Source organism: Nonlabens dokdonensis DSW-6 (genome assembly GCF_000332115.1).
Classification (GTDB): Bacteria; Bacteroidota; Bacteroidia; order Flavobacteriales; family Flavobacteriaceae; genus Nonlabens; species Nonlabens dokdonensis.
On sequence record NC_020156.1, the window covers coordinates 2,797,230 to 2,912,572 of the forward strand.

General features: G+C 34.9%; 90 protein-coding genes, 2 tRNA genes, 1 other RNA gene and 1 pseudogene (2 of these 94 cut by a window edge). 42 read left to right on the forward strand and 52 right to left on the reverse strand.

Translation table 11 applies throughout. The features are described 5' to 3' along the window. Positions 1 to 840: the 3' portion of an endolytic transglycosylase MltG gene (mltG, locus tag DDD_RS12235; RefSeq protein WP_015363206.1), read on the forward strand. Its footprint begins 204 nt before the window's first position; only the last 840 of its 1,044 coding nucleotides appear in the window; its start codon lies off the left edge, out of view; its stop codon occupies positions 838 to 840. 330 nt (positions 841 to 1,170) lie between these two features. After that, the gene (locus DDD_RS12240) at positions 1,171 to 1,812 is read left to right on the forward strand and encodes a hypothetical protein (protein WP_015363207.1); all 642 of its coding nucleotides are present in this window, start codon (positions 1,171 to 1,173) and stop codon (positions 1,810 to 1,812) included. 135 nt (positions 1,813 to 1,947) lie between these two features. On the opposite strand, the gene DDD_RS12245 is transcribed toward DDD_RS12240, so the two are convergent. The 6 genes from DDD_RS12245 to DDD_RS12270 are packed head-to-tail and all read right to left on the reverse strand — an operon-like array spanning position 1,948 to position 8,460. Further along, entirely contained in the window at positions 1,948 to 2,619 is a 672-nt protein-coding gene (locus DDD_RS12245; protein WP_015363208.1) for a YggS family pyridoxal phosphate-dependent enzyme, read from the reverse strand. A gap of 2 nt (positions 2,620 to 2,621) precedes the next feature. Then, positions 2,622 to 3,839 (reverse strand): DUF1015 domain-containing protein, encoded by a 1,218-nt coding sequence (locus tag DDD_RS12250; protein ID WP_015363209.1) that lies wholly within the window; start codon positions 3,837 to 3,839, stop codon positions 2,622 to 2,624. Between the two features lie 39 nt (positions 3,840 to 3,878). Continuing rightward, complete coding sequence (locus DDD_RS12255) at positions 3,879 to 5,291, reverse strand: Fic family protein (RefSeq protein WP_015363210.1); 1,413 nt, start codon at positions 5,289 to 5,291, stop codon at positions 3,879 to 3,881. A 33-nt stretch (positions 5,292 to 5,324) separates the two neighbouring features. Further along, positions 5,325 to 6,212, reverse strand: coding sequence for a 3-hydroxyacyl-CoA dehydrogenase family protein (locus DDD_RS12260; RefSeq protein ID WP_015363211.1), 888 nt, complete (start codon positions 6,210 to 6,212; stop codon positions 5,325 to 5,327). Positions 6,213 to 6,259: 47 nt separating this feature from the next. Further along, complete coding sequence (locus DDD_RS12265) at positions 6,260 to 7,489, reverse strand: serine hydrolase domain-containing protein (RefSeq protein ID WP_015363212.1); 1,230 nt, start codon at positions 7,487 to 7,489, stop codon at positions 6,260 to 6,262. Positions 7,490 to 7,491: 2 nt separating this feature from the next. Continuing rightward, entirely contained in the window at positions 7,492 to 8,460 is a 969-nt protein-coding gene (locus DDD_RS12270) for a Gfo/Idh/MocA family protein (RefSeq protein WP_015363213.1), read from the reverse strand. Positions 8,461 to 8,608: 148 nt separating this feature from the next. Here DDD_RS12270 and DDD_RS12275 point away from each other — a divergent pair, with 148 nt between their 5' ends. Next, entirely contained in the window at positions 8,609 to 9,250 is a 642-nt protein-coding gene (locus DDD_RS12275; RefSeq protein ID WP_041567142.1) for a protein-L-isoaspartate(D-aspartate) O-methyltransferase, read from the forward strand. 59 nt (positions 9,251 to 9,309) lie between these two features. Here DDD_RS12275 and DDD_RS12280 read toward each other — a convergent pair whose 3' ends face one another. Further along, complete coding sequence (locus tag DDD_RS12280; protein WP_015363215.1) at positions 9,310 to 11,328, reverse strand: tetratricopeptide repeat protein; 2,019 nt, start codon at positions 11,326 to 11,328, stop codon at positions 9,310 to 9,312. Positions 11,329 to 11,420: 92 nt separating this feature from the next. Between DDD_RS12280 and DDD_RS12285 the strand changes: the two are divergent. After that, a pseudogene (locus DDD_RS12285) lies at positions 11,421 to 11,711 on the forward strand (protein-L-isoaspartate O-methyltransferase family protein); the annotation flags it as partial. Position 11,712: 1 nt separating this feature from the next. On the opposite strand, the gene DDD_RS12290 reads toward DDD_RS12285, so the two are convergent. The 3 genes from DDD_RS12290 to DDD_RS12300 form a co-directional block, all read right to left on the reverse strand. Further along, complete coding sequence (locus DDD_RS12290) at positions 11,713 to 12,408, reverse strand: T9SS type A sorting domain-containing protein (protein WP_015363217.1); 696 nt, start codon at positions 12,406 to 12,408, stop codon at positions 11,713 to 11,715. Between the two features lie 45 nt (positions 12,409 to 12,453). After that, positions 12,454 to 12,753 (reverse strand): hypothetical protein, encoded by a 300-nt coding sequence (locus tag DDD_RS12295; protein WP_015363218.1) that lies wholly within the window; start codon positions 12,751 to 12,753, stop codon positions 12,454 to 12,456. Positions 12,754 to 12,940: 187 nt separating this feature from the next. After that, entirely contained in the window at positions 12,941 to 13,822 is an 882-nt protein-coding gene (locus tag DDD_RS12300) for a cyanophycinase (RefSeq protein ID WP_015363219.1), read from the reverse strand. 178 nt (positions 13,823 to 14,000) lie between these two features. Between DDD_RS12300 and hutH the strand changes: the two genes are divergently transcribed. Beyond that, positions 14,001 to 15,506: a histidine ammonia-lyase gene (gene hutH, locus DDD_RS12305; protein ID WP_015363220.1), complete on the forward strand. Its 1,506-nt coding sequence runs from the start codon at positions 14,001 to 14,003 to the stop codon at positions 15,504 to 15,506. Here hutH and DDD_RS12310 read toward each other — a convergent pair. Together DDD_RS12310 and DDD_RS12315 are read right to left on the reverse strand one after the other, a co-directional pair. Continuing rightward, positions 15,503 to 15,907 (reverse strand): GTP cyclohydrolase I, encoded by a 405-nt coding sequence (locus DDD_RS12310; RefSeq protein WP_015363221.1) that lies wholly within the window; start codon positions 15,905 to 15,907, stop codon positions 15,503 to 15,505. The genes hutH and DDD_RS12310 overlap by 4 nt on opposite strands. Positions 15,908 to 16,269: 362 nt before the next feature. Beyond that, positions 16,270 to 18,846: an ATP-dependent Clp protease ATP-binding subunit gene (locus DDD_RS12315; protein ID WP_041567446.1), complete on the reverse strand. Its 2,577-nt coding sequence runs from the start codon at positions 18,844 to 18,846 to the stop codon at positions 16,270 to 16,272. 269 nt (positions 18,847 to 19,115) lie between these two features. On the opposite strand from DDD_RS12315, the gene gyrA reads away from it, so the two are divergent. The 3 genes from gyrA to DDD_RS12330 all read left to right on the forward strand — a co-directional run bounded on the left by gyrA (position 19,116) and on the right by DDD_RS12330 (position 24,361). Further along, the gene (gene gyrA, locus DDD_RS12320) at positions 19,116 to 21,647 is read left to right on the forward strand and encodes a DNA gyrase subunit A (protein WP_015363223.1); all 2,532 of its coding nucleotides are present in this window, start codon (positions 19,116 to 19,118) and stop codon (positions 21,645 to 21,647) included. 36 nt (positions 21,648 to 21,683) lie between these two features. Next, positions 21,684 to 22,853, forward strand: coding sequence for a tetratricopeptide repeat protein (locus tag DDD_RS12325; protein ID WP_041567143.1), 1,170 nt, complete (start codon positions 21,684 to 21,686; stop codon positions 22,851 to 22,853). A 224-nt stretch (positions 22,854 to 23,077) separates the two neighbouring features. Further along, complete coding sequence (locus DDD_RS12330) at positions 23,078 to 24,361, forward strand: tetratricopeptide repeat protein (RefSeq protein ID WP_041567144.1); 1,284 nt, start codon at positions 23,078 to 23,080, stop codon at positions 24,359 to 24,361. Between the two features lie 84 nt (positions 24,362 to 24,445). Here DDD_RS12330 and DDD_RS12335 read toward each other — a convergent pair whose 3' ends face one another. Then, a complete protein-coding gene (locus DDD_RS12335; RefSeq protein WP_015363226.1) occupies positions 24,446 to 25,198 on the reverse strand; it encodes a C40 family peptidase in 753 nt (250 codons plus the stop codon). 6 nt (positions 25,199 to 25,204) lie between these two features. After that, on the reverse strand, positions 25,205 to 26,380 hold the full coding sequence (locus tag DDD_RS12340; RefSeq protein WP_015363227.1) for an acetyl-CoA C-acyltransferase: 1,176 nt from the start codon (positions 26,378 to 26,380) through the stop codon (positions 25,205 to 25,207). Between the two features lie 135 nt (positions 26,381 to 26,515). Between DDD_RS12340 and DDD_RS12345 the strand changes: the two genes are divergently transcribed. From DDD_RS12345 to DDD_RS12380, 8 genes are all read left to right on the forward strand, one after another. Continuing rightward, a complete protein-coding gene (locus DDD_RS12345) occupies positions 26,516 to 28,552 on the forward strand; it encodes an HD family phosphohydrolase (protein ID WP_015363228.1) in 2,037 nt (678 codons plus the stop codon). Positions 28,553 to 28,649: 97 nt separating this feature from the next. Then, positions 28,650 to 28,733: transfer RNA gene (locus DDD_RS12350), tRNA-Ser, on the forward strand. 69 nt (positions 28,734 to 28,802) lie between these two features. Beyond that, positions 28,803 to 28,877 (forward strand) — tRNA-Pro (locus DDD_RS12355). 241 nt (positions 28,878 to 29,118) lie between these two features. Then, on the forward strand, positions 29,119 to 29,763 hold the full coding sequence (gene pdxH / locus DDD_RS12360) for a pyridoxamine 5'-phosphate oxidase (RefSeq protein WP_015363230.1): 645 nt from the start codon (positions 29,119 to 29,121) through the stop codon (positions 29,761 to 29,763). Then, complete coding sequence (locus DDD_RS12365) at positions 29,763 to 30,248, forward strand: SixA phosphatase family protein (protein ID WP_015363231.1); 486 nt, start codon at positions 29,763 to 29,765, stop codon at positions 30,246 to 30,248. The genes pdxH and DDD_RS12365 overlap by 1 nt, the downstream gene beginning before the upstream one ends. Beyond that, entirely contained in the window at positions 30,245 to 32,293 is a 2,049-nt protein-coding gene (ppk1, locus tag DDD_RS12370) for a polyphosphate kinase 1 (protein WP_015363232.1), read from the forward strand. Before DDD_RS12365 ends, ppk1 begins: the two co-directional genes overlap by 4 nt. Further along, positions 32,293 to 33,189 carry a Ppx/GppA phosphatase family protein gene (locus DDD_RS12375; protein ID WP_015363233.1) on the forward strand — a complete coding sequence of 299 codons (897 nt, stop codon included), beginning with the start codon at positions 32,293 to 32,295 and terminating at the stop codon, positions 33,187 to 33,189. Before ppk1 ends, DDD_RS12375 begins: the two co-directional genes overlap by 1 nt. 73 nt (positions 33,190 to 33,262) lie before the next feature. After that, the gene (locus DDD_RS12380) at positions 33,263 to 33,826 is read left to right on the forward strand and encodes a porin family protein (protein ID WP_015363234.1); all 564 of its coding nucleotides are present in this window, start codon (positions 33,263 to 33,265) and stop codon (positions 33,824 to 33,826) included. A 109-nt stretch (positions 33,827 to 33,935) separates the two neighbouring features. On the opposite strand, the gene DDD_RS12385 is transcribed toward DDD_RS12380, so the two are convergent. Continuing rightward, on the reverse strand, positions 33,936 to 35,777 hold the full coding sequence (locus tag DDD_RS12385) for a DNA polymerase III subunit gamma/tau (RefSeq protein WP_015363235.1): 1,842 nt from the start codon (positions 35,775 to 35,777) through the stop codon (positions 33,936 to 33,938). Between the two features lie 92 nt (positions 35,778 to 35,869). Here DDD_RS12385 and rnpB point away from each other — a divergent pair. After that, positions 35,870 to 36,226: RNase P RNA component class A (gene rnpB / locus DDD_RS17430), an RNA gene on the forward strand. Positions 36,227 to 36,277: 51 nt separating this feature from the next. Here the strand turns inward: rnpB and DDD_RS12390 are convergent. From DDD_RS12390 to DDD_RS12405, 4 genes are read right to left on the reverse strand one after another with little or no spacing between them, the layout of a single operon-like run. After that, on the reverse strand, positions 36,278 to 37,564 hold the full coding sequence (locus tag DDD_RS12390) for a M20 metallopeptidase family protein (RefSeq protein ID WP_015363236.1): 1,287 nt from the start codon (positions 37,562 to 37,564) through the stop codon (positions 36,278 to 36,280). Between the two features lie 38 nt (positions 37,565 to 37,602). Beyond that, positions 37,603 to 38,157 (reverse strand): 16S rRNA (guanine(966)-N(2))-methyltransferase RsmD, encoded by a 555-nt coding sequence (gene rsmD / locus DDD_RS12395; RefSeq protein WP_015363237.1) that lies wholly within the window; start codon positions 38,155 to 38,157, stop codon positions 37,603 to 37,605. Further along, on the reverse strand, positions 38,148 to 38,960 hold the full coding sequence (locus tag DDD_RS12400; RefSeq protein ID WP_201764098.1) for a DUF3822 family protein: 813 nt from the start codon (positions 38,958 to 38,960) through the stop codon (positions 38,148 to 38,150). The genes rsmD and DDD_RS12400 overlap by 10 nt, the downstream gene beginning before the upstream one ends. After that, positions 38,902 to 39,660 (reverse strand): hypothetical protein, encoded by a 759-nt coding sequence (locus DDD_RS12405; protein ID WP_083892401.1) that lies wholly within the window; start codon positions 39,658 to 39,660, stop codon positions 38,902 to 38,904. Before DDD_RS12405 ends, DDD_RS12400 begins: the two co-directional genes overlap by 59 nt. Positions 39,661 to 39,777: 117 nt before the next feature. On the opposite strand from DDD_RS12405, the gene DDD_RS12410 reads away from it, so the two are divergent. Genes DDD_RS12410 through kdsB form a run of 6 tightly spaced genes read left to right on the forward strand, consistent with a single transcriptional unit; the run spans position 39,778 to position 44,276 of the window. Further along, positions 39,778 to 41,202, forward strand: a complete 1,425-nt coding sequence (locus tag DDD_RS12410; RefSeq protein ID WP_015363240.1) for an ATP-dependent DNA helicase — start codon at positions 39,778 to 39,780, stop codon at positions 41,200 to 41,202. 2 nt (positions 41,203 to 41,204) lie between these two features. Next, entirely contained in the window at positions 41,205 to 41,786 is a 582-nt protein-coding gene (locus DDD_RS12415; protein WP_015363241.1) for a DUF4126 domain-containing protein, read from the forward strand. A 43-nt stretch (positions 41,787 to 41,829) separates the two neighbouring features. Then, the gene (locus DDD_RS12420; protein WP_015363242.1) at positions 41,830 to 42,351 is read left to right on the forward strand and encodes a 3'-5' exonuclease; all 522 of its coding nucleotides are present in this window, start codon (positions 41,830 to 41,832) and stop codon (positions 42,349 to 42,351) included. 40 nt (positions 42,352 to 42,391) lie between these two features. Then, positions 42,392 to 43,042, forward strand: a complete 651-nt coding sequence (locus DDD_RS12425) for a hypothetical protein (protein ID WP_015363243.1) — start codon at positions 42,392 to 42,394, stop codon at positions 43,040 to 43,042. 30 nt (positions 43,043 to 43,072) lie between these two features. Continuing rightward, positions 43,073 to 43,519 (forward strand): hypothetical protein, encoded by a 447-nt coding sequence (locus DDD_RS12430; RefSeq protein ID WP_015363244.1) that lies wholly within the window; start codon positions 43,073 to 43,075, stop codon positions 43,517 to 43,519. A 16-nt stretch (positions 43,520 to 43,535) separates the two neighbouring features. Then, positions 43,536 to 44,276 carry a 3-deoxy-manno-octulosonate cytidylyltransferase gene (gene kdsB / locus DDD_RS12435; RefSeq protein WP_015363245.1) on the forward strand — a complete coding sequence of 247 codons (741 nt, stop codon included), beginning with the start codon at positions 43,536 to 43,538 and terminating at the stop codon, positions 44,274 to 44,276. Between the two features lie 48 nt (positions 44,277 to 44,324). Here the strand turns inward: kdsB and DDD_RS12440 are convergent, their stop codons facing one another. Further along, positions 44,325 to 44,636, reverse strand: coding sequence for a GNAT family protein (locus tag DDD_RS12440; protein WP_015363246.1), 312 nt, complete (start codon positions 44,634 to 44,636; stop codon positions 44,325 to 44,327). Between the two features lie 186 nt (positions 44,637 to 44,822). On the opposite strand from DDD_RS12440, the gene DDD_RS12445 reads away from it, so the two are divergent. The 9 genes from DDD_RS12445 (at position 44,823) to DDD_RS12485 (ending at position 53,083) form a co-directional block, all read left to right on the forward strand. Then, positions 44,823 to 45,470, forward strand: a complete 648-nt coding sequence (locus tag DDD_RS12445) for an alpha/beta fold hydrolase (RefSeq protein ID WP_041567145.1) — start codon at positions 44,823 to 44,825, stop codon at positions 45,468 to 45,470. A gap of 75 nt (positions 45,471 to 45,545) precedes the next feature. After that, a complete protein-coding gene (locus tag DDD_RS12450; protein WP_015363248.1) occupies positions 45,546 to 46,496 on the forward strand; it encodes a lytic transglycosylase domain-containing protein in 951 nt (316 codons plus the stop codon). Positions 46,497 to 46,498: 2 nt separating this feature from the next. Further along, positions 46,499 to 47,977, forward strand: a complete 1,479-nt coding sequence (gene cls / locus DDD_RS12455; protein WP_015363249.1) for a cardiolipin synthase — start codon at positions 46,499 to 46,501, stop codon at positions 47,975 to 47,977. Positions 47,978 to 47,994: 17 nt separating this feature from the next. After that, positions 47,995 to 48,384: a sulfite exporter TauE/SafE family protein gene (locus DDD_RS12460; RefSeq protein WP_041567447.1), complete on the forward strand. Its 390-nt coding sequence runs from the start codon at positions 47,995 to 47,997 to the stop codon at positions 48,382 to 48,384. Between the two features lie 70 nt (positions 48,385 to 48,454). Beyond that, the gene (locus DDD_RS12465) at positions 48,455 to 49,300 is read left to right on the forward strand and encodes a DUF2911 domain-containing protein (protein ID WP_015363251.1); all 846 of its coding nucleotides are present in this window, start codon (positions 48,455 to 48,457) and stop codon (positions 49,298 to 49,300) included. A gap of 154 nt (positions 49,301 to 49,454) precedes the next feature. Beyond that, positions 49,455 to 50,009 carry an RNA polymerase sigma factor gene (locus DDD_RS12470; RefSeq protein ID WP_015363253.1) on the forward strand — a complete coding sequence of 185 codons (555 nt, stop codon included), beginning with the start codon at positions 49,455 to 49,457 and terminating at the stop codon, positions 50,007 to 50,009. After that, entirely contained in the window at positions 49,999 to 51,627 is a 1,629-nt protein-coding gene (locus DDD_RS12475) for an outer membrane protein (RefSeq protein ID WP_015363254.1), read from the forward strand. The genes DDD_RS12470 and DDD_RS12475 overlap by 11 nt, the downstream gene beginning before the upstream one ends. 220 nt (positions 51,628 to 51,847) lie before the next feature. Further along, positions 51,848 to 52,555 carry a hypothetical protein gene (locus DDD_RS12480; protein ID WP_015363255.1) on the forward strand — a complete coding sequence of 236 codons (708 nt, stop codon included), beginning with the start codon at positions 51,848 to 51,850 and terminating at the stop codon, positions 52,553 to 52,555. 117 nt (positions 52,556 to 52,672) lie between these two features. Then, positions 52,673 to 53,083 carry an OsmC family protein gene (locus DDD_RS12485; RefSeq protein ID WP_041567448.1) on the forward strand — a complete coding sequence of 137 codons (411 nt, stop codon included), beginning with the start codon at positions 52,673 to 52,675 and terminating at the stop codon, positions 53,081 to 53,083. A gap of 64 nt (positions 53,084 to 53,147) precedes the next feature. On the opposite strand, the gene DDD_RS12490 is transcribed toward DDD_RS12485, so the two are convergent. The 5 genes from DDD_RS12490 to DDD_RS12510 all read right to left on the reverse strand — a co-directional run bounded on the left by DDD_RS12490 (position 53,148) and on the right by DDD_RS12510 (position 60,258). Next, complete coding sequence (locus DDD_RS12490; protein WP_015363257.1) at positions 53,148 to 53,747, reverse strand: hypothetical protein; 600 nt, start codon at positions 53,745 to 53,747, stop codon at positions 53,148 to 53,150. Beyond that, entirely contained in the window at positions 53,748 to 55,481 is a 1,734-nt protein-coding gene (locus tag DDD_RS12495; protein WP_015363258.1) for a sodium:solute symporter, read from the reverse strand. 80 nt (positions 55,482 to 55,561) lie between these two features. Further along, entirely contained in the window at positions 55,562 to 58,108 is a 2,547-nt protein-coding gene (locus DDD_RS12500; protein WP_041567146.1) for a PIG-L family deacetylase, read from the reverse strand. 205 nt (positions 58,109 to 58,313) lie between these two features. Continuing rightward, the gene (locus tag DDD_RS12505) at positions 58,314 to 59,090 is read right to left on the reverse strand and encodes a DUF1206 domain-containing protein (protein ID WP_015363261.1); all 777 of its coding nucleotides are present in this window, start codon (positions 59,088 to 59,090) and stop codon (positions 58,314 to 58,316) included. A gap of 64 nt (positions 59,091 to 59,154) precedes the next feature. Further along, positions 59,155 to 60,258 carry a serine hydrolase domain-containing protein gene (locus tag DDD_RS12510; RefSeq protein WP_015363262.1) on the reverse strand — a complete coding sequence of 368 codons (1,104 nt, stop codon included), beginning with the start codon at positions 60,256 to 60,258 and terminating at the stop codon, positions 59,155 to 59,157. A gap of 122 nt (positions 60,259 to 60,380) precedes the next feature. Between DDD_RS12510 and DDD_RS12515 the strand changes: the two genes are divergently transcribed. Beyond that, positions 60,381 to 63,950, forward strand: a complete 3,570-nt coding sequence (locus tag DDD_RS12515) for a methylmalonyl-CoA mutase family protein (RefSeq protein WP_015363263.1) — start codon at positions 60,381 to 60,383, stop codon at positions 63,948 to 63,950. Between the two features lie 96 nt (positions 63,951 to 64,046). Here the strand turns inward: DDD_RS12515 and DDD_RS12520 are convergent, their stop codons facing one another. Further along, complete coding sequence (locus tag DDD_RS12520; RefSeq protein WP_041567147.1) at positions 64,047 to 64,232, reverse strand: hypothetical protein; 186 nt, start codon at positions 64,230 to 64,232, stop codon at positions 64,047 to 64,049. 355 nt (positions 64,233 to 64,587) lie between these two features. Between DDD_RS12520 and DDD_RS12525 the strand changes: the two genes are divergently transcribed. The 4 genes from DDD_RS12525 (at position 64,588) to DDD_RS12540 (ending at position 74,059) form a co-directional block, all read left to right on the forward strand. Then, complete coding sequence (locus DDD_RS12525) at positions 64,588 to 67,209, forward strand: T9SS type A sorting domain-containing protein (protein WP_015363265.1); 2,622 nt, start codon at positions 64,588 to 64,590, stop codon at positions 67,207 to 67,209. 68 nt (positions 67,210 to 67,277) lie between these two features. After that, the gene (locus DDD_RS17315; protein WP_015363266.1) at positions 67,278 to 70,262 is read left to right on the forward strand and encodes a T9SS type A sorting domain-containing protein; all 2,985 of its coding nucleotides are present in this window, start codon (positions 67,278 to 67,280) and stop codon (positions 70,260 to 70,262) included. A gap of 158 nt (positions 70,263 to 70,420) precedes the next feature. Next, on the forward strand, positions 70,421 to 72,907 hold the full coding sequence (locus DDD_RS17735; protein WP_015363267.1) for a T9SS type A sorting domain-containing protein: 2,487 nt from the start codon (positions 70,421 to 70,423) through the stop codon (positions 72,905 to 72,907). 414 nt (positions 72,908 to 73,321) lie between these two features. Then, positions 73,322 to 74,059 carry a hypothetical protein gene (locus DDD_RS12540; RefSeq protein ID WP_015363268.1) on the forward strand — a complete coding sequence of 246 codons (738 nt, stop codon included), beginning with the start codon at positions 73,322 to 73,324 and terminating at the stop codon, positions 74,057 to 74,059. A gap of 157 nt (positions 74,060 to 74,216) precedes the next feature. On the opposite strand, the gene DDD_RS12545 is transcribed toward DDD_RS12540, so the two are convergent. After that, positions 74,217 to 77,471, reverse strand: coding sequence for a hypothetical protein (locus DDD_RS12545; protein ID WP_015363269.1), 3,255 nt, complete (start codon positions 77,469 to 77,471; stop codon positions 74,217 to 74,219). 470 nt (positions 77,472 to 77,941) lie between these two features. Between DDD_RS12545 and DDD_RS12550 the strand changes: the two genes are divergently transcribed. Beyond that, entirely contained in the window at positions 77,942 to 79,027 is a 1,086-nt protein-coding gene (locus tag DDD_RS12550) for an endonuclease/exonuclease/phosphatase family protein (protein WP_015363270.1), read from the forward strand. A 29-nt stretch (positions 79,028 to 79,056) separates the two neighbouring features. Here DDD_RS12550 and crcB read toward each other — a convergent pair whose 3' ends face one another. The 18 genes from crcB to DDD_RS12640 form a co-directional block, all read right to left on the reverse strand. Further along, positions 79,057 to 79,425 carry a fluoride efflux transporter CrcB gene (gene crcB, locus DDD_RS12555; RefSeq protein ID WP_015363271.1) on the reverse strand — a complete coding sequence of 123 codons (369 nt, stop codon included), beginning with the start codon at positions 79,423 to 79,425 and terminating at the stop codon, positions 79,057 to 79,059. Then, positions 79,426 to 80,448, reverse strand: a complete 1,023-nt coding sequence (locus DDD_RS12560; RefSeq protein ID WP_015363272.1) for an SRPBCC family protein — start codon at positions 80,446 to 80,448, stop codon at positions 79,426 to 79,428. A 445-nt stretch (positions 80,449 to 80,893) separates the two neighbouring features. Then, complete coding sequence (locus DDD_RS12565) at positions 80,894 to 81,520, reverse strand: response regulator (RefSeq protein ID WP_015363273.1); 627 nt, start codon at positions 81,518 to 81,520, stop codon at positions 80,894 to 80,896. Further along, entirely contained in the window at positions 81,498 to 83,285 is a 1,788-nt protein-coding gene (locus DDD_RS17320) for a tetratricopeptide repeat-containing sensor histidine kinase (protein WP_015363274.1), read from the reverse strand. Before DDD_RS17320 ends, DDD_RS12565 begins: the two co-directional genes overlap by 23 nt. A gap of 21 nt (positions 83,286 to 83,306) precedes the next feature. Next, positions 83,307 to 83,936 (reverse strand): hypothetical protein, encoded by a 630-nt coding sequence (locus tag DDD_RS12575; RefSeq protein ID WP_015363275.1) that lies wholly within the window; start codon positions 83,934 to 83,936, stop codon positions 83,307 to 83,309. 181 nt (positions 83,937 to 84,117) lie between these two features. After that, on the reverse strand, positions 84,118 to 85,458 hold the full coding sequence (locus tag DDD_RS12580; protein WP_015363276.1) for a M28 family peptidase: 1,341 nt from the start codon (positions 85,456 to 85,458) through the stop codon (positions 84,118 to 84,120). A 178-nt stretch (positions 85,459 to 85,636) separates the two neighbouring features. Continuing rightward, entirely contained in the window at positions 85,637 to 86,497 is an 861-nt protein-coding gene (locus DDD_RS12585; protein WP_015363277.1) for a mechanosensitive ion channel family protein, read from the reverse strand. Positions 86,498 to 86,675: 178 nt separating this feature from the next. Next, a complete protein-coding gene (locus tag DDD_RS12590) occupies positions 86,676 to 87,497 on the reverse strand; it encodes a mechanosensitive ion channel family protein (RefSeq protein WP_015363278.1) in 822 nt (273 codons plus the stop codon). Positions 87,498 to 87,655: 158 nt separating this feature from the next. Beyond that, a complete protein-coding gene (locus DDD_RS12595) occupies positions 87,656 to 89,467 on the reverse strand; it encodes an acyl-CoA dehydrogenase family protein (RefSeq protein WP_015363279.1) in 1,812 nt (603 codons plus the stop codon). A 69-nt stretch (positions 89,468 to 89,536) separates the two neighbouring features. Next, complete coding sequence (locus DDD_RS12600) at positions 89,537 to 89,896, reverse strand: four helix bundle protein (RefSeq protein ID WP_015363280.1); 360 nt, start codon at positions 89,894 to 89,896, stop codon at positions 89,537 to 89,539. 35 nt (positions 89,897 to 89,931) lie between these two features. Next, the gene (locus tag DDD_RS12605) at positions 89,932 to 91,122 is read right to left on the reverse strand and encodes an acetyl-CoA C-acyltransferase (RefSeq protein WP_041567149.1); all 1,191 of its coding nucleotides are present in this window, start codon (positions 91,120 to 91,122) and stop codon (positions 89,932 to 89,934) included. 7 nt (positions 91,123 to 91,129) lie between these two features. After that, positions 91,130 to 93,538: a 3-hydroxyacyl-CoA dehydrogenase/enoyl-CoA hydratase family protein gene (locus DDD_RS12610; protein ID WP_015363282.1), complete on the reverse strand. Its 2,409-nt coding sequence runs from the start codon at positions 93,536 to 93,538 to the stop codon at positions 91,130 to 91,132. A 1-nt stretch (position 93,539) separates the two neighbouring features. Continuing rightward, on the reverse strand, positions 93,540 to 93,998 hold the full coding sequence (locus DDD_RS12615; RefSeq protein WP_041567150.1) for a MarR family winged helix-turn-helix transcriptional regulator: 459 nt from the start codon (positions 93,996 to 93,998) through the stop codon (positions 93,540 to 93,542). Positions 93,999 to 94,182: 184 nt separating this feature from the next. Further along, the gene (locus DDD_RS12620; RefSeq protein WP_041567151.1) at positions 94,183 to 97,098 is read right to left on the reverse strand and encodes a T9SS type B sorting domain-containing protein; all 2,916 of its coding nucleotides are present in this window, start codon (positions 97,096 to 97,098) and stop codon (positions 94,183 to 94,185) included. 23 nt (positions 97,099 to 97,121) lie between these two features. Further along, positions 97,122 to 99,170, reverse strand: coding sequence for a T9SS type B sorting domain-containing protein (locus DDD_RS12625; protein ID WP_015363286.1), 2,049 nt, complete (start codon positions 99,168 to 99,170; stop codon positions 97,122 to 97,124). Between the two features lie 30 nt (positions 99,171 to 99,200). Then, on the reverse strand, positions 99,201 to 102,500 hold the full coding sequence (locus tag DDD_RS12630) for a T9SS type B sorting domain-containing protein (RefSeq protein WP_015363287.1): 3,300 nt from the start codon (positions 102,498 to 102,500) through the stop codon (positions 99,201 to 99,203). A 137-nt stretch (positions 102,501 to 102,637) separates the two neighbouring features. Next, on the reverse strand, positions 102,638 to 103,480 hold the full coding sequence (locus tag DDD_RS12635) for an ABC transporter permease (protein ID WP_015363288.1): 843 nt from the start codon (positions 103,478 to 103,480) through the stop codon (positions 102,638 to 102,640). A gap of 8 nt (positions 103,481 to 103,488) precedes the next feature. Beyond that, positions 103,489 to 104,385, reverse strand: coding sequence for an ABC transporter ATP-binding protein (locus DDD_RS12640; protein WP_015363289.1), 897 nt, complete (start codon positions 104,383 to 104,385; stop codon positions 103,489 to 103,491). Positions 104,386 to 104,444: 59 nt separating this feature from the next. Here DDD_RS12640 and DDD_RS12645 point away from each other — a divergent pair, with 59 nt between their 5' ends. Next, the gene (locus DDD_RS12645; protein WP_015363290.1) at positions 104,445 to 105,509 is read left to right on the forward strand and encodes a hypothetical protein; all 1,065 of its coding nucleotides are present in this window, start codon (positions 104,445 to 104,447) and stop codon (positions 105,507 to 105,509) included. Between the two features lie 110 nt (positions 105,510 to 105,619). Here DDD_RS12645 and DDD_RS12650 read toward each other — a convergent pair whose 3' ends face one another. The 5 genes from DDD_RS12650 to miaE form a co-directional block, all read right to left on the reverse strand. Next, the gene (locus DDD_RS12650; RefSeq protein ID WP_015363291.1) at positions 105,620 to 106,678 is read right to left on the reverse strand and encodes a nucleoid-associated protein; all 1,059 of its coding nucleotides are present in this window, start codon (positions 106,676 to 106,678) and stop codon (positions 105,620 to 105,622) included. A 3-nt stretch (positions 106,679 to 106,681) separates the two neighbouring features. Further along, complete coding sequence (locus DDD_RS12655; protein ID WP_015363292.1) at positions 106,682 to 107,212, reverse strand: IS1096 element passenger TnpR family protein; 531 nt, start codon at positions 107,210 to 107,212, stop codon at positions 106,682 to 106,684. 90 nt (positions 107,213 to 107,302) lie between these two features. Further along, complete coding sequence (locus DDD_RS12660) at positions 107,303 to 107,932, reverse strand: hypothetical protein (RefSeq protein WP_015363293.1); 630 nt, start codon at positions 107,930 to 107,932, stop codon at positions 107,303 to 107,305. A 163-nt stretch (positions 107,933 to 108,095) separates the two neighbouring features. Then, positions 108,096 to 109,145 (reverse strand): COX15/CtaA family protein, encoded by a 1,050-nt coding sequence (locus DDD_RS12665; protein WP_015363294.1) that lies wholly within the window; start codon positions 109,143 to 109,145, stop codon positions 108,096 to 108,098. Positions 109,146 to 109,343: 198 nt separating this feature from the next. Then, positions 109,344 to 109,949, reverse strand: coding sequence for a tRNA-(ms[2]io[6]A)-hydroxylase (miaE, locus tag DDD_RS12670; RefSeq protein WP_015363295.1), 606 nt, complete (start codon positions 109,947 to 109,949; stop codon positions 109,344 to 109,346). Between the two features lie 276 nt (positions 109,950 to 110,225). Here miaE and DDD_RS12675 point away from each other — a divergent pair, with 276 nt between their 5' ends. Beyond that, a complete protein-coding gene (locus DDD_RS12675) occupies positions 110,226 to 110,588 on the forward strand; it encodes a nuclear transport factor 2 family protein (protein ID WP_015363296.1) in 363 nt (120 codons plus the stop codon). Positions 110,589 to 110,928: 340 nt separating this feature from the next. Here the strand turns inward: DDD_RS12675 and DDD_RS12680 are convergent, their stop codons facing one another. Both DDD_RS12680 and DDD_RS17325 read right to left on the reverse strand, forming a co-directional pair. Continuing rightward, positions 110,929 to 111,783, reverse strand: a complete 855-nt coding sequence (locus tag DDD_RS12680; RefSeq protein ID WP_041567152.1) for a hypothetical protein — start codon at positions 111,781 to 111,783, stop codon at positions 110,929 to 110,931. Between the two features lie 145 nt (positions 111,784 to 111,928). Then, complete coding sequence (locus tag DDD_RS17325; protein WP_015363299.1) at positions 111,929 to 113,539, reverse strand: LamG domain-containing protein; 1,611 nt, start codon at positions 113,537 to 113,539, stop codon at positions 111,929 to 111,931. Positions 113,540 to 113,800: 261 nt separating this feature from the next. On the opposite strand from DDD_RS17325, the gene mtaB reads away from it, so the two are divergent. Then, positions 113,801 to 115,129, forward strand: a complete 1,329-nt coding sequence (gene mtaB, locus DDD_RS12690) for a tRNA (N(6)-L-threonylcarbamoyladenosine(37)-C(2))-methylthiotransferase MtaB (RefSeq protein WP_015363300.1) — start codon at positions 113,801 to 113,803, stop codon at positions 115,127 to 115,129. A gap of 79 nt (positions 115,130 to 115,208) precedes the next feature. Then, positions 115,209 to 115,343, forward strand: partial view of a type IX secretion system protein PorQ gene (gene porQ, locus DDD_RS12695; protein ID WP_015363301.1) — the 5' portion only. 879 nt of this gene lie beyond the right edge of the window; 135 of the gene's 1,014 nt are visible here — the first part of the coding sequence; its start codon is at positions 115,209 to 115,211; its stop codon lies beyond the right edge, outside the window.

Genomic DNA, 115,343 nt, shown 5'->3' on the forward strand with positions numbered 1-115,343 from the left:
GATTTGCATACCACAGCGGTAAAGAAAAAGTATCATGAGAATGTGAAGTCTGGTAGGTTTCTAATAAAAAAAGGTTCTAGTAACAACGATATTATTAATACAGTGCGTAGTCAAAATATGCCTATAAAAGTCACCTTCAATAATCAAGAACGACTAGAAAATCTAGCAGGAAGAATTGCAGATCAAATTGAGCCAGATAGCCTCGCTTTATTGAACGCCATGAGAGATCCTGAGTTCTTAAATAAAAATGGCCTTGATGCTAATACTGCATTGAGTATTTATTTACCTAATTCATATGAAACCTATTGGAATACTACCGCAGCAGGTTTTCGTGATAAAATGCTGGCTTATCATCAACAATTCTGGAATAAAGAACGACGAGCAAAGGCAGCCAAACAAGATCTTACACCTACAGAAGTTTATACGCTTGCTTCCATAGTTCAAAAAGAGACGGCAAAAGTGGATGAAATGCCTCGCGTTGCTGGTGTCTATTTAAACAGGCTTTCTAGAGGTATTAAACTCGATGCAGATCCTACTGTTATTTATGCAAAGAAAAAATCAGAGAACGATTTTGACCAGCAGATAAAGCAAGTTTTGTACAAACATTTAGAAATAGATAATCCATATAATACCTATAAATATTCAAGCTTACCTCCAGGACCTATAGTCACTCCAGATCTTACTGCCGTTAATGCTGTTTTAAATCCTGAGAAACACAATTATCTTTATTTTGTTGCAGACGTGGAGAACTTCGGTTACCACAAGTTTGCCAAAACACTCGCACAGCACAATCGTAATGCGGCTGCCTATAGAAGATGGATTGCTAAGAATAATAGATAGTTCTTATATTTTAAGTAACAGAATCATAATAATCTAGATATTAAACCTATAGAAAGGTATGTGTCTGTTATTTTTTGTTAAAAATTAGCCGTAAACTATAAGGTATCGTTTTTGTTGTAATTCACTTTAGTTAATTTTTTCACTCAAAACATCGATGAACGACATCTTTTTTGAATTTCAAATTTAAAATCCTCGATTTAAGGTCGTTTTTATCTGTAATGAGCTATTAAGGTGTTCTTTAACAGTAGATTGTATTTTATAAGGAATAGTGTCGTAAATTTGCGCCGCTTTAAAGAAAAGAGTGACAGTAGCTTTTCGAAAACAAACCATATGAAGTCACAATTTGTGAGTTTTATTGCTTATCCAGCTTTATTGTTGATGAGCTACTCGGTATTCAACTCGACCAGTTCCAATACCGATTCTAGTACTTTAGATGTAAATACGGATTATGTTATATCTAATACCACTAGAGTTAAAGGACCTACTAAAGCTCCTTTATTAGAAGAACCTAGTTTGAGAGATCTTTCTCTGGCTACTTCTGGTGAAGATAGTTTTATTTCTTTCAAGGAAGCACTTGCTTTCAAGGAATCTAGAGGTCAGTACTGGCGTGTGAATACGTTAGGCTATATGGGTAAATATCAATTTGGTGCCACAACTTTGGCTCATTTTGGAGTTACTGATACAGAAGAATTCCTCAACTCTGTAAACTTGCAAGAACGTGTTTTTCTCAAATACTTGCGCTACAACCACAAGTCATTAAAACCTTATATTGAGAAATATGAAGGAAAAACAATTGCAGGCGTAGAAGTTACTGAAAGTGGAATTTTGGCGGCTGCTCACCTTTCTGGTCCTGGAGGCGTTAGAAAATTTTTAAAGTCTAATGGAAATCAAAGTAGTAAAGATGCTTATGGTAGCTCAGTAAGATCATACATGAAGAAATTCGGAGGATATGATTTAAGTGAAGTACTTTAGAGATTATCTTTCTAGACTAAATAAGAAAAGGGATGAAATTAAATTTCATCCCTTTTTGTTTTTATCATCAGATAGTTCTTTCAGACTGTAATCGGAGAATACGTTTTAAAAAACTGTTAAACTGCAATTGTGACCTTAATCTCTGGCACCAAAAATTGCACTTCCTATCCGTACCATCGTACTTCCTTCTTCTAGGGCTACCTCGTAATCACCAGTCATTCCCATAGAAAGTTCGGTGAAATTATGTCTCGAATCTAGCAATTCATCGTTTTTGATTTTCTCAAAAGTAGCAGCTAGCGATTGAAATTCTTCTCTCACTTGATCATGGTTATCAGTAAAAGTAGCCATTCCCATCAGTCCTTTAATCTGGACGTTTTTATAATCTTTAAACGCCTGATCGTTTAATAATGCAATTAACTCTTCCTCGTCAAAACCAAATTTTGAATCTTCTCTCGCGATGTGAATTTGCAATAAACAATCTATAACACGATCGTTCTTCTTTGCTTGCTTATTAATTTCTTTAAGTAATCTTGGAGAATCAATACTATGAATCAAATGCACATAAGGCGCCATGTATTTGACCTTATTACGTTGTGTGTGACCTATCATGTGCCAGTGAATATCTTTAGGAAGATGTTCCCATTTCTCGGTCATTTCTTGAATTTTATTCTCTCCAAAATGGCGCTGACCAGCCGCATAAGCCTCTTCTAGATCGCTTATGGGTTTCGTTTTGCTTACTGCTACTAGAGTAGCTTGAGGTTGCACGCTTTCGCGAAAGCGTAACAAAGATTCTTTAATTGTGCTCATTTCTAAAATTCATAAATTATTAAACCACTAGGTAGTTTGGGGCGTATAAAAGTACTTTTGGGAGGCATTCTCAAGTCAGCATCAGCAATGGATTTCATTTGTTCTACCGTTGCAGGAAACAAACCGAAGCCCACGGCAAACTCTTTGCTATCTACACGCTCCTTAATATGCATGATATCGTGCTTGCCATAACTGTATTTAATTCGTTGATCGGTGCGTAAATCTTGAATTCCCAATATAGGTTTGAGGATCAAATCGTATAGCATTTGTGTGTCTAAATCTTGTAGTGGATTTGATATCTCATACAACCCTTTACGCAAGTACAAGCTGTAAAATTCACCATCTAAATACATGCTAAAATGGTGTTTCTTAGAAGGTTTGTATAATTCTATACCTCGATTTTGGATTCTAAAGTTTTGATCCAGTTGGATTAAAAACTCTTCTTTAGTCAATCCGTTAAGGTCTTTTATTTGTCTATTGAACTCATAAATATTGAGTTGGTTTTCTGCAATAAGAAGGCTCATAAAGTAATGATAGCTTTCTTGATCAGGATCCATTTCTTGAGATAATAAGGAAGAGCTAGCGCTGCGATGGTGACCATCTGCAATATAAAGCTCTGGTATTTCTTGAAACTGTTTTTCTAAACTCTCGATCATTTGAGGATCTGTAATCGCCCAAATCTTATGAGAATTGAAATCTGTTGTGGAGAAAAAGGTGTCTGGTTGACGCTTTTTTACTTGATCGATCATCTGGTTGATATCTGGTCGATCTTTGTAGGTAAGTAAAACAGGCTCTGCATTAAAACCAGCCGACTTTAAATAATCTTTAAAAAGAACCTCTTTAAAACTAAGAGTGTCTTCGTGTTTTTTAATCTTGTTATCTTGATAATCTTTAGTACTGGTACCAGCAATAATCCCAGTATAGCTGTGATGTGGATCTATATTTTCATACAAGTAAAAAGCTGGTTGCTCGTCTTGAATTAGATAGCCTTCTTCCTTAAATTCTAAATACCTATTGCGTACTAAACTGAAGCGTTCAATTCCAGAAATTTCTTGATTAAACTTGTAACCAGGATTAAGTATTTGCAAGAAACTATAGGGATTGTATTTGAGTTGCGCCTTCAATTCTTTTTTACCATAATCTTGGTAGGTGCGCGAGATGAGGTGCGCCGCTTTATCTGCTGCTGCTCGTACTCCTTTAAATGGTTTTATTTTAGGCATTTATTGATGTAGCTATTTTAGGAAAAGTACTGTCAGAAACTATTCTTCTTCTTTTATTTGTTTGATAAGTTGTTTGGATATTGATTTTAAAATATTATTTATCGATTCAGACGTAATACGAGTATCATAATCATTTTTAGATTGATAAATAATAGTTGTGCTGATCAAAGAACCGTTTCTCTCTAATTCATATTTATTATTCACTAAAGAAATTTCGTAGAATTTGAACTCTAATTGGAGATTCATTTCTATTGTCTCTTCAATGTCCTTTGTTGCCGTTTTATTTGAACTATAACTCCATATCCAAAGTAAATTCTTGATATCATAAAAATTATCTGTCGAATCTAAATGATTGTCTTTTATTGCAATCTTTATTGCAGGTGCTAATATTTTGAAAAGATTGAAATTATCTCGTATAGTTAAAGAAAGTTTTTGATCGAGTTCATGATTTAAAATAATTTCGTTGTTAGCTTTTTCGTAAAAATCTTTGAATTTTAAAAGTTGCAATGATATTGAATTCCATAAATCGTCATGAAGGTGATTTATCAAATCGTATACCGTATTTTTTGATTTGAAATTTGTCGTTTTAGATAATTTTTCTCTTTTCAAAAGTTCAATCTCCTTATCAATATCTCCTTTTTCTTCTAGGTCTTCTCCATTAGCTGCTTTAAGACTTAATTCTAGCGACCAGATAGCTTGTTGTTCTACATATTCTATAATCGCAAGTTGCTTTCCAGTATCTGCTTTTTGTAAAGAGGTGAGGTAATTTTCTTTATCAGCTGATTTTATAATTATTGGCGGATAATTATTTTTAAGTAAAATATAATTCATAATTAAACGAGAAACTCTACCATTTCCATCATCAAAAGGATGGATACAAACAAATTTGTAGTGGAATAATGCAGCCAGTTGAACAGGATGCATGGATGGTTCATTTTCTCGATACCAATCTATTAGATCGGTCATCATCGCAGGAGTAGCCTCTACCGAGGCGTATTCATGAATCTCTCCATTCCTAAGTCGTACACTATTAGGCGTAGACTTATATTTTCCTATCTCTATTTTTTTTCTTGTCGTGTTACCATTAAAGTCTGTAGCTTCTTTCCAAAACGGTCTTACTAAAATAAGTTTGTTTAGTTCGCAAATAAATGACTCTGTTAATGGACGTTCATTTTCCCTTGCCATTTCTTCAATTTGAGATAAAGCCACATCGTGTGCTTTCATCTCTTCAATGTCACTTAGCTTTACATCTCCTGTGCTTTTATCATGAAGTAATAAAAGTTCAGTCTGACCGTAAGTTAAAGTGTTTCCTTCAAGATGATTAGAGTTATAATTAAATTCTAAACGTAACTTCTTTTTTAAACGCTTTTCATCTTCAATTCTCAAAGGAGTTTTAGTTTCTAGTTCTTTTTTTAAAGAATTAATACGCTCTATGAAGTCGGTAGGATACATTTTTGAGTTTTAAGATCAGTAAGTTAATATTTCCTATTTAAAACTAGCACTCACAATTTCAGCCTTTCTAGACTCGCTGTAATCGTAGAAACCTTCTCCAGATTTCACGCCTTTTTTACCTGCCATTACCATATTTACTAATAACGGACATGGAGCATATTTAGGATTTTTGAATCCGTCGTACATGACGTTTAGGATGCTTAAACATACATCTAACCCTATAAAGTCAGCTAGTTGTAAAGGTCCCATAGGATGTGCCATACCTAGTTTCATAACCGTATCGATTTCTTCTACACCTGCAACACCATTGTAAAGTGTTTCTATTGCCTCGTTAATCATAGGCATCAAGATTCTATTGGCAACAAAACCAGGATAATCGTTTACCTCAGTCGGTGTTTTACCTAGTTTTCGCGAAAGCGTCATTATGGTCTCTGTAACTTCATCACTGGTAGAATAACCACGTATGATTTCTACTAGTTTCATGATAGGTACTGGATTCATAAAATGCATACCGATTACTTTCTCTGGTCGCTTAGTTACTGAAGCAATTTGAGTAATAGATATCGAAGACGTGTTAGTAGATAAAATGCAATTTGCTGGAGCAAACTGATCCATATCACCAAATATTTTAAGCTTAAGATTAACATTTTCAGTCGCTGCTTCTACCACAAGATCTGCTTGAGAAACACCTTCCTTAAGGTCTGTATAAGAAGTTATATTTCCTAGAGTGGTTGCTTTATCATCTTCTGTTATGCGTTCTTTGGCGATCATACGATCTAGGTTCTTTGAAATAGTACCTAAACCTCTATCTATAGCATCTTGTGAAATATCGACAAGAGCAACGTTAAAACCTGATTGCGCAAATGTGTGCGCAATCCCGTTTCCCATTGTTCCTGCACCTATAACTGTAATATTTTTCATTGTAAATTATTTTATGATGTACCGATTTTATCGGAATATTTTATTTATTATTTGGCAATCTCCTCATTTAAGAGTTTTGCAATAGATTTAAAAGCCTCGACTTCTTCTTCTGTATTGAAATCTGAATTAAACAAAAGCGCAAATCCTTTATGTGTTTCAGGATGAAAGTAAAGTAATGTAGTCACACCTGGATCACCTCCAGAATGTCCTATGCCACCGCGCTCATAAGTGATAAAAACTCCTTTGTTGAACCCATCTTCTTCATGTGCTTTACTAGATTTTTCAGTTTTGAAATGTGATTCATCTAGATATTTATTGAAGAACATCTCATAGCTTGTGTCGTTTAATAATGTACCTTCTTGCTGGTGCGCTTTTATTAATTCTTGACCTAAAATAGCTAGCTCATGGGTACTGGTTCTATAGGCACCATCTGCCGCAGTTACCAGTCCATAAAACGGATATCTCAATGCGTTTTTGCTATATAAATAAGAATGCTGATCACTAATGTCATCTTGCCAAGTGGAATTTTCTAGGGATAGCGGCTTTATAATTTGCTCTTGAGAGTATGTTTTAAAGTCTTGACCAGTTAAGGACTCTACGATAACCGCTACTAATCCTGCACCATTATTGCTGTAACTATAAGTAGAACCTGGCTTATAATTTATGTAACCATATTTAGTACTAGAGCTATCTATTTCCTCTAACGTTGCTCTTAGGTATTCTATTAAAGGCAGGCTATTTTCTTTCGTTTTAAGTTCTTTTACCTCTTCTTGATCGATGTCGGGATTATCTTCAAAGCCTTCTTCTATGATGTAATAAGAATTACCATAAAATTCTCCATCATATATAGAAGAAGTGTGTGTTACCAGTTGTTGAATTGTTATGGACTCATCTGGAAACAAAGGATTCTTAACTTTAAAAGGCAAATAAGAATTGATGTCATCACTTAGTTTGACATCTTTTCCTTCCATCGCTTTAAGTAAGGTAAGACCTGTAACCACTTTAGAAATAGAAGCAATGTTTTGAACTGTTTTTGTAGTGTAGGGCACATTGTATTTTAAAGAGCTTACGCCATATCCTCTTTCAAAAAGAATTTGATCTCCATTAAAAAGAGCAATTCCCATTCCTTTAGAATTTGTGTTGCTGAATAATTCTCCCAATTTATCCTCTAAACCTTCAGAATTATAATCGGTAGTTTTTTCTTCTTCAGGTTCAGACGCTTCTTTTTTACAAGATACGAAAACACATAAAAGACCTAGTAAAACGAGTTTTTTCATATTTATAAAGATTTAAACTCTTTGATGATTTGTAGCGCTACGTCTAGAGCAGCTGCGCCATCTTCTAGATTTACTATTGGTCTGGTATCGTTTTCTATCGCATCTGCAAAGGTTTCTAATTCGTCTAGAATGGCATTATTATCTGTCATATCTGGATTATCAAAGTAGATTTGTTTTTTGATTCCTTCAGCATTTTGTAGGATCATGTCAAAATCACCAGGTACTTCTGGCGCATCTTTCATACGTACGACTTCTACTTTTTTAGTCAGGAAATCTACAGAGATATAAGCGTCCTTCTGGAAGAAACGTGCTTTGCGCATTTTTTTAAGACTGATGCGGCTTGCAGTAAGGTTTGCCACACAGCCATTTTCAAATTCTATACGAGCATTTGCAATATCTGGCGTCTCAGAAATTACAGACACGCCACTTGCGCTCACGCTCTTCACTTTACTTTTCACAACACTTAGTATTGCATCTATATCGTGAATCATTAAATCTAGTACCACACTTACATCTGTACCGCGCGGATTAAACTCTGCCAATCGATGTGTTTCAATAAACATAGGATTATCAAAACGGTTTGCCACAGATCTAAATGCTGGGTTAAAACGTTCCACTTGTCCTACTTGACCTTTTAAATTCCGCTTTCGCGAAAGCGAGATCAATTCCTCAGCTTCTTCTACAGTAACAGTAATCGGCTTTTCTATAAACAGGTGCTTTCCTGCCTCGAGGACTTTCATACCACTCGCATGATGATAAGAAGTAGGCGTTACTACGTCAATCATGTCACAAGCTGCGATGAGTTCATCTACATCAGAGAAGTATTTGTACCCTAACTCTTCTTCAATTTTTGTTGAATTTTGAGCATCGGCATCATAGAAACCTACGAGGTCGTAACGTTCACTTTGTTGTAGTAGTTTAAGGTGTATTTTACCGAGGTGGCCAGCACCTAGAACTCCAGCTTTAAGCATAATTATAGCATTTTTGTAAAAATAAGTAATAGATCGTTAAAATATCGTTAGCAAAAAGCTAGTTATGACTATTTATTAGCAAATTTTTGTTGAAAAATAGTAGTCTTTTGAATGGGAAATAAAGAATGTTGAAATTACTTTTGACCTTATCGAAGATAATTACATACATAAAGGAAAGCGCCGTCAGTTAGTAGATTTAATGCGCGATAAAGGGATTACAGATTCCAAAGTGCTAGACGCTATGAATCAAGTGCCCAGACACTTGTTTCTAGACAGCTCGTTTTTAGAACACGCTTATAAAAACAAAGCATTTCCCATAGGAGCAGACCAGACCATATCTCATCCTTTTACAGTGGCGTTTCAAAGCCAATTGCTGGAATTAAAAGCAGGCGATAAAGTACTGGAAATAGGAACTGGAAGTGGTTATCAATGTGCTGTATTACTAGAAATGAAAGCTCAGGTCTATACGATTGAGCGACAAAATGAATTGTATAAAAAAACCAATTTACTCTTTAGAAAACTGAATTATCGTCCTAGAAAATACGTTTTTGGCGATGGTTATAAAGGCTTGCCAGAAGAAGCTCCATTTGATTCTATTATCGTTACATGCGGTGCGCCCGAAATTCCTCAAACATTATTAGGCCAACTCAAAATAGGAGGTAGGCTAGTGATTCCAGTAGGTAGCGATCCACAAATAATGACCTTGATCATAAGAGAAAGCGCTACAGATTTTTCAAAAGAAACTTTTGGTGAGTTTAGGTTTGTCCCGTTTTTAGGTGGTAAGAATTAGGATTGATTTATCTTTTGAATTTACAATTATTAGATTAAGTTCTTTGTAAATATTCACATTTAATAAATATTTGTTTCAACTGTTTTGACCTTCCTATTTTCGTCAAACCTAACCGACCAATTAATTAATAAATCACTGCTATTTAAATAAAATTCAACTTTATCATCCTCTGAAACGTTATGATCAAATTGCATTTCGATATAAGGTCCATTTAATTTGATCTTTTCAGGAATGATAGCTTCATCCATATTTAATTTATTGATACTAAAGTAAGGGTTTAGATGAATTAATTCTCTAGGAAGTTTCAAAGTAATTACATCTTTACCGATTAAATTATGATCAACCGTTAAAATTGATTTCTGATCAATCAATTTTAGCACTTGTTTTCCACTTATCCCTGTGTATTTATAATGTAAATCTAATTTTTCCAATTTACTTTTATTTGATTCGATATTCTTATTTGAAATATCATCTTTAATGACTTCCAATTTAAAATCATTTTTATCGATCCAAGCTATTCTCTCATCAGTAACAACTATTGCTCTAACACTAACAATATCATTATCAATATTCTTATCCTTACCAAGAAAATTATATTTGATTTCTGTTTTTCCAAAGTCAGTCTTAGAATGAGGCATTACCTCATTAATGGTATGATCTGCTTTAAACACTTCATAATCATCTTTATACATATCTGTGAAGTGAATGCAAAGGAACAACCGTACATTCTGCAGTTTTATGTCTGACTTATTATTTAAAGAAATATTTAAAGCGTTTGAATTCCATGTAGATGTATTTGCCTCTAAATCTAGAAAAGATTTTTCTTCAAAAATCAAATTGAAACTTTCTTTCAAATTTTTTTCACAATAATCCATGTCTGAAATCAAAAAATCATAAACCAATTGATTTCCTCTTCTGAAAAAATGTTTGAGTATTTCTTCTTTTGCTACATCTGAATTAAATTTATTGGAAGCAATCAAAGCTTTTTGAAAATTTGGACTGAAAGCCCCATATCCTTCCATTGTTGATTTGTATAATTCAAGTAAATATTTACCTTCTACACTTCTATTTAGATAATTACGTTGTTCATAAGTGTTGAGTAAATCCAATAAATTATGAGCTTGCTTTGGATATTCGATTGCTGATTGGTTAAAATATGTTAGGGCTTCGTTTTCTTTATTTAATAAAAGAGAATATCTGCCTTTTAATAATAAAGCTGGTGCTGATTGATCTGGATATAGATCCAAATATTGTTGTAAAATAATTTCTATCTCTGATATTTCAATTGGAATAGATTCATTTACAATCAATCGAGATTTATTTATTTCAATTAAACAAAGTGATTTTAACAACAAAGCTTCTCTGTCTTTTGGACTAAGAAGTAATACCTTATCTAATTCTATTAATGCACTTTCAAAATTTTCTGAATTGATTTCTAAATATGCTTTGTCTCTCTTAATACAAACTTCATCCCATTGTTTTAAATACTTTGAATAAACTTTCGTATAATTTTCAACATAATCCAAATATTCATTCTTTACAATGTTAAATTGTTTTTCATATTTCTCAGATAATTCATGTTGATTTAAAACATTACTTGCTATTGCAGCGCTTGAAACTGCGATCATATTATAAGGATAAGTAATTGAGGAAGAAGCTTTTGAGTTTTCTTCAATTAAAACTTCTGGCATATTTTGGAATAAAGTCCACATACTCTCTGCATTTTCAAGTTCTTTGTCAATTTGATGCATTTCGTTCATTATGGGTAAAATATCCTTTTTGGCATTTAATACATCAATAGCTACATCAGAATAATCGAAAGTTTTTAAAAATGCGTAGTATTCTTCAAAACTCTTTTGATTTTTTCTTGAATTATCCAATGAATGAATTGTCTTTATAGTCTTTTCTAAATCATATTCGACATTATTTGACTTGACATTATTATCAAAAACATTCGCAATCTCTTTTAGATCTTTAGTTAAAGGTTCTTCATGATATTTCTCAAAATATGTAGTGTAAATGAAGTATCCAGAAATAACAATTACTAGTCCAAAAAATACTTTTTTAAAATTTTTCATAATTGATTTGTAGTCATACAATTCGAAAGTATATTCAAATAGTTTTAAATGTTAAATATACATTACATTTCTTAATAGAAATAGATGTAAAAACCAATTTACTCTTTAGAAAACTGAATTATCGTCCTAGAAAATACGTTTTTGGCGATGGTTATAAAGGCTTGCCAGAAGAAGCTCCATTTGATTCTATTATCGTTACATGCGGTGCTCCAGAAATTCCTCAAACATTATTGGGCCAACTCAAAATAGGAGGTAGGCTAGTGATTCCAGTAGGTAGCGATCCACAAATAATGACCTTGATCATAAGAGAAAGCGCTACAGATTTTTCAAAAGAAACTTTTGGTGAGTTTAGGTTTGTGCCGTTTTTAGGTGGGAAGAATTAAACTACTTAGAAAACTTAAAAGTCTTAACGTTCCCATCATTATTCTTCAATTTAAAAATGTAAAAACCATTTTTTAAAGAACTGATATTTATTTGATCATTCTCGATCTTTTGAGCACTTAAAACTTTTTTACCACTTAGATCAAACAGCTCATAACTTAAAAGGTTCAAAGGAATTTCATTAGCATCTATAAGAATTTGATCGGTGCTAGGAGACAAGAAAATATCAGTTGAGGAAAGTTGAAAAGAAGTTTCACTTAAAGGTAGGTTTCGATAAACGGCAACTTTTCCAGTAGGATTAGTAATGCGCAGTGTGGTTATATTTCCTAATGTAACAACCGAATACGTGAATATTTGCCCTGGATAAGCCAAAAAGAATTGTGTGTATTCTTGATCAAAGCTATCTATAACTGGATCATTTGCAAATGCTAGGGTTGCGGTTCCAAAATTTAAGGTAAACTCGGTATTATTATTATCAAAAGTAACATCTCCATTTATATCATTGTACGCATAAGTTTCAAAAGAAGTAGCAGTATCAAAAAGAAGCGTCGTTCCTACATTACGAAAAAGGATGGGCTGCGTTGTGACGGTTGTTCCCTGCACTAATTCAGTAAAATACCAAGTAGATTGAGTTAGTGTATTTTGAGAAAAACCAATAAACCCTAAAAGAAGGATTAAAGAGAGTAGCGTTAATTTCATGATGTTTAATTTATTTAAAGATAATTAAATAAAAATACTTCATTATCAAGCATTAAATTCTTCCGTCATACCAAATTGATCTAAATCATGCATGTTTTTATTAGGTAATGATTTTGCAAAATAGAAGTTGGCTGCAAACGCAGCAGCAGCGCCTAAAAGTGCAATGATATACATGGCGATAGGTTGTTCTGGAAAAACAAGTGCTCCTATAACAAAACCACCTAGTTCACCTGTAATCCATGTGAAAACAAAAAGAGCGATGTACCAGCCTTTTTTGTAGCCTTTGGATTCAAGAATCGCACCGATTTTTTTAGATAGGTAAATGATCAGGAAGATTTCTAACATGGTATAGTATTTTAGTTGGTAAAAATTTAATTGCCGAAAAATACTACTTTTCTAAAGAAATGATCGCTTGAAGAATGATGGTAATTATGACTCCGCTTTCGCGAAAGCGGAATCACGACAAATTATATGACCAAGAATAACTCTATTGATTATTGAAGAATAACAAATTATACTCTTGCACTTTTAATTAAATAAACGGCGCTTCTATGGGGAGCACCGTAACATTTCTATTTTTAATATCGTACATATCACCGTTAGACAGAACATGCACAGTCATATTAGAAATAGTCATAGGCGTACCTTCTTCAAGGATACTTTCATTATTATGCTTGATGGTGCTGCCATCAAAAACGATCACCATTCCAGAACCGATAACCGTACATTGATTTCCATTTTTGATGATCATTCCAGTGTCTTCAGCAAGTCCTATTCCTAATAAGTTAGGGAATTTTGCAATTGCCTCGGACTGTCTCCCAAAACGGCCTCTTTTAATAAAATGGGTATCAATTATTAATTCTGGGATAAGACTTAATCCTTTATACATGTTTACCGCACCTTTTATAAAAGACTCTGCTGCGCTACCGCCGGCGATCATTTCATTTGCCATTGCCATAGCACCAGCGCTGGTCCCAGCAATTACAAATCCAGCTTCATTTCTATAACGATCTACTAGAATTTTGTGAATACTTGTACCACCTATTTTTCTGGTGATTTTAGATTGATTTCCTCCAGAAAACATAACACAATTTGCCTTCTTTATAAGGTCAATAGAAGATTGTTTCTCTGAATCTGCTTTAGATCTAATGTCGAGTACAGTCACGTTTTTACAACCCAAAGTAGTAAAAGCTTCTAAGTAATTATCGCCTACTTCCACCGGTATACTTGAAGCAGTAGGAATTACTACTATGTGAGCATCAGTACCGCCAGATTCTTGTACCACGTGATATAAAATACCGTCCTCAACAAACTCTAGAGTATATTGCTCGCTCTCTTCAATTCCTTTATCTTCATTTCCGCCGATAGGAATAAGAACACCTTTAGGAGTTCCTTTATAATCTTCATTTTTCATAAATGCAAAAATAATTTTTTTATAGTTGGTTTGCTGGTAGAATTGAAGATCTTTTCTTTAAAATAGAGTTGATTTTCAACTTATGACGGAAGGTATAAAACTTTTGAAAGTGGTTATTTTAGGTGTTTTGGTGTGGAGTCTAGTTTACTTATTATTGTAATAACATAAACAGCCCAAAATGATACATGAAATTTCGCCAAAACGATTAAGTCTACGTGACTTAAATGACATAGATAAAAATGTAACAGAGATTAAGTTATCTGAAGCGTCATTGAGTGCGATCAAAAAATGTAGAAAATATCTTGATGATAATTTTGGAACGACAGATAGTCCTGCGACTTATGGAATTAATACAGGTTTTGGTTCTTTGTGCAATACTCCCATCGATAAGAAGGATTTGACTCAGCTGCAACATAACTTAATCATGTCTCACGCTTGTGGAACCGGAGAACAAGTTCCTGAGCATATCGTAAGGTGGATGTTATTTCTCAAAATACAAAGTTTATCCTACGGACATAGCGGAGTTAGTATTCAAGTGGTTCAAAGATTAATTGATTTTTATAATCATGAAGTATATCCAGTTATTTATGAACAAGGATCTTTAGGAGCTTCTGGTGATCTTGCGCCTTTAGCACACCTTGCCTTGCCTCTAATAGGTTTAGGAGAAGTTATTTATGAAGGAAAACGATACACTGGCGAAGAAATTAATGAACTGAAGGGTTGGAAAGCCTTACAATTACAATCGAAGGAAGGACTAGCTCTTATTAACGGAACCCAGTTTATGCTAGCTTATGGAGTTTATCTCTCTTTAGAATCTCAAAAATTATGGTATTGGGCTCATATTACGACGGCATTATCTCTAGATGGTTTTTCTTGTAATATGTCTCCTTTTGATGAGAGAATTCATTTGATACGACCTCATAAAGGACAATTAAAAAGTGCTTCTATCATTAGGGAATTACTACAAGACAGTGACATTGCTGCAGATGTAAAGGCAAATGTTCAAGATCCTTATAGTTTTAGATGTACGCCACAAGTTCATGGCGCTAGCAAGGATACACTTGATCATGTTATAAAAACTGTTTTAACCGAATGTAATTCTGTGACGGATAACCCTAACGTATTTCCAGAATCAGATACTATTATTTCTGGTGGAAATTTTCACGGACAACCGTTAGCTCTAGTGCTAGATTTTTTAAGCATTGCAATGAGTGAGGTAGGTAGTATAAGTGAAAGAAGAATTTTTCAATTGATGAGTGGTACTAGAGGTTTGCCTCCTTTTTTATGTAAAAATGCCGGTTTAAATAGCGGTATGATGATTTTACAATATACCGCAGCTAGTATTGTTAGCCAAAATAAGCAACTATCTAATCCAGCTTCAACAGATAGTATTGTAAGCTCTAATGGTCAAGAAGATCATGTAAGCATGGGCGCTAATGCTGCAACAAAAGCCTTTAAAGTAATTACCAACTTAAAAACGATCCTATCTATAGAACTGTTAACTAGTGTGCAATCATTAGATTTTCATGAGAAGGAAACGTCTAGCGTTTTGAGCTCAATAAAGAGTATTTTACGATCAACAATTGCAGCTTATGATAACGATAGAGTGATGTATACAGATATAAAACAAGCTCAAGAATTTATCGATTCCATGAATATTGATGACCTAATTTTAAATGATTAATTCATCGAAGTAGTAAGAGTGTTGTTTATGATACTTTCAAGTTGATGATTAGTCCATTTTAGAGCATCATTTGAATCTTGAAAAGATTTTAATTTACCTTTTTTGAAAAATTTACTCTCAAGCGCAACAGAACTTAATAGGCTATTTTGATTTTCAACTATTCCTATACAGCACAACTTATCGTAACGAGAGTTGAATAGATGTACCATGGGATCTACACTATAGCTATTTTCTCTCACACTCACATAACCTAAGTGGTGATTATCACCGTAATGAGCGATCAAATGTTCGCCTAAAATTGCATTTAATTCTTGATCAAAGTGAATGCCTTCCTTAATTTTACCTAACACAATGTTGGGAAGTAATTCAAAAACTCCAAAATGCAATTCTAAAACACGCATGAAAATATTTATTAAAAATTGAGCGTGCAAAAATAGTTCTCATTTGATATGCATGCATATCAAATTTTAATAATAATTTACAAAACGACAAAAAGCATAATATCACGATAATACAACGAGGTAGTTTGAAAACGACAGCTTAAGGGATCATAATAAAATCTGAATTTTCATTACAATATCGTATTGATAACAAATCCTTTATGATTAAATAGACCCTTAAATAACGTTTATTATTTCACTTTAAGATTTTAGCTTATAGAAAGCTTCAAAGTAAAGAAGTTCATTTCTCATAATTTTAAAAATAAAAAAAGAGTCTTAAACAAATGCTTAAGACTCTTTTCATTAATATATAAATGTATTAATTACTCTTTTTTAGATTCTTCTTCCTCTTCTTTAGAGGGCTTCTCAATCTTTACGATTAATTCATTCTTTTTCTCATCAAGATCCATAAAGATCGTATCACCTTCTTGAAGCTGACTGTTCACTATTTCTTCAGCGAGATGATCTTCTATATATTTTTGAATTGCTCGCTTCAACGGTCGTGCGCCATATTCTTTATCAAATCCTTTGTCTGAAATATAGTCTTTTGCTTTATCACTAAGGTTAAGGTGGTATCCTAAATCTTCAATTCGAGCAAATAATTTAGCAAGTTCAATATCGATTATTTTATGAATATCTTCTCTTTCTAATGCGTTGAATACAATCACATCGTCAATTCTGTTCAAAAATTCCGGAGCAAAGGTTTTCTTTAATGCAGATTGAATAATACCACGTGCATTATCACTTTCTGCACTTTTACGAGCTGCTGTTCCAAAACCTACACCAGAAGCACCAAAGTCTTTTAATTTTCTAGCACCTACGTTAGAAGTCATGATGATGATCGTATTTCTAAAATCAATTTTTCTACCTAGACTGTCTGTTAAGTAACCATCATCTAAAACCTGCAATAACATGTTAAATACGTCTGGATGTGCTTTTTCAATCTCGTCTAGTAAGATTACAGCATACGGCTTACGTCTTACTTTTTCAGTAAGTTGACCACCTTCTTCATAACCTACATATCCTGGAGGTGCACCGATTAATCGTGAAATAGCAAATTTCTCCATGTACTCACTCATATCTATTCTAATGAGAGAGTTTTCAGAATCGAATAGTTCACTAGCGAGAACTTTAGCGAGTTGAGTTTTTCCAACACCAGTCTGACCTAGGAAAATAAAAGAACCGATAGGTTTGTTAGGATCTTTAAGACCTGCTCTGTTACGCTGAATAGCTTTTACTACTTGCTTTACCGCTTTATCTTGACCGATAACTAAGTCTCCAATAGACTCGTTTAAATTACTCAGTTTTTTCAATTCTTTAGTAGCGATACGACTTACTGGAATACCAGTCATCATGCTTACTACTTCAGCAACATTTTCTTCTGTTACGGTATCTTTATGAAGCTTAGAAGCTTCTTCCCATGCTTCTTGAGCTTCTACAAGTCTTTGTTCTAACTTTTTTTCATCATCACGCAACTTTGCAGCCAGTTCATATTTCTGCTTCTTAACTACGCTATTTTTTTCAACTTTTACTTCTTCAAGTTGCTTTTCAATCTCTACGATTTGTTCTGGTACTTCAATGTTAGTGATGTGAATACGAGAACCAGCTTCATCTAGAGCATCAATAGCTTTGTCTGGTAAAAAACGATCAGTCATATAACGATTGGTCAATTTTACACAAGCAAGAATAGCTTCATCGGTATAAATAACATTGTGATGTTCCTCGTACTTACCTTTTATATTGTTAAGAATAGCAACAGTTTCCTCTACAGAAGTAGGTTCTACCATAACCTTCTGAAAACGTCTTTCTAAAGCGCCATCCTTTTCAATACTATTTCTATACTCGTCTAGGGTAGTAGCACCTATACATTGCAACTCACCTCTAGCAAGAGCAGGTTTAAACATATTTGAGGCGTCAAGTGAACCTGCAGCGCCTCCAGCACCTACTATGGTATGAATTTCGTCTATAAAAAGAATAATGTCATCATTTTTTTCTAGCTCATTCATTACAGCTTTCATACGCTCCTCAAACTGACCTCGATATTTTGTGCCAGCTACTAGACTCGCTAGATCAAGGGTTATGACCCTTTTGTCAAACAAGGTACGAGACACTTTTTTCTGAATAATACGCAAAGCAAGACCTTCGGCAATCGCACTTTTACCTACTCCAGGTTCTCCTATTAATAGCGGATTATTCTTCTTACGACGGCTCAATATTTGAGAAACTCGTTGAATTTCTTCACTTCTTCCTACAACAGGATCAAGTTTATCATCTTCGGCCATTCTTGTTAAGTCACGACCGAAATTGTCTAATACTGGCGTCTTTGATTTTTTATTTGTCTTCTTGTCAGAACTAGGAGAGAATAAGTTTTCTTTTCCACCATCCTGCATTTCATCTCCATCATTATCATCGCTAAAAGAAGCAGCACTTACATCTTCTACATAACCATCTTCCTGAGAGAGAATCAATTTAAATTCATCTTTTACATTATCATAATCTACTTTGAGCTTATTTAAAAGCTTTGTTGTAGGGTCATTCTCATTGCGTAGAATGCATAATAATAAATGGGCCGTGTTGATGGAAGTACTCTGGAACAACTTAGCCTCTAGAAAAGTTGTTTTAAGAGCACGCTCTGCCTGTCTTGTTAAATGAAGATTCTTCTTTTCATTAACTGCTGCGCTTACATTGGGATTTGCAGGGCTTAAAATCTCTACTTTTCGTCTTAAGTTGTCTAAATCTACTGATAAGTTTGTCAAGATCTCGATAGCTTTTCCATCGCCATCTCTTAATAATCCTAACATTAAATGTTCTGTTCCTATAAAATCATGGCCTAATCGTAAGGCTTCTTCCTTACTATAGGCGATTACGTCTTTTACTCTGGGTGAAAAATTATCGTCCATATCGCTTCTTTCGTCTAAATGTATTGAATTTATTCTTTTCAAAAAGCATTCCGTAATATAAAAAAGGGTTAATACTTTGTTTGCTTTCGCGAAAGCGTAACAAAAACAGGCCTTTTCTTCCATTTCAAAGCATTTAAAACTTATTCACAGACTAAAGTGAAAAGTGTTAATAAAAACACATCTAAAATTGATTCAAAGCCTTATTAATACTAGGGATTTCATTAAATTGCTAGTTGTTAAATTAACTAAATTAATATAATCTGAATTCAATGGCAGATGGAGAAAAGTTAATCCCGATTAATATCGAGGATGAAATGAAGTCAGCATACATCGATTACTCGATGTCAGTCATAGTGTCACGAGCACTGCCAGATGTGCGAGATGGACTAAAACCAGTACATAGAAGAGTTTTATACGGTATGTATGAACTAGGTGTACTTTCTAATAGAGGTTACAAAAAAAGTGCAAGAATCGTAGGAGAAGTCCTCGGTAAGTATCACCCACATGGTGATACATCTGTATATGATACCATGGTACGTATGGCTCAAGAGTGGTCATTGCGCTACATGATGGTAGACGGTCAAGGTAACTTTGGTAGTGTCGATGGAGATCCACCGGCTGCCATGCGTTACACAGAAGCAAAAATGCGCAAGATATCTGAAGAGATGCTTGCAGATATCGATAAAGAAACGGTAGACACGCAATTAAACTTTGATGATACCTTATCTGAGCCTACCGTTCTACCTACAAAAATCCCTAATCTCTTAGTCAATGGAGCTAGTGGTATTGCAGTAGGTATGGCGACTAATATGCCACCTCATAATTTAACTGAGGTAGTAGATGGAACGATAGCCTATATTGAAAATAATGACATCGAGATAGATGAATTAATAACACACATCAAAGCACCAGATTTTCCTACAGGTGGAATTATTTATGGTTATGATGGAGTTAAAGATGCTTTTCATACCGGACGTGGTCGTATAAAAATACGTGGTCGCGTGCGCATTGAAGAAGTTAAAGGCCGTGAGTGTATCATAGTGGACGAGCTTCCATATCAGGTAAACAAAGCTGATATGATCAAGAAAACAGCTGATCTTATTAACGATAAAAAGTTAGAAGGAATCTCTATGATAAGAGATGAATCTGACCGTAACGGTATGCGCATCGTTTATATTTTAAAGCGTGATGCCATTCCTAACATCGTTATCAATAAGTTGTACAAGCATACGGCGCTTCAATCTTCTTTTAGTGTTAATAACATTGCTCTTGTAAAAGGACGTCCTCAACTTCTTAATGTTAAGGAGATGATTCATCACTTTGTCGAGCACAGACATGAAGTAGTTGTAAGAAGAACTACTTATGAGTTGCGCAAAGCAGAAGAAAGAGCTCACATCTTAGAAGGATTAATTATCGCGAGTGATAACATCGATGAGGTGATTGCTTTAATAAGATCTAGTAGCAATGGAGAAGAAGCTCGTGCTAAATTGATTGAACGTTTTGAGTTGTCAGAGATTCAAGCTCGTGCCATCGTAGAAATGCGATTGAGACAGCTTACAGGTCTTGAGCAAGATAAACTGCGCAATGAGTACAGCGACTTGATGGAGACCATTACTGACTTGAAAGATATTCTTGCAAAGAAAGAGCGTCGTATGGACATCATCAAAGAAGAGCTTCAAGAAGTAAGAGAAAAGTATGGAGATGATCGTCGATCACAAATAGAATATGCTGGTGGAGATTTATCTATTGAAGATATGATTCCAGATGAGCAAGTGGTAATAACTATTTCTCATGCTGGTTATATTAAAAGAACAAGTCTTACGGAGTATAAAACACAAAATCGAGGTGGAGTAGGGCAAAAGGCGAGTACCACTAGAGATGAAGACTTCTTAGTAGATCTTTTTGTAGGTACGAATCACCAGTACATGCTATTCTTTACGGAGAAAGGAAAATGTTTCTGGATGCGAGTTTATGAAATTCCAGAAGGAAGCAAAACCTCAAAAGGTCGTGCTATCCAAAACTTAATAAATATCGAGCAGGATGATAACGTGAAAGCAGTTATCTGTACACAAGATATTAAGGACGAAGAATACATTAATAGTCACTATGTAATCATGTGTACTAAAAAAGGAGTTGTTAAGAAAACTTCTTTAGAACAGTATTCTAGACCTAGGTCAAACGGTATTAATGCAATTACTGTTAGAGATGGTGATACACTTCTAGAAGCTAAACTTACAACTGGAGATAGTCATGTAATGTTAGGTCTTAAGAGTGGTAAAGCCATACGTTTTGACGAGTCTAAAACTAGACCTATGGGTAGAAATGCCAGTGGAGTTAGAGGTATTAGATTATCAAATGATGAAGATGAAGTAATAGGAATGGTAGCCGTAAACGATATGGATTCTAACATACTTGTAGTTTCTGAAAAAGGATATGGTAAAAGATCCAGTCTTGATGATTATAGAGAGACGAATCGTGGAGGAAAAGGTGTAAAAACAATTTCGGTTACAGAGAAAACAGGAGGTCTTGTTGCGCTCAAAAATGTAAGCGATGAAGATGGATTGATGATTATCAATAAATCTGGAGTTGCTATACGTATGAAAGTTGCAGACTTAAGGGTTATGGGACGTGCGACACAAGGTGTTAAGTTAATCAACCTTAAAGGAAGTGACTCTATTGCTGCAGTTGCTAAGGTTGTTAATGAAGAAGGAGAGAACGATGAAGATGAGGAAACATCTGAAATTGTAGATACCGAAAATACAGATGGCACGACAGTTGCAACTGATGACAGTGAAGAATAATTAATTAAAATACTTAAAAAAATGAAACTCAAATTGATGATCCTTTTTTTAGCAATTGGTTCTATAGCTTTTGCTCAGAAAAAGGAAATGAGAAAAATAGAAAAAGCAATATCTAAAGAAAATTTTGTTGAAGCGCAAAATATTTTTAGATCCATTGATGAAAACTCAGTAGAAGAAAAATATGCTGCAACGTATAATTTTTACAAAGCTGCAAATTATATGGATTTAACAGGTAAGAATCCTGCTAATCTTGACGTATTGAGAAAAGCAGAAGCTGCTGTTGCTAAGGCAAAGGAAGCTGGCTATTCTGATCCCGTTCTAGAACCTATGTTAGAAAAGATGATGCTAGATCGCAAATTTGCTATAGTTAGTGAAAATTTAAAATCTGGAAATCTAGAAACTGCTGCGACTCTTCTCGAAGAGATGTATGAAAAGTATCCAGAAAATCTAGGATTGTTGTATGATCTTAGTAACATAAGATATTCTTTAAAGGATTATGACAAGGCATTAGAATATTACACTATTTTACTAGATAAAAAGTATGATGGTGTATTAACCACTTATAAAGCCGTAAAAACTAACGGAGAGGAGCAAGTTTTTGTTTCTGAGAAACTTAGAGATCTATCTGTTCAATCAGGAAGTCACTCTAATCCTACAGAGTCTAAATCGTCTTCTCTTCTAGGAGATATAGTATTAAAAACGGTATGGATCTATGTGAATCAAGATAACAAGTCAAAAGGACTTGAGGTTTACAAGCAATCGGTAGCAAGCAATCCTGACGACATTTCATTAAAACTGGCAAAAGCTGATATTTATCTTACTTTAGGTATGATGGATGAGTACAAGGAAGCGATTGAGAATATGGGAGACGATATTAAGGATCCTAATGTTTTTATCAATTTAGGAATAGATGCACTGAAAAATGAGAAATATGATAGCGCCATAACTTATTTTAAATCAGGACTTAAATTAGACCCTGATAATTATGTTGCTTTGGTAAATATTGCAAATTCTTATATAAATAAAGGGAACTCAAAAGGTAATACTGCCGAAGATCAGAAAAAGTTATACCTTCTTGCAATAGATAATTTTCGTAAAGCTCATGTAATAAAACCAGAAGTAAAGGATATTACAAAGACCCTTGTAAATCTTTATGAGTTTTTAGATATGAAAGAACAAGCAGCTGAGATGAAAGCTAAGTTATAATTAAATATTTTATAGTATCGCTTTCGCGAAAGCAGGACTACCAAAAGCTCTTAGATTTTTTCTAAGAGCTTTTTTTATGAATTCAGTCCCTTATTTTAAGTAAACCGCAGCAATGAACTTTTGTGGAATTATTGTTTTTCCTTAGTTTTAACTAAATAATTCATTTGATAGTTATTAGGATGAATATCCGATATAATAGTAATGACATCTTTAATTTTAAAAGTATGAGAAATATATTTTTGATAAGTTTTACCTTAAGTATAGCCATGTTCGTGCACGGTCAGAACATAAATTTTAATAATGTACAAATACAATTAGATAAAGGAGAATTCAGTGATGTAATTGAGATACTCTCAAATTTTGAGGCTAAAACTAGTTTACAAAATGATCAACGAGCTCCATTATTTTATTTTTTAAAGGCTCAAGCTTATCAAAAACTATACGAGAACAACGTCGACATTGATTTGTATTTTGAAAATTCTGGTGCTGCATACAATAAACTATTTGAAATTGAAAAGAAAAGGAATGCTACAATCTATACAAATCAAGCAAGGCCCTTGTTTGATGAGCTTATTGAAATAGCTGTTGATAAAGCAGTTTCTTTCACAAAAACTAGAAATTTCACCGAGGCATCTACAATGCTCCATGACATTTATAAAATACAACCTGATAATCCAGATCTATTATATTTTGCAGCTTCAAACGCTACCACAGGGAAAGATTATGATAAAGCGCTTAAATACTATGAAGAATTAAGAAGCCTAGATCATACTGGCGTAAGAGATTTATTTTATGCTAAAGAACTCTCTTCAGGCAAGCAAGAGCAATTTACAGACAAGATTACAAGAGATTTAGCGATTAAATCAGGTACACATAGTGAGCCATCAGAGAGCAAAACAATGTCAAGACTTCCTGAAATTTTGAAAAACCTATCGTGGATATACGCAAATAAAGTTGGAGATTTTCAAAAAGCAATAGCTGTTATTAACGAGGCTATTCCGCTTAGTCCTGAAGATAATTCGCTTTTAATTTCTAAAGGTAATTATTACTACCAGATGGGTGATAAAGATAAATTTCTTCAAGTTATGGAAACTATAGTGGCAAAGGATCCTAACGATTCAGATGCGCATTATAATATTGGAGTGGTAAAACAAGAGAATAAAGAAATAGTGGAAGCAAGAATTGCATTTAGAAAAGTATTGGAAATTGATCCTGCTTATTTAAATGCAGCCATAAATTTATCTAAAACTTATATAGATGAAGCATCCCTATTAGTAGATAAGATGAATTTGCTCTCAGATGATCCATCTGATGATAAAAAGTTCGAAAGTTTACAAGCTCAGCAAATTGAGTTGTACAAAAAATCTATAATAGTATTAGAAAGAATTTCTAATAAGCACCCTCAAAGTATTCCTGTGTTGAAACAGCTGGTGGGACTTTATTCTTTCTTAGGTCAGGATACCAAATTGGAGATAGTTAAATCAAAATTAGATCAACTAGAGAATTAAATTTTGCTAATTTTAAGTAGTGTTTTAGAAAACCTATTTCCTTCCAATAACTATACTACTCATAATCATAAAATAAAGAAAGGCTTAGAGTATTTTTTTGATTACTCTTAGTTTATGAGTGTGTACTTTTTTCTCTACATTAAAAATACCGCTTTGGTCTAATCGATCAATTCTTACTTTACCGTGGGCGTGAATAATGTAATTATCGCTCATGATTAGTCCTACGTGTGTAATAGCACCTTCATTATTATCAAAAAAAGCCAAATCTCCAGGTTCAGATTCTTCGATAAAACTTAGTACCTCTCCTTGAGTTGCTTGTTGGCTAGCATCTCTTAGTAAATCAAAACCATTCATTCTGTAAATAAGCTGGGTAAAGCCGCTGCAATCTATTCCTAATGGTGTTCTTCCACCCCATAAATAAGGCGCGTTCAAAAATAGAAGTGCATTTTCAATGAGATTTGATTTATCGTAGGATATTGTTTCAGGTTGATTTAATGAATATTGGTCATTTAAAAAAGTGCACGAGCTTGTTTGTGCTCCGATGGTAACAGTGCTCAAGGTCATATCATTATGGGTGATATGACCAATTAAATCTCTCGAGAACTGTTTATGACCTTTCAATATCGAGTGATACTGTTCAGATTCAATTTCGGTGATTTGTTTGTTATCGATCCATCCTTCATATTTATCGTGAGATAACCGTATTCTAGACCACTTTTTTCTTGTGTCTATAATTTTAAATGTCTCACCATAAAGAACCTGAGATACCATTTCACTAGAATCGCTGGTTTCAGATCTTAAAGGAGCAATTGAAATAGGACAAATACCGTACTTCATATCTATTTATGACGATTGTAAAACAATAGCGCTAGCACCACCACCCCCATTACATATAGCTGCTGCTCCTATTTTACCTTTCTCTTGTTTTAATACACTTAGTAAAGTAGTTACAATTCTAGCACCACTGCATCCTAGAGGATGTCCTAAAGATACCGCACCGCCGTAAACGTTAACATTTTTATCGTTGAGACCTAAAATTTTCATATTGGCAAGTCCCACAACTGAAAAAGCCTCGTTAAATTCAAAATAATCTACGTCATTTAAAGAAACACCTGCTTTATCTAGTGCTTTTGGAAGCGCTTTTGCAGGTGCAGTAGTAAAGTACTTTGGTTCCTGAGCGGCGTCTGCATAACCTATTACAGTTGCTAGAACGTTTAAGTTTAGTTCAGCAGCTTTTTCTTCACTCATTAAAACTAAAGCTGCTGCGCCATCGTTGATGGTCGATGCATTTGCCGCAGTAACGGTACCGTCTTTTGAAAAGGCTGGTCTTAACGCAGGGATTTTATCCATACGTACGTTTGCAAACTCTTCATCTGTGTCAACTATGAGAGCATCACCACGTCTCTGCGGTACAGAAACAGGCACCACTTCATTCTCAAATTTTCCACTTTCCCATGCGTTTTTAGATCTTTGATAAGACTGAATTGCAAATGCATCTTGATCTTCTCTAGAAAAATTATGGTCAGTTGCACAAAGATCAGCACAAGTTCCCATTGCTTCTTGACTATAAGCATCAACAAGGCCATCTTTTTGCATTCCATCTATCAAAGTAGTTGGACCAAATTTCTGACCATTTCTCATATGTACATAATGTGGGATCATACTCATGTTTTCCATTCCTCCAGCAATAACTATTTCGTTATCTCCAAGAGCAATAGATTGAGCGGCCATCATAATTGTCTTCATTCCGCTAGCACATACTTTATTTACAGTGGTTGCAGGTGTAAGTTCACTTATTCCAGCACCTAGAGCAGCTTGCCTTGCAGGTGCTTGACCTGTTCCAGCTTGAACGACATTACCCATTAATACTTCATCTACCATTTTTGGGTCGAGAGAAATTTTCTCTAGTGCTCCTGTAATAGCTATGGAACCTAATTTAGTAGCTGGAATAGATGATAATTTCCCCATAAAACTTCCTATGGGTGTTCTTGCGTATGATACGATAACTGCTTTTCTCATGAATAAATTTTATTTTACAAAAATAATGATTTTAATAGGTAAAACATAGAGTTTATCAATTCCTAAAAACGAATCATTAGTTAAATTATGGTATATTAAAACTATAGTTGTTAATTTGTTTTATTCTCTGATTCGATGAAAACTCTTTACCGTTACCAAAATATTATTTATAGAATAGTCTTACTATGTTTTTGTACGGCTCTTACGGTTTATGTATTCCCTAATAACAATCGTTTCAAGTATGATTATAAACAAGGAGAGCCGTGGGATTATGAAACGCTTTACGCACCTTTTACTTTCCCAATAGAAAAAGACGAGAAGTCTTTGATTGCAGAAAAGCAAGACGTTACTAACAGTTCACCACGTTACTTTAAAATTGACACGTCCATCAAAGATGGAGTATTTGAAAAATGGAAGGCCATTCAAAGCGGTAAAAGTCTCGATTCTTTAAATCAACAACAGTTCCAATCGCTAAGAACAGAGGTTCAATCTGTTTTATCTACCATTTACAAAATCGGCTATACTGATAATCCAATAGATTTAGAAGAAAGTCATCCTATTTTTATTGAATACGATAACGAGCTTGTCACTTATAAATATTCTGATCTTTTCAAACCAGTCGATCTAGGTGAATTAATTAGGAGTAGCTTTGATAGTATTGATTTAAACCCTGTTACTAAGAAATATATTACAACAGCATTATTACGAATTATTGAACCTAATGTGAGTTATGATAAGCAACTAACAGAAATAACAATCAAAGAAGAACTTAGCAAAATTATGACTACCAGAGGTCTTGTATATGAAGGTGCTAGGGTTATCGCTCAAGGCGAAATAGTAGAAGGTGAAAAACTTCAAATATTAAATACACTCAACAATACATACAAATCACAAACTTGGACAGAGTCTCAGTATACGTGGAAATTATCTGGATATATTATTCTAGTTGGGATGGCATACAGTATGCTTCTTTTGTTTTTATGGCGCTATCGTCCAGTTCTTTATGATAACTTTCGAAAAATATTTTTTATTTTTTTCAATATTATAGTTGTAGTTATTTTGACGGCAACCATTGTTAATATCAATGTCAAGTATATTTATGTCGTTCCAGTATGCATGCTGCCGTTAATACTCAAAGCATTCTTCGATGCTAGATTAGGTTTATTCAGCCATGTGGTAACCATCTTCATATTAAGCTTTATAGTTCCTAACAGTGACGAGTATTTGTTTTTACAAATGATGGCGGGAATTGTGACTATTTTATCAAATAATGAAATATATAAGAGAGCTAATCTTTTTATTACGGTAGCTCAAATTATAGGAATTTACTTTTTATCCTACTTTGCCTTTTACGCTATCAACCAAGGAGGTGTAACTGGATGGGAATGGGGAAGAATAGGGTACTTTGTACTTTGTGGTTTGGCAATGTTGTTTGTGTGGCCGCTCATTTATATTTTTGAGAAAATCTTTGGTCTTGTAAGTGATGTTTCACTTCTAGAGCTTAGTGATACTAATTCAAAGCTCTTAAAGGAACTCTCTAATAAAGCACCAGGAACCTTTCACCATTCCTTGAACGTAGCAAATATTGCTGAAACAGTCGCAAATGAAATAGGAGCAAATGCGATGCTGGTTCGTGTAGGAGCGTTGTATCACGATATAGGAAAAATGTCAAATCCCACCTACTTTACAGAAAATCAAGGTAGTGGTATTAATCCTCATGATGATTTAGATCCAGAAGATAGTGCTAGAATCATCATAGATCATACCTTAAATGGTATTGAAATTGCCCGAAAATATAATTTGCCAGATCGAATCATTGACTTTATAAGAACACATCACGGTGACAGTTTAGTTTACTATTTCTATTCTAAAGCTAAAGAAGAAAACCCTGATGTTTCTAAAGAAAACTTTACTTATCCTGGTCCTAAGCCTTTTAGTCAGGAAACTGCTATTCTCATGATAGCCGATAGTGTAGAGGCGGCTTCAAAAAGTATCCAAAATCCTACCTCTTTTAAGATAGATTCATTAGTCAATAAAATTATAGATGGTCAGGTAAACAATAGCCAATTTATTAATGCTAATATTACGTTTAAACAAATTGAAATCATTAAAGCGGTGATTAAAAAGAAATTAGCTAGCATCTACCATTTAAGGATCGAATATCCAGAATAAATTATAGAAAAAAGATGATTTTATGTTTGTGTATTTCTAAAGTTAGCTTAAATTTGCAACCGCTTTCAGAAATGGAGGTAAGTTCTTTAATATTTTAGGAGAGGTGCCAGAGTGGTAATGGAGCAGATTGCTAATCTGTCGACGGGCAACCGTCGCCAGGGTTCGAGTCCCTGTCTCTCCGCAAAATTGACCTCTTTAATGATTATTAAAGGTTAGTAAATCAGTTCTCGAGTCTGATTAAAATTAAAATCGGGGTGTAGCGTAGCCCGGTCATCGCGCCTGCTTTGGGAGCAGGAGGTCGCAGGTTCGAATCCTGCCACCCCGACAAAAAGCTGTATAGCTTGGTAATTACCGTTTTCATCTGATGATGAAAACGGTTTTTTTATGCGCTATTATTTAATCTTCTTATTTTTTTCCTTTATTAGTTTGATATTTTTATTTGTAAAAATTCATTATTTGTTTTCGCTTTCGCGAAAGCGATATTCATCAAAACAGTAAGATTTTTAAGAATTGTTTGCCTTATGAAATGCTGCATTTATCTTAAATTGCAGAGAAATAGCTACACGATGCAAAGAGATCTTCAAGACTTGCGTAAATCTTATGAAAAAGACGCTTTACTAGAAAATCATATTCCAGAAAATCCTTACCAATTATTTGATTCTTGGTTTAAGGACGCTAAAGAGTCTCTGGAAATCGATGAAGCAAACGCTATGAGTATTTGTACTTTAGGAACTGATGGATTTCCAAAATCTAGAATAGTTCTCCTAAAAGAAATTCATGAAGGTGATTTTCTATTCTATTCTAATTACACATCAGAAAAAGGTGCTGCAATGGAAGCTTATAATCAAGTAAGCATGCACTTTTTTTGGCCGTCATTAGAACGTCAAATCATCATCAAAGCAACTGTTTCTAAAGTTTCTAGAGAGAAAACCTTGAGTTACTTTAAATCCAGACCTAGAGGCAGTCAGATAGGAGCATGGGCAAGTAATCAAAGTAGTGAGATAGTATCTAGAGAACAACTAGAAAAACAACTGTCTCATTACGAAGAGAAATTTAAAGGTGAAGAGGTACCATTACCTGAATTTTGGGGTGGATATGCTTGTAAGCCAGTTTCTTTTGAATTTTGGCAAGGAAGACCTAATAGATTGCACGATCGTATATTGTATGAAAACGAAGAGAATAATTGGACTTCTAAAAGATTACAACCTTAATGAAACGACTCATAATTATAAGACATGGTAAATCTTCATGGGATTTACAAGTAAGAGACCATGATCGAGTGCTCAAACAGCGAGGCATAGACGATGCTCATCTTATAGGACAAGCTCTCAAGGATATGGATTTCAATCCAGATGTCATATGGACGAGTACAGCTGCGCGAGCTTTGCAAACTGCGACTCTAGTATCAGAGTACATCAACTATGATTTGAGTAAACTTAAATTGAAAAGAGAATTATATACGTTTGATAGTAGAGACTTGTCAAAAATTATCAAAGATTGCGATAATGCAATTGATACTTTAGTAATCTTTAGTCATAATCATGGTATTACAGATTTAGTAAACGACCTTGGGACGACACGATTTGATAATGTTCCCACGACAGGAGTAGTCGCTATAGAATTTATGGAAGATTCTTGGAGGTCAATAAACAAAGGGATTACTAAATTCAACTTATTTCCTAAAGACATTAGATGAGCATATATTTTAATAGAGAATTAAGTTGGTTGCGTTTTAACGCAAGAGTTTTACAAGAAGCAAGCGATAAGACAGTACCGCTTATTGAGCGTTTGAGATTTTTAGGGATTTTTTCTAATAATCTTGATGAGTTTTTTAAAGTACGTTATGCAACCATACAGCGTATTCAACGTGCTGGTAAAAATGCTACAAAGTCATTAGGAGGAATTTCTGCCGAAGATTTACTGCTGGAGATCAACAAAATGGTAATTGTTGATCAAGCACGGAGTTTTGAGGTACTTGCAGAGCTGGAAGAGGAGCTCAAAGAGGAAAGAATCATCATTGTTGATGAACAAGAAGTATTAGAAGAGCATGAAGACTTCATTAGAAATTATTTTAATGAGAAAATAAGCCCTGCAATAGGAACCATCATGATCAATGATGAGGTGGAGTTTCCTAATTTACGAGATGGTTATGGTTATCTAGCAATACGCATGGTAATGAATAATAACTCTATTAAATATGCTCTAATTGAAAAGCCTAAGTATTTAGCTAGATTTGTAGTTCTTCCACAAATAGAAGGAGATGATCGCCAGTATATCATTCTTTTAGATGACTTAGTAAGGCATCGCATGCACTACATATTCAATATTTTTGACTATAAAGAGATTGAGGCTCACATGATAAAAGTTACTCTAGATGCCGAACTTGACATGGAACTAGACCTCAAAAAAAGTCTTCTAGAAAAAATACGTCGTAGTGTTCATGATCGTAAAGATGGTGATCCTGTGCGATTTGTATTTGATAAAAACATCCATGAAGATACTTTGTCGCTTATCATGAATAAGTTGCAAATTGATAATAACGATAGTATTATACCAGGAGGAAGGTATCACAATAGAAGGGATTACTTGAAGTTTCCTAGTTTGGGTAGGACAGATTTGCTTTACGAGAAGCTTCCCGCCTTACCTATAAAAGATGTTGCTATAAGAGGTTCTTTACTTGAAAGAATAGCAAAAAAAGATATTTTACAATACACTCCATACCACACTTTTTCAAATACCATCAAGTTTTTAAGAGAAGCAGCTTTAGATCCAAATGTAAAAACGATTAAAATCACTATTTACAGACTTGCCGAAGTTTCTCAAATTGCCGGTTCTCTAATTAATGCGGTTAAGAACGGTAAGGAGGTCACGGTTTCTATCGAGTTACAAGCTCGCTTTGACGAGCAAGCAAATATCAATTATGCAGAATTGATGCAAGAAGAAGGCATCAATATGATTTTTGGCGTGCCAGGACTCAAGGTTCATTGTAAAGCTTGTTGTATCACACGAGAAGAAAAAGGTAAAATTGTGAGGTACGGTTTTATTTCTACTGGTAACTTCAATGAGGCTACGGCAGGCATTTACACAGATTATACGCTGTTCACAGCAAATCGTAAAATTCTCAAGGAAGTAGAACGCGTTTTTGAGTTCTTTGAGGTAAATTATCGTCAGCATAGATATAAGCATTTACTCGTATCTCCTAATTATCTTAGGAATGGAATAGAGCGATTGGTTCGTCGTGAGATTGCTTTCGCGAAAGCGGGAAAACCAGCAAAGATTCGTGCCAAAATAAATTCTTTCTCTGACTTCAAGATGATTGATTTATTTTATGAAGCCTCTAATGCAGGAGTAAAAATAGAATTAATCATACGTGGAATTTGCTGTCTTGTTCCTGGAGTGAAGGGAATGAGTGAAAACATAAAAGTCATAAGCATCGTAGATCGCTTTCTAGAGCACCCAAGAGTATACAGATTCTACAACGATGGCAAGAATGATTTATATATCTCAAGCGCAGATTTTATGAGTCGTAATCTAGATAGTAGAGTAGAAATTGCTTGTCCTATCTATGATGAAGATATTAAAGCCGAAATCATTCAAACGATGGACATATGCTGGAGCGATAATGTCAAGGCACGTGAAGTTTGCGCACAACAGCTCAATAATTACGTTGTAAATGACGAGGAACCAGTGAGGTCACAATATGCAACTTACAAATTTTATAAAAATCAAATTACTAATTAATGGCGTTTGAAATTAGAAAATATGGAGCAATAGATATAGGTTCTAATGCGATTAGATTACTTATCGCGACGGTGACTTTATACAATGATCAACCGCCAGTTTTTAAGAAAACGAGTTTAGTTAGGGTTCCTATTCGTTTAGGTCAGGATGTATTTACATCCGGTCACATTTCTAAAGAGAATATAGAACGTATGATAAGTTCTATGAAATCTTATCAGCTATTAATGGATGTCCATAAGGTGAAAACATATAAAGCTTATGCGACAAGTGCAATGAGAGAAGCACAAAATGGTGAAGATGTGGTTGCTCAAATTGAGAAGGAATCTGGAATACATATAGATATTATAGATGGATCGCATGAGGCTGCAATAATTGCAATGACAGATCTTCATGCAATGATTGATGAGAGTAAAGTGTTACTTTATGTAGATGTAGGTGGTGGAAGTACAGAGTTTACCTTATTCGCTTTTGGAAAAGAAATAATTTCTAGATCGTTTAAAATTGGAACAGTAAGATTGCTCAACGATATGGTAAAAAAATCTCTTTGGGATGAGGCAGAGCAATGGATAAAAGAAGTGACTGCTCCTTATGAGCGCATAGATTTAATAGGTTCTGGTGGGAATATCAATAATATTTTCAAGAGTAGCGGTAAAAGTATGGGGAAACCACTTTCTTACTTTTATTTACTTAATTATTACGAGCAACTTCAAAACTATAATTACGAAGAAAGAGTTTATCACTTAAATTTAAATCACGATAGAGCCGATGTAATCATTCCAGCCTGTCGTATTTATTTGCGAGCTATGAAGTGGAGTAGAGCCAAAAATATATATGTTCCTAAAATAGGATTAACAGATGGCATCATAAAATCGGTTTTTAACGCAGATAATCGATAATTTGAAACGTTTCATAAAATTTGCGTTTTCAGTTGTTTAGATATCTTACATTTGGAATACAAAATGATTTAAAATGAAACATTTTTTACTTTTTATGAGCTTTATAGCTTGTATATCATTTGCAGGAGCGCAGTCCTTTAATGACACGACTTACGGCTTTAGATTAGGTCTCAATTCATCGACTTTAGAACAGGATAACGTGGATTATGAAAATAGGAGGTATGGCTTACATGCTAACTTTTTTGCTAATGTTCCTTTAAATGAAACGTTCTCTTTACAACCAGAAATAGGAGTTTCTTCATTAGGTGTAAATGAAAATGAATTCAGACAAGCTAATGGAGAGGTTACTGCATTCAAAAGAAACTGGTTACATTCTAATTTACTTGCTCAAATAAACCTCAATAGAAAAATTTACTTTCTAGTAGGTCCACAATTAGGCGTAAGCGTTGCCGAAACTGATGGTAATAGAAATCGTTATGATTTTGAAATTGCTGGAATTTTAGGATTGGGCTATATGCTCGACAGCAACTGGTCTGTAGATGCAAGATACGGCTACGGATTTCCTAATCTCGACAACGATCTAACTGCTGAAGCTGGGAATAGATGGTTTCAATTAGGTGTTTCTTATAGACTTTAATTATCAGCATTTAATTAAAAATACAAAACCTCCATATTGGAGGTTTTTGCTTTTATCAAATGATTGAAATTAAATTTAAGATTTACAGCATTTAGATTTGATTTTTAATTTAAAAATCTAAATCAAAAGTCTTTCTCAGTACATCTACAGCAGGATTCTTTTCAACCAATTTAGAAAATTTATCTTGATCAGTATAAACATACTTTTTAGTCACAGTTGTATCTACCGCGATTTCAAAGCTAATCAAGTAATTATTAAGTTCTCTTTTAATATACTCTAGAATCTGACCTTGTGATTTTTCTAGATCTTCCTTCATAGACCTGTTAGGAAATCTTAGATGTATCACGGTACCTTTTAATTGAGGTTGATCTGCATTAAGAATGCTGGCAAGTATCTGCTGTCCTCTATCTTGAAGGTGTGTAATATACTTAGACCATATCATATCCAGTTGCTCCTGTGTAAAGGCGTCTTCAGGAAGTTGGTCATTTTCTGTTATTCTTCCTTGTTGTTTTGCAATCAATGTTTTTTTCGCTTCAATCCCTTGAAGCGATAGTCCGCTTACGTTTTTCTTACTTTTATTTAATAGAGCTTGACGCTTTTCTTCGAGAGACTCAGCAATTGTATCTTTTTTAGTTTCTACCGTACTACTAGTATTTGTGCTAGATATTGATTGTGAATCAGGACTAGAAGTAGAAGTAGAGACAGGTATAATAGGTTTTTGCGATTCCTCAGGTTTTTGTTCTTCAATATTTTTTGGAACGGCTTCAACAGAATTATTGGAACCTGATTCACCAGCAGTAGTATTCAATTGTGGAGCTGTAGGTTCGCTTACTGCGGCATTTTCAAATTGAACTGCAGGAATGATATACTTTATATCATTTTTTTTTTCTCCATCAGATGTGATAGAGGCGAGCTGCATAAGTGTTAATTCAACAAGTAAACGTTGATTACGACTAGATCGATAATTAAAATCTGCTTGATTTGCTATCTCAATCGCTTTTCTCAAAAAGGCAAGGTCCACCTTTTTAGCTTGCTCAAGGTATTTTACTTTAGTTTGTTCACCTACTTCTAGTAAGGCAATCGTACGCTCATCTTTACCTACCATTAGGTCTCTAAAATGAGATGCCAGACCACTTACAAAGTGCTGTCCATCAAAACCCTTTGCCATGATCACGTCATAGTCTACCAGCAATTGCGGTATGTTGTTTTCAAGTAATAAGTCAGTTACATTAAAGTAAGTTTCTCGATCGAGTACGTTTAAATTTTCGGTAACTGCTTTTACAGTAAGCTCATTACCAGAAAAGCTTACTACACGATCAAAAATAGATAAGGAATCTCTAAGAGCTCCATCAGCTTTTTGAGCAATGATTTGAAGGGCGTCTTCTTCTGCAACAATTCCTTCTTTAGAGGCAATACGCTTTAAGTGCTCTCGCATTGCGCTTACCGTAATACGTTTGAAGTCAAATATTTGACATCGAGAAAGAATCGTAGGTATGATCTTATGTTTCTCTGTGGTAGCTAGAATAAAAATAGCATGCGCAGGTGGCTCTTCCAGAGTCTTAAGAAATGCATTAAATGCTGCATTTGATAACATATGCACCTCATCAATAATGTAAATCTTGTACTTTCCTACTTGTGGTGGAATACGTACTTGGTCTACAATACTTCTTATTTGATCAACACCGTTATTAGATGCAGCATCCAGTTCAAAAATGTTAAACGCAAAATCCTCATCTGGATCATAATCTCCACTTTCATGGTTGATCTTTTTTGCAAGAATACGTGCACAAGTTGTTTTACCTACTCCTCTAGGACCAGTAAAAAGAAGGGCTTGAGCTAGGTGATTGCTTTTAATTGCGTTCTCCAAGGTCTGTGTAATAGCGCCTTGACCTACGACATCTTCAAAAGTCTCAGGACGGTATTTTCTAGCCGATACTATAAATGGTTCCATACGTCAAAGATACTTTTATACGGTCTTTTTGATCCACTTTCTGAGCTTATAATTTTTGTGAATTATCAACATTTATTAACTAGTTTTGCGGCTTAGCAGGTCGCCTTATCGATCTTGCGCAAGCAAGGTAGGAAAGTCCGGACTCCATAGGATAACATAGCGGCTAACGGCCGTCGTTTTGTTTTCGCTCAAGCGAAAGCGAGATAGGACTAGTGCAACAGAAAGTATGTACAGATAATGCTGTAGTGAAACCAGGTAAACTCTATGTGGTGAAATGTCGCGTAAATCAGAGCTTGAGCGCTATCCGCGCGATTCTGAAGGGTAGGCAGTTTGAGATAATGAGCAATCATTATTCTAGATAAATGATAAGGAAGTTTTGTGCTTTTTAAGGAGAGATCCTGAAACGAGTTCAGGACGAACAGAATCCGGCTTATAGACCTGCTATTTTTTCTTTATTATTTCAAGAACTTTGTTTTGGCTCTCTGTAAATTGCCGCCTTATCACTTCTTGTTTTTAGACCTTTCTATTAATAAAAAAGAGAATACTTGAACACCTATTTTAATACTTTCTTCGTCTACCTGAAAATTAGGAGCGTGGTTCATTGCAGTTATACCTTTACTTTCATTAGAGCCACCTAACAAAAAGTAAACACCAGGAATTTTTTGCTGGAAGTAATAGAAATCATCATTAAAATACGGAATCTGACCATAACTTTTTGCTACAGCAGTTGTATTATAAACACTATCTAGAGTTTTAATTGCTGCTGTTGTTAATGCTTCATCATTTAGAACTGTTGGGTTTTCTTGTATGTAAAAACCTTCTTTGTAATTCTCACTCAGTTCAGAATTCTCTATAACATTTTCAATTTGCGGTAATAATTTATTAAGATTTGAATTACGCGTTTCATAAAGAAAACTTTTAAGTTGGTATTCTGTCTCAGTAGAATCGAGTATAAAATTTTCTTCCACAAAAAGATAATCATTGAAGATTGTTTCTGGACTTGTTATTCCCAAAGAAGGGTCAAAAGCTAATTCAGTTTTCCAAGGTAAAGTTCCTTCTCCAACTCTTGAAATACTATTTCTAATCTTAGAATAAAGCTCAGAAATATTTTCTTCTGTAATTCCTTTGTCAAAATTAAGTTGTATTCTTTTTTGATAGGCAAAAACTTCATTTGGCTTAGTTGTAATCTGGCCTACAGGTAATGCGGTAATGTGTAATGCATAAATTTCATCAAGCTCTAGTAGGGTAAAGAAGTCGCTGTTTACCATGTTTTGAGCACCTTTAAAACTTTCCTCTTCCGGCTGAAAAATAAAGTAAACGGTACCATCAACTGATTCTTTATTCATAGACAGTACTTTTGCTATTCCAAGTCCTATGGCTACGTGAACATCGTGCCCACAACCATGTTGAATTCCTTCATAAAGAGATTTAAACGATACAGGATCTTTAAAATCACTAGAAATGGCATCCATGTCTGCACGCCAGGCTACTTTCTTTCCAGTAGGATTTCCTTCTAAAATACCAATAACACCATAACCAGCTATGCCAGTTTTTACTTCTAGTCCTAAGTCTGTTAAATAATTTGCTATAATTTGTGAAGTTCTTTTCTCCTTACCAGCTAATTCTGGATGTTGATGCAAATCTCTTCTAATAGTTATTAAGCTATCTAGAATTGAATTAGTATCCTCTTTTATTTTTTCATGAATTGTATGTTTCTCGTTTTCTTGACAAGAGGTAGAAACAAAGTAGATAATTAAAAATAGAAGAAGAAATCTTAGAATTTTCATTTTAATATAGCTCGTAGATTTATTCGTGTGTAAAATTCTCATTCTTCCTCACTACTAGGACCTTCAAAAAAGCTAAAAACAGTACCGCCATATCGACGTTCATTATCAAAATGCTCGTGCATTGCAAGTGAAGTGTGTTTAGAATGTTCTATGATAAGAAGCCCATCTTCGGCAAGAAGCTCGTTTGCATATACGTAATTAGGAATTTTTAGAAACTCTTCTTCTTCTAGCGCATAAGGAGGATCTGCAAAGATAATGTCGTATTTTCCTTTGTGCTTTTCTAGAAATTTAAAAACATCTGCTTTTATAGTGTCTATCGGGAAGTCCAGTTCTTCGGCAGTTTTTTTAATAAATGCTATACATGGATAATGCTGGTCTACCGCTATAACACTACCTGCACCACGACTGCAAAACTCATAAGACATGTTCCCGCTACCTGCAAAAAGTTCTAGCATATTGATATCCTGAATATGAATTTTGTGCCGCAGGATATTAAACAACGCCTCTTTAGACATATCTGTGGTAGGTCTTACTGGTAAATTTTTGGGAGCTTGTATTCGGCGGCCTTTATGTGTTCCAGATATTATACGCATAGGAGTTGTTTGATATAATTAGTGTAATCAGTTTTAAAACTCACGTGACGCACATAAGTATATAAAAGGTCATAAAGCGATTCATTTTTCTCCTCACTGTAAACGATCATTTTCATAGTTTCTGGATCAAGTTCATTGTGATGCGTTGTAAATAACGTGTAGTATAATATATCTTCTATCGCATCATGAGGAAAAAGGTTGTGAGCTACAAGTTTGCCTTTTTTAAGAATAGTAAGGTAAAAATGACTGTTTTTAATATCTAGAAAAACCTGTGGTTGTATAGTCGCAGTATCATCCGAATGAATTTCTAGAATACGCGAACTATAATGAAAGTAATCATAGCTACCGTACTTATCAAAAAAGTAATTGTTTATATTTTCATATGCTATGTAAACCGTATTAACAGGTAGTTGTCCTAAGTTTTGGTCTACGCTCAACACATCAGTCTCTAAAATGCGCGCATTGTATTTAAGGTAATCTACAGCATGATCTTCATTATAAATAGCTGCAGGAACACTTGTAAATATATGATGATGGTAAATAAGGGTAGCTTTCGCGAAAGCGGTATCTAAAACAGCTTCTTCCTCAAAACAGATCTCTATAGATTGCAATATCTCTACAGGATTTGCAGGATGCTTAAAACTTCTATGTAGCGTTGCTATAATCTCAGAAGAGTTATAGATATAAAAAGAAAGTCCATCCTGATGAATCAGAACGGACAGTTTCTTTATGGCGTCGCTAGGACTAGTTATCGTCTTTGAGTGCATACTGTCTAGGCCAGTTACCACTAGTTGTGATTTCATCTAGGCTACCTACGTATATGGTAGGACCGTCGATTGCTTCTACACTTTTCACTTCTAGTTCATCTTTTAAAAGTCGCTCTGGTTGATCAAAAAGAATGTCTTCTTTTTTGGCCGTTGCTTGGAATACCGGTACACGATTATCTTTATCGATAACCACGTCTGTTTTTAATTCTATCGCTCCAGGCGCTCCTTCTATAGTGTTGTATTGTAACAATTGAGACACATCTACTTTACTGAAGAGTGAATCTTTTACAGATCTGAAACCTAATGTGTCTGTAATGGTAATTTCTTTCTTATAACCGTTAGGGTCATCTGCTCTTAACCTAAATTTAAGGTTACGCTCTTCATCAATTACAGTACTGTCACGTTTTTGCGTTAGTGCAAACTGTGCAGTGTCGATAAAACGAGCTAACTTATTAATATCATCTGTATATGTACCTGTGATATTTTTATGTGCATTTTGTGCCTCACGTATTAAAATAAGTTGAGCAACAACTTCTCTATATCTTTCTTCTTTTGCAGCTTCAAATTTTACAGGCTCTTCGATAGACTTGTATAACTTGTAACCGAAGAAACCACTTATTCCCAGTAATACAACAATAACCACTGGATGTAGTTTTTTAGGGATTTTATTAATGAAGATGGCCAGTAGAACAAGAACGATCAGACCTAATACAACTGATATAATTAAATTGAACATATTTTAATGGTTTAATGCTTTTTTTCAACGCAAACAAATCTACAATTTTTTTTCGCTCGTCCTAGCCTGAGATATAAAATTTGACTTAAGTTTATACTCAGTTTTCCACAATTGTCAATGACTCCACAAGAATTTTACAAAGTTTTACTACTTGATTTTCCGTTTAAGCCTACAAATGAACAAGATAGAGCCTTAGAATCACTAGCTGATTTTATTATCGATAAAAATAAAGATCGGTTATTTATGTTAAGAGGTTATGCAGGAACAGGTAAAACGACACTAACTAGTACCATTGTTAAGAGCATATGGAAACTAAAAATGAAATGTGTCCTGCTTGCGCCTACTGGTAGAGCTGCAAAAGTGATCAGTAATTACTCTAATAAACAAGCTGCCACGATTCACCGAGAAATTTATTATCCCAAAGGGCAAGGAAATGGTGGTGTTCAATTTACTTTAAAGCAAAATAAGCATCGCAACGCTCTTTTTGTTGTTGATGAAGCTTCTATGATTCCTGATGTGGCGGCAGAGAATAAAATGTTCGGTGGGAACGGCTCCCTACTTGACGATCTTATAGAGTATGTATATAGCGGTGTGAACTGTAAACTGATGATTATAGGTGATACCGCACAATTGCCACCAGTAAAACTTGATGTTTCACCAGCGCTTGATAGTGAGTTGATTGAGCAACGCTATCTCAAAGAAGTAACAGAAATAGAACTAGACGAAGTAAAAAGACAAAGTGAAAACTCTGGAATTTTATTAAACGCCACAGGAATACGTAATCATATTTTACATGAAGAATTTGATTTTAAATTTGACGTAGAACAATTTACTGACATCAATAGATTGATCGACGGTTATGAGATCATGGATACCATTAATAGTGCTTATGATTTTCATGGACATGAAGAAACGGCCATTATCGTGCGCTCTAACAAGAGAGCTAACTTATACAACCAGCAAATAAGATCTCGTATTCTTTTTAATGAAAACGAATTATCACCTGGCGATTACTTAATGGTAGTAAAGAACAATTACCACTGGTTACAACCATCTAGCGATGCTGGTTTTATTGCAAACGGTGATATTATCGAGGTATTAGAGATTTTCTCTTTTAAAAACATTTACGGCTTCCATTTTGCTGAGGTAAAGGTACGTATGGTAGATTACCCTAAAATGAAAGAGTTCGAAACTGTTCTCTTATTAGACACGCTCACATCAGAGTCGCCGTCACTCACCTATGATGAGAGCAATAAACTCTATCAAGAAGTACGGATGGATTACTTGAAACTACCTAAATATAAACAGTACAAAGAGATCAAAGAGAATCCGTTTTTTAATGCCCTACAAGTCAAGTTCTCTTATGCCATTACCTGTCATAAATCACAAGGTGGACAGTGGGAAAATGTGATTATCGAGCAACCTTATTTACCAGACGGACCAGATAAAGGCTATTTGAGATGGTTGTATACCGCAGTCACACGTGCCAAAACAAATTTGTACCTTATAGGCTTTAAAAGTGACCATTTTATAGAGCATTAATTATGTTTGAGATTTTATTGAGTATTTGTTTAGGAATAGGGCTGGCAGCAAGTGCTGGTTTTAGAGTTTTTATCCCTTTATTATTTGCGAGTATCGCCGCATATTTTGAAGTAATACCGCTTCATGAGAGCTGGCAATGGGCAGGAAGTTTAACAGCTGTTATCGTTCTAGGAGTTGCCGCAGCGGTGGAATTACTAGCTTATTACATACCTTTTGTTGATAATTTACTCGATACAATCTCTGTCCCTCTAGCCGCGATCGCAGGAACAGTTGTAATGGTGAGTGTCGCTGCAAACATGAATCCTGTTTTTACTTGGACTCTTGCAATAATTGCTGGTGGAGGAACCGCTGCAGCGATTTCCACAACAACATCTGCTGCGCGGGCTACAAGTACAGCTACTACAGGTGGTTTTGGTAATCCAGTTATTAGTACAGTAGAAGCTGGTTTTTCCAGTGTTTTATCGGTTTTATCCATCGCCTTTGCACCGCTTGCCGTTATCGTCGTGTTTTTCTTATTAATAGGAATGAGAAAATTATATAACAAATTATTTAAGAAGAAAAAGGATGAAGTAGTTGTTGGGTAATTCCGCTTTCGCGAAAGCGAGATAAATATCAAAACTGAAATCTATGAGTTATATAATGGTAGACATTGAGTCTGCCGGACCTATTCCGAGAGATTATTCTATGATTTGTTTTGGAGCTGTTTTAGTCGATGAAAAGTTAGACAAAACTTTTTACGGGAAACTGAAACCGATTTCCAAGAAATTTGATTCTAAGGCACTTTCTGTTTCTGGATTTTCAAGAGACGAAACAGAGCAATTTGATGATCCTAAACAAGTAATGTTAGATTTTAGAGACTGGATACAAACGCATTCAAAAGGTAGGCCTATTTTTATAAGTGATAACAACGGTTTTGACTGGATGTTTGTTTGCTGGTATTTCCACCATTTTATTAAGGAGAATCCTTTCGGTTATAGTTCTAGACGATTATCTGACCTGTATTGCGGTATCGAGAAGGACACTTTTGCAAAATGGAAACATTTAAGAAAAACCACTCATACACACCATCCTGTTGACGATGCTTTGGGAAATGCAGAAGTACTAATTTTAATGAAAAAGGAAATGGGACTGAAAATAAGCTTAAAATAATATAAATTGCTATCAATCAATTCATCTCAAATCAATTCCAATGTTCAAACTTACTAACTTATTCAGCAGAAAATCAAAAGGATTAAATCTGGTGATCGATCCAAATGGAATGCACAACATAGGCGGAAAACCGCCTACTAACTTTATTGCGCCTAAATTAGAACAAAGTCCGTTAGTTTATATAGGTTGTATTTCAAAAAAAGAGTCCTATTTAAAAGATCTAGAGTTTGATTTACATTTATGCTGTCCTATGTTTATTGATTTGAGGACTCCTTTATTTATGAATTATTCAGAACCTTTAGCTCCTCAAGTCATTTATGAAAATGTAGCTACTGATTTTTTCCCTTTGTTTGATGATATAAAGCCTACTGATTATATTGAATATTCAGAGTTACATTTTAATTTTGACCAAAGTAAGGATCATTCCATTGATGAATTTTTTATTGGTAAAATAGGACATTCTGGAACTCCTCAATGGATCAGAGAAGAAGACTGGCCTAGTTGTCCTATTTCTGGTAATAAAATGAAGTTTTTATGTCAATTTTCTGATATTGATGATTCTGAAGTCGTGCATGGTGAAGAAGTTTTAGAGAAGGAAGATTTTCTATCCTATTTGAACTTTGCACATGGTTATTTATACCTGTTTTACGATGCAGACTCTAAGGTAGTTGCCTATTTAAATCAGTATTAATAGAAATAAAAAAAATAAAGAACTGATACAATGAAGTCATTTTTCAAAAACTTTTTTAAAAATAAAAATTCAAAAATCTCATTTAATCAAAAGACTCAATCTTTTATTATTGAGGATAACGCTAAAGCTCAAATCTGGTTTTTAAGGGTATTGATGATGGTTCAATGCTTTTCTATGTTTGGTTTTCTATATAAATCAGAGGAAATAGATTTCCTGTTTTTAATTGTAGGTACATTCTTTTTTATAATTCTAGTTTTAAGCTTTGTGATTATTTCTGCTGAGCGTGTTGTTTATCTGGATCAGATCAAACACTTGATTTATCGTAAAAACAGTAGCAGCGCAACTTTGGGAATTGTATTGAAAAATAGAAAGCGAAGAAATTTATATACATATCAACCAGAAGGAGTTGAGGAAATGGTAAATTTGTTCAGGGAAAACGGAGTCTTTATCAAAGAGAAATCCTTTTTATTATCATAACTCAATAACAATCATCTTGAAAAAAATTGCAGTAATCCCAGCACGTTTTGAAGCCAGTAGATTTCCTGGTAAACTCATGAAAGACCTTTGCGGTAAATCAGTTATTCTACGTACTTATGAGGCAGCTTTAAATACAAAATTATTTGATCAAGTACTGGTTGCGACAGATAGTGATTTGATATATAAAGAGATCGTTGAGAATGGAGGTGAAGCAGTTATGAGTCACAAAGCTCATGATACTGGTAGCGATCGCATTGCAGAAGCAGTAGAAAACTATGAAGCAGATATAATCATAAATGTTCAAGGTGATGAACCATTTACAAATAAAGCAGATTTACAAAAACTAATTGAAGTATTTGAAAAAGATGTTGAAAAAGAGATTTCGCTGGCGTCTTTAATGCATGAGTTGAAAAGTGAGAAAGATGTTCAAAACCCTAATAATGTGAAAGTGATAACTGACTTGTCTGGAAATGCATTATATTTTTCGCGCTCTGTCATTCCTTTTACTCGAGATGAATCGGTAAAACAACCAGTTTATAAACACATTGGTATTTACGCTTTTAGAAAAGAAGCTTTATTAGATTTTTATAATCAATCTCCTACACCTTTGGAATTAGTAGAAAAGATCGAGTGTATTAGATATCTAGAACATGGTAAAAAAATTAAGATGATTAAAACAAATCATCTTAGTATAGGAATAGATACTCCAGAAGATCTTGAAAATGCTAGATTAAGATTTCAAGGTGCAAATGATTAAATAAGAATTTAAGGTAAAATGTAAACTTTAAGGTAAAGCAATGCTTTTTTAAATAGCAATACCTACTGGAAGCATTTCTTTATACTTCAATCGGTATTTTCTAACAAATCCAGCTATTTTAGGGTGAGTCGGAACTACTTTTAGCTCTTTTACATTTTTGATGTCTTCAAAAACAGCTGTTAAAAACTCATCTCTAAAATCATTGTCAAACTCTAATTCTTCAGGAACAATATATTTAGTTAAAAAGATTTTCCTTTCTTGTTGGGCATATTCAATTGTTGCCAAAACGTCACCTTTGCGACACTCGTACTGACGTAAAAACGCGTTATCAGTAACTTCTAAGGTACTTGTAGAATCCATATACATTATTTTAACTCCATTCATTCTCTACTTAAAAGTAGATCAACACTATTTAAAAAAGTAACTTTCTGGTAGATTAGTGATAAGAGTGAAAACTTCTCTTTATATCTTGCGAAGATAGTCTAAAAATAATATGCTTTGCATACTATAAATGTTAAAGCACCTATCTAAAGTAAGTATGAACTTATGAAACACGTGTATTTCATGCCTGGAATGGCAGCATCTTCTTTGATATATGAAAATATTAAATTGCCTGAAGATAAATTTACGATGCACTTTTTAGAATGGATTGTTCCTGTAGAAAAGGAGCCTCTTTCTATTTACGTGAAGCGGTTACTAGCTCACGTGAAACATGTCAAGCCGGTACTCGTAGGTGTTTCCTTTGGTGGAGTCATTGTACAAGAAATGGCAAAACAAATAGAAGTAGAAAAACTTGTACTTATCTCTACGGTAAAGTCTAATAAAGAATTTCCTAGAAGAATGCGATTTTCAAAGACTACTGGATTACACAAAATATTACCTACAAGCCTTGTGCAAAGCATAGATGTACTTAGTAAGTATAGTTTTGGGATCGCACCTAAGAAAATAGAAATGTACAAAAAGTACCTGTCTGTGAATAGTTCTATTTACTTAGACTGGGCGCTGGATACTATTATGAATTGGGATCAAGAAGAGCCTATCCCAGATTGTATTCATATTCACGGTGATGCAGATCCTGTTTTTCCTATCAAATATATAGATGATTGCATCGTTGTGCCTCAAGGAACCCATGTAATGATTGTGAATCGTTTCCGCTGGTTTAATGAACATTTACCTGAACTCATCGGTTCATAAATAGATAGAATGAACTTCTAGTAAAAGATGATTCTCATAACAATATTTATATCTTTGAAAAAATTACTTAAACACATGAAAAAGATACTTTTAGGTGCTTTGATAGCAATTATTTTTATTTTTACAATAAGTGCGATACAACAAGGTGGCGGCGCCTCCACTTCAAAAAATACAAATGCTTTAGAAACATCTGAAAATGATGGCTTAGAAAAACGAGTTAAAGACTATAATGTTTATAGTGTCAAGTTGCCTAAAAAGCTTGATTTTGCAGGAGAAGCAGTTCCTCTAGATCAACCAGATATTAAGGAACGTGTAGATCGTGAATTCTTAGTAAATACCTACTGGCAATCAAACGGGATTCTTTTAATTAAACGAGCTCAAAAATATTTCCCTGTAATTGAACCTATTCTTAAGAAAAACGGTGTTCCAGATGATTTCAAATATCTCGCTGTAATTGAAAGCGGCTTGCAAAATGTTACTTCTCCAGCAGGAGCAAGAGGTTTCTGGCAAATAATGCCTAAAACTGGTAGAGAATTAGGCCTAGAAGTAAATTCTAATGTAGATGAGCGTTACCATTTAGAAATGGCAACTCAGGCGGCCTGTGATTACTTAAAAGAAAGCAAAGAGAAGTTTGGAAGTTGGACACTTGCTGGTGCTGCTTACAATGCCGGAAATGGTGGAATCAACAAGCAACTAGAAGCACAAGGAGTAGAAAGTTATTACGATTTGCTTTTAGGAGATGAAACGGGACGCTACGTCTTCCGTATTTTGGCAATTAAAGAGATCCTCAAAAATCCTAAAAACTTTGGTTTTAATGTAGACGCAAGTCATGGTTATGATTTTGTTCCTACCACAAAGGTTTTAGTAGATTATGAGGTGGATGATTTGTCCGCTTTCGCGAAAGCGAATGACATCAACTACAAAATTCTTAAAATTCACAATCCGTGGTTAAGAGAACCAAAGTTGAATAACAAGACTAAAAAGGAATATCAGATCGCCATTCCAAAGGCGGGATATTACGATTAAGGATGGGTAATTGGGTTTTAAATAATTGGTTTTTTAGCTTATTGATTATCAATTATGCAATTGCGCTTAGTGCTGCTTTTTTTCTAATAAAAAGTAATCAAAACCCTCGTAAAACAGTCTCATCACTTTTATTTCTAGTTGCATTGCCTTTCATAGGTTTGGGAATTTATTATTTCTTTGGTCTAGAATATCGCAAGTCTAAAATTTTTAAAAGAAAAGACCTAACGGCTCATCAATTAATTCAAGGCTGGAGCAAGCGACTGCATTTAACCGAAGATCAACTCACAGAATATGAGAATGATTTTCTAGAAGATCGCATCAAATTAGTAAAGCTCCTCAATCATAACCAGTCGGCTTTGCTAACTTTAAAAAACGATCTAGAAGTTTTAATAAATGGAGAAAACACATTTAAAAGCATATTTAAAGATCTAGATGAAGCAAAAAATCATATTCATATTGAGTATTTTATTTTTCAAGACGATCAAATAGGGAATGAGTTTATTGATAAGCTAGTTGCTGCTGGAAAACGAGATGTTGAGGTAAAGCTTATCTATGATTCAGTAGGTAGTTCACTTTCTAGAAAGGCAAAAGCAAGAATGAAAGATGTTGGAATCGAATTCCATCCTTTTATGCCTGTTATTTTCTCTAATTTTACTCGTAAAGCAAATTATAGAAACCATCGTAAAATTTGCATTATTGATGGTCATATAGGATATCTAGGAGGAGTTAATGTAAGCGACGAATATGTAAATAAAGAAGGAGACCATCCTTCTAGGTACTGGAGAGATACACATTTAAGAATTGAAGGACATGCTGTAAAAAGTATGCAGGTGCAATGGTTGCTCAACTGGTACTTTGTTTGCGATCATATTCATGAAGAAACCGATCTGGAGATACCTGATTCTTATTTTCCGGAGATTGATGAGGGGAAAAATAAACCTGTGCAAATTGCTGCCAGTGGACCAGACACCGATTGGGCTAATATTATGGAGGCTATTTTTATAGCCATTACCACTGCAGAGGAAAGCATTAAGATTACTACTCCTTATTTTATACCCAATGAAGCAATTCTTACGGCTCTTAAAAGTGCTGCTCGAGCAGGAGTCCAAGTAGAAATTATGGTTCCTAAAAAAGGAGACAGCTGGGCTGCCAGATATGCGAGCCGTTCCTATTTCAGAGAAATCTTAGAAAGTGGAGTAAAAATTTACTGGTATCATAAAGGGATGTTACACGCAAAAACCATGGTTGTAGACGAAGAATTTGCAACTGTAGGAACATCAAATATGGATTACCGCAGTTTTGACATTAACTTTGAGATCAATGCTCTTATTTTTGATGATGATATCTCTGAAGAGTTGAACGATCAATATGACAAAGATTTAGAGTCTTGTGAGGAAGTTATACTTGAAAAATGGGTAGAAAGAGATAAATGGAATAAATTTAAAGAGTCCTTCTGTAGATTGTGGGCTCCATTACTATAAACATGAAACGTAAAAAAATGACTTTATCAACGGTACTACTTCTTTTATTAATAGGAATTCTCGCTGGCGTTTTGAGCGGCAGTGTAGGAGTAGGAGGCGGCGTTATCATGGTTCCTTTGGCAATTTGGTTTTTAGGCTATTCTCAGCATCAAGCTCAAGGAATGAGCCTTGCTGTACTTGCCGTTCCTGTTACATTTCTAGCAGCTTACACCTATCATAAAAATGGCCATACACTCGACTGGCGATATGCTTTAATTATTGCGGCTGCTTTTGTTGTAGGTGGTTACTTTGGATCTAAGATTGCTGTGAATATTAATCAGCAAATGCTCAAAAAAATATTTGGTGTGATCCTGATCATAGTTGCCATTAAGATGATTTTCTTCTCCAGCGCAAAAGGTGTTAGTTAAGAAAACGATAACACTATTAAAGATCTAAAACAACGACATTTACATACTATTAAAATCTAAAATTATTATAATGAAAAAATTACTATTTTCTTTGTGTTTACTATTTATAGCAAGTACGGCCGTTGCTCAAATTGAAGCACCGCAACCTAGCCCTAAAGCAAAATCCATGCAAACAGTAGGTCTTACTGAGGTTACACTAGAGTATTCTAGACCAGCTATGAGAGATAGAGAGATCTTTGGTAACCTAGTACCATTTGGTAAACTATGGAGAACTGGTGCAAATCAAAATTCTATGATTACTTTCTCTGACGATGTAAAGTTTGCTGGAACAAACGTGGAGGCTGGTACGTATGCTGTTTACACAAAACCTGGTAAGAAAGAATGGACAGTGATGTTGTACAACGACACTAGCAACTGGGGTAATCCAGCAAAATGGGATGATTCTAAAGTGGTAGCTACTGCAACGGTAGAAACTAATAAATTGAAGAATCCAGTAGAAAGCTGGACTATGGCAATTAACGAGTTAACGATGGACGGCGCTCATTTACAAATGATGTGGGATGAAACAATGGTAGCAGTCCCTTTTACGGTTCCTACGGCTTCAAAAACACAGGCGAGCATCGATAAAGTTATGGCAGGACCTAGTGCAAACGATTACTATAGCGCAGCTACCTTTTATTTAGATGCAAACAAAGACTTAGAAAAAGCACACATGTGGATTTCTAAGGCGGTGGAAGCTCGTCCAGATGCATTCTGGATGCACAGAAGAAAATCTCTTATTGAGGCAAAAATGGGTAATACTACTGCTGCAATTGCAACAGCAAAGCAATCTTTAGAGCTTGCTCAAAAAGCAGGAAACATGGATTATGTAAAGCTTAATAAAGACAGCCTTAAAGAATTGGGCGTGAAGATGTAAAAATCTTTTGTTGATATACCGCTTTCGCGAAAGCGGAACAATTAAAACCGTTTGGAAAATTTCTAAACGGTTTTTTTAGTTTTCTACGCAACCTTTTTGGTTTTATTATACTATAGAATATAAGTATAACTTTGAACTCGGAAAATATTACAGATTGAATTTAAAAGAATTGCTCAAATCCTGTAAAAAGGATGATATAAATGCTCAGAAAGAGCTCTACGACCGTTACAAAGACGTGCTCTATATTTTGTGTTTAAAGTACAGTCGCAGTAAGGAAGAGGCAGAAGATATTCTTCACGATTCTTTCATGATCATTTTTACTAGTCTGAATAAATACAAGGGAAAAGGTAGTTTTGAAGGCTGGATGAAGCGCATTGTTATCAATAAAGCCATTACATCATTTAAAAAAGCTTCTAATTTTAATGTGTTGTTAAATGAAGAAATAACTGGCGAAGTTGTTATAGAAGAATCCTCTATAAAATCTATACCTCTTAAAGAGATTTTAAATGCCATACAGCAGTTACCAGATCGATATAGAATGGTATTTAATCTTTATGAAATGGATGGTTATAGTCATAACGAGATTAGTAAAATGCTAGATATTACTGTAGGTACTTCAAAGTCTAATTTACACCGATCAAAAATTTTGCTTAGAAAAAGAATTAAAGAATGCAACAACAATCTAAATACTAGGTCTTATGGGAACTAAAAGGGATATAGGATCATCAATAAAAGAAGGGCTCAATTCATTTGAAGCATCGCCAGATGATGTAGTTTGGTCCAAGCTAGAAGAAAGTCTTAATAAGAAAAAGAAAAGACGAACACCTATTTGGTTATGGTTTTTAGGTTTAAGTATCTTATTAATCGGTGGAGTTATAGGAGCTTCTTTTAGTTTGGTTTTTGATACACCACAAGTTAATGAAATAGTTGTAGATGAAAATGGTGAAACTCATGAAGATTTAAATTCTAACGAAATAAAAACTGATGAATCCTTTCATCCGGTTGAATTTGAATCTATAGAAAGGCCTTTTATGATATCATTAATCGAAGATGACTCCATAACAAATGATTTTAACGATAAGAACATTGCTTTGAAAAAAGATAGTACTGAAAGCTCTAGAGATGCATATGTGGTATTAGAATATAGGGCAAATGATAAATTTGAATCTATTAAAGGGTCTAATAATGAATCTGTTGTGAAAAAAGTCAACACAGAAAGTATGACATATACATCGCAAAATATTTCACAAATCGATAAAGACAAACAGTTAGCAGATCGAGAAAAAAGTAATGAAAAAAAGTTCAATTCCACAGCTTCTACTCCTGCAAAAGCAACAGATGCTTCTGTTGTAACAGTTAAAAGTGAAAAGGAAGTAATGTCACATAATATATCTCAAATAGAGTTAGACAAACAGTTAGCATTTCAAGATAATAATGATCAAAAAATGACCAATGCCGCAGTTCCTGATCTTGGACAAGAAACGGACGTTGTTTACGACCAAAAGTTAGATAGCAAACTCAGTCGTAGAGATAGTTTATTAAACGTTCGAGAAGAACGATTAGAAGAAAGAAAGAAAAGACGTTTGGCTTATCAGGCAAAAATTTCAAATAGAAATAAAAGAAGTGATAGTTCTCTAATTGAAGAAAAGCAGGTGGAATGGAGCGCCAGTATATCTGGGCTTGCAGTGACTTTACAAAATTTAGGTGATAATAGCGCAATAGGACCTGATCTTAATGAAAATGATTATGATCAAGATTACTCTATAGGATTTGGTGCTGCGGTGCATTCTAAGGTTTCTAAAAATTTACAGTTAAGTGTTGGTATAAACTATTATAAATTTAATCGTACAACCAAAAATATCTCTAGTACTAACGTGTTTTTACCTATCAATGATCCATTAAATATTAATTTAGAATATGTCAATTTTAATGGTAATATCAATCAATTAATAGATAATGACGGTCAATCATTTGATATCGAGCAAGAGTTAGAATACGTTTCTATACCGTTTACAGCTAGATACTTGATAGTAGACGGAATGGTTAGTCCGTATTTTACAGGCGGATTTAGTTATGTACACCTCATGGATAATAGCTTTGTTTATATCGGGAATGACGGCAATACCATCAGACCGTTAGGTGACTCAAATATTATCAATGATTTTAACGTAACATTCAATTTTGGAGCAGGACTTAAATTCAAATTAGTGGATAACATTCAATTTGTGACTGAAGGAATCTTTAATTATCAGTTTTTTCAGTACAAAGATAGAGATGTTCGTCGTTCCGTCTTACAGTTCTCAGCTGGGTTAGAATACAAATTCTAATTGCGTAGGGTGAATTAATCTCAACTTAAAATATTAACGAATTCAGGCTAAGGATGAGCGTTTTACACGTTTTCATCTCAGGAAAATATTGTTCTATTTAATTAGGGATAAAACAGTTGATCAATAAAATTCATTTACTGGAAATTGGGTAAAAGCCATTTTAAGACAAATTATATCCTTCATTTACTAAAAACAAAAATCTAATTTAAAACGAATACACATGAAAAAGTTCACTTATCTTTTACTCTGCTTAGGTTTAATATTAAATTCATGCAGTGATGACGATCAAATTATCGATAACACTCCTTTAACTCCTAAACTGTATAGAATAACGCAAATTGTCACACCAGGTGTAGATGGTTCTGCCACAACAGAAGGCTATCACGAATATGAGTACGGAACTAATGGATTTGTTTCTAAAATTAAAATGTCAGGCGGTGGCTATCATGATTTTTTTTACAATTCAAATGATGAAATAATAAGAATATCTTTTAATGGCTCAAATGGTAATACTTACGATAAGAATTACACTTATGCTAATGGTCTTATACAGTCAGAAACTTATAGTAGTAATGGAAATACAACCACTTATGAATATGATGCAAATGATAGATTAGAACGTAAAATCACAAGTTTGAATATGACCACTTATGATTATGATACTAATAATAATGTTATAAGGACATACTACGACAACCAGTTTGGTTTTGACTATCAATATGATGATAAAAAAAATCCATCGTATGACATTTTTCCAGTTGCTTATAGAAAAGCCAAATCGATTTCTAGAAATAATACTATCGCAAGGACGGATGGTGTAGATGACAGAATCAAAACTTTTCAATATGGGCCAAATGATTATCCTGTTTCTTACTTATCAGTACGATTTGGAGTATACAATGATGAGCATTTCTTCACTTATTACTAATATAAATTTCAAGCAGGTTTAGTATTTCAAGTTATCATGTCTTCTGAAATCTCTGTTAATAGGTCTTTTAGATCATTTGTATTTTCTAAATTTGAGAATAAATTTAAAAAAAGAAGAATGAAATTTTCAAGAAAAGCAAATGCACAATGGAAAGGAACTGGTAAAGAAGGAAAAGGGAATATCTCCACTCAAAGTAGTGTTTTAGATAAAACTCCATATGCCTTTGGGACTCGATTTGAAGAAGAGAAAGGCACCAACCCAGAAGAATTAATAGGAGCAGCTCATGCAGGTTGTTATACCATGCAGTTGAGTTTTTTGCTTAATGAAGAAGGATTCACGGCAACACATCTTTCTACAGATGCAAAAGTGACTTTTGACGACGGAGAAATCACTCATGTGGACTTAACACTGAGTGCTGATGTTCCAGAAATATCAACAGATAAGCTGTCTGAAATCGCTCATAAAGCAAAAGAAGTATGTCCAGTTTCTAAATTATTAAAAGCAAAGATCTCTTTAGAAATAAAGTAAAAAAACTTTAGATCAAGTCAACCGTCTCAAGAAATTGCAGGCGGTTTTTTGATGTCCTAATTTCTTAAAATACCTGAAATGACCAGTAAAAGTATTTGGATAATATACTTATGGTTAAAATAGAACCGATAATTACAGCAATGATTCTCAAATTTCTTTGTCTAATACAAACTGCAATTAGAATAGGTATAAAAGCAAATAATACACCTAGTAAAGTACTTATAGCCTCACCAGGTCCATACCAAGAATCTATGGATAATAACGTCATGATCCAGTGTACAACACTTTCAAGTAACCAAAATGCTAAAACCCCAATTAACAATAGTTCGCGCCAGTTAGGAGTTGACGTATTTTCAGTATTAGGTTTGATGTCAGGATTGAAGTCTTGTTGCTCAAAACTCATGTCTCGTTCAAACTGATTTTGATGAGAAGACTGAGGACTTATATTTGGAAATACATCGTTTTGAATAGTTCCATAAGAGTTTCTAGGAATTTGAGCTTTAAACAACTGAGCTACCTCTTGAACTTCCTTGGCAATGGCGTAAGAGTCTTCTCCTTCAAGGCGTAATTTATAATCTGGCCTGATGTTTTTCGTGAGCAACTCATGAGCTGTGAATGGTCCGAATTCTCTAAAACCATCGTAATAGAAGTACTTATTCACCATTTAACTATCTTGAAACTGAAAAGTGGTTTTAACTCCTTTATCTGTAGAACTTATAAGTACCGCAATTCCTATTGTCAAGAACGCACCTAATGGATTGAGCCATAAGAAAGGTAAAATCTCAATTCCAGGAACAAATTCGTGTAATATGGCACATGTGGCTACAATAATTTGAGAAATACATGCTGCAATAAAAACTGCTTTGCCATTCACTTTTTTAAAGTAAAAAGCTACTAGAAAAATACCTAAAATCGTACCGTAGAAAATAGAACCTATAAAATTAACTAGCTGAATCAAGTTGTCAAATAAGGAGACAAAACTTGCAAAAAATATAGCAATGATTCCCCACATGAGCGTGAACCATTTACTCATATTTACATAATGATCATCATCTTTATCTACTGTAGAACTAAATCTTTTATAAATATCTACCGAAGTTGTAGAGCTCAATGCATTCAGCTCAGAAGCTGTAGAACTCATCGCTGCACTTAATATTACGGCTAGTAATAATCCAATTAATCCTTTTGGTAAATGATTAAGAATGAAATGGATAAACACAAAATCCTTGTCATTAGTTTCAATGCTTTGATCTGCTTTTTCTATAAGTGTGCGAGCAGTTTCTCTATTTTCTTCTTCTTGAGCTCTCAAATAAATTAAGGCAAGCTCATAATTAATAATATCCTGACTTGCAGAGGTGCTCAATGCATTAGCATATTTTTTTTGAACTTGCTGTTTTTCATTTAATATCTCCTCATGACTGGATTCTAATCTACTGTACTCGCCTGCAAATGCACTTTCTTTCACTGCTTTCTCGGCTGCTGGATTGAAGTTAAGAGGCGTAGAATTAAACTGATAAAAAACAAATACCATGACACCTACCAGCAGTATAAAAAATTGCATCGGCACCTTAAGTAAACCATTAAACAACAAGCCTATACGCATTTGTTTTACTGATTTACCAGAAAGGTAACGTTGCACCTGAGATTGATCTGTCCCAAAATAACTTAGCATCAAGAAGGTAGCTCCGAAGAGCGCACTCCATACATTATACCGATCGTCTAATGAAAAGTCAAAATCTAGTATTTGCATTTTTTCAGCACTACCGGCCATCGTTAATGCATTATCAAAAGTTACATTATCTGGTAATTGCGTCACGATAAGCACAAAAGCTGTAACCATACCAGCCATGATGACTACCATTTGCTGTTTTTGAGTCACGTTTACAGCTTTAGTTCCTCCAGAAACGGTATAAATTATTACCAGTATACCTATGATAATATTCAAATATTTTAATTCCCAATCAAGAACGGCACTTAAAATAATTGCTGGCGCATATATCGTTATTCCTGCTGCCAGACCTCGCTGAATTAAGAATAGAATAGAGGCAAGAGATCTTGTTTTTAAGTCAAATCTCTTTTCTAGAAATTCATAAGCCGTATAAACCTTAAGTCTATGATAAATCGGGATGAATGTGACACAAATAATGATTACCGCAATAGGAAGTCCAAAGTAAAACTGGACAAACTCCATCCCATCAGTATATGCTTGACCTGGCGTACTTAAGAATGTAATAGCACTTGCTTGGGTTGCCATTACAGAAAGACCTACAGTCCACCATCGCGCATCACCACCTTTGATGTATTCTTCACTCGTCTGTCTTCCACGTGTTTTATAAACACCATAGAGTACAATAAAAGCCAGTGTACTTACTAGTATGAACCAATCAACTATTTCCATAAACGGAGCTTAAAATATAAAATAGTATGGCAAAAACAACATTTGCCGCTATAACTAACGCATAAAAACGATTCCACTTTTTAGAGTTTTCTTTGGCCATCATTCTTTTCAATTAATTCATCTTCTACTCCTATACTGATCATGTTTGCCAACAATTTGTACGCTCCAGAAACTCCAGCAGGTAGCTCTCTAAAGAGACTTAATCCAGTATAAATTATATGTCCTTTTCCATAAGGAGCTACGATCAAACTACCGTTGGTCATTTCTTCACCTTTGTCATTCATCCCTAAAATAGGAGTAAAAGCAGGATCCCAATCATCAGGAAAGTAAAGTCCTCGCTCTTGCACCCAACCTTCAAAATCTGCTGAGGTAATCGCATTAGGTGTAGACATGAGTGGATGCTGAGGTTCTAATATTTTTACGGTAGCATTTTCGTCAGTTACTCGCTTTCGCGAAAGCGTAATAGGTAAAGGCCCTAAAACATCACTATCCATTCTTCTGCTCGTATTATATTGCATCAATAATGTGCCACCATTTTTGACGTAAGAATCTAATCTAGGTTGTAACGCTGCCATATCTTCTTTAGCGACATTAAAAGCTCTAATTCCTATTACAACAGCATCATACTTAGACAAATCTGAAGGAACTTCACTAGGCTCAAATTTAAAAACTTTACTGCCTATTGCTTCTATCGCTTGTGCCACATCATCTCCTGCACCATTGATGTAGGCAACCGTATTAGCTTTGTTCTTTAAATTAGGATTGACCAGTTTTGTTGTTGCGGTTTTAGTTAACTGTTGATTAGGAATATGGTCGAATTCTATAAGTATAACCTCGTCATAAAATCTTTTTGTTCCTGACTGAACTTTTACATTCATAATATCTTCTCTCTCCACATCACTAGATCTAATTTCTATCACATGAGTTCTAGTGTCTCCCTTTTTCATAGAAAATGGTTTGATATTATAATTAGGCTCTTCCCAGTAAGGCCCAGTTCTTTTGTATACTATTAGGCTGTCAATATCCTTGAAAGCTTTTAGTTTTACATTAACTTGTTTAACTTCATTATTAGAGAATATATAAACAGGGTTTTCTATTGAGATTGAAACCTCGGGCACAATGTGAAAAGGTTCATTAACTTCTCCACGCACAGGATCGGTTCTTTTATGAATGATAGGGATTTCTCGATAAAGCTCTGTTCCATTGAGCTCAATGAGCGCTCTGACCATAAACTCGCTTTGTTTCTCTGGTAAACCTGTAAGACTGCGATCTTTAAAACTGTACATTCCCAAGGTACCTTTTTCTTTTAAGTAATAGGGAGTGCTGGCTTCATAGATGGCAGGAATTTGAAGTGTTCCAGAAATTCTTTTACTTTCATTTTGATTTAAAGAAAAGGACTTTTCTTTAATGGTTACCAATTGATTGGAGAGTAAGCTAATTCTAAACTCTTCATCAGATCGATTAGTCAATTCAATAGCAACTTCCAAAGATTCTCCGGCGGTTGCGGTATTAGTAGCAACACTTGCTTCTAGATAAACACCAGTTATATCAAGAAGAATTTGGTCTAATTCTGCGAGCTTGATGTTTTTCCAATGCTCTTCTTTAAGGTTAGAGATTTGTGATCTCAACTTCAATAAGGCAGGAATACTAGCTGTTGGTTTCTTGAAGTTATAATTTGCTATAATAGAATTTAATTGAGTTTGTATGCGACTGCCACCTTTCACACGTGTCCATGTGGTATTAATACCTGAAAATAAATCAGATTTATCGGTAGGGAAAGAACCCTTTAGGTATTCTAAATATTCAGTTTGAGTACCTCGAGAACCGCTACTACCAAAGCCTTGAGATTTGTGCTGGCTTCTACTCAGTGCTGCTATTTCACTATTAGACAACCCTTTATGTGGATAATAGGTACCTGCGTTTATTTCTAGAAGATTTGTTTTATCTGCCTTTTCAAAAGCTTCTTGACTGCCATAAAACCACCAGCTCGTGTTAAAAAATATGCGTTGCGCTTGCCATGTATCTAGATCTTTTAATTGATTTGCATAAATGGTTTCATCTGCAGCAAACTCATAAACTTTCATACTCAACATCGCGCTAGTCGTGTGATGTCCATGCGTTGTTCCAGGTGTGCGGTGATTGAATCTATTGATAATAACGTCTGGTTTGAACTCTCTAATAATTTGTACCATATCTTCCATCACCTCTTGCTGATCCCATATTTCTAAAGTTTCATCAGGATGCTTTGAATAACCAAAATCGTTAGCTCTTGTAAAAAACTGTTGTCCACCATCTATATTTCTCGCTTCTAGAAGTTCTTGTGTTCTTATCATTCCTAATTGCTCTCGCAGTTGTGGACCTATTAAGTTTTGACCACCATCACCGCGTGTAAGAGAAAGGTATGCGGTGCGTGCCATTCTATCGTTTGCAAGCCATGAGATAAGTCTGGTATTTTCATCGTCTGGATGTGCAGCAACGTATAACGCAGTTCCTAAGAAGCCTAATTTCTCAATTTTATGAAAAATCTCTGCAGTGTTGGGTTGTTTGTGAGCTAGTCTATTCTCTTGAGCAACAGCGGTTGACAAGAATAATAATACAATCGTAGAGGTAAAAATAAAATTCTTCATACAGTCTGTGAAGATAGAATTTTCTAATCTTAATATTTTGTGAAGTTTTACTTTCAAAATTTCATGCAAAGAAGCTTCCGAATATCTAAACCGATTTTTAAAAATAGCTCTTGTTTTACATTGAAATGAAGGTTTCAAGAGTTTCTTATAGTTCCGCTTTCGCGAAAGCGAGAATACGAAAAACTTAAATATTTTCAAGCTAATTTTACTTAATAGGAATATTACGGTGCTTACCGCTTATAATTAAGTAGAGGCCGTAACAAGTGAGTCCAGAAGCTACTATACCCATAATAACAGCCCCATATTGTACACTCATAAATTGAAATGCAGCATCTGCTCCTTTGGGTAAGTTTTTAAGGCCATAATAAAGTGAGCGGTACATAATGTATGAGAAAACTCCAAAAACGATCCCGCGACTAAATCTTCCTACACGTCCTAGAAGCATCAAGTATTTGTATTGCAAATCAGTTAGATTATCTTTGTGCATCATCTTATCCATCATAGAAGAAAAAGAAATCCACCATTCATTAATTGCACTTACGGCTAGACCTGATGCGATAATAAACACAATAATTTTGCCCCATATTGTTTGTAGTAAAATGACTTTCCAGCCCGAATCTCCAGAATCATTAGGCATTCCAAACAGTAATTTCAAACAAGTGAAAAGAAGTAAACAATAACCAAGACCGTTAATTAAATAGGCAGCCCTACGATAAAAAGGTTTTTCAGTAGAACCGTCATAATCTTGCTTATTAAATGTGAGGTAAAAGCGAGAAAAAATATAACCAGCTAGTCCTACACTCATTGCAAATAGCAACACTCTGCCAAAGGTCAACTCAGATATCCATTCCAATACATCATCTCCACCCTTAAGAGCATATTGTAACTGGAAAGCAGTTATGAGTGCCATAATCCCCATGAGGCCAAAGACAACACCTTTAGTGGCGATGCCTATACGACTGTATCTTCTGTAATTTTTCAATCTAAGTCTTTAAAAAACCAAATATAAAAAGGAGCAAGAAGAGCAAAGTATAATTATCAAAACTTTAGTTACTTGTAACATCCATAATCTTTGCCCACATTTCATCATGTAAGGTAACAGGAACTAGACTTCCTGAAGGCTCGTTACCCATTCTGATTACTACCATATTTAAGCTAGGCACCACATCTATAAATTGGCCGTTTTTACCTAATGCACTTATCATATCCACTGGTCCCGATGGTGTTAAGGATGACGGAATCGTTGCTGTTGAGCCTGGAAACCTTAAAGAATTTTTACCGTTTAACCACCACAAGTATCCATAGGACTCATTAATATTTTGAGATGTGTTGGTCATGTCATTAAAATAGGTACTATCGCCTAATACAGTTGTTCCATTCCAGTTTCCTCTGTTTAATGTAAGTAAACCAAAACGGGCAGCGCTTCTAGCAGTACTAATAAATAAATTACTGGATTGTGCAGTATTTGTCCATAATCCAGTCATGCCTATTTTGTCTTTTATCGCGCTTGTGGTATAATCATTATTTGATACTCCAGTAGCAGCTTCTAGAATATCATGAGTAATCAGATAAGTTCCATTATGGTAGTACCATTCATCGCCTGCATCGTTGAGATAGTTTAGGCAAGATGGGTCATAACAATTGTCATTTGTTACGTTATAATCAATACCAGTTGTAAAAGTCAAGTGATTTCGTATCGTGATTAAATCTTCTTTAGCTTGTGGCATGCTAGTCCATCCAGCACCTAAGTAGTCCGATGTTTTATCGTTGATATCTAAAAATCCATCTTCTTGTGCTATTCCTATTAACGTGCCTGTTAAAGATTTTCCTGCACTTGCCCAGTACCAATTGCTATTTACATCAAATGGTTGACCAAGCAAATCATTATTCCAGTATTCCTCAACAACGATTTTACCATTAACGAGAATTATAAAAGCTCTCGTTTCATTAGTTTCTAAAAACGTGTTGAGTTCAGTAAGTTTTTGAGTGTCCCAATTTAATGATTCTGGAGTTGAGGTTTCCCAGCTATTGCCATTTAATGAAGGAAAGTAGGCCTCTTCAATAGGAATGAATAGATTATCATCAGTACTATTGCAAGAGGAAAGAATTACTACAAATAGAGTCAAAGAAAAATACCAATATTTCATCATGATTGATTTTTAGATTACAAGAATAATCATTTGACCATAAATAAATGTAAAAGTTTAAAGAGTACTAACCAACTACGTTATCGATTTCGTAATTTTGCAAATCTTTAAATGAGAATATCGCAATGCAAGATCAAACACCATATGTTCCAGTAAATAAAGTAAGAATAGTAACGGCTGCCAGTCTTTTTGACGGTCACGATGCTGCTATTAATATCATGCGTCGTATCATTCAATCGACCGGTTGTGAAGTGATTCACTTAGGACACGATAGAAGTGTAGAAGAAGTGGTAAATACCGCTATTCAGGAAGATGCAAATGGTATTGCCATGACTTCTTATCAAGGTGGTCACAATGAGTACTTTAAGTACATGCGTGATTTATTAGTAGAAAAAGGCGCAGGACACATCAAGATTTTTGGTGGTGGAGGTGGAGTGATTCTACCATCAGAGATTCAAGAATTGATGGATTATGGAATCACACGCATCTATTCACCAGACGATGGTCGTGAGATGGGATTGCAAGGAATGATTAATGACTTAGTGAAGCAGTGTGATGTTCCTGTTCCCGCTTTCGCGAAAGCGGTAAAGAAACAAGAAACAAGAAACAAGAAACAAGATGAAGTTTCAAGAGAATTAGTTTCTGAAAATCTAAAAGAAAAACACGTTCCATCCATAGCTCGGTTAATATCGTTGGCAGAAAATAGACATGAAGAGTTCGACGATCTTTTTTCCCCTTTAGGGAAAATGTCCGCGGGACAAAAGGGGCTTGCACCAGTTCTAGGAATTACAGGAACCGGTGGAGCTGGAAAGTCATCACTTGTAGATGAATTAATACGTAGGTTTTTAATCGATTTCCCAGAGAAAAACATTGGAATTATTTCTGTTGATCCATCAAAACGTAAAACTGGTGGAGCATTACTAGGCGATAGAATACGCATGAATGCGATTAATAACGATCGCGTTTATATGAGATCGCTAGCTACGAGACAATCTAATTTAGCCTTATCAAAGCACGTTCAAGAAGCGGTAGATGTTCTAAAAGCTGCAGACTATGATTTAATCATTTTAGAAACTAGTGGAATAGGCCAGAGCGATACTGAAATCTTAGAACACAGTGATGTGTCTTTATATGTAATGACACCAGAATTTGGTGCAGCCACACAATTAGAGAAAATTGACATGCTTGATTTTGCAGATGTAGTGGCAATCAACAAATTTGATAAACGTGGTTCACTAGATGCATTACGCGATGTAAAAAAACAATACCAGCGCAATCATAACTTATGGGAAGCAGATCCTGCAACGCTACCAGTTTATGGAACCATAGCAAGCCAATTCAACGATCCAGGAATGAATGCTCTGTATGAAGCGCTAATGGCTGAGGTAACTAAGAAAACGGGAGTTGACCTGAGTTCTAAAAACGAGCTCAATAAAACACAGAGCGAAAAGATATTTGTGATTCCGCCATCGAGAACTCGTTACCTAAGCGAAATTGCCGAAAGTAACAGAGCTTATGACAACACTGCAGCAGCGCAATCTACAGTAGCTCAAAAACTATACGGTGTCTATCAAACCATCAATACCTTAATTGATCAAAATGAAAATGCCAGTTCGAGCGACAGTCGAGAACGATTTATCACCGAAAAAGGATTAAATGAAGACTACATCTTATCTCAAACACAAGCTGACGATGCAGACTTTATGAATCTACTGATTGCTCAGTTTAACAAATCACTTAAAGACCTCGATCCCTACAACTGGGAAATCATCACCACTTGGGATGATAAAGTAAATAAGTACAAGCAGCCTATTTACGAATTCCAAGTACGTGACAAAGTCATTAAAATTGAAACGCATACCGAGTCACTTTCTCATAAGATGATTCCTAAAGTAGCGCTGCCTAAGTATAGCGCTTGGGGCGATATTTTAAAATGGTGTCTACAAGAAAATGTACCAGGAGAATTCCCGTATACCGCAGGATTATATCCGTTTAAAAGAACAGGTGAAGATCCTACCAGAATGTTCGCTGGTGAAGGTGGACCAGAACGTACTAACAAGCGTTTCCACTATGTAAGTCTAGGTATGCCTGCAAAACGTTTGAGTACCGCATTTGATAGTGTCACTCTTTACGGTAATGATCCAGGATTGCGACCAGATATTTATGGTAAAATCGGAAATGCTGGAGTTAGCATTTGCTGTCTAGATGATGCAAAGAAATTGTATTCTGGATTTGATTTGTCGCATGCCATGACATCGGTTTCTATGACTATTAATGGTCCAGCGCCTATGCTATTAGGGTTCTTTATGAATGCTGCGATAGACCAGAACTGTGAAAGATTCATTACAGAAAACGGACTAGGCGATAAAGTAGAGGCAAAGCTCAAAGAAGTTTATGACGATAATAAGGTAGAACGTCCATCTTATTTAAACGCTCAAGGCGAAAAGGTATATTCTAAAAATGGTCAAGTAGATGTAACTAAACTTCCGGAAGGTAATGATGGTTTAGGTTTAATGCTTCTTGGTTTAACAGGAGATCAAATCCTCGATCCAGCAGATTATGCCAAAATCAAACAAGAAACTCTTGCGCAAGTACGCGGAACCGTTCAAGCAGATATACTCAAAGAAGACCAAGCACAAAACACCTGTATTTTCTCAACTGAATTTGCATTGCGTTTAATGGGTGATGTACAACAGTATTTTATTGAAGAAAAAGTGCGTAACTTCTATAGTGTATCCATCTCAGGATATCACATTGCAGAGGCTGGAGCAAATCCGATTACGCAATTGGCTTTCACACTGGCAAACGGATTTACTTATGTAGAATACTACTTAAGTCGTGGGATGGATATCAATAAATTTGGTCCTAACTTGAGTTTCTTCTTCTCCAATGGTATCGATCCAGAATACTCTGTGATAGGTCGTGTGGCTAGGAAGATTTGGGCCAAAGCGATGAAGAACAAATACGGAGCCAACTCTCGTGCACAAATGCTGAAATACCACATTCAGACCAGTGGCCGTTCACTACACGCACAAGAAATAGATTTTAACGATATACGTACGACCTTGCAAGCGCTTTATGCGATCAATGATAACTGTAACTCATTACACACAAATGCTTATGATGAGGCAATCACCACGCCTACAGAAGAGTCAGTAAGACGTGCGATGGCAATACAGCTGATTATCAATAAAGAGTTAGGTCTTGCCAAAAACGAGAATCCTATCCAAGGAGCGTTTATCATTGAAGAGTTGACAGACCTTGTAGAAACTGCCGTTTTAGAAGAGTTTGACCGCATCACAGAACGTGGTGGTGTCCTCGGAGCGATGGAAACCATGTATCAGCGTAGTAAGATTCAAGAAGAATCGATGCACTATGAGATGTTGAAGCATACTGGCGAGTTCCCAATAATTGGAGTAAATACCTTCTTGAGTTCAAAAGGTAGCCCGACGGTTTTACCAGCTGAGGTAATCCGTGCAACAGAAGAAGAAAAACAAGCTCAAATAGCAACTAAGGATAATTTACATTCCGCTTTCGCGAAAGCGCAACAAGAACAATTATCTCAAATCCAAAAAGCAGCAGTTGAACAAGGAAATATCTTTGAGCACTTAATGGAAGCTACTAAGATTTGTACGTTAGGTCAAATTACTGAAGCATTGTTTGAAGTAGGTGGGCAGTATAGACGTAATATGTAAGATGGTGTTGCCATTTTATATGTTGCATAAATACTAAGGTTTAAAAACTCCTCGCCTTAGAAAAGGCGAGGACAGATTTGGCAGCTGTGCTGCAAATTAGGAGTGGTTGAAAAGTGCTGGAATTATCGATAAAACTTGTATTTGTTTTGGCGCAATCACCGCATCAATCCTTTCCGACCAAAACTCGCTACGGCTCGTTTTGCCCACCTTTCCTTTGCCAAGGAAAGGAGTTTCTATTTCCATTGTTAATAATCCGCTACAGAGCATATTTGTTTTTTGCATTTATCGATATTATTTAAATTCAATTTGAAGCCTTTCCCTTTGGAAAGGGAAAAAAGCAAAGAAGCGACAGCGATGCACAAAAAGGGTTCGGCGCGATGCAAGAATGGATCGAGAATCAGTTAACTAAACAACTGTTTGGGCTTAAAACCTGTCAGGTTACCACTGCTTCTCCCTTGCGAAACCTTACAGGTTAGAGCAAAGCTTTTGATTAAAACAAGATGCCAGTTCGAGCGAGAGTCGAGAATAGTTTAAGTCAAGAGTAAATTCCTGAATCATCAATTTTTCAAAAACTTTACTTATTCGTTCTTTAGTTAGTTAATTAGTTTTTCCTTTTATTTGTAGGAAATATTTGATTATGAGAAAATTGATACTTTTTGTTAGTTTGGTTTATTCTATTTACAGTTTGGGTCAAAACATTAATATTCCAGACCCAATTTTAAAAAATAGATTAGTTACTTTAAATTTTAATAATAATACAGCTTTTGATCAGAACGGAGATAGTATCAAAATTGATTTAGACAATGATAATGAAGTAAGTGTTACAGAAGCTGCTCGCGTTTATGAACTTCACTTTAATCAATTAAGTTTTCAGTCAGGTATAGGCTTAAATGATTTTCCTAATCTTGAAACACTTTACATTCAAGCCTCTCATATGACCGTATTCACATTGGATGGATTATCAAATTTAAAAGATTTGCGAGTTGAAGGTCATAGGGGCAATGTTTTTGGTACAGTTTGGCTTACATCCTTAACCTTAAATAATCTAATAACTTTATCAGAAGTAAGATTAGATTCAAATGATAATTTAAGTACACTTAACATGAGTAATTTACCAGCTTTAGAAATTTTTCAAGTTCGATTTAGTGCTTTGACATCGCTAGATTTTACTGGTATGCAAAATTTAGAGAGAATTACTGCTGATAATAATAACCTCACCAATGTAAACTTAACTGGCTTACCAAGTCTTGAATACCTGACATTGTCTAGAAATCAGCTTACCTCTATTGATATAACTACTTTACCTATTTTGAGAAGTTTAGGCGTCAATGTTAATTCATTAACTTCATTGGATATAAGTAATAATCCACTCATACACACTATTTATGCTATGGAAAATCAATTAAATTCTCTAACATTTAATGGTCAATATACGATTCTTAACAACCTCGATTTAGGACAGAATCAATTCACATCCATTGATGTTTTACAGTTTCCCAATTTAGAGAGGTTAGATCTTGATGACAATATGTTGAGTAGCATTGATATCTCGTCTAGTGATAATTTAGATTTTTTAAGAGTTGGTAACAATAACTTAAATAATATAGATGTCACGGATAGAGTAAATTTGCGAAATCTATATATTAATGAAAATAATTTAATAAATTTTGATATTGGGCAAATGGGTGTCAACCATTCTTCAAGACTAATTAATTTGTCTGATAATATTTTATTAGAATCAATTAACGTAAAAAATAATCTTTCAGATGTATTTTTCCAAAATAATATCAATAATCTTCCTAATTTATTGTACGTATGCGTTGATGATCAGGAATTATCAAATTTTTCAAATTCATTTCCAAATACTGTTGTAAACAGCTATTGCTCATTCACACCAGGAGGTAATTTTAATGAAATAAAAGGAAGTATTTCTATAGATGTTGACAACAACGGTTGCGACACAACAGATCCAGTTTTTCCAAATTTTAATTTTACAGCAACAGATGGAACAATCACGGGAGTAATTTCTTCAAATCAAGCAGGAGAATATTATGCGCCAGTTCAAGACGGTCAACACACTATCACCCCAAACCCAGAAAACCCAACCTACTGGAATTTTTCACCAGCAAATGTGGTAGTAGACTTCCCAACTCAAACAAGCCCATTTACACAAGATTTTTGTGTAACCGCAAATGGAACAGTAGAAGACTTAGAAGTAGTTGTTGTACCACTAGAACAAGCACGACCAGGATTTGATACAGACTATAAAGTGGTCATTAAAAATAAAGGAAATGTTACGACTAGCGGTTCTGTAACACTCGATTTTGAAGAAGGGTTTATAACCTTACTTTCTTCCACGCCTACAGCTGCAATGCCAATAACTAATCAATTGAGTTGGTCAGTGAGTAATTTGCAGCCATTCCAGATGGAAGAATATGAGTTCACGATGACTCTAAATACGCCAACTCAAGCTACCAATCCTTTAAATGGTGGTGATATACTCACCTTTACAGGAACAGTTACGGGAACTGGAGCAGACGCCATGCCAGCAGATAATGTGATGGTTTTTGATCAAACGGTAGTCAACTCTTATGATCCTAACGATAAAACTTGTCTAGAAGGGAAAACTATTGATCCTAGCGATGTTGGAGAGTACGTGCATTACATGATCCGTTTTGAGAACACAGGAACAGCTAGTGCGGTGAATATTGTGGTAAAGGATGAGATTGATTTGAGTCAGTTTGATATCACGACATTGATTCCGTTAGGTGGTAGTCATGATTACTATACGAGAATCAGAGAAGGAAATGTGGTAGAATTTATTCATGAAGATATCAATTTAGATTTCAACGATGCGACTAATGATGGTCATGTATTATTTAAAATCAAAACTTTAAACACTTTAGTGACTGGAGATACTTTTGATAATACTGCAGAGATTTATTTTGATTTTAATTTCCCAATCGTGACCAATACCGAAACGGTAACGGTTCAAAGTACTGCGAGCATCTATGAAGCAACAGATGCATCTATTGCGGTGTATCCTAATCCTACATCAAGCTTATTAAACATAACTAGTGAAAATGGTATTCAGAATGTTACCGTTATGAATATAAATGGTAGGTTACTATCACAATATCAGTTTACGAGCAATCAGTTAGCACAACAGATTGACGTTTCTAATCTAGGAACAGGAATGTATTTTGTGACCATAGTTAGTGACTTAGGCAGTAGTACTCAAAAGGTCGTGGTAGAGTAGTAAGCTGGGGTTTGTTACGCTTTCGCGAAAGCGTAATTGCAATTATTAATCATACTTAAATTTTATTTATGAAAGGATTCTTTTTTATTATCGCTGTAAGTTTATTCAGTTTGTCTAGCGCGCAATGTACTTATAAATTAAAGTACCAGTCATCGCAAATTTTTACCGATAGAAGCAACATTCCCACTTACCAGTATACCATTAATTCGGGCCAGCCACAAAATATCTCAGGTGCTGCGGCAAATGGTTATGAACATACAATTACGGTTAATGATGGTGATTTGATAATATTTACACTGACCTCTTTTGGTATGGATAGTGATGGAACCACACAGTACGGTGAATTAGCCATTGAAGATTCTGATGGGATTACCGTAGGCCAAACAGTAGAATTAATGAAAGAAGGAAGCAATGTTACTGCTGTTGCATCTTGTACAACCTGTCCAGTTATAACTAACCTTACTTTATCTAGACCTACCATATCAATATCTCCTTATCCTAATTTATTACGATGGAATGCTGGTGGCACAGAAACACAGTGGGAAATTGTTGCAGTACCATATGCTACTGATGTTAACGATGTGATGAACACAGTGTGGTCTACAACAGTTAATACCACAACCTTTGAATTCACTCCTAATATTTTACCTGATAATGAGTTGTATTCCATCTATGTAAGAGCTCTCTGTGGTACTTCTAGTTTTAGTAAATTCAAATTAAGCAAAGTGCTAAAATCTGGAACTCCTGCAGAAATTCCAAGTAGTGCTTATGATTACAGCTTTTCTAATCAAATTGTAGATCGTAAAGGTGGCTATTTTGAGTTTGAGGATCTTGATATCAATCATGATAATATCATTCAGGAAAGAGAATTAAACAATGTAAGAAGCATAAGTCTAGATTTTAAAAGTTCACTCAACTTAACTCCTATATTAACTCGATTACAATCCGTGGAAATTGCAACTATAGCGGGAGATCAAACAACGCCAGTAGATATTTCTCAATTAATTAATTTAAAGGGTATTTCATTAAAAGAATTAAGTTCTTCCTCTATTGATTTAACGTCAAATACTTTTTTACAAGGTATTATAATTGATTATAGTGCCACATCACTAACTGATGTTAATACAAACGGATTAAATTTTTTAGAAGTTTTTATGGCGCTCAATTCTAGAATAGAAACAGTAGATTTTTCTACAAATCCATTGATTAGGAAGGTTTATTTACCAGTATCTTTTCTAGATTGTAATGATTTAACTGGTGCAAATTCAATAACATTCCTTAGGCTTTCTGATAATGGCTCTTTGTTGAACACTGATGTGGTGAGCACTTTACAAAATTTAGAAATTCTTTATTTAACAAGCACAAGCCTTTTAGATTTTGATTTAAGTAGCTTACCGGAATTAAGAGAATTTAGATCAACTAATTCTTCTTTAGTCGCTGTAAATTTTAATTCCAACACGAAACTTGAAAAATACGATTTAAGTGATTGTGACGATTTAATAGCTATTTATCACCGTAATGGTAGATTCAACGATTACAATCCAAATTTTTCTCCTGGTTATTTTGTTTTTGATGATACGCCTGCATTACAATATATTTGTGTAGATGATTTTAACGTAGCAAGCGTTAATAGTGAATTAGCTCAATTTCCTGTTAGAACTGCCGTGGTTAATAATGATTGTTCATTAGGTGTAGATGGTGCTATAAATCGAGTTACTGGAACTGTAACTTTGGATAGCGACTTAAATGGATGTGATTTAGTCGATCCAAGATTTGCACATATTAAAATGGAAAACATACAAAATGGTACTTTTTTCTCGGCTAACTCAAATGGAGAATATACTTTACCATTAACTAATGGCGTTTTTAATTATGCACCTGTGTTAGAAAATCCAACTTATTTTAATGTATCGCCTAATTCTTTAAACGTTACATTTCCAACAACAGCAACTCCATACAATCAAGATTTTTGTATAACTCCCTTAGGCTCTATTGAAGATTTAGAAATAATTATTGTACCGTTAAATGATGCAGTTCCAGGATTTGATGCTAGTTACAAGGTGATGATTAAAAATAAAGGCACTGTGATTCAAGATGGATCTTTTTACATAGAATATGATCCAAATTATGAGACTTTGGTCTCTACGAGTCCCGTAGCAAACATTTTGAGTGCTAATAGATTAGAATGGTCATTTTTTGGAATAGAGCCATTTGAGGTAAGAAACTTTGAATTTGTCATGAATTTAAATACTCCTACTGACGCTGTTTTCCCTCTTAACTTAGGAGACAATGTAGATTATTTAGGTATTGTATCTACTAGCTCTGGTAATGATCAAATGCTTACAGATAATATTTTCAATCTCAAACAAATAGTAGTTAACAGTTTTGATCCTAATGATAAAACATGTTTGCAAGGTTCAGTTATTGAACCATCTCAAATAGGTGATTATATACACTATATGATAAGATTTGAAAATTTAGGAACAGCACCTGCGAGAAATGTCATTATTACTGATCAGATTGATATTACTAAATTTGATCTATCTTCTATTGTTCCTATGGAATCTTCTCACGATTATGTCTTTCAAAATTTATCTGGTAATGAGATTAAATTCTTTTTTGAAAACATCAATCTAGACTTCAATGATGCGACTAATGATGGTTACGTGTTATTTAAAATCAAAACGCTCACCACGTTAACTGAAGGTGATACTTTTGATAATACTGCAGAGATTTATTTTGATTTTAACTTCCCGATTGTGACAAATACAGAAACGGTAACTATAATGACAACTGCAAGTATAGGAGAAACTACGGATCGTTCCATTTCAGTATATCCTAATCCTGCAAAAGATTTTATAACAGTTTCCTCAGTGAACAATCTTAAGAGTGCCACATTAATTGATGTAAACGGTAGAACTTTATCTCAAACTAATTTTACCGGAAACACAACAGAACAACGCATTTCTTTAGAGAACCTAACTTCAGGAGTTTACTTTGTCACTATTCAAAGTGATTTAGGTCAAAAGGTGGAGAAAGTGATTGTGGAGTAAACACATACGATTTTTATTTGAGCAAGGCCTTTTCTAATGAAGAGGCTTTTTTTCCGCTTTCGCGAAAGCGATACCTCAATTTAAATTAATTCTAGAAAATAAACTTTTCAATACGCAACTTTTTGTATCATTCTGTATCTTTAGAAAAATCACCAGTTATGAAATATCCTTTTAAGCTTTTATCATTTTTAATTTTGTTTTCGTTTTTGGGCTTTTCTCAAGATGAAGGTACATTTTGGTATTTTGGAGAAAATGCTGGACTTGATTTTTCTACAAGTCCTCCATCAAGCATTTCGGATGGAGCTTTAAACTCTTTTGAAGGTTGTTCAACTATAAGCGATGGTCTAGGTAATTTATTAATGTATACCGACGGTACTACCATCTGGAATCGAAATCACATTCCTATGCCTAATGGCACTGGTTTATCAGGCAATTCGTCTAGTGCTCAGTCTTCTACTATAATCAAAGATCTAAACAGTCCTAATTTGTATTATATTCTTAGTGTGGGTGTTTCTTCAGGATTATATTACTCCATTGTAGATATGAATTTAGAAAATGGATTGGGAAATGTAGTTAATGGAAGAAGAAATATACTAATCGATCAAAACACTCAGGAGAAAGTAACTTTTACTATAAATAGTGCAGGTGATGCATACTGGATCATAACTTTTGATGAGCCCGAATATAAAGTTTATCGCGCCGCAGGAGGAATTGTTTTTAGTTCAAGTTTGGTAACATCAAATTTGCCAGCGACTTCGATTTTAGCCGATAATCGTGGGATGTTAAAAGTTTCACCTGATGGCACAAAATTAATTAATACAAGTGTTGGTGATGGAGCTATTATGACCACATTTGACCGTTCTACTGGTATCGTAAGTAATCCGATTCAATTATTTGGTTTAGGATTTAATAATTTTTATGGAGCAGAATTTAGTCCAGATTCTAACCTTGTTTATTTAAATGGGAATTCATCATTGACAGGTAATAACTGTGGGACATCAAATCAAAGAGAAATTTATCAATATCAAATTGGTGGCTCGGCAAATTGGAATACTCAACCTATTGCATTAGGAGGTTCAATAGGAGCAAACTCTGGTCGTGGTGCATTACAATTGGCCAAAGACGGAAAGATTTATTTTGCCAGAACTTGTCAGCCTTGGTTAGGAGTAATTAATAACCCAACTGTTATAGGTACAGGAGCTAATTATGTGGATGATGCTGTTCCATTAGCTAATAGTAGTCTAAGTAGGGAAGGTCTACCTAATACCTATGTTTTTGATTATCGAGATACTTACAATACTATTATAGGAAGTTCTGTTCTAGACGTTGATAGTAATGGTTGTGACGTGACTGACCCAGCATTTTCAAATTTATTTTATACACTTAGTTCCAGTAACTTCAATTCTTATGCTATTTCAAATCAAAATGGCACTTATGAAACATTATCTCCAAACGGGATTTTCACACTTACTCCACAACCTGAAAACCCAACCTACTGGAATTTTTCACCAGCAAATGTGGTAGTAGACTTTCCAACTCAAACCAGTCCATTCACTCAAGACTTTTGCGTCACCGCAAATGGTACCATTGAAGACTTAGAGGTATTTGTTCTACCATTAGAACAAGCTCGTCCAGGTTTTGATACAGACTATAAAGTGGTAATAAAAAACAAAGGAAATCAAACGGCAAGTGGTTCAGTGACTCTGGACTTTGAAGAAGATTTTATGACCTTACTTTCTACTAATCCTAATGCAGGAAACACACCTAGCAATCAATTAAGTTGGTCATTTAGTAATTTGCAGCCTTTTCAAATGGAAGAATATGAGTTTACCATGACTTTAAATACGCCTACTCAGGCTACGAATCCATTAAATGGTGGTGATACCTTAATCTTTACAGGAACTGTTACCGGAACAGGAATAGACGCCATGCCAGCAGACAACACCATGGTATTTGATCAAACGGTTGTTAATTCTTATGATCCTAATGATAAAACTTGTCTGGAAGGAGAAACTATCGAACCTAGCGATGTCGGAGAATATGTGCATTACATGATCCGTTTTGAAAACACAGGAACAGCTAGTGCGGTTAATGTGGTGATTAAAGATGAAATAGACTTGACTCAGTTTGATATCACGACATTGATTCCGTTAGGTGGTAGTCACGATTATTATACGAGAATCAGAGAAGGAAACGTGGTAGAATTCATTCATGAAAACATCAATCTAGATTTTAACGATGCGACTAATGATGGTCATGTATTATTTAAAATCAAAACGTTGAACACCTTAACTGATGGCGATACATTTGATAATACGGCTGAGATTTATTTTGATTTTAATTTCCCGATCGTGACAAATACAGAAACGGTAACTATAATGACTACAGCAAGTATAGGAGAAACTACGGATCGTTCCATTTCAGTATATCCTAATCCTGCAAAAGATTTTATAACAGTTTCCTCAGTGAACAAGCTTAAGAGTGCCACATTAATTGATGTAAACGGTAGAACTTTATCTCAAACTAATTTTACCGGAAACACAACAGAACAACGCATTTCTTTAGATAAGCTAACTTCAGGAGTTTACTTTGTCACAATTCAGAGTGATTTAGGTAAAAAGGTAGAGAAAGTGATTGTGGAGTAAACTAGATTTACTAATAATTTGAAAACTACAAAGCCTTTTCTAATGAAGAGGCTTTTTTGTTCCGCTTTCTCGAAAGCGGTAAAAGCCCCATCATAAAACGTTCATTAAGCTACTTATGAAAAGCTGATATTTTTCAAAACTTAATTGACTTTATATCTAGCAACTGTCGGATTGTTCAAAATGTATAGGACATAGATAGTTTCTAATTTAACGGTACATTATTCAAACACAGGAAAAACGTTAAACATTATCTAACAAAAATAGCAGATCATCAGCATTAAATCGGTTTTATCGATTTTTAGAATTCGTTATAATTATTAACATTTGTTACGTGGTATTTTTGCAAAATCAAAGTAAAATAAAAACTATAACTACCATTATTACGTAGTTATAGATGTAAATAAATTCTTAATTATGAAAAATATATTGTTTTTGTTAATGACGATTTTAGGTACGTCGAGTGCCTTCTCCCAAGTAGGAATTAACACACCAACTCCTGACGAGTCTGCCGTTTTAGACATCTCATCGAGTGATAAAGGAGTATTGTTCCCACGTATGGATTTAGGGGACTTAACCGTTGCAGATCCAGTTGTAAATCCAGAAGAAAGTTTGGTAGTATGGAATACAGATGCTGCAAACGGCGGAGCGGCAAAAGGATTTTATTATTGGGATGACATGTGGAAACCTTTTGGGTCAGCTGCTAACTCTAATAACGAATTATCTGGTGTTTTTGGTAAATTAACTTTGGACTCAAATTTGAGTATTAACTTAAGAAGGTATAATAACACTTCAATTAACGGCTCTTCCTCTGGAACTTCGTCGGGAACATCACTCAATAAAGGTCAGTTTACCATACGTCCAGAGGTCGATGGCAGGTATCAAGTGATTTATACGGTTAGTTATAAAAAAGATAATAATTCAGGTGCAGATGAGATCGAATTTTACTTTTCTGAGAATACAAATGCCATAAACGAAAGTAAGAAAACCGGTAGTTTGTCAACCTCTAAAACCACAGTTACTAACACTATCGAGCTAGATCTTAGAGCAAATCAAACCTACGGCATCGGTTTTTCAAGAAGTAATGAGGCTCCTAACAATGTACCATTAACGATTTTTGCTGACTTAACAGAGTTTAGCATTCAGCGTCTTTAAGGTAGTTCGATTATTACGCTTTTTCTGATGCTGTGCTTATCCTATGAATTAAAGCGCAAGTAATTTTTATAGTTTCGCTTTCGCGAAAGCGGAACTTCAACAACTAGTAGTTCATTTTAACACCATAGCTTTTCTTCATCAATCTTGTAATTGAAATCTAGTACCTCATTAAATCAATTATATACCATGAAGCACCATCGCTTTGAATGGTTATACTGCGCACGCCACCAGCATTTGTATTAAGTCCGTAAGTCGAGAAATTGCTTCCGCCTGGCTCTGTAAAATCGTTACCGAGAGCGGTAAGTGTAATGTTATTGCTACCGGTAGCCATTACTATTTTATAAACTCTTCCCGTATTGGTCGTATTTGCATTAGGAATAGAAACCGAACCAGATACGATAACCGTGTAATCATTATCTGCAACGGTACCGCTTGCCATATTACGGATGTTCATAGAAACGCTACCATTTACATCTATGGTACTGGTAGTCGTCGTAGTGTTAATTCCAACAGTTTGACTAGAAGTAGATTGAATTATATTACCGTTTACCGACCATGGATCGTTTACAGTTACCCAACTAGTATTTCCACTACCATCGGTTTGCAAAAACTCATTAGCGTTACCATTTGTATTTGGCAACGTATACTGATTACCATTATTTCCTAATTCTATGGCTCCTAGGACAGAAAGTGGCGCGGCGTCGTCTAAATCTATAGCCACTTTGTTGACAGCACCTTGTTTGAAAAGAAATGCGTTATCTGTTGGATCATATTGTAAATCAAAAGTACTACCAGGAGATTCCGTAAGTATGGTTCTAGTCACATTAGTACCAGAATTAGAAGCGTACATCGTTAGAAAATCGTCTGGAGTGGTTGTAGTGTTATCAAGAATGATGCGCTCGTTAGTTCTCAAAAAGAGGTCATCACCAGGAGTTCTCAATCTAATTTGAGTCGCAAGAGTTTCATCCCAAAATCCAATATCTGCATTTTCCCAAGTGGTCCAAGAGGTTGTGCCGCTTCCATCGGTTTGTAATATTTCATTAGTGTTACCATTGGTGTTAGGCAACGTATATTGATTACCGTTATTTCCTAATTCTATGGCTCCTAGGACAGAAAGTGGCGCGGCGTCGTCTAAATCTATAGCCACTTTGTTGACAGCACCTTGTTTAAAAAGAAATGCGTTATCTGTTGGATCATATTGTAAATCAAAAGTACTACCAGGAGATTCCGTAAGTATGGTTCTAGTTACATTAGTACCAGTATTAGAAGTGTACATCGTGAGAAAATCGTCTGGAGTGGTTGTAGTGTTATCAAGAATGATGCGCTCGTTAGTTCTCAAAAAGAGGTCATCACCAGGAGTTCTCAATCTAATTTGAGTTGCAAGAGTTTCATCCCAAAATCCAATATCTGCATTTTCCCAAGTGGTCCAAGAAGTTGTACCGCTTCCATCTGTTTGTAATATTTCATTTGTGTTACCATTTGTATTAGGCAGCGTATACTGATTACCATTATTTCCTAATTCTATGGCTCCTAGGACAGAAAGTGGCGCAGCGCCATCTAGATCTATAGCCACTTTGTTGACAGCACCTTGTTTAAAAAGAAATGCATTATCTGTAGGATCATATTGTAAGTCAAAAGTACTACCAGGAGATTCCGTAAGTATGGTTCTAGTCACATTAGTACCAGAATTAGAAGCGTACATCGTTAGAAAATCGTCTGGAGTGGTTGTAGTGTTATCAAGAATGATGCGCTCGTTTGTTCTCAAAAAGAGGTCATCACCAGGAGTTCTTAATCTAATTTGAGCTGCCAGTGTCTCGTCCCAAAATCCAATATCTGCATTTTCCCAAGTGGTCCAAGAGGTTGTGCCGCTTCCATCGGTTTGTAATATTTCATTAGTGTTACCATTTGTATTGGGCAACGTATACTGATTACCATTATTTCCTAATTCTATGGCTCCTAGGACAGAAAGTGGCGCGGCGCCATCTAGATCTATAGCCACTTTGTTGACAGCACCTTGTTTAAAAAGAAATGCGTTATCTGTAGGATCATATTGTAAGTCAAAAGTACTACCAGGAGATTCCGTAAGTATGGTTCTAGTCACATTAGTACCAGTATTAGAAGCGTACATCGTTAGAAAATCGTCTGGAGTGGTTGTAGTGTTATCAAGAATGATGCGCTCGTTAGTTCTCAAAAAGAGATCATCACCAGGAGTTCTCAATCTAATTTGAGTTGCAAGAGCTTCATCCCAAAATCCAATATCTGCATTTTCCCAAGTGGTCCAAGAGGTTGTGCCGCTTCCATCGGTTTGTAATATTTCATTAGTGTTACCATTTGTACTAGGCAACGTATATTGATTACCGTTATTTCCTAATTCTATGGCTCCTAGGACAGAAAGTGGCGCGGCGCCATCAAGATCTATAGCCACTTTGTTGACAGCACCTTGTTTAAAAAGAAATGCGTTATCTGTGGGATCATATTGTAAATCAAAAGTACTACCAGGAGATTCCGTAAGTATGGTTCTAGTCACATTAGTACCAGAATTAGAAGCGTACATCGTTAGAAAATCGTCTGGAGTAGTAGTAGTGTTATCAAGAATGATGCGCTCGTTAGTTCTCAAAAAGAGGTCGTCACCAGGAGTTCTCAATCTAATTTGAGTTGCAAGAGCTTCATCCCAAAATCCAATATCTGCATTTTCCCAAGTGGTCCAAGAGGTTGTGCCGCTTCCATCGGTTTGTAATATTTCATTAGTGTTACCATTTGTATTAGGCAACGTATACTGATTACCATTATTTCCTAATTCTATGGCTCCTAGGACAGAAAGTGGCGCTGCGTCGTCTAGATCTATAGCCACTTTGTTGACAGCACCTTGTTTAAAAAGAAATGCGTTATCTGTGGGATCATATTGTAAGTCAAAAGTACTACCAGGAGATTCCGTAAGTATGGTTCTCGTCACATTAGTACCAGTATTAGAAGCGTACATCGTTAGAAAATCGTCTGGAGTAGTAGTAGTGTTATCTAGAATGATGCGCTCGTTAGTTCTAAAATAAAGATCACTTCCTAAATTAATAGGTCGTATTCTACCAGAATTATCCACATATACATCGCTTATGTTCATTGGGTTCAATACATTCATCCATCCATTTCCGTGATCATAAAAATAGAAACCGCGATCATAACCGACGATGTTTGTAGATAAGAATAATAGCATACCATCTTGATCTGCAGTTACGTTAATAGGAAATGCTGTTACTCTAGGGATGAGTAATCCATCAGGCGTCGTTGAAGCACTTGCCTGAATATCTAAAGTTGATTTTGGGTCGTCTGTATTTATTCCTACTTGTGCTTTTAAATTATTGATTGAGGCTATAAAAATAAAGAGTATTAAGAGGCTTTTATGTGGACAATATTTCATGATTGGTTTGAATTAGTACACTAACTTAATGAATATAAGCGCGATAAGTATACGTTATTCGACGAGTAGCTATTAAATTCGATTTTCAACTATTCTTATTAATGCCAGCTGGAATAAAAAAAACATTTACTAAGCTTTAGTAAGTAATAGGCCTAAAAAAAGGAGAATTTAATACTATACCATTTACAGATACATTTTTATATCGGTTCTAGCGAGTGGTTAAAATCATTAGCGGATTATCAATCAACTGATTTAAATAAAGCTGGTTTTGATGTAAGAAGATGGAAGACTTGAATAATGTTTTAAGTTTTCCGCTTTCGCGAAAGCGGAATTACAACTACCCTATTTTATTGAAAGCAAACTATGTAGGTTTTAAGTAACAGTAAATTCACTTGTAAATCATAGATTGATTTATTAAAGCCGTCTTAAGTGGAACGATATTTTCTCAATGATTTGTTATCTTCATCAATATGTGGAGAAAATCATTTCAAATTATAGGTATAATAGCGGCGTTAATGAGTTTATTGCCGCTTCTTGCAGCAGATTATTGGTGGATTAGAGCTTTTGATTTTCCACATCTCCAATTTACAGGGTTTACCTTGCTAGCGATCATTCTATTCTTTTTTACCTTTAAACCTAAATGGATCAATGATTATTTCTATATCCTTATTTTATTAGGATGTTTTGCATTTCAATTTTATAGGTTTATAGATTATACACCTTTTGTGAGTACTGAAGTAAGTGAAAGTTCTGACGGTATTACCCAAGAAGATATTGTAAGTGTGTATAACGTGAACTTGCTACAAGAAAATAAAGAAAGCGAGGCTTTAATTGAAGAAATCAAAAGCAAGCAACCTGATATAATTGTTTTTACTGAGGCAAATCAGCGGTGGAAAGAAACAATTGAAAGTAGCTTGGGGAATTCATATGCTTATAAAATCGAGCAACCGCAGGAAAATACTTATGGAATGCTATTGTATTCCAAAATGGAATTGATCGATGGTACGATTAAATTTAGGGTAGACCCTAAAATACCATCCATTGAAGCAAAAGTGAAAATGAGAAACGGCGACCTTTTCCAATTGTATGCTATTCACCCTACGCCGCCTATGCCTCAACACAATCCTAAAAGCACTGATAGAGATAAAGAACTGATGCAAATAGCCTTAGAAAGCTATGAAGCTACTTTACCGGTAGTTGTTATGGGTGATTTTAACGATGTAGCGTGGTCAGATAGTACACAGCTTACTAAAACTGTAGGTAAATTATTAGATGTAAGAATAGGTAGAGGTTTTTACAATACTTACCATGCGAAATACCCTATTTTTAGATGGTCGCTAGATCATATACTTACTTCTTCAGAATTTAGATTAAAAGATAATGGTACAGGAGTTAGTTTCGGTAGTGATCATTTCCCTTATTGGGTTGTTTTATCTTTTGAGCCAGAATTATCAAAAGAACAAACTCCCGAAGAACCTTCAGAAGCGGATTTAGATAGGGCTAAGGAGCAAATGAATAGGTCTGAGAAAGAAAATGTAGCTGATAACTCAAAATAATTATGGTTTGCAAAACTTATTTGAATTATCTATATAATTTTATTGATATAAGAAAAACTTAGCGCTGCTGCAGCGATTCCAAGAGATATGCTTAAGAGCAAATAAAGAAGGGCTGTTACATAAGAGGCATTCTTAAGGAGTAGAAAAAGCTCCACACTGAAAGTAGAAAAGGTGGTAAGACCACCACAAAAGCCTATCCCTAACAAAACGTACCATTGATAGGTCAATTCTTCTTTTTGGAAAGCAGCTAGAAAACCTCCTAAAAGTAAGCATCCTAATAAGTTTACAGTCAAAGTAGGAATCCACTTTAATTCATTTACATTTAAAATAGTAGAAATATAAAACCTGAGACTACTTCCTAATCCACCACCTAAGAAAACAAGTAATAAGGCTTTCATTTATTGAATAGGGAAATAAATTTCTGTAAGATAATTAGCTGGATTAGCAGTCAATTCAGGATCTGTTTTATAGATCTCATAAACAGGTAAATCTGATCTTAGAAGACCGTTTTGAGCTATAAATTCTTCTCCTTTTTTCCACGCCTCGTTTAAGTGCTTATAAGCACCTTTTAAGGTGACTTTTACTGCTTTTGTTGGTTCTTGATAACTACTAAGAATATTACTGCCAGTAGCAGTAATTTCTCGATTTTGAACTGGCACAGCCGCAGAAAAAATAGTGCTATTATTTGAAGGGTCTATGGTTTCATAAATAATTTTAGGCATGCCGTACAGGTCGATATTATTGCGTTGCATGTAGGACATAATGTTTTGCAACATTTGAGACTTTAACTGTGCTACGTTATTTAGTTTTGAACTTGAGGACATGTATAGAAAATATCCGCCGCCAGTCTCGATAATGCCATCTACATTTATAGAATAGACATTCATTTTTTCCTTTACGACTTGTTCTAGATTTTTTAATCCTTGCTCGTATTTTGGGGAAATCTCTTCTTCCATATTGAAGCCAAAAACAGCACTCATTACTTTATCCAGTAGTCCTTGTTCTCCTTTAATATTCCAAACTACTTCAGTACCATTTTCTACTTCATTGAGATTCATTGTTACCTCGCTAGTAGAGTCAGTCATACCATTGTTATAGTACATGTCCATAAGTACAGATGTATTAGGATCAAGACCTTTAATCGTCATTTTTCCATTTCCATTGTCATCAGTAAACGTATAATAACCGTCAACACCTCTAGTCTGTGTTCCCATTGTTGAAGTTATATTTTCATCTTCTAACCATGGATTCCAATTATCCCATTGTTTAAAATCTTCTATTTGCTCATAAATAACCTCTGCCGGAGCATCGATTGTTCTTTTTTCTGTAATGTCGTAAGAGCCATCTTTAAGGGAGAAAAAAATAGAACCACCTATGATGATGATGAGAAGCAGTATAAAAATGTATTTAAAAATTTTCATTTGGGATCTTTAGCGCATCAAATATACAATTATTGCTATTTACAAAGTATTAAAGATATGCAAGAGTATCCATGAATGAATTAAGTTACTTTCAATTTTAACCAAAAAAAACTGCCAGATAAAAATCTGACAGTTCTATGAGAAAGTCATAATAATATGAACTTTCTTCCCCCTAAAAATGTGTTTTTGTATTCCCTATTAATTTTATAGGGTAAAGATAAGATACATTTCCATTTTATAAAATACCCATTAAGGGGTATATTCTGTTAAAATTTGGATTATTGATAAAAGTCTGGTATTCAATCAATTTAATTCCATCTTAATATCATGTAATAAAGTCTATTTGAAACTATTCATTAAAGCACCTTTATCATAAAAGTAAAAGGGAAATTCTTCTCAAGGTTCCAAAAACGTAAAGTTCTTATTGAAAATACTTAATTGCTCTCTATTTATAGTGTTTATAAAGACCTAAAGCATAGCGCATCAGTTCTCCCTTACCTTGTAATCCAAGTTTTTGAATCATGTTTTTGCGATGTTTAGAAACCGTACTGACAGCTGTAAATCTTTCTGCTGCAATTTCTGAAGAACTTTTCCCTTGAGCAATTAATTTTAATATCTCGCTTTCACTCGGAGAAAGAATTGTTTTTCTCTTTGAAACCTCAGAATTTCCAACAGCGTCTATTCTGATTGATGGATCAAAATAACGTTCTCCATTTGCTACTGCAATAATAGCTTTCCTCACTTCATTCAAAGTCCGTCTTTTTAAAACATATCCATGAGCTCCAGCTTTTATCATATCTCTGATAGCATCCTCATTTTCAAACATAGAAAAGGCAATCACTTTAGTTTCAGGATACTTCTCGTTAATCTTAGTACAAAGTTCTACACCATTCATTCTAGGCATGCTCACATCACTTAGAACGATGTCTGCAGTTTTATGATGTAAGATTTCCAGTAATTCCTTACCATCTTTTGCAGTAGCAATGACCTTTATTTCTTCATCATACTTGAAAAGCAATTGAAGTCCATCAATTAAGGATTCATGGTCTTCAGCTATAATTAGTTTTATCATAATAGGGAATATCAATGTTAATAGTAGTTCCTCTTCCTACATGAGAGTCAACTTCAAAAGTACCCTCTAAATTTTCTACTCTTTTTTCTATATTGCTCAATCCCATACCGTCGGACTGAGGAAGGACAGTTGCATTGAAACCAGTACCATTATCTTCAACCATGATATTCAAATTCTCATCGTATGAAGTCAAATTAATAGTAGCAACTGAGGCTTGAGCATGTTTCATAATATTATTAAGTAATTCTTGAACTGTTCTAAAGATGATAAGTTCCATACTACTTTCTAATTTTTTGTCTAAACCATGATGAATAAATTCTACATTTAATTTTCCACTTGAGGTTATTTTATCTGTAAGAGTTTGTATAGATGGTATTAAACCTTTGCTTGCGAGTACGCCATTATTCCTATTATGCGACATGGTTCTTATAGTTTCATAAGTGTCATCTAGAATTTGCTCCGTACGATGGTATACTTCAAGACCTTGTTCATCTTTTACGTTGTTTTTTAAATTTTCAAAGTATAGTTTTACAGTAGTTAATGAGCTTCCTAAATTATCATGAAGTTCTTCAGCAAGTTTTTTACGCTCTTTTTCTTGACCAGTTATCATAGCGTCTATTGTAGCTAGCTCCTGATTTTTTAAAATGGTGTCTGCTCGTTGTTTTTCTAATTCTTGCTCTTTTTGGGCAAGTAATTTTTTCTTACGCTGGTTATTATATATGAATAGTCCAAGTAATACAAGTATTGCAGCTCCACTTGATAAGGCATAAATTTGAGCACGTTGTGCTTCGGTAGCCGCTTTTAATTCTAGATTTTCTTTTTCTTTTTGAGTGGTTTGATACTTAGTTTCTAGCTCTTGAATATTTGCCATTAAATTGTCAGGCTCCAATTGTTCTCTTAACTCATCTATTTCTTGATAACTTTCAGTAGCTTTTTTATACTCTTCATTATTAGCATATGCGCCTGCAATATTTTCCAGAAATATTAACCTCGTAGTTTTTATTTCTTTTGTAAGGTCTAATTCAAGTGCTTTTTGAAAGTAGGAAATAGCTTTAGTAAAATTATGTTGCTCATTATACAACTGACCATAATTGTTATAGAGATAGGCCAACTCATCTACATCTTTATTTATCTTTAGTAACACTTCTTTTTTATCGTAATAATAAAGAGTGCTGTCTAAATTTCCATTTAGGTAGTGAGCGACACCAATATTTGAGAGATTTTTAAGAGCGATATTATTTTTCCCTTCATCTCTGGCTAGCTCATCAATTTTGCGAAATAACTCTACTGCAAGACTATAATCTTGACTTGTTATGGCAAGAAGTGCCCTTCTACTATTACAACTTATTTTTTTCTCTACATCGTTACTTGAACTAGCTATTTCACAATTTTCTTCAACAAGTTGTTCTTTTATTGCAGTAGGTTTTCGGAGAATTCCAACTATATCTAGCAGTAAATCATTAGTTTTAAAAAGTAAATTTGAGTTTTCTAACTTTGTGAATACCTCTTTGGCTTTTAAAGCTTCTTCGTACGCTTTTTCATGATCCTCATAAGCTAAGTAAATATTCGCTAAGCTTAAATAGAATGATCCTAGTTCATTTTGGGACAACTTTGAACTATCAATTTGTTTAGTTAGTTCTTCAGCTTCATGAAAATTTTCATTCTCAATTAGTTTATGAAGTGAGTCTATAATTACAGCTTCTGGTTGTTGACTAAAAGCAAAGAAACTTAGGAAAAGTAGTGAGCTAAAACAAATTTTAAACATTACCCTTATTAAATTTTTCGATTAAGGTAATTTACTTAGAATAAGACCTCCGGTTGCAGTGGCATCGTGAGCTGGCCCTTCTAAACCGAAGCCCTTATGGCTATTTTCAGAGTTTTCTTTATGTTCATGGGTTGTATTGCAGGGTTCTGTTGAGTAGGATACCAAGTTAGTTATATCAAATCTAAAAACGTCATCCTTAGAATCCTTGAAGGTAAGCCAGTTGTGATTAAAAGCGCTTATTTCTATTTGATTTCCACCATTGTCACTTTTATCATAAAAATATGTCAATACTCTAGTTTCATTACAGTAATTGAGACCTATTAATCTTATAGAAGGTTTGTCAGTTCTTAAAGTGCCGCTCGTTGCGATGTATTTGTTGTTATTAGAATCAAGCTCCCAGTTGACTTGTAAATACACTTCGTATTCCTGATCAATTAAATATTCTTTACTTTGATTCTTTTGATCCAATACAATATTAAATATAGGTATGTTGCTGGATATAGGATCATGTAAAAATTTTAAAGACTTATCTTCTGTGCTTTTTTCGATAATTTTTTCATTATCGTTAATAGTATTTTCATTATCAGGGTTTTCTTTACAAGATGAGAATAGAATTATGCAAAGTAGAGGCAATAAAATTTTAGTTTTCATTTGATTGAATTTAAAGAAGAATAAAAATGTTAGTTTTAAATGGAATTTGAAATACCCTTTAAAGGGTATTTTTTAAATCATCCATCTTTAAAGAAACCATAAAAATTACATACTAACAATTTAAAACTAAAAAATCCTATCAAAAGGATAGGATTTAGGTTAAAGGGCTAAGAATAGTGAATTATCTAAAAACTCCACTAGGAAAACTCACCATACTTTCTATACCATCTTTACCTACGGCGGCAACTCCAAAAAACGAATTGTCTATTACTATTTCTTTCAGTGTATACTCAGTAACATCACCTACATATCGAGAATTATCCCATGTAGGACTTGTGGTATCTCGCCAGTAAATTTTATAACCTACAGCATCTTTTACCTTATCCCATTTTAACTTGGCATCTGCCTCAACAATTCCACCTATTTTGACATTTTCAGGTGGAGTAGGAGCCCAAGCTAACTGTGCCAAATTAATAGCATTTACTGCAGTTAACTTTCTAGCATAAGGAAAATTTACATGCTTTACCACATCTCCATAAGCGATACCATCTTCTACGCGTATGTCTTGATGCTGTTGGGTGTAATTTTCATGAGCCTCCATAATACGTATTCCTGGAAAACCTAAATCAGCAAAAGGCCTGTGGTGACCTCCACGACCGAAACGATCTAATCTGTAAACCATCATAGGCTTCATCTCTGGCATATACACTTTTACCGATTTGTGAATATAACGAGCCAGCTGTCTAGAAATACCGTCTACTTCACCACCATAGAAACGACGCATGCGACGTTGTCTTTCAGTTTCAGTAGGGTCTGTAGGTTCAGAGAAGATTCTAAATTCTCTATTATCAATCACGCCATCCACACCTTTTATGTTACCTATCATGTCGTTATTTAAAAAACCGATCACGTTCCATTCTTTTTTCTTTGCATATTCTGCAAGACCTTTACCACCGAATAGTCCTTGTTCTTCACCACTCAATCCTACGTATACGATACTGTTTTTAAATTTTCTCTTAGATAGCACTCTTGCTGCTTCTATAGTTCCTGCCATTCCACTGGCATTGTCATTTGCACCAGGCGCATCAGTAGTAAAATCCATGGTATCACTTGCTCTGGAATCAATATCGCCACTCATCATTACCATGTCATTAGGATTATCTGTACCTCTTTGAATAGCAACAACATTAACTACGTAGGCATCTTTAGGAACACGATTTCCCATTTCTGTAGTTACCAGATCCTTTTGGTAAAACACTTCTAGACAGCCACCGCAATCTGCTGATATTTTATCAAATTCTGCTTTGATCCATCTTCTAGCAGCACCTATTCCTCTCGTGTTAGAAACCGTATCTGAGAAAGTGTTTCTCGTACCAAAACCTGCTAGTTTTCGCACGTCATTCTCAATGCGATCTGCACTTACTTCATCTATTATGTTATACAAATCCATTTGATTCTCACTTGGGACTTGAGCTGTTACCATCCCACTAATTATAAAGGCAAAGAATATTATTTTTTTCATTTTAACTAATTTGGGTCTAAGATAGCAACTAGCAAACTTTGAAACTCTACTAAATTGTTAAAGAATGGAATCTGGATTGTTCAACTTTTACTTATTTCTTGTGACGCTTTCGCGAAAGCGAGATCAAAAAAAAGCCAATCATAATAGATTGGCTCTTGTGGAGGAATAATAGTTTTAATTATGCTTTTTTCTTGATTTCTACTGCATGCGGATAAGGAATCTCGATATTTTCCTTGTCTAAAGTTAACTTTGTGTTTTCTACTGTCCAAAAATATACATCCCAATAATCTTCTGGTTTGCAGTATGGTCTTACAGCTAAATTTACAGAACTATCTGCTAGCTCGCTCACATTCACAGAAGGCGCTGGATCTTTTAGAACCTGAGAGTTTGATTCAAGCATACTTAATAAGGCATCTTTTGCTTGTTTTATATTTTCACCATAGCCTATTCCTACAGTGGTATCAACTCTCATTTTACCTTCTGCAGAGTAATTTACGACATTGCCATTTGCCATCGGGCCATTGGGAATAATAGCAAGTTTATTTTGTGGGGTAATTAGCTTTGTAACGAGAATGTCTATTTCTTTAACAGCACCTAACTCACCTTGAGCCTCTATTAAATCTCCTATTTTATAAGGTTTAAATATTAGAATTAGCACTCCACCTGCAAAGTTAGATAATGAGCCTTGTAACGCAAGACCTATCGCGAGACCTGCTGCTGCTAGGATTGCTGCAAAGCTTGCTGTCTCAACTCCTAATGTACCTGCGACAGTAACCACTAATAGAACAGTTAATGTCCACTTAATAAGATTAGTTAAAAACTTTCTTAAGGTGAGGTCATAATCTCTTTTCTCCATCAACTTGCGTACGAACTTCACAAGTTTTTTAATGATGAATGCTCCTATGATGTAAATTAAAATTGCTTTTAATAAAGGCACACCATATTCAAGTGCATAACTTGTTATATTCTCAATACTGAAACCGCTAGAATCAATATTGATATCTGCGTTTTCAGCTTCAACAATTGGGTTTTGAATCATTTTAAAATTATTTATAGGTTGTTTTAAGCAAAGCTATTGACTTATAAATCAGATTTTAAAAATGATAGATACATTTTATTCCTTTTGCTTTTCATCAATTAAAAAATGCTCATAATCGATTTTAAACAAAAAAAAGTCACTTCGATTGAAGTGACTTTGTAATATAATTAGAGTTAAATTATCCTTGCTTTTGTATTTCCACTTGATGTGGATAAGGAATTTCAACTCCAATGGCATCTAATGCAGGTTTAAAGTTTTTTTGTAAATAGAAGTTAACTGTCCAAACATCTGCAGTAAGTGTATAAGGACGTACAATTATATTGATAGAACTTCCTGCATTTTCAGTAACCTCTACTACAGGTGCTGGCTCTTCTAACACTAGTGGATGATCAGTACACAACTTTCTTAATGTCTCAAGAACTTTAGGAACATCTGCATCATAACTTACACCTATCATAGTCTCACATCTCAAAATACCTTCACTATTAAAGTTTATAATATTACCATTAAGTAATGGGCCATTAGGTATAATCGCTAGTTTACGAGAAAAGGTCACCACTTTAGTTTGTAAAATATCGATTTCTTTTATAGTTCCAGTGATACCTTGTGCTTCAATCGTGTCACCTACTTTAAAAGGTTTAAATAACAGTAATAAAACGCCACCTGCAAAATTAGATAAAGAGCCTTGTAAAGCAAGTCCTATAGCTAGTCCTGCGGCTCCTATTATTGCTGCAAAGCTAGTTGTTTCTATACCTATCGTGCCTATAATCGATACCATTAGTAAGATCCACAATGCCCAGCTAATGAGGTTAAGTAGAAACTTTTCTAATGTCACATCGTACTCACGTAAGGACATAAATTTTCTGGCTAGCTTCACAACTCTTTTAATTAACCATCTACCTATAATGTAGATAAGAATTGCTTTTAAAATAGGGATACCGTAATCTAAAATCAGTTCAAACCCTTTTTCAACATTAAAATTTTCAAACAATTTATTCATAGCTGCAAAGTTAAAATAAGCCTACACAACTGGTGTTTAGGATTTGTTAATACTCTTAGTTTGTTTAGTTAACCGCTTTCGCGAAAGCGAGATTATAAAACAAAAAAAAGCCGCTAACAATTGAACTTGGTAGCGGCTTATAGAAAGTCTAAAGACTTCTAAAATGGATATTTATTAGCCTCTGTTACAGTATCTGCAATTGTATTTCTCAATCCTACAATGTTAGGTAAGTTAGTATACTTAGTAAAACGCTTTAATCCCATAAGCATCATACGTTGTTCATCACCTTCTGCAAAGCTGGATATTCCTTCTTCGGCTCTAGCTTGAACAATTTTTGAAGCTTGATAGAGGTAATATTGTGACATGGCAATTTGCTCTTTTTGAGCTTCTACACTTGTACGAGCAATATTCTTTTGGGTTCTTAGAATCGCACTTTCTGCCATGTAGATTTCAATAAGAATATCTGACGCAGCAAGAAGTAATTGTTGGTTTTCTTCTAAGGCTGGTCCAAATTTTTGAACAGCGCTTCCTGCTACCATTAAAAATACTTTTTTCAATTTCTTGATCATATCCATTTCTTCGCTCAACGGCTCAGAGAAATCTGGAGTGTCAAAAGAAGGGATAGAAGTAAGCTCATTTCCTACTGCCATAGCAGGTTCTAAAAGATTCACATGACCTTTCATAGCTTTTTTAACTAGCATTCCTACTGCTAGCATGCGGTTGATCTCGTTAGTACCTTCATAGATACGTGATATACGAGCATCTCTCCATGCAGCTTCCATAGGAGCATCTGCACTGAAGCCCATACCACCATAAATCTGTATACCTTCATCACTACAAATTTGCATGTCTTCAGATACGGCTACTTTAAGAATAGAACATTCTATAGCAAATTCTTCAACTCCTTTCAATTCTGACTCTGCAAAAGTTGCTCCTTCTTCTTGACGTTTATGGATTCTGTTTTCAATGTCTTTTGCTGCACGATAAGAAGCACTTTCTCCTACATAAGCGTTAGTAGCCATTTCAGCAATCTTTTTACGGATCGCACCAAATTTTGCAATAGGAGTATTGAATTGCTCACGTTCATTGGCGTATTGTGTAGCCAGTGTAATAACACGACGTTGTGCGTCTAGACATGCTGCTGCAAGTTTTATACGACCTACATTCAATGCATTCATAGCTATTTTAAATCCTTCACCGCGACCAGCCAGCATATTTTCTACAGGAACCATGCAGTCATTAAAGAATACCTGTCGAGTAGAAGAGGAGTGGATACCTAACTTCTTCTCTTCTTCACCCATGGAAATACCATTGCTAGGATCATTTTCTACGATAAAACCAGTAATGTTTTTATCGTCTCCAAGTCGAGCAAATACTACAAATACATTACAGAAACCGGCGTTTGAGATCCACATTTTCTGACCGTTAATTTTATAGTGTTTTCCATCCTCGGTAAGTTCTGCTTTAGTTTTACCAGAGTTGGCATCACTTCCTGCACCAGGTTCTGTTAAACAATAAGCTCCAAACCACTCACCAGTAGCAAGTTTAGGCACATATTTTTTCTTTTGCTCTTCTGTACCATACAAAGTGATAGGCATAGTACCAATACCAGTATGTGCTCCAAAAGCAGTCGCAATAGAACCAGTAGCTCCAGAAATATAGTCACAAACGAGCATAGTAGAAACAAAGCCCATTCCTAAACCGTCATATTCTTCGGGAATAGCAATTCCCAAGAATCCCATTTCACCAGCCTTACGCATTACTTCTTCGGTAAGTGCGTAATCTTTCTTTTCAAAACGTTCTTTATGAGGAACAATTTCTTTATCCACAAATTCTGTAACGCTATCACGCATCATTTTTTGCTCATCAGAAAAATCTTCTGGAGTAAAAATATCTTCTGGATTTGATTCTTTTACGATGAATTGTCCACCGCGTATCATACTTTCTTTATTTATCGTTTCTTGTGACATATCTATCTTTTATCTTTTATTTGACCTTTAGTGATTAGAATTAAGAGATGAGAAATTAGAAATAAGACTTTATAACTGTCCCATAAATCCAATTACCATTCTTTGAAATTCATTGTTTTTATTATCTAAAATTTCAAACTCTTCATTTGAAATATATTTTGCATGTCGTGCAGCTATTAATTGGGTTCCCAATTCAAATGAAGAACCTAGAGAATAATCTAAGAAAGTACTAAAAGCTTTGTCTGTTCTAGCTGAACCTTCCGCAATATTAGACGGCATTGAAACGGCACAACTAGTTAATTGAGACGTTAACCTATATTCCTCACGTTTTGGAAAGCTTGCGGTCAAATCATATACATCTGTCATGATTTCTGTACCCAGCTGCCAAATCTTGAGGTTTCTATGATTATGTCTTTTTCGTTGACTCATTAATCTAATTTCTTATCTCTAATTTCTATTATCTATTAAGAAAGAAATTCATAAACTCCACAAGCTCCTTGACCAGTCCCTACGCACATAGTAACCAATCCATACTTGTTTTTCATATCTTGTTTGCGCATTTCATCAAATAACTGAACGCTTAATTTTGCTCCTGTACAACCTAGTGGATGTCCTAAAGAAATTGCTCCTCCATTAGGATTTATAATATCAGGATTAAGACCTAACTCACGTATAACAGCTAGAGATTGAGACGCAAACGCCTCGTTTAACTCTATCATATCAACGTCATTTAAAGTAAGACCAGCCTGTTTCAATGCTTTCGGAATTGCTTTTACAGGTCCTATTCCCATAATTCTAGGAGGAACACCTGCAGCGGCAAAGTTCACCATACGTGCAACAGGCTCTAAGTTTAATTCTTTCACCATTTCTTCACTCATAACTAAAACCATTGCAGCACCATCACTCATTTGTGAAGAATTACCAGCAGTTACAGAACCACCAGCTGCAAAAACAGGACGTAATTTTGCGAGAACTTCTAATTTAGTATCTGCTCGTGGTCCTTCATCTTTATGAACTGTGTAAGTTCTTGTTTCCTTTTTTCCATCATCGTTTAAGAAAGTTTCTTCTACTTGTATAGGAACGATTTGATCTTGGAAACGTCCTTCAGCTTGTGCTTTTAAGGCTTTTTGATGTGAATTGTATGCAAACTGATCTTGATCTTCTCGAGATACATTAAATTCATTTGCAACGGCTTCAGCTGTTAGTCCCATTCCCCAATAATAATCCTCATTACCAGCTTTGGCAACGCGATAATCTGGAGTAGGCTTATATCCACCCATTGGAATATAACTCATAGACTCTGCACCACCAGCGATGATACAATCTGCCATTCCGGATTGGATTTTTGCGGTTGCCATCGCGATGGTTTCAACACCACTAGCACAGTACCTATTAACTGTTACACCTGGTACATCATCAATTTTTAATCCCATCAATGAAATTAGACGCGCCATGTTCAATCCTTGCTCTGCTTCTGGCATGGCGTTACCTATGATTACATCATCTATTCTTGTTTTATCAAGATTAGGAACATCTTTAAGCATTGCCTCAATGGTTTCGGCAGCAAGCTCATCAGGTCTTTTAAATCGGAAAACTCCTTTAGGTGCTTTTCCTACAGCTGTTCTTTTTGCAGCTACTATATATGCGGTTTTCATCATCTTCTTAGTTTCTTAACGGTTTACCTTTTTGCAACATATGTTGTAGGCGTTCTAATGTTTTGCGTTCTCCTGTTAAGCTTAAAAACGCTTCACGTTCCAGGTCTAGCAAGTATTGTTCCGATACTAGAGTAGGAGAACTTAAATCTCCACCAGCCATTACATATGCTAGTTTGTTAGCGATTTTCTTATCGTGTTCAGATATATACTTTCCAGCTTCCATTTGGTCTGTTCCTACTAAAAACATACCTAACGCTTGCTTTCCTAATACTTTGATATCCTTACGCATTGGAGCTTGTGTGTAACCTTTATCTGCTAATAGTCGTGCTTGCGCTTTCGCGAAAGCGATACGTCTATTATCATTTACCACAACATGATCAGTTCCTTTTCTAAGGATACCTAGATCAAATGCTTCATAAGCTGAAGTAGCCACTTTTGCCATTCCTACTGTCAAGAAATATTCCTGAAGTCTGTTTAATTCTACGTCGTTTTTCTCGAAAGTATCACTAGCTCTCAGTGCCATTTCTTTAGAGCCACCACCACCAGGAATGACTCCTACGCCAAACTCTACTAAACCAATATAAGTCTCTGCACTTGCTACAGCAACATCAGAGTGCATGGTCATTTCACATCCACCACCTAATGCCATTTGATGAGGCGCTACTATCGTAGGAATGCTGCTATAACGCAACCTCATTACGGTGTTTTGGAATTGCTTAATTGCCATGTTGAGCTCGTCATATTCTTGCTCTACAGCCATCATGAATATCATCCCGATGTTTGCTCCTACAGAAAAGTTAGCTCCATTGTTTGCCACAACTAATCCGTCGAAACGATCTTCCGCAATATCGATGGCCTTATTTAATCCTGCTAAAACGTCTCCACCGATAGAATTCATTTTGGATGTAAATTCAACATTTAAGATTCCATCGCCTATATCATGAACTGTAACTCCAGAATTTTTAAATACTGGTGCATTTGCTCGTAAATTGTCAAGAATAATAAATCCATCCTGACCTGGTTTCTTCACATAGTCCTTATCTGGAATAGAATAGTAGTATGTCGCTCCATCTTTAACTGTATAGAAGGATTCAAATCCTTTTTCTAACATTTCTGTGATCCAAGGTGCAGGTTCTTTTCCGATTGCTTCCATAAGTTCGATACCTTTTGCAACACCTACGGCATCCCAAACTTGGTATGGTCCATGTTCCCAGCCAAATCCTGCACTCATCGCGTCGTCTATGCGATAAAGCTCGTCAGATATTTCTGGAATTCTATGTTGTACATAAGCAAACAAAGAAGCAAATGATTTTCTATAAAAATCACCAGCTTTATCCTTTCCTTTAATCAAAACAGGAAAACGATCTGCTACGTTATCTATGGACTTTGTCAATTCAAGCGTCGCAAACTTTGCGCGAGGCTGATTCTCGTATTCCATAGAATCTAGATTCAAGGCTAAAATCTCTTTCTTTCCTGCTTTATCTACATTCTTTTTATAGAATCCTTGACCAGTTTTTGATCCCAACCATTTATTCTCCATCATCGTACTGATGAAATCTGGTAGTTTAAATGTGTCTTTGTGCTCATCTTGTGGGCAGTTTTCATAGACACCATTTGCTACATGAACTAATGTATCTAATCCAACAACATCTACTGTTCTAAAGGTTGCAGACTTTGCTCGACCTATAACTGGTCCGGTTAATTTATCTACTTCTGAAACTGTAAGCCCCATTTCTTTAACCGTGTGGAATAAACTTTGTATGGAAAAAATCCCAATTCTATTACCTATAAATGCCGGTGTGTCTTTTGCAAGAACAGATGTCTTACCTAAAAACTTCTCACCGTATTCCATTAAGAAATCTGTCACGGCAGGATCGCAATTAGGACCTGGCACCACCTCAAATAATTTTAAGTATCGTGGTGGATTGAAAAAGTGTGTTACTGCAAAGTGTTTCTGGAAGTCCTCACTACGTCCCTCATTCATAAAAGAAATAGGAATACCAGATGTATTTGAAGTAATCAAAGTGCCAGGTTTGCGGTGCTTTTCAATTTGTTCAAAAACAGACTTTTTAATGTCTAGTCTTTCAACAACCACTTCTATGATCCAGTCGGTATCCTTTATTTTGGACAAGTCATCATCAAGATTTCCAGTAGAAATCCTATTTGCAAATGATTTATCATAAAGAGGAGCTGGCTTACTTTTTATAGCTGCCGCAAGGTTGTCATTCACCATGCGATTACGCACTACTTTATCTTCTAGGGTAAGACCTTTAGCTTTTTCTTTATCGCTAAGTTCTCTTGGGACAATATCCAAAAGAAGAACTTCACAACCTATATTAGCAAAATGACAAGCGATACCACTTCCCATAATCCCAGAACCTATTACGGTTACATGTTTTATTCTACGTTTTCCCATATTATTTTTGAGCTAATAGACTTTGTTTTTTAAATATTTTTTTTGAGTTGACGATCTCATTAATTTTATATGCTACTTCCAGAAAGGTTTCTATTTTCTCTGGTTCAATTTCATTTTTTACAACTTGATCAAAAGTTTTAACTACTGATTTTGAGAATTCTCTCATTTCTTGTCCAAAATCGGTAAGATGAATCAGTACGCTTCTTCCATCTTCTGGATTTTTTCTACGTTCAATAAGTCCTTTATTTTCCATCATTTTTAGGGTACGAGATAAAGATGTAGCTTCCATACCCATTTTAGGACCTAATGCAGTACTTGGTGTGCCTGTTTCAGGATCAATACTTATAAGAGCAAAACCAGTAGACATAGTACTACCTTTTACTGAGGCTTGTTCATTATACATTTTTGATACAGACATCCACGTTGCCCTTAAAATGTAATCAATTGTTTTATCTCTCATAATTTAAATTGTAGTGCAATATACAAAATATTGTTATGCACGCATAGTAAATGTATTAAAAAAATCAAACGTTATAGTAAAATATTGGTTTAGTTATCGCTTTCGCGAAAGCGGAATAAATATCTAAAAAAAAGTCCTAATACTACACAAGCATTAGGACTTTTAATTTGCTTATCAAATGCAATTAATAATTGATATATACCCAGCTAGCGGTATCTTCAATATCCACATCATTATATTGTATCACATAGAAGTAAACTCCAGTAGGTAGCAACCCATCGCCAGCGTTTAATCCAGTATTAGGAATTCCTGCAAACTCTTGATAATTTGAAGCAGAAGTTTCATAGATAACAGAACCATTACGATTAAATACTTTCAAGTTGAAATTATTATACTGCTCTGCAAGTCCAGGAATAGAAAATGTATCATTTATACCATCATTATTAGGGCTAAAGCCTTCAGGAAATATAATTTCACACCTTTCAAAAATAATAGTGAACTGTGATGTGTTAAAACAACCTGTTGTGTTGTCTTCTAATCGAGCAAATAACAAATCGCTCGTTACACCAGCTTGGAAAGGAACTATGTAACTAAGAGGTAAAGAATTTACTCCTGCTTGGGCATCAGCATCGGTTGTGTAATAAGTGATTGTAAAGTCTGCTGGGTTATTACCATTTAGTATAATAGCATCCTGCACAGAAAGGTCAAATAAGTTTTGATTGAGATCTACACTATCATCACAAATGTTAGTAAGATCAGGAGCGTTACCAATAGAAGGAGCAGCAAGAACAGTAATCATAAAACTAGTGGTGTTATAACATCCAGCTGGAGTTTCTGATCGTACAAAAATCTCTTCGTTACCAGAAACGGTATATGGAGAAGGCAAAGCACCTACACCAGAGTCAGCATCATTTAGAGAGTTGTGAAATGTAACATTGTTCATTCCGGTAGGGTTTATAGTGGTAATAAGACCATCTAAATCAAAATCACCACTTCCATCTAATGGCGCGTCATCACACACTTCGATATCGGCTGGTGCAGTTATTGCTGGTCGAGCAAACACTGTCAAGTTAAGAATACCAGTTCCAAAACAGTCTGCATCATTAACATTTTGTAATCTAATATAAACCACATCGTTTGCTGAAGTGCTTGTATAAGGAACGGTTAAATCAATTGGGTTCATTCCAGTATCGGCATCCATTTGGGTAGTATGAATAGTATAGGCAACGTCTGTAGGATTACCAGCTGCATTTTCAATTACTGGTAAATAGTCTGCAAGATCAAAGTCCTCTATTCCATCCTCACTGGCATCATCACATAGTTCAAAATCGGGAATGTTAGAAACAGAAGGTGTGGTACTTACGGTCAAATCAAAAGAGGCAACGGCGCTACAGCCATCATCTACAGGAGAGATATTGTTTGAAATTCTCACCCATACTTGAATTGTTCCTACACTTACGTCATAATTATCAGGTAGTGGATTCGTATCCATTTCAGCATCTGTCATTGTAGGGTGATACGAGATATCAAAAGTTGCCGCATCTTGCGTTCCTAAAACATCTGCCGTAAATTGTGTAAGATCTATTATTTCTGAACCAGAGTTATCATCATCACAATAATCAAGTAGTGTAGTGTCAATAGGATCTACGATCCCGTTCTCATAAATAGTAATATCTTGTGTAAAGTCTCTAACATCGCCAGAAACATTCGTAACAGTTACACTTACTGTGTAAGTTCCTGCAGTTGCATAAGTATTTTGTACAACTCCAGGACCAGTTACTGAAAGTGTATTACCATCACCAAAATCCCACATAGATGCAGCCACTTGAGGTAAACATGCTAGTTGGAAATCAGTAGCGTCTCCTTGACATTGATCACTTACTGTAAAAAAGCTTTGGAAATTAGATTGAATAAAAACTGGTAACCCTTGTTTACCTAAACCAGGTGAAATATCTACCGCCGTTGCATTATAAGTAGGTGTTGCAGTTTCTGAATTTTCTATGCGACCCAACCATGGTTGATCAAATCGAGCAACATAAATATTCCCATCGCGTCCTAATTGCAAAGTACCTCTTGATTCATTATTAACTGTAGAGAAAGTATTTTTAGAAGATATAATATTTGCAGGATCACAAAGATCATATTGAACTAAATCTTTTCTTGCAGGACCGCTGTAAGCTGTACTGATATCGTGATATAGATATTGTGAAGATGCGGAGAATTCCACACCATAAACGGTACCTGTATCCAATTGCAATCCATTACCGCCAAATTGACCATTTGCTGGATTAAATTCATAAAGGTAACAACCATTCCCTGGAGAAGCCGTACCAAAGTTATGATTTGCTATTGCAATTTTAGTTCCGTCTGGAGATATACGCAACATACCGTTTTCACTTCCAGACGATCCGTTTGTTACTGGAAACCATCCTAAATTGGAGTTAGATGATTGCGGAATAGGAGAAGGGAATACAAAAGAAATTCCAGCGCCTGGAATACCTCGTACTTCCCATGTAAATAAAGCGTTATAGTCACCAGAGCCTGGACTTGCAGCTGTAGCATTACTCTCAGCAAAGGTCATTACGTAAGCATTATTTGATCCAGTTTTGATAGTCGCAGCAACTTTTTCGGCAGAACTGTCTATTAATATAATATTTTTAATTCCAGCTACTACGTCACCTAGACCTCCATTCAAGTTCATTTCTATCCTAGAATAAGCTAAACCTGTACTGAAATCTCCAACAGTGAATACAAAGTATACATCAGGAGTTTCTGGTGCTTTCACTACAATAGCAGACTGAGTAGATGAAAAGTTTCCAAATAGACCAGTTCCATTAGGCATAATATTTCCATTACGATTCCATACCGTGCTACCATCTGTAAAAAAGAGTAGGTTTCCTTGTTCATCAGAAATGGCACCAACTCCTTCGTCAGTATCTAGACCGGAAGCCGCAACAAAGGGTAATGATGATCTGTTTTGTGGATTAGGGGTAAACTCCACGGCTGCTCCATCTCCGAAAACCCACCAAGATGATTCCTCTTGAGCATTGACTTGTAAACTAAAAATTAGAATAATAGTTAAGAGTAGTAGTTTTTTCATGTTCAAATTATTGTTTTTCTATCTTATTGTAAATATACATAACCAGCTACTGGCTTTGTGTTTGGTTCATTCAATTCTATGACATAGAAATAGGTACCTGTAGGCAATCTACTTCCCGTACTAAACAAGCCAGTATTAGAAGTTCCATTCCAGCTACCAGTTTCATTATTTCCTTCCCATATTTTCTGTCCGTACCTGCTAAATATATGCATTTTATGTTTATCATATATGTTATAAAGTCCAGAAACGATAAACGTATCATTTAATCCATCACCGTCAGGTGTTAAAACGTTAAATACCTTTATCGGACAGTTTTCTATGCATATTTCAAAAGAAAATATTTCAAAACAGTTTTCATTTGAAACCCTAAAAAATAAAACTTGACAACGATCTTGATTTATGTAACTCGATGGGTTGGTAATTCTATTTACATCTAATATAGCATCTTCCTCTTGCTCATAGAAATTTACCATTTGATTGCCTGAGGTAGATGCAGCAGACGATATAAGTGTTAAATCAAATGTTGCTTGATCAAACCCTTTTTCACATACTTCTAATTTTTCAGGAAAACTATTTACCATGACTGCATCAAATACAATTATGGTTGTGGTTGTAGTAAAAATTTGATTTAACGTTTCTACTGTTGCAGTGATGGTATAAGTTCCTGGTGCTGTGAATAAGTGACTCGGTTCTAACTCACTTGAAATATTATTAGCTCCAGAATTAGGATCTCCGAAATCCCAATTTATAGAAACTATACTAGCCGATGTATTTATATTAAAATCCTGCTCTTCACCAAAGCAGTGATCTATTGCTATAATTTCTCCATTTAACAAAAAGGACTGAACAAAAATGGGAAGTCCATACCAAGCAGTAGCGTTTTGTGTAAGTGGGAAGGAATTAAAGGTATAGTTTGCCGCAACACCAGCGTTATCTGGATTGTTTATAACACTCAATTCACCTTGTTGAAATCGGGAATGATAAATCTTGTTATCAAGCCCCAATTGTAAAGCACCTCTAAAAGGAGTAATATTATCTTGATGTACTAGTGTTGCACTGTTAGCAACATTTACGGCTGTTAAATCGTATTGTACAATTTCTCCTCTTATTAAATCAAATACTTGAGATGTAGAGGCGTTCATATAATCTACTTCGGCATACAAGTACTGTCCGTTTCCAGAAAACTCTACACCATAGATAGAGCCTCCATCTTGTCTCGTGAGCAAAGGTTGTGGGTTTGATACTACTCCATTACTATTGTCAAAATCATATAAATAAAGCTCGCCTCCATTGGCATAAGCTATACTACGTGCGGTTAAAACATCCGTTATTCCTGTAAATTCTGCTGTGGTGTTGTTGGAAAAATGTGCCGCGACAAGTTTATTACCTCGAGCATTAACTTTAATATAACCTCTCATTGCCGCAACATCGACATTTGTAATAGGTGTGGTGACTAACTCGATAAAAGGAGCAACTGTAGAAGTGACTGGCGTCATGGATAATCCATTTGCAGTCAACTCATAAGAGAAAAATCGGTCTTCAAATTGTGAGATGATCCAAAATCCATCTCCAGACGCATTAGAAATCGCTGTTAGCTTTTCTGAGGTAATGGGTAACAGGTTAATATTTTTATTAGAAATATCTACATCACCAGTTCCACCGTTGAGTGTCATGTCAACAATAGAATAATGCAGGCCTTCAGTATCCCGATAAACTAAATCATCAGTGTCCACCGTAAAGATGTAAAAAATGTTTGGGTTGCCTGGTAACGGGACTATAATTGCGCTACTTGTGCTTGAAGAGTTTCCTTTCAAACCAGTTCCATTAGGCATGATCACATGATTTGCATCATAAACTAAGGATCCATCGGTATAAAATAATAGATTTCCAAACTGGTCAGATATAGTTGCGCAACCTTCTCCGGTAACTAATTGTCCGTTATCTATTGCAACTGCTGTTCCAGAACTGAAATCAATACCTGCATTGATCCCAAAGTACCAAAAGGATGATTCTAATTGCGCTTTCGCGAAAGCGGAACTAATAAATATTAAAAGATATAAAAAGTACTTCATTGCTCTACTGTAAAAATAGGCAATCTCAATTTATCTTTTTAATGAAAAATGGGAAGAAAATTCAGTTCCATCCATCAAGGTAGCTTTAAACCAATAGTCACTGGAAGGTAGAGGTGAGCCATTATAGGTGCCATCCCAACCTGGGCCTTGTGGTGAAACTTGTTTGAGCAACTTACCAAATCGGTCAAAAATAAATATTTCAGAATTGGGTTCAAATACCACTGACACGCCTAAAAGTTGCCAGTAATCGTTAAAGCCATCATTATTAGGAGTAAAAAATCTAGGATATCCTACAATACTAAAATCTTGTGTGGTAGTACCACATCCATTTCTATCTCTTACATAAGCGGTATAAAAGCCTGGAGCTAGATTTTCAAATGATGGACTATCTTGATATGGATCTAGTGGATCAAGGCGGTATTCATAATCACCAAGTCCAGTAACATTTATAGTTGCTGATCCAAATGAACTTGTTCCTGCATTTATAGTATCAATACTTGTGATAGTAGCTGGTTCACTTATGATAACGTTAATTCTTCTTAATCTTGAACAGCCTTCTAAATTTGAAACGGTTACTTCATAATCACCACCTGTTGTTACCATAATGGATTCTGTTGTTTCACCTGTGTTCCATAAATAGGTGTAGTCTGATGGAGTACCTGTAATAAGACCGCTGTCTAAAGTCAAGGCTTGCGGATTATTTCCACAGTAATCAAAAAACTCGGAAGTTTCAATAACAGGTAAGTCGTTTACCGTTAAAGCTACTTCACTTATTCCAAAACAGTTTCCGTCTGGAGACTCTGCTCTGGCAAAGACAGTTTGATTGCCTGCAATAGTATTGGTATATAAATCAGGAAGTGTGTTTTGCTCTGTTAAAGCATCATTCAATGATTCATAATAACTTACCGTAACATTTGATGGTGCGCTGATTAAAACATCTGCATTTGCATTTGAAAGGGTAAATTCAGTAAACCCATCTTCGGTTCCGTCGTTATCACATAAGGATAAACTAGAATTTTGAGCATCGCTCGCACTTACTGATAAAGTAACTGTAGAAGTGTTGAAACATCCTGTCGTATTATCAGTAACTCTGGCAATGATAGTCTGAAGCGGTGTAAGATTTGTATAATTGGTATTATCTAAAGGGTTGGTATTATTATCTGCATTAGATTGATTGATGAAGTAGGATACGGTAACGTTTGTTGCGTTATTGCTTATCGCATTATCAAAACTCATAAAACTGAAAACAGTTCTACCATCTGCAACGCCATCCTCATCACACTGGAAAGCATCAAAATCGTTGGCAACAGGTTTTGGGTTCACAACAAGATCAAAAGATAAACTTGTATCTGCACATACTGCTTGTTGATTATTTTCTACACGTACAAAAATAGTCTCACGGAATGGAGTTGTATTGTCATAGCTCAACGGTAAATCACTTGCACCTAAGTCTGCATCGTTTTGAGAAGTGTGGTAGCTTACTGTAAAATCACTAGGGTTTTGTGATCCTAAAATAGTACTTGTTTGAGCATCTAAATTGAAATTAACGATTCCATCAAAATCATCATCACAAGCTTCTAGATCGGTCACTGGATTAGCAATAGGTTGTTCAAATAATTCAATATCAAAGCTTGTGGTTTCATAACAATCTTCGTTACTTCTATTATAAATTCTAGCAACTAATGTTTCTTGAGCATTACTAGATTGATATGGGATGGTAATAGGATTAACATTACTATCTGCATCTGTCTGATTTGTAAAGTAATCTACGACAAATGCGTTAGGATCTTGAGCTCCTAAAATTTGAACCGTAGCTGTATTTTGAAGATCGTAAGTTTCTCTACCATCTTGATTTTCATCACATGCTGCAATTGGATTAATTGTATTTGCAACTGGTGATTCATATATTTCTACAGTAGTACGATACACTCTTGTACTACCGCCAGTTGTTAAGGATAAAACGACATTATAAGTTCCAGCATTTGCATATATATGTGTAGGACTCTCGAGTGTGGACGTAGTACCATCCCCAAATTCCCATAATATTGCATCTGGTGGAGTATCAGATTGAAATGAAAATAAAGTTCCATCTCCTTCACAAAAATTTTCAACTTCTATTAAAGCAAAGAAACTCTGGATGAAAGGCGGTAAACCTTGGGTGGAAGATCTACCAGCTAATGGAATTGCATCATGTTGATAATTGCATCCAGGTCCTATGACGTTAGGATTGTTGATAACACCTAAAAAAGGTCTACCTATATCATAAGTATCGGCTAAAGCTCTATATATTTTACCGTCTATTCCTAATTGCAAAGAACCTCTATATCCTTGTCTAGTGTCAACGTCTATTCCAGTTAAAGTCGTTCCTCCTAAATTTCTAGCTGTTAAAGCAAACTGATATAACGTGCTGGTATGGTCAGAAGGTAAATTACTACTGGCATCATTTGTAGCGGTGATGTATAACAAATTACCGTCTGGTGAAAACTCCACACCATAACCATTATTGTTGGGTGACTGCATCAACAATTGCCTTTCGTTTGAAACAATTCCTGTATTAGGATCAAAATCATAGATGTAGCTACCTGCTCCAGTATTTCTAGACATATTACAGGATACTAAAAACCTTCCATCTGGTGAAAATTTTAAATTCCCTCTTCTTCCTCCGCCTTGAGCGATAGGTGTAGCAACATTTGCTGAAATCACTGGAGTAGGATTTACTCCTGTAGGTCCTACTGTAAAAGTGTGGAATGAGTCATAGCTTCCAAAGCCAGTACTATTTGCAAAGGTGGTGACTAGAATCTCATCATTAGTTGCATGATTAATTGCAGATAATTTCTCAGCAGCCTCAGCTACGAGTAGCGGTGGATTTGCGATACTTGTTGTTACAGCTCCAAATCCGTTATTGAGTGTCATATCAACCTCATAATAATGCACTCCTTCAGCACCGCCAAAAGAGGGAAGATCTACCGTGAAAATATAATAAATATTAGCATCTTGAGGCTTAGGGATGATGATAGCACTCTGTGTACTTGAGGGATTTCCTCTTAGGCCTTGTCCATTTTGCATAATCTGATGCGAGCGATCAAAGACAACTGTTCCATCTGTATAAAATAGAAGTTGCCCATTATCATCAGATATAGAGGCACAACCTTCATTAGTCGATACTTGACCGTCTGTAAGAGCGGTGACTGCACCGGTAGATGGATCAAAATTAATCCCAGCATTAAAACCAAAATACCAATTAGAAGCTTGTAATTGAGCGTTAACACTATAGCTCAGAGATAAAAAAGCCGTTAATAGAAGGATTGGGAAGATATTCTTTTTCTGCATTGTGCGAATTTAATACACAGATATTACATTTTAATAACATTTAACAAATCTTAAATATCTCTTAAATAAGCATAAAAGTGTTACCAGAATCATGACCATGATTTCGGTAACACTTTTTGAACATTATAAATTAAAAATTATAAGTCTCTACTTTTCAAAAGTCGATAAGACCAATATATAAATAAACTACTCCATATACATACAGAAACTACATCCAGCCACTCAATGTCATAACCGAATTGAATCCCATCCATAGGCAACTGTTTCATCGTAGATTGAACTAATTCAATCTTTGTAAACGGTTGTTTAATTAAATTAGACATCGCATTCAATGGTAAAATATGTAACAACCATTCATAGATGGTGGTATCGTAAAATGCATCAATTCCTCTTGCAATCAGGTTTAAAATCCCTTCAAAAATGTACCAAACAAAAACAAAACCTAAAGCAAACGCACTTCTTTTAACAAGTATTCCTGCAAATAAACAAAAACAAAAGAATACTAAATGTGCTAAGAAAAAGGCTCCTAAGTAACCCATTTGAGAAAATATGATCCCAGGCTCGTTGAAATCTGAATAAATCAACCCTAAGATTAAAGATGCTACAAAAACAACAACCGTAGTTAATATGGCCAGAGAAGTAGCAAGGTAAAATTTAGATAGTATCAATTCCTTTTTACTCAACCCATCGATAAGATTTTGTTTCAAGGTTCGATTACTATATTCATTTGCAGTTAATGAAACAATTACAATAGCAATAAAAATCTTAAGGAAACTTGTAAAATAAGTAGAAATATGCCAAATCAATGGAAAATTAAAAATCCCTAAATCAGATAAACTACCACTAAATTGATTAAAACTTATTCTTATCATTCCTGACAACATAAGTAAAACTACTATCACTAAATAAATAATAGTAAGCACCTTACTGCTCTTACTGTATCTAAATTTATGAAATTCTATATCTAATAATCTTTTCATGGCGCTGCTTAATTTTGGTTAGTTAATTCAATAAATTGGTCTTCAAGACTCTGCTTTTTATGTAAAAGCTTGCTTAGAATTATGCCACTTTCAAAAGCATCTTTATTGATTTGAGCATTATCTACATCTTCATAAAGTTTCACTTCCAGACCATCATCATGCTTTGTTATAGAGCCGGCATAAGGCTTGTCTTTGAGAAATTCATGTAACGCATCTCTATTTGCAGCATCTATAAAAATGGAGCCATGATTTCTATTCATTTCTCCTACTGGACCAGAATATAGCATTTTCCCATTTCTAAGAACCACAACATCCGTACACACCTTTTCTACTTCATCAAGTAAATGAGACGCAAGTAAAATAGTAGTTCCATTAGATGCAATTTGTTGAATAATATCTCTTATCTGTCGTATTCCTTTAGGATCAAGTCCATTGGTCGGTTCGTCTAGAATTAAAATTTCGGGATCATTAAGCAATGCGCTGGCAATCGCAAGCCTTTGTTTCATCCCGAGTGAATAAGTTTTAAAAGGAGAATGCTTTCGCGAAAGCAAGTCTACAACAGTCAGTTTTTCTTCAATTTTTGAAGGATCAATATTTTTAATCTTACAAACCAATTCTAGATTTTGTACCGCACTCATACTAGGATAAAAATTAGGTCGCTCGATAATTGCACCTATTCTTTTAAGCGCATCGTGATTTGAAGTATTGCCTTCAAACCAAGTATAATCACCACTAGTGGGATTCACGACATTGAGTACCATGCCCAGTGTGGTAGATTTACCACTACCATTAGGACCTAGAATACCATAAACATGGCCTTTCTTGATTTGAAATGAAATACGATCTACCGCAGTAAGCGCGCCGTAATTTTTATGAAGTTGATTAATTTCAAGGATGGTTTCCATGAATAAAGTTTTTTTGTTGTATTATGTGACTGCAAGAAACGAAAAATGTTACTGTATTTATGTCAGAAAAAGTTCTCAACGATAAGTTGTTGTCTAATAAAAAACCTACATTCCCTATAGGAAGCTCATTAGAAGATTATGTAAAACGTTACAATAGAAGTACTTCAATACCGGTTTCCTATGATGATTTGTTAAGATTTGCCGGTTGTATTACCGTTTATGATAAAAATGATGAAGACACTTTATGGGTGCGCTGCTACTATTCTGATGCAGATCGTGAACAAATCGATGCTAATTTGAAGCGTATTTATGATATACTTCATAGTGATGGTAGAGATCAAACATTGGATTATTTGAGTGTCGATGCTGTAGATTACTGTACGTTTGGGAACACAAGGCCTTTCCGTATTAGAATTCGTAACATCTTGAATGATGGATTTACCTATTTCTACGTAAAACAAGCAGATGCTTCTAGAGTTTACGGTCTTGAATTAGAACATCTACTTTCTCCACATCGTATTAGTTTTTTAGTTCATAAAAACACCTTAATTGAAGAGCACATCGCAGGAATTCCTGGCGATGAGTTTATAGCGACTTATATGGAAGGTTGCGACCATCAAGAGCTTACTCAAATAGCAAAAGAATTTGTAAAGTTTAATGAGCGATGCCTAATCAGACTTCTAGGAGACATGCGTTCTTATAATTATGTGGTCATACCTACGCACGATTTTGACCGAGTTAGTTATGCGATACGTGCTATAGACTTTGATCAGCAATCTTATGAGGGAAAACTCAAAGTGTACCGACCTCAGTTTTTTAAGGAAAACTTACCTATGGTATTAAATGTGGCAGATTGCTTAAAAAATGAAAGTATCGAGCAGTATAAAAAGGAAGAACGTTCTCTTATTGCAAAACGATTGATCAACACTCAAAAACGGTACAAACAATTGATCAAATGCATGAAAGCCGACTATATTTCTACACCTACAAAATTCAAGCAACTCAAAAGAGAACTTCATGAATTTACAGGAGATATTGCGTTCAAATCCACTAGAAGTATGGGAGGCGTTTTAAATACGGCATTAGATTTTGTAAAAAGAAATTACCACGATCTAGATCACTAGATAAAATCAAAAAAAGTCCGATAAATAAAACAATTCAGTTCATTTATCGGACTATTTAAAATTCAAATCTTATTATGCGATATGCGATATTCGATATTCGATATTCTTTACTATTTTTTCTCCTCGCGATTAAAGTAAACTAAGTAGTAATACATTTGTTTTTCTTCATCCCAGCCTTTTTCAATGTATTTCTCTGCACTATCAGGATTTGTAAAGTCCATTTTTATTTGCACATGCGTGTCTAGATTGATCACATTTTTAATTCCTTTACGAGCGGCACTAACGGCCGTGTTAGAAATAGGGAAGGAGCTCACATCTTCTATGGAGTGCTTAGGTCCTTTTTCTATTTTATAATTCCTAAATTCTGGAATTAAATCTGGATTATCGAGTGTTTCATTTAAAAAGGCAGTCTCTTCAAAATTATCGTTTTTAGCAAAATGATTCACCGCACGATTCATAAACATGACCTCTTCCTTTTTATCTTCGGCAGGTAGTACCACGTCTTTTGCAAAGTCCTGACAAAACTTCAAATACTTCTTTGTAAAGAAATTTTCATCTTCAAATACATCCACTCCTAGAAAACTATCCAGCCAGTACTTAGCATCATAACGGTTAGAATCTACAGAAAGAATCTTGTATCCGGCTTCTTCTTCTACATTAAATATAATCGCGCCTTTGTCCAATTTGTTTAAATTGACACCTTGCTGCAAGATCATTTTTAAGTCCGTTTCTCCTTCTTCAAATTGCAAGAATTCTTGCTTGATCTCGCTCTTAAAAATCCCAATCGCATCCGTTTTATTATTGTCTACCATTACGTTGTCAAAATAACAGATGTATACCTCACCACTTCGTATGTGTGGATGCTCTGATTGCTCGTACAAGTGTTTTGCCATCTTCTTGCTGTTTTCAAGTAAAGAAGCTGGTGTGGAGAATACCGCTTTCGCGAAAGCGTACATATCATGAAACTCTAAGTCATCTTCATGAAAGAAACTATAATAAGCCTCTTCCTTAGAGCGGAATGGTTTTAGGAAATACTCCTTCAATAGGGAATGCATCTCGTCGTCCAGCGCAGTACTGTTACTAGACGTGAGTAGTAGTTCACCCTTATTTTTGTTACCTACACGATGTATGGCAAGATTTTCAATTCTGGTATTAAATAGATTGATCATAGTCTAGTAGAGGTCATTTTCATCAAAGGATTCATCATCATAAAATTCATCATCGCCGTCATCTATATCACCGCGATACTCTTCTTCACCATCATCATGAAAACGAGGATCTGCTTCAAACTCCTTGTCTGGAGCACTGTCTGGTAATTCACCGACAGAAAAAATCACTTGTGGATAAGCAGTACCAGAAACTGGTGCTACCACATCTGCAAGCTCTACGGAGAATGTCCACAGACTCAAGAAGTCATAAATGTAGATCATTCTGGTTTTCTTTTTACTCATGGCGTTTTCCATGAGCGTATCGGCCATTTTTTTAACAGGTGACATGCCGCCGCTCATATCAAAAAGGCAGTATTCTTCACCTTGATTCCATTCTTCATCACTGGCATAAAAGCTCGCCATCTCATCTCCAGGCAACTGAAATGCCTGCACAATAACATTATGAAACTCTTCTAGAGTAGCGTTGTCTTCTATTTCAATATCTCTAAAACAGTCCACACTGGCATCCAGAAGAACTCTTAATCTATAGATCATTTACTTCATTTTTTAAGGATGGCAAAGATAAGATTTTTTGAGGTCGAAGTTAAGTTTGAATTGGAATTTGAACCTTAAAAAACATCTCTGTTAGAATCTAGTTTTAAGTTGATTGATTTTAAGTTTAGTTTCATCATTTAGTTGAGCAATTTTACCTTTCTCAGATTGCAGAGCTAGTTTGATCAAAGAGTTTCCTATATCGACTAATTCTTTCATTTTCGTACCTTTTCTTGGAGACCAAGTAGTTCCAGTTTTAAGTGGAGAATCATAAACTGAAAAGTAATAATTATTTCCATCAGTACCGAAATTCATTTTGTGTGGGTATTTTCTTTTACTCATCGCAGCCTTAAATAAATCAATATAAAGCTGAGCATCAAACTTACTTATTCGCACCTTAGTTTTTTGAACTTTAATGTCTTCTTTATTCTCATCGGTATACCAAATACTTTTGGTCATTCTATGATGAATGATATAATAATTTTCATCTTCTTTCTCTATGGCAACAACTTCCTCCGTGGCAAAAGATGGAATGATTAAAAACCTTACTTCTGGAGCGTCAGACATTCCATTCATTAATATTTTTCTTATATCTGAATGGTAAACAAAACGAAAATCGTATTCATCAAAAATACTTTTAACTGGCTCTAAATGGTCGTTTTGAGCATAGATCTTTTTAGAGGCTGAAAGGATGAAAAAGGCTACTATTATTGCAAGCTTCATAGTTGGTAAGTGTTTTATGAGTTAGACATATGTTAAGGCTCTAATCAAATTTTTTTTCTATTCGAACAAGATTTGAAATGTCTTTATTCAAATATTTAATACTTATTTTAGGAGGGATCGATATTTCAATAAAAATAAAACTATTTAATCAATATTAAAGAAATCACTTCAACGCCACCCTAAGTCGCATCCACAAATAAAATTGCATTCCTAGAATCAATGAAGCTATGACCAAATGCACGGCTTGCGATCCAAAAGGAAAATCTAAGTAATTCATAAAAACTCCACTTAGAATCGTGATCACAAATAATACAGCGAGAATCGTGTAGGATCTTTTAGGATGATGAAATGTATGAACAGCTTTATAAATAAACCAACCATGCAAAACCACTAATAAAATAGAATAACTTCTATGAATCAAGAAAACTAACGGCCCATTTTCTAACCATGCTGAGCTCAGTGGATAACCAAATAAATCTACCTGCTCATCAATATACTGCCTTACCTGCGTTCCCATAACCACTTGAATTAATGTCAACACGATCAATCCAGCGGCAGCGTTTACCATAGTTTTGTTGCTCTTATAGCGGTAATCGATAGGTTTCACTTCATGAAGCAAATAAATCAATAATCCTACGATCAATAATGCAGCAATCATGTGAAAAGTGATCAGCGCTGGCGATAGGTTAGTATCCACTACTATTTTACCGATCACGGCTTGAACTCCCATAGAAATAACCGAAACAAAACTAAGAATGGTAAGCTTAGGTCTTTTCTTGATATATCTCAGGGAGAATATAAACATGATAAAAACAACTAGACCACCTAAAGCACCGATCAGCCTATTGATATATTCCGTCCAAGTATGGTATACATTAAAAACCGAGTAATCGTGTTTAGTGTATGGTTCCCAATTTTCTTCATTAAAAGTTTTTCCTGTAAAGAAGTCTTCTTTTGCTACGCGCAATTCTTCATCGACTATAATCACCATTCCTTCTTTATAAGGAGTTTCTGGAGAAAACTCAATTTGGGATTGCTCCGTAGGCGGAATCAAATATCCAAAACACTTAGGCCAGTCTGGACATCCCATACCACTTCCTGTCATACGTACCACCGCGCCAGCAACGATAATCAAATAAATTATAATCACACTAGCCATTAGCCACCATCGGTAACGCGATTCTGAAAAGAAGTTTTTTATATTTTGATTCATTTAGTTTAATCTGTTTTTTAGCCTTTCTTCCCAAAGAGTAGAATTAATTCTGCCCTTTGGGAAACACCAGTCGCCTTTGGCGCTCTTTTTATTTAGCAGAATACTTCGACAAGCTCAGTACACGTAAATTCCGCTTTTTTCAATTTTTTAAGTTCGAGTTCGAGTTCGAGTTCGAATTCAAATTCGTGTTCAAGTTCGCTAGTGCATCCTATCACCGCGCACTTCCAGATTTGGTAAAAAGCCAGCTTCGTGATCCAGCCAGTATTGCCATCTGGTCATAACTTTTTCTTCGTCAAAGAAGTTTTTAGCCAATTTCAAAAAGAGTTTGTAATGCGCAGCTTCAGCCACCATAAACTGGTGGTAAAAATCTTTTAATTCTTGTTCTTCCAGTTTTTGGGACAAAATCTTAAAACGCTCACAGCTACGTGCTTCTATCAATGCACAAATCAATAATTGGTCTAGAAACATCTGATCGCGACCAGTTCCTTTAGGTTTTCCTTTCATCAATTCTTTGATGTATTGATCTGGACGCTGGATTCCTAAGGTTAATCCGCGTTTTTTCAATTCTGCCAGTACCATTCTAAAATGTCCCCATTCTTCTGTTACTACAGGAGAAAGAGCCTCCACAATTTCTGGTTTATCAGAGTGCATCTGGATGATAGAAATAATTGTACTTGCCGCTTTTTGTTCACAAAAAGCATGATCAGTTAGTATGTCTTGCATACTCATAGCAGCAAGATCTACCCATCGAGGATCAGTAGGTAAATTCAATCCTAGCGTGGTTTTAGAAACAGTATTTTCCATAATACAAAGGTCGTGAGTTATGTTGATTTATAACAGTAAAAAGTAGTTTTTTAGTCTGTGAGTTACGGAGTCTTTGAGTTGATCCCAACACTTTAATATTTCATTATTCCTTAAATAAGTGAAGAAAAATAATTTTCTCTATAGCTTATAAAAATCTCTATCCAACCTTTCCCTTCAGCCGAAGGGAAAAAAGTAAAGTAGCGACAGCGATGAACGCAAAGGGTTTGGCGCGATGTTTTTTCCTATCTTTAAAAACTAATTTTAAACCACACCATCATGACAACCAAAGAAGTAGCAGACCAATTAGTTTCTTATTGCCGTAACAATCAAGAAGAAAAAGCCTATCAAGAATTATACAGTCCAGAAATTACTAGTGTAGAAATGACGGAGCCTATGAAAGAAGTTCAAGGTTTTGAAGGAATCCAAAAGAAAGGGCAGTGGTGGCAAGAAAATTTTGAAGTACATGGGACAAAAGTTTCTGATCCTGTAGTAGCCGATAATCATTTTGCAGTGACATTTTGGATGGATACCACTCATAAACCTAGCGGTCAACGTTCCCAAATGAATGAGATCGCAGTGTACCAAGTTAAAGAAGGGAAAATCTGGCGAGAGCAGTTTTTCTACGATACCGAGGAGTAGTTTTTAGTCTCAATCAGTTTTCAGTCTCAATTTTCAGTCTGTAGTATAAATCTTTGCTTTGCTCAGATTTTTATTAGTTAGCCACAAGTGTTTTTAAGCTTAAAATTTATGTATAGTCGATTGATAGCCTTTTTATGGTTATAAAGTCAAACAGAACCTTATTTTCAATGAGTTGCTTATACAATACATATGATCGCCGCTATTATTGATATTTTAAGTTCAAGTTCAAGTTCAAGTTCAAGTTCAAGTTCATTTTCATGTTTAAATCCCGCTTTCGCGAAAGCGGAATAATCATAAAGTACTTAAAAGTATCAAGTTGCTGCTGCGCTCTACAACTTTATTACTCCACCATAATTTTAAGAGAATCTCTTTGACCTTTTCTTGCTGAAAGAATGATTTGATGCTCCTCATTATTTACGATTACTTTTATAGCGCTAGTATTAGGAGAATTTCTTCCTTCGTTCAATGCTTTTACTTGAATAATATTTTCTCCTGATTGTAGTTTCATATTAAAGACTTCCCCTTTTTTTGAAACTTTTACATGAGAAAATAACAGTTGGTTATTGAGATATATATTAACAATATCTCCATCTTCTTGTAAATGATCCCAGACTTTAATTTTTACCGATTTAGTGAAGACTTTTATTTCCTTTTTGCCTAATGAAACAATTTGCTCTTTTTTATTTATAACATTAGTTGTATCCTTTTTTATAAATTGAATTCCATCAATTCTTTTAGTAAATATAACTTGTCCTATGGTAGGTGAACAATGATTCTCTGCATATTCTTTGTTTTCTATATCATACTTATTACTCATACCATAGAATGAAGTTTCAAGTGTCATTAATCTGTTTGCAGCATCGACTTTTAATCTGCCTTTTAAATTACGTAGACATATGAAAGGACTTTTAGTCTCATCAGGATAGTAAGATTTTACTATTTTATCCCCAATTATTTTGATCTTGCCTTTTTTAATGGTACCGTAAAAACTATAGGTAAAATAGTTTTTTGTTCCTTTTAAAAAACAAACTTTCCTTCCGGTTATTTTGTTTCTGTCCTGTGAAATATCCATTACAACTTTACAGTTACCAGTATTTTCGGACATACGAACACTTTCGCCCATCCACCTGCCACTTATATTTTGGCTCAAACAAAATATGGGTACAAAAAGCGATGAAAATATTAGTTGTCTCATTTATTTGTTTTCTAGTTTTAAAAATCATTCCAAAAATACTCTGCACATACTATCATAAATGCAATCACGACAATTCAAGTTTTCAAATTCTATTTACAATAAAGATTAATAAACTTAATTTGCTGGGATAAGAATAAACTATTTTTTATTCTACCATAATTTTAAGTGAATCTCTTTGACCTTTCCTTGCCGAAAGAATGATTTGATGTTCTTCTTTATTAACAATTACTTTTATAGCGCTAGTGTTAGGAGGATTTCTTCCTTCATTCAATGCTTTTACTTGAATAATATTTTCACCTGGTTGCAGCACCATATCAAAAAACTTCCCTTTTTTTGAAACTTTTACATGAGAAAATAATAGCTGGTCATTTAGGTAAAGATTTATGATGTCTCCATCTTCTTGCAAATGATCCCAGACTTTAATTTTTACAGTTTTAGTGAAGACTTTTATTTCTTTTTTGCCTAGGACAACGATTTCTTCTTCTTTTAACTTTAAATCCTCTTGGGCAGTTGCCTCACTAGAGTCACGTAATTTAGTATGCTCAAATATTCTAGGAACAACGATTGCCACTGCGTCTATATCTGCTCCAGCACGCGAACTTTCACATTGTGTTCCTAGATCTATAAGTTTTATAAAATAGAACTTTTCGCCTTCTTTTATACAATCGATCAAATCTATCATAGCAACACCGCCTTTGATGTCTCCGTATTCTATCCAATTAATACCATCCTTACTAATTGATAGATTTGTGGGTTCGGGCACTGGACCTACTTCAAAAACGATTAAGTCTGGACCTGGAGTTTCTGTTAAAGGAAAATCTGTAAATTCTAGAATAACTTCTCCTTGACAACCTAGTGAATACGAACGGATTTTCGTACTTATTTCTCCATTATCGTCACGCTGTCCTAAAGCTGTTTGGGCATCTTTATTTTCACTCTTAGTTTTGTTAGCATAAGAAATGTTCTTAGAGATTACAGTTGCTACTTTAAATGGATCTGCATTTACTATGAGAACATTTTCATCCTTAGCCATAAAAGAATTGGTACTTGGTATGATTTGATCATTACTTGTATTTAAGAATTCAATCTCATTTTGATCTAATGCGCGAGAAAAAATAAGCATATCGTCCAGACGACCGTTTAAGTAATTTATAGAACCTTTTCTTCCTCTTCCTATTTCCAGCGGTTCGTTTTTATCAAATCGCTTTGATTTTGTTTTTTCATTTCCTATTAATGATCCGTTTATATAGTACGTTGTCAAGTCTCCTTTAACAACTACGGCAATATGAAACCATTTTTGCTTTTTGATTCCTATATTTTTTACTCTTTGACTTTTCCCATAAATAGTAAAATCAATAATTCCATCATTTTTAAGACTTAAATTTAATCCGTAAAACGGTGTTACTTTAATAGAAGAAGACTTTGATATGATACTATTCCAGCCGTCTTCTTCATTCATATAAACCCATGATGCAAGGGTGAATTCTTTATTAATACTTGCTAATGATCTGGAATTAGGAACATTGAGATGAGTAAAACCTTCTTTTAATTCTATCGATTTGCTCGCTTGTCCTAGCCGGTCATTTGCAAATTCTATGGATCCTACATTGTACGCATGATTATTATTTCCACTATAATCCATGGTATTACCATCAAAAGGATAATAAGCTATGATATTAGTAGTGTCTAGAAATTCTTGTGAATAAATTAAATTTGTAACGAATAGACCGATTACAAGAAAGATTTTTTTGAGCATTTAATTATTTATAATCGGTTACTTTAAAATTTATCTTCATTAAAAATAATGAATCTAGTTTAGACTCTATTGATCTGTCCTCTAAAGTAGAACAAATTTTCAAAAGTTGTGAATTTCTTTCAACTCAAACTTCTTTACTATAATTTATTATTCATCTCGCTTTCGCGAAAGCGGTATAAACATAATCCTTATTCACTGTAAACTGCCGCTGCGACTGTAAACTAATACCTATCTTTGCAGCCTTAAAAATCAGTAAGAAACATGCTTGTAGAGACAGCTACAAAATCCGTCGCATTTTATACTTTAGGTTGTAAACTTAATTTCAGTGAAACCAGTACCATCGCGCGTTCTTTTAAGCAAGAAGGTTTTGATAAGGTAGACTTTGAAGAAAAGGCAGATATTTATGTCATCAATACCTGCAGCGTTACTGAAAATGCAGATAAACGTTTTAAATCTATAGTTAAGAAAGCGCAGAAATCAAATGATGATGCTTTTGTAATTGCAGTAGGTTGTTATGCGCAGTTGAAGCCAGAAGAACTGGCCGCTGTTGATGGAGTAGATCTGGTTTTAGGAGCTACAGAAAAGTTTAAAATCACCGATTATCTTAATCAGCTGTCCAAAGAAGAACCTACGCAGGTACATTCTTGCGAGATCAATGAGGCCGATTTTTATGTAGGATCATATTCCATAGGAGATCGTACCAGAGCTTTTCTTAAAGTTCAAGACGGTTGTGATTACAAATGTACCTATTGCACCATACCGCTAGCACGTGGGATTTCTCGTAGTGATACTTTAGAAAACGTGATGGATAATGCTCGTAAGATAAGTGAGCAAGGCATCAAAGAAATCGTTCTTACAGGAGTGAATATAGGTGATTATGGAAAGGGCGAGTTTGGTAACAAAAGACATGAGCATACTTTTCTAGATTTAGTACATGCGCTGGATACCGTAAAAGGTATTGAACGTTTGCGTATTTCTTCTATCGAGCCCAATTTATTGAAGAATGAAACTATAGAATTTGTCGCAGGAGCAAATGCTTTTGTGCCACATTTTCATATTCCGTTACAGGTAGGTAATAACGAGTTGCTCGGTAAAATGAAACGTCGTTACAATCGAGAATTGTATAGCGATCGTGTGAGTAAGATCAAAGAAGTGATGCCAGATTGCTGCATAGGTGTGGATGTGATTGTAGGTTTCCCAGGTGAGACTGACGATCATTTTCTGGACACCTATAATTATTTGAGTTATCTAAATATCTCTTACCTACATGTTTTTACTTATTCTGAGCGTGAGAATACGCCAGCGGCTACTATGGAAGGAGCTGTTCCTTTAAAAGTACGCAAGAAACGTTCTAAAATGTTACGTGGTTTATCAGTAAAAAAACGCCGTGCATTTTATGAAAGCCAGCTAGGTAAAACTAAAACGGTACTTTGGGAAGCCGAAAATAAAGAAGGATTTATTCAAGGTTTTACAGAGAATTATGTAAAAGTAAAAACCTATTGGAATCCGCAGTTGGTTAATGTATTACAACATGTAAAATTACTTTCTATTGATGAAGATGGATTAGTACGCATAGAAACTGTAGATTAATTCTTAAAAACTCTACAACAAGCTAAAAATAAATTAAACTTGCAATCGTTATCCCATTAGCCGTTTATAAAACCATTGAATGCGTCATTTGTTTCTTCTTATTTTTTTATGTTCCGCTTTCGCGAAAGCGCAAATAGGAGGACGATCTACCTACCAATTTCTTAATCTGGTTTCCGGTACAAAGCAAGCGGCTTTGGGCGGTAGAGTTCTTACA

What these genes read in the sequence shown, in the direction of transcription:
- DDD_RS12430 (WP_015363244.1), top strand. Translation starts at nt 43,073, where the DNA reads ATGAAGTCATTTTTCAAAAACTTTTTTAAAAATAAAAATTCAAAAATC.
- DDD_RS12295 (WP_015363218.1), bottom strand. Translation starts at nt 12,753, where the DNA reads ATGTTAGAAATCTTCCTGATCATTTACCTATCTAAAAAAATCGGTGCG.
- DDD_RS12580 (WP_015363276.1), bottom strand. Translation starts at nt 85,458, where the DNA reads ATGAAAAAAATAATATTCTTTGCCTTTATAATTAGTGGGATGGTAACA.
- DDD_RS12600 (WP_015363280.1), bottom strand. Translation starts at nt 89,896, where the DNA reads ATGAGTCAACGAAAAAGACATAATCATAGAAACCTCAAGATTTGGCAG.
- DDD_RS12605 (WP_041567149.1), bottom strand. Translation starts at nt 91,122, where the DNA reads ATGAAAACCGCATATATAGTAGCTGCAAAAAGAACAGCTGTAGGAAAA.
- DDD_RS12335 (WP_015363226.1), bottom strand. Translation starts at nt 25,198, where the DNA reads ATGAAGTACGGTATTTGTCCTATTTCAATTGCTCCTTTAAGATCTGAA.
- DDD_RS12385 (WP_015363235.1), bottom strand. Translation starts at nt 35,777, where the DNA reads ATGGAACCATTTATAGTATCGGCTAGAAAATACCGTCCTGAGACTTTT.
- ppk1 (WP_015363232.1), top strand. Translation starts at nt 30,245, where the DNA reads ATGAGCATATATTTTAATAGAGAATTAAGTTGGTTGCGTTTTAACGCA.
- DDD_RS12595 (WP_015363279.1), bottom strand. Translation starts at nt 89,467, where the DNA reads ATGTCACAAGAAACGATAAATAAAGAAAGTATGATACGCGGTGGACAA.
- DDD_RS17315 (WP_015363266.1), top strand. Translation starts at nt 67,278, where the DNA reads ATGAAAGGATTCTTTTTTATTATCGCTGTAAGTTTATTCAGTTTGTCT.
- DDD_RS17325 (WP_015363299.1), bottom strand. Translation starts at nt 113,539, where the DNA reads ATGCTCAAAAAAATCTTTCTTGTAATCGGTCTATTCGTTACAAATTTA.
- DDD_RS12550 (WP_015363270.1), top strand. Translation starts at nt 77,942, where the DNA reads ATGTGGAGAAAATCATTTCAAATTATAGGTATAATAGCGGCGTTAATG.
- DDD_RS12420 (WP_015363242.1), top strand. Translation starts at nt 41,830, where the DNA reads ATGAGTTATATAATGGTAGACATTGAGTCTGCCGGACCTATTCCGAGA.
- DDD_RS12630 (WP_015363287.1), bottom strand. Translation starts at nt 102,500, where the DNA reads ATGCAGAAAAAGAATATCTTCCCAATCCTTCTATTAACGGCTTTTTTA.
- DDD_RS12635 (WP_015363288.1), bottom strand. Translation starts at nt 103,480, where the DNA reads ATGAAAAGATTATTAGATATAGAATTTCATAAATTTAGATACAGTAAG.
- DDD_RS12665 (WP_015363294.1), bottom strand. Translation starts at nt 109,145, where the DNA reads ATGAATCAAAATATAAAAAACTTCTTTTCAGAATCGCGTTACCGATGG.
- DDD_RS12525 (WP_015363265.1), top strand. Translation starts at nt 64,588, where the DNA reads ATGAGAAAATTGATACTTTTTGTTAGTTTGGTTTATTCTATTTACAGT.
- DDD_RS12365 (WP_015363231.1), top strand. Translation starts at nt 29,763, where the DNA reads ATGAAACGACTCATAATTATAAGACATGGTAAATCTTCATGGGATTTA.
- DDD_RS12405 (WP_083892401.1), bottom strand. Translation starts at nt 39,660, where the DNA reads ATGTTCAATTTAATTATATCAGTTGTATTAGGTCTGATCGTTCTTGTT.
- DDD_RS12545 (WP_015363269.1), bottom strand. Translation starts at nt 77,471, where the DNA reads ATGAAATATTGTCCACATAAAAGCCTCTTAATACTCTTTATTTTTATA.
- DDD_RS12255 (WP_015363210.1), bottom strand. Translation starts at nt 5,291, where the DNA reads ATGTATCCTACCGACTTCATAGAGCGTATTAATTCTTTAAAAAAAGAA.
- DDD_RS12675 (WP_015363296.1), top strand. Translation starts at nt 110,226, where the DNA reads ATGACAACCAAAGAAGTAGCAGACCAATTAGTTTCTTATTGCCGTAAC.
- DDD_RS12240 (WP_015363207.1), top strand. Translation starts at nt 1,171, where the DNA reads ATGAAGTCACAATTTGTGAGTTTTATTGCTTATCCAGCTTTATTGTTG.
- DDD_RS12250 (WP_015363209.1), bottom strand. Translation starts at nt 3,839, where the DNA reads ATGCCTAAAATAAAACCATTTAAAGGAGTACGAGCAGCAGCAGATAAA.
- DDD_RS12495 (WP_015363258.1), bottom strand. Translation starts at nt 55,481, where the DNA reads ATGGAAATAGTTGATTGGTTCATACTAGTAAGTACACTGGCTTTTATT.
- rsmD (WP_015363237.1), bottom strand. Translation starts at nt 38,157, where the DNA reads ATGCGTATAATATCTGGAACACATAAAGGCCGCCGAATACAAGCTCCC.
- DDD_RS12290 (WP_015363217.1), bottom strand. Translation starts at nt 12,408, where the DNA reads ATGAAATTAACGCTACTCTCTTTAATCCTTCTTTTAGGGTTTATTGGT.
- DDD_RS12375 (WP_015363233.1), top strand. Translation starts at nt 32,293, where the DNA reads ATGGCGTTTGAAATTAGAAAATATGGAGCAATAGATATAGGTTCTAAT.
- DDD_RS12340 (WP_015363227.1), bottom strand. Translation starts at nt 26,380, where the DNA reads ATGAGAAAAGCAGTTATCGTATCATACGCAAGAACACCCATAGGAAGT.
- DDD_RS12445 (WP_041567145.1), top strand. Translation starts at nt 44,823, where the DNA reads ATGAAACACGTGTATTTCATGCCTGGAATGGCAGCATCTTCTTTGATA.
- DDD_RS12280 (WP_015363215.1), bottom strand. Translation starts at nt 11,328, where the DNA reads ATGAAAAATTTTAAAAAAGTATTTTTTGGACTAGTAATTGTTATTTCT.
- DDD_RS12610 (WP_015363282.1), bottom strand. Translation starts at nt 93,538, where the DNA reads ATGGGAAAACGTAGAATAAAACATGTAACCGTAATAGGTTCTGGGATT.
- gyrA (WP_015363223.1), top strand. Translation starts at nt 19,116, where the DNA reads ATGGCAGATGGAGAAAAGTTAATCCCGATTAATATCGAGGATGAAATG.
- DDD_RS17735 (WP_015363267.1), top strand. Translation starts at nt 70,421, where the DNA reads ATGAAATATCCTTTTAAGCTTTTATCATTTTTAATTTTGTTTTCGTTT.
- DDD_RS12520 (WP_041567147.1), bottom strand. Translation starts at nt 64,232, where the DNA reads ATGCAAAAAACAAATATGCTCTGTAGCGGATTATTAACAATGGAAATA.
- DDD_RS12410 (WP_015363240.1), top strand. Translation starts at nt 39,778, where the DNA reads ATGACTCCACAAGAATTTTACAAAGTTTTACTACTTGATTTTCCGTTT.
- hutH (WP_015363220.1), top strand. Translation starts at nt 14,001, where the DNA reads ATGATACATGAAATTTCGCCAAAACGATTAAGTCTACGTGACTTAAAT.
- DDD_RS12330 (WP_041567144.1), top strand. Translation starts at nt 23,078, where the DNA reads ATGAGAAATATATTTTTGATAAGTTTTACCTTAAGTATAGCCATGTTC.
- DDD_RS12575 (WP_015363275.1), bottom strand. Translation starts at nt 83,936, where the DNA reads ATGAAAACTAAAATTTTATTGCCTCTACTTTGCATAATTCTATTCTCA.
- DDD_RS12425 (WP_015363243.1), top strand. Translation starts at nt 42,392, where the DNA reads ATGTTCAAACTTACTAACTTATTCAGCAGAAAATCAAAAGGATTAAAT.
- DDD_RS12680 (WP_041567152.1), bottom strand. Translation starts at nt 111,783, where the DNA reads ATGAGACAACTAATATTTTCATCGCTTTTTGTACCCATATTTTGTTTG.
- DDD_RS12560 (WP_015363272.1), bottom strand. Translation starts at nt 80,448, where the DNA reads ATGAAAATTTTTAAATACATTTTTATACTGCTTCTCATCATCATCATA.
- DDD_RS12245 (WP_015363208.1), bottom strand. Translation starts at nt 2,619, where the DNA reads ATGAGCACAATTAAAGAATCTTTGTTACGCTTTCGCGAAAGCGTGCAA.
- DDD_RS12590 (WP_015363278.1), bottom strand. Translation starts at nt 87,497, where the DNA reads ATGAATAAATTGTTTGAAAATTTTAATGTTGAAAAAGGGTTTGAACTG.
- crcB (WP_015363271.1), bottom strand. Translation starts at nt 79,425, where the DNA reads ATGAAAGCCTTATTACTTGTTTTCTTAGGTGGTGGATTAGGAAGTAGT.
- DDD_RS12260 (WP_015363211.1), bottom strand. Translation starts at nt 6,212, where the DNA reads ATGAAAAATATTACAGTTATAGGTGCAGGAACAATGGGAAACGGGATT.
- DDD_RS12390 (WP_015363236.1), bottom strand. Translation starts at nt 37,564, where the DNA reads ATGAAAATTCTAAGATTTCTTCTTCTATTTTTAATTATCTACTTTGTT.
- DDD_RS12380 (WP_015363234.1), top strand. Translation starts at nt 33,263, where the DNA reads ATGAAACATTTTTTACTTTTTATGAGCTTTATAGCTTGTATATCATTT.
- DDD_RS12490 (WP_015363257.1), bottom strand. Translation starts at nt 53,747, where the DNA reads ATGGTGAATAAGTACTTCTATTACGATGGTTTTAGAGAATTCGGACCA.
- DDD_RS12540 (WP_015363268.1), top strand. Translation starts at nt 73,322, where the DNA reads ATGAAAAATATATTGTTTTTGTTAATGACGATTTTAGGTACGTCGAGT.
- DDD_RS12625 (WP_015363286.1), bottom strand. Translation starts at nt 99,170, where the DNA reads ATGAAGTACTTTTTATATCTTTTAATATTTATTAGTTCCGCTTTCGCG.
- DDD_RS12645 (WP_015363290.1), top strand. Translation starts at nt 104,445, where the DNA reads ATGTCAGAAAAAGTTCTCAACGATAAGTTGTTGTCTAATAAAAAACCT.
- miaE (WP_015363295.1), bottom strand. Translation starts at nt 109,949, where the DNA reads ATGGAAAATACTGTTTCTAAAACCACGCTAGGATTGAATTTACCTACT.
- DDD_RS12485 (WP_041567448.1), top strand. Translation starts at nt 52,673, where the DNA reads ATGAAATTTTCAAGAAAAGCAAATGCACAATGGAAAGGAACTGGTAAA.
- DDD_RS12325 (WP_041567143.1), top strand. Translation starts at nt 21,684, where the DNA reads ATGATCCTTTTTTTAGCAATTGGTTCTATAGCTTTTGCTCAGAAAAAG.
- DDD_RS12310 (WP_015363221.1), bottom strand. Translation starts at nt 15,907, where the DNA reads ATGCGTGTTTTAGAATTGCATTTTGGAGTTTTTGAATTACTTCCCAAC.
- DDD_RS12565 (WP_015363273.1), bottom strand. Translation starts at nt 81,520, where the DNA reads ATGATAAAACTAATTATAGCTGAAGACCATGAATCCTTAATTGATGGA.
- DDD_RS12450 (WP_015363248.1), top strand. Translation starts at nt 45,546, where the DNA reads ATGAAAAAGATACTTTTAGGTGCTTTGATAGCAATTATTTTTATTTTT.
- DDD_RS17320 (WP_015363274.1), bottom strand. Translation starts at nt 83,285, where the DNA reads ATGTTTAAAATTTGTTTTAGCTCACTACTTTTCCTAAGTTTCTTTGCT.
- DDD_RS12510 (WP_015363262.1), bottom strand. Translation starts at nt 60,258, where the DNA reads ATGATGAAATATTGGTATTTTTCTTTGACTCTATTTGTAGTAATTCTT.
- DDD_RS12465 (WP_015363251.1), top strand. Translation starts at nt 48,455, where the DNA reads ATGAAAAAATTACTATTTTCTTTGTGTTTACTATTTATAGCAAGTACG.
- DDD_RS12500 (WP_041567146.1), bottom strand. Translation starts at nt 58,108, where the DNA reads ATGAAGAATTTTATTTTTACCTCTACGATTGTATTATTATTCTTGTCA.
- DDD_RS12655 (WP_015363292.1), bottom strand. Translation starts at nt 107,212, where the DNA reads ATGATCTATAGATTAAGAGTTCTTCTGGATGCCAGTGTGGACTGTTTT.
- DDD_RS12640 (WP_015363289.1), bottom strand. Translation starts at nt 104,385, where the DNA reads ATGGAAACCATCCTTGAAATTAATCAACTTCATAAAAATTACGGCGCG.
- DDD_RS12475 (WP_015363254.1), top strand. Translation starts at nt 49,999, where the DNA reads ATGGGAACTAAAAGGGATATAGGATCATCAATAAAAGAAGGGCTCAAT.
- DDD_RS12440 (WP_015363246.1), bottom strand. Translation starts at nt 44,636, where the DNA reads ATGGATTCTACAAGTACCTTAGAAGTTACTGATAACGCGTTTTTACGT.
- DDD_RS12650 (WP_015363291.1), bottom strand. Translation starts at nt 106,678, where the DNA reads ATGATCAATCTATTTAATACCAGAATTGAAAATCTTGCCATACATCGT.
- DDD_RS12270 (WP_015363213.1), bottom strand. Translation starts at nt 8,460, where the DNA reads ATGCTTAAAGCTGGAGTTCTAGGTGCTGGCCACCTCGGTAAAATACAC.
- DDD_RS12480 (WP_015363255.1), top strand. Translation starts at nt 51,848, where the DNA reads ATGAAAAAGTTCACTTATCTTTTACTCTGCTTAGGTTTAATATTAAAT.
- DDD_RS12400 (WP_201764098.1), bottom strand. Translation starts at nt 38,960, where the DNA reads ATGAAATCACAACTAGTGGTAACTGGCCTAGACAGTATGCACTCAAAG.
- pdxH (WP_015363230.1), top strand. Translation starts at nt 29,119, where the DNA reads ATGCAAAGAGATCTTCAAGACTTGCGTAAATCTTATGAAAAAGACGCT.
- mtaB (WP_015363300.1), top strand. Translation starts at nt 113,801, where the DNA reads ATGCTTGTAGAGACAGCTACAAAATCCGTCGCATTTTATACTTTAGGT.
- DDD_RS12615 (WP_041567150.1), bottom strand. Translation starts at nt 93,998, where the DNA reads ATGAGAGATAAAACAATTGATTACATTTTAAGGGCAACGTGGATGTCT.
- DDD_RS12620 (WP_041567151.1), bottom strand. Translation starts at nt 97,098, where the DNA reads ATGAAAAAACTACTACTCTTAACTATTATTCTAATTTTTAGTTTACAA.
- DDD_RS12515 (WP_015363263.1), top strand. Translation starts at nt 60,381, where the DNA reads ATGCAAGATCAAACACCATATGTTCCAGTAAATAAAGTAAGAATAGTA.
- DDD_RS12585 (WP_015363277.1), bottom strand. Translation starts at nt 86,497, where the DNA reads ATGATTCAAAACCCAATTGTTGAAGCTGAAAACGCAGATATCAATATT.
- DDD_RS12460 (WP_041567447.1), top strand. Translation starts at nt 47,995, where the DNA reads ATGACTTTATCAACGGTACTACTTCTTTTATTAATAGGAATTCTCGCT.
- DDD_RS12660 (WP_015363293.1), bottom strand. Translation starts at nt 107,932, where the DNA reads ATGAAGCTTGCAATAATAGTAGCCTTTTTCATCCTTTCAGCCTCTAAA.
- DDD_RS12300 (WP_015363219.1), bottom strand. Translation starts at nt 13,822, where the DNA reads ATGAAAAATGAAGATTATAAAGGAACTCCTAAAGGTGTTCTTATTCCT.
- DDD_RS12415 (WP_015363241.1), top strand. Translation starts at nt 41,205, where the DNA reads ATGTTTGAGATTTTATTGAGTATTTGTTTAGGAATAGGGCTGGCAGCA.
- cls (WP_015363249.1), top strand. Translation starts at nt 46,499, where the DNA reads ATGGGTAATTGGGTTTTAAATAATTGGTTTTTTAGCTTATTGATTATC.
- DDD_RS12315 (WP_041567446.1), bottom strand. Translation starts at nt 18,846, where the DNA reads ATGGACGATAATTTTTCACCCAGAGTAAAAGACGTAATCGCCTATAGT.
- DDD_RS12265 (WP_015363212.1), bottom strand. Translation starts at nt 7,489, where the DNA reads ATGAAAAAACTCGTTTTACTAGGTCTTTTATGTGTTTTCGTATCTTGT.
- DDD_RS12345 (WP_015363228.1), top strand. Translation starts at nt 26,516, where the DNA reads ATGAAAACTCTTTACCGTTACCAAAATATTATTTATAGAATAGTCTTA.